The 83,955-nt window shown below is 71.3% G+C and carries 76 protein-coding genes and 3 pseudogenes; 42 read left to right on the top strand and 37 right to left on the bottom strand.

Going from position 1 to position 83,955, the window contains the following annotated elements:
- Nucleotides 1-273: 273 nt before the first annotated feature.
- Complete coding sequence (locus tag IE198_RS29640) at nucleotides 274-1,287, bottom strand: SGNH/GDSL hydrolase family protein (RefSeq protein ID WP_189892142.1); 1,014 nt, start codon at nucleotides 1,285-1,287, stop codon at nucleotides 274-276.
- 184 nt (nucleotides 1,288-1,471) lie between these two features.
- Here IE198_RS29640 and IE198_RS29635 point away from each other — a divergent pair, with 184 nt between their 5' ends.
- On the top strand, nucleotides 1,472-2,857 hold the full coding sequence (locus IE198_RS29635; protein WP_189892123.1) for a cystathionine beta-synthase: 1,386 nt from the start codon (nucleotides 1,472-1,474) through the stop codon (nucleotides 2,855-2,857).
- Between the two features lie 313 nt (nucleotides 2,858-3,170).
- On the opposite strand, the gene IE198_RS29630 is transcribed toward IE198_RS29635, so the two are convergent.
- Complete coding sequence (locus IE198_RS29630; protein WP_189892121.1) at nucleotides 3,171-3,590, bottom strand: hypothetical protein; 420 nt, start codon at nucleotides 3,588-3,590, stop codon at nucleotides 3,171-3,173.
- Nucleotides 3,591-3,897: 307 nt separating this feature from the next.
- Here IE198_RS29630 and IE198_RS29625 point away from each other — a divergent pair, with 307 nt between their 5' ends.
- On the top strand, nucleotides 3,898-4,746 hold the full coding sequence (locus IE198_RS29625; protein WP_189892119.1) for a MurR/RpiR family transcriptional regulator: 849 nt from the start codon (nucleotides 3,898-3,900) through the stop codon (nucleotides 4,744-4,746).
- Nucleotides 4,747-4,842: 96 nt separating this feature from the next.
- Nucleotides 4,843-5,406, top strand: a complete 564-nt coding sequence (locus IE198_RS29620) for a hypothetical protein (RefSeq protein WP_189892117.1) — start codon at nucleotides 4,843-4,845, stop codon at nucleotides 5,404-5,406.
- Between the two features lie 12 nt (nucleotides 5,407-5,418).
- On the opposite strand, the gene IE198_RS29615 is transcribed toward IE198_RS29620, so the two are convergent.
- The 7 genes from IE198_RS29615 to IE198_RS29585 all read right to left on the bottom strand — a co-directional run bounded on the left by IE198_RS29615 (nucleotide 5,419) and on the right by IE198_RS29585 (nucleotide 11,024).
- Complete coding sequence (locus IE198_RS29615) at nucleotides 5,419-5,790, bottom strand: hypothetical protein (protein WP_189892115.1); 372 nt, start codon at nucleotides 5,788-5,790, stop codon at nucleotides 5,419-5,421.
- A 111-nt stretch (nucleotides 5,791-5,901) separates the two neighbouring features.
- The gene (locus IE198_RS29610) at nucleotides 5,902-6,288 is read right to left on the bottom strand and encodes a roadblock/LC7 domain-containing protein (RefSeq protein WP_229834460.1); all 387 of its coding nucleotides are present in this window, start codon (nucleotides 6,286-6,288) and stop codon (nucleotides 5,902-5,904) included.
- A gap of 79 nt (nucleotides 6,289-6,367) precedes the next feature.
- Nucleotides 6,368-7,141, bottom strand: a complete 774-nt coding sequence (locus IE198_RS29605; RefSeq protein ID WP_189892111.1) for a transcriptional regulator — start codon at nucleotides 7,139-7,141, stop codon at nucleotides 6,368-6,370.
- Nucleotides 7,138-7,539, bottom strand: a complete 402-nt coding sequence (locus IE198_RS29600) for a hypothetical protein (RefSeq protein ID WP_189892109.1) — start codon at nucleotides 7,537-7,539, stop codon at nucleotides 7,138-7,140. Before IE198_RS29600 ends, IE198_RS29605 begins: the two co-directional genes overlap by 4 nt.
- Nucleotides 7,540-7,686: 147 nt before the next feature.
- On the bottom strand, nucleotides 7,687-9,060 hold the full coding sequence (locus IE198_RS29595) for an APC family permease (RefSeq protein WP_189892107.1): 1,374 nt from the start codon (nucleotides 9,058-9,060) through the stop codon (nucleotides 7,687-7,689).
- 102 nt (nucleotides 9,061-9,162) lie between these two features.
- Complete coding sequence (locus tag IE198_RS29590; RefSeq protein ID WP_189892105.1) at nucleotides 9,163-9,627, bottom strand: SRPBCC family protein; 465 nt, start codon at nucleotides 9,625-9,627, stop codon at nucleotides 9,163-9,165.
- Nucleotides 9,628-9,707: 80 nt separating this feature from the next.
- Nucleotides 9,708-11,024: a type III PLP-dependent enzyme domain-containing protein gene (locus IE198_RS29585; protein WP_189892103.1), complete on the bottom strand. Its 1,317-nt coding sequence runs from the start codon at nucleotides 11,022-11,024 to the stop codon at nucleotides 9,708-9,710.
- A gap of 109 nt (nucleotides 11,025-11,133) precedes the next feature.
- On the opposite strand from IE198_RS29585, the gene hutU reads away from it, so the two are divergent.
- From hutU to hutI, 4 genes are all read left to right on the top strand, one after another.
- A complete protein-coding gene (gene hutU / locus IE198_RS29580; RefSeq protein ID WP_189892101.1) occupies nucleotides 11,134-12,795 on the top strand; it encodes a urocanate hydratase in 1,662 nt (553 codons plus the stop codon).
- Between the two features lie 101 nt (nucleotides 12,796-12,896).
- Nucleotides 12,897-14,087 (top strand): allantoate amidohydrolase, encoded by a 1,191-nt coding sequence (locus tag IE198_RS29575; protein ID WP_189892140.1) that lies wholly within the window; start codon nucleotides 12,897-12,899, stop codon nucleotides 14,085-14,087.
- On the top strand, nucleotides 14,078-15,415 hold the full coding sequence (locus tag IE198_RS29570) for a formimidoylglutamate deiminase (protein ID WP_189892099.1): 1,338 nt from the start codon (nucleotides 14,078-14,080) through the stop codon (nucleotides 15,413-15,415). Before IE198_RS29575 ends, IE198_RS29570 begins: the two co-directional genes overlap by 10 nt.
- Before the next feature lie 17 nt (nucleotides 15,416-15,432).
- Nucleotides 15,433-16,680: an imidazolonepropionase gene (hutI, locus tag IE198_RS29565; RefSeq protein WP_189892097.1), complete on the top strand. Its 1,248-nt coding sequence runs from the start codon at nucleotides 15,433-15,435 to the stop codon at nucleotides 16,678-16,680.
- On the opposite strand, the gene IE198_RS29560 is transcribed toward hutI, so the two are convergent.
- A complete protein-coding gene (locus tag IE198_RS29560) occupies nucleotides 16,677-17,552 on the bottom strand; it encodes an NAD(P)H-binding protein (RefSeq protein WP_189892095.1) in 876 nt (291 codons plus the stop codon). The genes hutI and IE198_RS29560 overlap by 4 nt on opposite strands.
- Before the next feature lie 93 nt (nucleotides 17,553-17,645).
- On the opposite strand from IE198_RS29560, the gene IE198_RS29555 reads away from it, so the two are divergent.
- From IE198_RS29555 to IE198_RS29540, 4 genes and pseudogenes are all read left to right on the top strand, one after another.
- A complete protein-coding gene (locus IE198_RS29555; RefSeq protein WP_189892092.1) occupies nucleotides 17,646-18,335 on the top strand; it encodes an aspartate/glutamate racemase family protein in 690 nt (229 codons plus the stop codon).
- A gap of 136 nt (nucleotides 18,336-18,471) precedes the next feature.
- Nucleotides 18,472-19,547, top strand: a pseudogene (locus IE198_RS29550) (GNAT family N-acetyltransferase).
- Between the two features lie 439 nt (nucleotides 19,548-19,986).
- Nucleotides 19,987-21,336, top strand: coding sequence for a glycosyltransferase family 2 protein (locus IE198_RS29545; protein WP_189892090.1), 1,350 nt, complete (start codon nucleotides 19,987-19,989; stop codon nucleotides 21,334-21,336).
- Nucleotides 21,337-21,420: 84 nt separating this feature from the next.
- Complete coding sequence (locus IE198_RS29540; protein WP_308426869.1) at nucleotides 21,421-22,134, top strand: polysaccharide deacetylase family protein; 714 nt, start codon at nucleotides 21,421-21,423, stop codon at nucleotides 22,132-22,134.
- 75 nt (nucleotides 22,135-22,209) lie between these two features.
- Here IE198_RS29540 and IE198_RS29535 read toward each other — a convergent pair whose 3' ends face one another.
- The 4 genes from IE198_RS29535 to IE198_RS29520 all read right to left on the bottom strand — a co-directional run bounded on the left by IE198_RS29535 (nucleotide 22,210) and on the right by IE198_RS29520 (nucleotide 25,273).
- Entirely contained in the window at nucleotides 22,210-22,653 is a 444-nt protein-coding gene (locus tag IE198_RS29535) for a DUF8471 domain-containing protein (protein WP_189892088.1), read from the bottom strand.
- Nucleotides 22,650-22,856 carry a hypothetical protein gene (locus IE198_RS29530; RefSeq protein ID WP_189892086.1) on the bottom strand — a complete coding sequence of 69 codons (207 nt, stop codon included), beginning with the start codon at nucleotides 22,854-22,856 and terminating at the stop codon, nucleotides 22,650-22,652. Before IE198_RS29530 ends, IE198_RS29535 begins: the two co-directional genes overlap by 4 nt.
- 108 nt (nucleotides 22,857-22,964) lie before the next feature.
- A complete protein-coding gene (locus IE198_RS29525; protein WP_189892138.1) occupies nucleotides 22,965-24,179 on the bottom strand; it encodes a DegT/DnrJ/EryC1/StrS family aminotransferase in 1,215 nt (404 codons plus the stop codon).
- 188 nt (nucleotides 24,180-24,367) lie between these two features.
- Nucleotides 24,368-25,273 carry an RNA polymerase sigma factor SigF gene (locus tag IE198_RS29520; RefSeq protein WP_229834458.1) on the bottom strand — a complete coding sequence of 302 codons (906 nt, stop codon included), beginning with the start codon at nucleotides 25,271-25,273 and terminating at the stop codon, nucleotides 24,368-24,370.
- A gap of 283 nt (nucleotides 25,274-25,556) precedes the next feature.
- On the opposite strand from IE198_RS29520, the gene IE198_RS29515 reads away from it, so the two are divergent.
- The 6 genes from IE198_RS29515 (at nucleotide 25,557) to IE198_RS29490 (ending at nucleotide 31,007) form a co-directional block, all read left to right on the top strand.
- Nucleotides 25,557-25,925: an STAS domain-containing protein gene (locus IE198_RS29515; RefSeq protein ID WP_100111151.1), complete on the top strand. Its 369-nt coding sequence runs from the start codon at nucleotides 25,557-25,559 to the stop codon at nucleotides 25,923-25,925.
- 180 nt (nucleotides 25,926-26,105) lie between these two features.
- On the top strand, nucleotides 26,106-26,618 hold the full coding sequence (locus IE198_RS29510; protein WP_189892083.1) for an ATP-binding protein: 513 nt from the start codon (nucleotides 26,106-26,108) through the stop codon (nucleotides 26,616-26,618).
- Nucleotides 26,619-26,749: 131 nt separating this feature from the next.
- Nucleotides 26,750-27,433, top strand: a complete 684-nt coding sequence (locus IE198_RS29505; protein ID WP_189892081.1) for a peptidase — start codon at nucleotides 26,750-26,752, stop codon at nucleotides 27,431-27,433.
- 3 nt (nucleotides 27,434-27,436) lie between these two features.
- The gene (locus IE198_RS29500) at nucleotides 27,437-28,177 is read left to right on the top strand and encodes a COG1470 family protein (protein WP_189892079.1); all 741 of its coding nucleotides are present in this window, start codon (nucleotides 27,437-27,439) and stop codon (nucleotides 28,175-28,177) included.
- A 476-nt stretch (nucleotides 28,178-28,653) separates the two neighbouring features.
- Nucleotides 28,654-29,625 carry a hypothetical protein gene (locus IE198_RS29495; RefSeq protein ID WP_189892134.1) on the top strand — a complete coding sequence of 324 codons (972 nt, stop codon included), beginning with the start codon at nucleotides 28,654-28,656 and terminating at the stop codon, nucleotides 29,623-29,625.
- A 14-nt stretch (nucleotides 29,626-29,639) separates the two neighbouring features.
- Nucleotides 29,640-31,007: a hypothetical protein gene (locus IE198_RS29490; protein WP_189892077.1), complete on the top strand. Its 1,368-nt coding sequence runs from the start codon at nucleotides 29,640-29,642 to the stop codon at nucleotides 31,005-31,007.
- 77 nt (nucleotides 31,008-31,084) lie between these two features.
- On the opposite strand, the gene IE198_RS29485 is transcribed toward IE198_RS29490, so the two are convergent.
- Entirely contained in the window at nucleotides 31,085-32,605 is a 1,521-nt protein-coding gene (locus IE198_RS29485) for a peptide MFS transporter (RefSeq protein WP_189892075.1), read from the bottom strand.
- A 485-nt stretch (nucleotides 32,606-33,090) separates the two neighbouring features.
- On the opposite strand from IE198_RS29485, the gene IE198_RS29480 reads away from it, so the two are divergent.
- Nucleotides 33,091-33,768 carry a response regulator transcription factor gene (locus IE198_RS29480; protein ID WP_100107454.1) on the top strand — a complete coding sequence of 226 codons (678 nt, stop codon included), beginning with the start codon at nucleotides 33,091-33,093 and terminating at the stop codon, nucleotides 33,766-33,768.
- A gap of 21 nt (nucleotides 33,769-33,789) precedes the next feature.
- Nucleotides 33,790-35,055 (top strand): sensor histidine kinase, encoded by a 1,266-nt coding sequence (locus IE198_RS29475; RefSeq protein WP_189892073.1) that lies wholly within the window; start codon nucleotides 33,790-33,792, stop codon nucleotides 35,053-35,055.
- 9 nt (nucleotides 35,056-35,064) lie between these two features.
- Here the strand turns inward: IE198_RS29475 and IE198_RS29470 are convergent, their stop codons facing one another.
- Nucleotides 35,065-35,580 (bottom strand): GtrA family protein, encoded by a 516-nt coding sequence (locus tag IE198_RS29470; RefSeq protein ID WP_189892071.1) that lies wholly within the window; start codon nucleotides 35,578-35,580, stop codon nucleotides 35,065-35,067.
- A gap of 165 nt (nucleotides 35,581-35,745) precedes the next feature.
- Here IE198_RS29470 and IE198_RS29465 point away from each other — a divergent pair, with 165 nt between their 5' ends.
- From IE198_RS29465 to IE198_RS29450, 4 genes are all read left to right on the top strand, one after another.
- Nucleotides 35,746-36,885 (top strand): 5-(carboxyamino)imidazole ribonucleotide synthase, encoded by a 1,140-nt coding sequence (locus IE198_RS29465; RefSeq protein ID WP_189892068.1) that lies wholly within the window; start codon nucleotides 35,746-35,748, stop codon nucleotides 36,883-36,885.
- Nucleotides 36,886-36,890: 5 nt separating this feature from the next.
- Nucleotides 36,891-37,421, top strand: a complete 531-nt coding sequence (gene purE / locus IE198_RS29460; protein ID WP_189892132.1) for a 5-(carboxyamino)imidazole ribonucleotide mutase — start codon at nucleotides 36,891-36,893, stop codon at nucleotides 37,419-37,421.
- Between the two features lie 21 nt (nucleotides 37,422-37,442).
- Nucleotides 37,443-38,642, top strand: a complete 1,200-nt coding sequence (locus IE198_RS29455) for a dipeptidase (RefSeq protein ID WP_189892066.1) — start codon at nucleotides 37,443-37,445, stop codon at nucleotides 38,640-38,642.
- 120 nt (nucleotides 38,643-38,762) lie between these two features.
- Nucleotides 38,763-39,917 (top strand): membrane dipeptidase, encoded by a 1,155-nt coding sequence (locus tag IE198_RS29450; protein ID WP_189892064.1) that lies wholly within the window; start codon nucleotides 38,763-38,765, stop codon nucleotides 39,915-39,917.
- Nucleotides 39,918-39,931: 14 nt separating this feature from the next.
- On the opposite strand, the gene IE198_RS29445 is transcribed toward IE198_RS29450, so the two are convergent.
- The gene (locus IE198_RS29445) at nucleotides 39,932-40,294 is read right to left on the bottom strand and encodes a VOC family protein (protein WP_189892063.1); all 363 of its coding nucleotides are present in this window, start codon (nucleotides 40,292-40,294) and stop codon (nucleotides 39,932-39,934) included.
- Nucleotides 40,295-40,380: 86 nt separating this feature from the next.
- Between IE198_RS29445 and IE198_RS29440 the strand changes: the two genes are divergently transcribed.
- The 3 genes from IE198_RS29440 to IE198_RS29430 all read left to right on the top strand — a co-directional run bounded on the left by IE198_RS29440 (nucleotide 40,381) and on the right by IE198_RS29430 (nucleotide 42,283).
- Nucleotides 40,381-40,878: a CGNR zinc finger domain-containing protein gene (locus IE198_RS29440; RefSeq protein WP_189892061.1), complete on the top strand. Its 498-nt coding sequence runs from the start codon at nucleotides 40,381-40,383 to the stop codon at nucleotides 40,876-40,878.
- A 429-nt stretch (nucleotides 40,879-41,307) separates the two neighbouring features.
- Entirely contained in the window at nucleotides 41,308-42,048 is a 741-nt protein-coding gene (locus IE198_RS29435; protein WP_189892059.1) for an alpha/beta fold hydrolase, read from the top strand.
- A gap of 55 nt (nucleotides 42,049-42,103) precedes the next feature.
- Nucleotides 42,104-42,283, top strand: coding sequence for a hypothetical protein (locus IE198_RS29430; protein ID WP_189892057.1), 180 nt, complete (start codon nucleotides 42,104-42,106; stop codon nucleotides 42,281-42,283).
- Between the two features lie 12 nt (nucleotides 42,284-42,295).
- Here IE198_RS29430 and IE198_RS29425 read toward each other — a convergent pair.
- Together IE198_RS29425 and IE198_RS29420 are read right to left on the bottom strand one after the other, a co-directional pair.
- A pseudogene (locus tag IE198_RS29425) lies at nucleotides 42,296-42,738 on the bottom strand (transposase family protein); the annotation flags it as partial.
- Nucleotides 42,739-42,821: 83 nt separating this feature from the next.
- Complete coding sequence (locus IE198_RS29420) at nucleotides 42,822-44,165, bottom strand: UDP-glucose dehydrogenase family protein (protein ID WP_189892055.1); 1,344 nt, start codon at nucleotides 44,163-44,165, stop codon at nucleotides 42,822-42,824.
- A gap of 178 nt (nucleotides 44,166-44,343) precedes the next feature.
- On the opposite strand from IE198_RS29420, the gene IE198_RS29415 reads away from it, so the two are divergent.
- On the top strand, nucleotides 44,344-45,501 hold the full coding sequence (locus tag IE198_RS29415) for an acyl-CoA dehydrogenase family protein (RefSeq protein ID WP_189892053.1): 1,158 nt from the start codon (nucleotides 44,344-44,346) through the stop codon (nucleotides 45,499-45,501).
- A gap of 198 nt (nucleotides 45,502-45,699) precedes the next feature.
- On the opposite strand, the gene IE198_RS29410 is transcribed toward IE198_RS29415, so the two are convergent.
- From IE198_RS29410 to IE198_RS29380, 8 genes and pseudogenes are all read right to left on the bottom strand, one after another.
- Nucleotides 45,700-45,993: a tyrosine-type recombinase/integrase gene (locus IE198_RS29410; RefSeq protein WP_268246510.1), complete on the bottom strand. Its 294-nt coding sequence runs from the start codon at nucleotides 45,991-45,993 to the stop codon at nucleotides 45,700-45,702.
- A 132-nt stretch (nucleotides 45,994-46,125) separates the two neighbouring features.
- Nucleotides 46,126-46,410: pseudogene (locus tag IE198_RS35690) on the bottom strand (hypothetical protein); the annotation flags it as partial.
- Nucleotides 46,411-46,853: 443 nt separating this feature from the next.
- The gene (locus tag IE198_RS29405; RefSeq protein WP_229834453.1) at nucleotides 46,854-47,684 is read right to left on the bottom strand and encodes a helix-turn-helix domain-containing protein; all 831 of its coding nucleotides are present in this window, start codon (nucleotides 47,682-47,684) and stop codon (nucleotides 46,854-46,856) included.
- Nucleotides 47,681-48,205, bottom strand: a complete 525-nt coding sequence (locus IE198_RS29400; RefSeq protein WP_189892048.1) for a DUF6879 family protein — start codon at nucleotides 48,203-48,205, stop codon at nucleotides 47,681-47,683. Before IE198_RS29400 ends, IE198_RS29405 begins: the two co-directional genes overlap by 4 nt.
- Nucleotides 48,189-48,380, bottom strand: a complete 192-nt coding sequence (locus IE198_RS29395) for a hypothetical protein (RefSeq protein ID WP_189861201.1) — start codon at nucleotides 48,378-48,380, stop codon at nucleotides 48,189-48,191. The genes IE198_RS29400 and IE198_RS29395 overlap by 17 nt, the downstream gene beginning before the upstream one ends.
- Nucleotides 48,381-48,782: 402 nt before the next feature.
- Nucleotides 48,783-49,559, bottom strand: a complete 777-nt coding sequence (locus tag IE198_RS29390; RefSeq protein WP_189892046.1) for an SDR family oxidoreductase — start codon at nucleotides 49,557-49,559, stop codon at nucleotides 48,783-48,785.
- Nucleotides 49,560-49,605: 46 nt separating this feature from the next.
- Nucleotides 49,606-50,499, bottom strand: a complete 894-nt coding sequence (locus IE198_RS29385; protein ID WP_189892044.1) for an RNA polymerase sigma-70 factor — start codon at nucleotides 50,497-50,499, stop codon at nucleotides 49,606-49,608.
- Between the two features lie 201 nt (nucleotides 50,500-50,700).
- The gene (locus IE198_RS29380) at nucleotides 50,701-51,318 is read right to left on the bottom strand and encodes a dihydrofolate reductase family protein (RefSeq protein WP_189892042.1); all 618 of its coding nucleotides are present in this window, start codon (nucleotides 51,316-51,318) and stop codon (nucleotides 50,701-50,703) included.
- Nucleotides 51,319-51,563: 245 nt separating this feature from the next.
- On the opposite strand from IE198_RS29380, the gene IE198_RS29375 reads away from it, so the two are divergent.
- Nucleotides 51,564-52,646 (top strand): RICIN domain-containing protein, encoded by a 1,083-nt coding sequence (locus IE198_RS29375; RefSeq protein ID WP_189892039.1) that lies wholly within the window; start codon nucleotides 51,564-51,566, stop codon nucleotides 52,644-52,646.
- 57 nt (nucleotides 52,647-52,703) lie between these two features.
- Here IE198_RS29375 and IE198_RS29370 read toward each other — a convergent pair whose 3' ends face one another.
- Complete coding sequence (locus tag IE198_RS29370; RefSeq protein WP_189892037.1) at nucleotides 52,704-53,975, bottom strand: LCP family protein; 1,272 nt, start codon at nucleotides 53,973-53,975, stop codon at nucleotides 52,704-52,706.
- 108 nt (nucleotides 53,976-54,083) lie between these two features.
- Between IE198_RS29370 and IE198_RS29365 the strand changes: the two genes are divergently transcribed.
- A complete protein-coding gene (locus IE198_RS29365) occupies nucleotides 54,084-54,632 on the top strand; it encodes an acyl-CoA thioesterase (protein ID WP_189892035.1) in 549 nt (182 codons plus the stop codon).
- A 13-nt stretch (nucleotides 54,633-54,645) separates the two neighbouring features.
- On the opposite strand, the gene IE198_RS29360 is transcribed toward IE198_RS29365, so the two are convergent.
- On the bottom strand, nucleotides 54,646-56,154 hold the full coding sequence (locus tag IE198_RS29360) for an LCP family protein (RefSeq protein WP_444545430.1): 1,509 nt from the start codon (nucleotides 56,152-56,154) through the stop codon (nucleotides 54,646-54,648).
- Between the two features lie 109 nt (nucleotides 56,155-56,263).
- Between IE198_RS29360 and IE198_RS29355 the strand changes: the two genes are divergently transcribed.
- The gene (locus tag IE198_RS29355) at nucleotides 56,264-57,280 is read left to right on the top strand and encodes a glycosyltransferase family 2 protein (protein ID WP_189892030.1); all 1,017 of its coding nucleotides are present in this window, start codon (nucleotides 56,264-56,266) and stop codon (nucleotides 57,278-57,280) included.
- Nucleotides 57,281-57,346: 66 nt separating this feature from the next.
- On the opposite strand, the gene IE198_RS29350 is transcribed toward IE198_RS29355, so the two are convergent.
- From IE198_RS29350 to IE198_RS29335, 4 genes are all read right to left on the bottom strand, one after another.
- Nucleotides 57,347-59,053, bottom strand: coding sequence for an LCP family protein (locus IE198_RS29350; RefSeq protein ID WP_229834450.1), 1,707 nt, complete (start codon nucleotides 59,051-59,053; stop codon nucleotides 57,347-57,349).
- A gap of 50 nt (nucleotides 59,054-59,103) precedes the next feature.
- Nucleotides 59,104-60,864 carry an LCP family protein gene (locus IE198_RS29345; RefSeq protein WP_189892028.1) on the bottom strand — a complete coding sequence of 587 codons (1,761 nt, stop codon included), beginning with the start codon at nucleotides 60,862-60,864 and terminating at the stop codon, nucleotides 59,104-59,106.
- Nucleotides 60,865-61,086: 222 nt separating this feature from the next.
- Nucleotides 61,087-63,159, bottom strand: coding sequence for an LCP family protein (locus tag IE198_RS29340; RefSeq protein WP_373300016.1), 2,073 nt, complete (start codon nucleotides 63,157-63,159; stop codon nucleotides 61,087-61,089).
- 184 nt (nucleotides 63,160-63,343) lie between these two features.
- Nucleotides 63,344-64,096 carry a TIGR03089 family protein gene (locus IE198_RS29335; protein WP_189892026.1) on the bottom strand — a complete coding sequence of 251 codons (753 nt, stop codon included), beginning with the start codon at nucleotides 64,094-64,096 and terminating at the stop codon, nucleotides 63,344-63,346.
- Between the two features lie 138 nt (nucleotides 64,097-64,234).
- Here IE198_RS29335 and IE198_RS29330 point away from each other — a divergent pair, with 138 nt between their 5' ends.
- The 3 genes from IE198_RS29330 (at nucleotide 64,235) to IE198_RS29320 (ending at nucleotide 67,847) form a co-directional block, all read left to right on the top strand.
- Nucleotides 64,235-65,629, top strand: coding sequence for a peptidoglycan recognition protein family protein (locus IE198_RS29330; RefSeq protein WP_189892024.1), 1,395 nt, complete (start codon nucleotides 64,235-64,237; stop codon nucleotides 65,627-65,629).
- A 92-nt stretch (nucleotides 65,630-65,721) separates the two neighbouring features.
- Nucleotides 65,722-66,813 carry a mannose-1-phosphate guanylyltransferase gene (gene manB / locus IE198_RS29325; protein ID WP_189892022.1) on the top strand — a complete coding sequence of 364 codons (1,092 nt, stop codon included), beginning with the start codon at nucleotides 65,722-65,724 and terminating at the stop codon, nucleotides 66,811-66,813.
- Nucleotides 66,814-66,842: 29 nt separating this feature from the next.
- Nucleotides 66,843-67,847 carry a DNA-3-methyladenine glycosylase family protein gene (locus IE198_RS29320; RefSeq protein WP_189892020.1) on the top strand — a complete coding sequence of 335 codons (1,005 nt, stop codon included), beginning with the start codon at nucleotides 66,843-66,845 and terminating at the stop codon, nucleotides 67,845-67,847.
- A 126-nt stretch (nucleotides 67,848-67,973) separates the two neighbouring features.
- On the opposite strand, the gene IE198_RS29315 is transcribed toward IE198_RS29320, so the two are convergent.
- From IE198_RS29315 to IE198_RS29305, 3 genes are read right to left on the bottom strand one after another with little or no spacing between them, the layout of a single operon-like run.
- Nucleotides 67,974-69,272, bottom strand: coding sequence for a coenzyme F420-0:L-glutamate ligase (locus tag IE198_RS29315; RefSeq protein WP_189892018.1), 1,299 nt, complete (start codon nucleotides 69,270-69,272; stop codon nucleotides 67,974-67,976).
- Nucleotides 69,269-70,225, bottom strand: a complete 957-nt coding sequence (gene cofD, locus IE198_RS29310; RefSeq protein ID WP_189892016.1) for a 2-phospho-L-lactate transferase — start codon at nucleotides 70,223-70,225, stop codon at nucleotides 69,269-69,271. Before cofD ends, IE198_RS29315 begins: the two co-directional genes overlap by 4 nt.
- 30 nt (nucleotides 70,226-70,255) lie before the next feature.
- Nucleotides 70,256-70,750, bottom strand: coding sequence for a cysteine dioxygenase (locus IE198_RS29305; protein ID WP_189892014.1), 495 nt, complete (start codon nucleotides 70,748-70,750; stop codon nucleotides 70,256-70,258).
- A gap of 640 nt (nucleotides 70,751-71,390) precedes the next feature.
- On the opposite strand from IE198_RS29305, the gene IE198_RS29300 reads away from it, so the two are divergent.
- The 3 genes from IE198_RS29300 to IE198_RS29290 all read left to right on the top strand — a co-directional run bounded on the left by IE198_RS29300 (nucleotide 71,391) and on the right by IE198_RS29290 (nucleotide 77,145).
- The gene (locus IE198_RS29300; RefSeq protein ID WP_053557226.1) at nucleotides 71,391-71,654 is read left to right on the top strand and encodes a WhiB family transcriptional regulator; all 264 of its coding nucleotides are present in this window, start codon (nucleotides 71,391-71,393) and stop codon (nucleotides 71,652-71,654) included.
- Between the two features lie 215 nt (nucleotides 71,655-71,869).
- Entirely contained in the window at nucleotides 71,870-75,586 is a 3,717-nt protein-coding gene (locus IE198_RS29295) for a glycosyltransferase family 2 protein (protein WP_189892011.1), read from the top strand.
- Nucleotides 75,583-77,145, top strand: a complete 1,563-nt coding sequence (locus tag IE198_RS29290) for a DUF5719 family protein (RefSeq protein WP_189892008.1) — start codon at nucleotides 75,583-75,585, stop codon at nucleotides 77,143-77,145. The genes IE198_RS29295 and IE198_RS29290 overlap by 4 nt, the downstream gene beginning before the upstream one ends.
- A 78-nt stretch (nucleotides 77,146-77,223) precedes the next feature.
- Here IE198_RS29290 and IE198_RS29285 read toward each other — a convergent pair whose 3' ends face one another.
- A complete protein-coding gene (locus IE198_RS29285) occupies nucleotides 77,224-77,652 on the bottom strand; it encodes a metallopeptidase family protein (protein ID WP_189892006.1) in 429 nt (142 codons plus the stop codon).
- 273 nt (nucleotides 77,653-77,925) lie between these two features.
- Here IE198_RS29285 and IE198_RS29280 point away from each other — a divergent pair, with 273 nt between their 5' ends.
- The 6 genes from IE198_RS29280 to IE198_RS29255 all read left to right on the top strand — a co-directional run bounded on the left by IE198_RS29280 (nucleotide 77,926) and on the right by IE198_RS29255 (nucleotide 83,905).
- Nucleotides 77,926-78,351 carry a DUF3499 domain-containing protein gene (locus tag IE198_RS29280; RefSeq protein ID WP_189892004.1) on the top strand — a complete coding sequence of 142 codons (426 nt, stop codon included), beginning with the start codon at nucleotides 77,926-77,928 and terminating at the stop codon, nucleotides 78,349-78,351.
- Nucleotides 78,352-78,475: 124 nt separating this feature from the next.
- A complete protein-coding gene (locus tag IE198_RS29275) occupies nucleotides 78,476-79,837 on the top strand; it encodes a phosphomannomutase/phosphoglucomutase (protein ID WP_189892002.1) in 1,362 nt (453 codons plus the stop codon).
- Between the two features lie 206 nt (nucleotides 79,838-80,043).
- Entirely contained in the window at nucleotides 80,044-80,226 is a 183-nt protein-coding gene (locus IE198_RS29270) for a Trm112 family protein (protein WP_100107426.1), read from the top strand.
- Between the two features lie 137 nt (nucleotides 80,227-80,363).
- Nucleotides 80,364-81,506, top strand: coding sequence for an SIS domain-containing protein (locus IE198_RS29265; protein ID WP_189892000.1), 1,143 nt, complete (start codon nucleotides 80,364-80,366; stop codon nucleotides 81,504-81,506).
- A 96-nt stretch (nucleotides 81,507-81,602) separates the two neighbouring features.
- On the top strand, nucleotides 81,603-82,781 hold the full coding sequence (manA, locus tag IE198_RS29260) for a mannose-6-phosphate isomerase, class I (RefSeq protein ID WP_189891998.1): 1,179 nt from the start codon (nucleotides 81,603-81,605) through the stop codon (nucleotides 82,779-82,781).
- Nucleotides 82,782-82,939: 158 nt separating this feature from the next.
- The gene (locus IE198_RS29255; RefSeq protein WP_189891996.1) at nucleotides 82,940-83,905 is read left to right on the top strand and encodes a cation diffusion facilitator family transporter; all 966 of its coding nucleotides are present in this window, start codon (nucleotides 82,940-82,942) and stop codon (nucleotides 83,903-83,905) included.
- Nucleotides 83,906-83,955 lie beyond the last annotated feature (50 nt).

Genomic DNA, 83,955 nt, shown 5'->3' with positions numbered 1-83,955 from the left:
CCGCATAACCCCAACCACCCCAAACCCGACAGGGGCGCCTTGACGAAGGACATAGAGGCACCCCCCCGGTGCCCGGCACCCGGCCTCGAGCCACGCACCCGGGCCCGGCACGGCGCCCGTGCGCGCCCACGGTCGGCTCGCGGCAGGTCCGGGGCGGGACCGCGGCCACGTTCGGGGCCTGCTCGCGCCCAGTACCCGTCAGCCGGGCCCACGCGCGGCCGGTCCGGGGCGGGACCGCGGCCATGCTCGGGGCCCGCTCGCGCCCAGTACCCGTCAGGCCGGGCCCACGCGGTCCTCCGCCGGCTCCGGCGTCGATGCGGCGGTCGCCGGGGCGTCCGTCGTGGCAGGCAGACGGCGGCGACGGCGGTGCTTGAGCAGGGCCCACGGGGCGCGCGCGCCCGTGACCTCCGTGCCCGCCTCGGACGCCGCCGTCGCGGCCGCCCGCGCCACGGGAAGCATGTCCTCGTCCCGGTCCGCGTCCAGCGCGTCCGTCTCCGGCCACAGGCCGAGCACCGCGCACAGCGTCGGCAGTACCGCCATCGCCGCGGTCGCGTAGCCCTCCGCCGACGGGTGGTAGTTGTCGACGCCGAACATCTCCCGCGGATTCGCCGCGAACTCGGGGCCGAGCAGGTCGCCCAGCGACACCGTGCGCCCGCCCTGTTCGACCACCACGATCGTCTGCGCCGCGGCCAGCTGCCGGCTCACCCGCCGGGCCATCCAGCGCAGTGGTTGGTAGACCGGTTCGATCGTCCCGAGGTCGGGGCAGGTGCCGACGACGACCTCGGCGCCCGCCGTGCGCAGACGGCGAACCGCGGAGGCCAGGTACCGCACGGACTGCGTCGGCGGCATCCGGTGGGTGACATCGTTCGCGCCGATCATGATCACGCAGACGTCCGGTGTGCGGCTCCGGTCCGCCAGGAGCTCGGTGACCTGACGTTCCAGGTCGTCGGACTGTGCCCCCGGCAGCGCGATGTTGCGGAGCTCGACCGGGCGTTCCGCGACCGCCGCGAGGCCCGAGGCGAGCAGCGCCCCTGGCGTCTGGCCCGCCCGGCGGACGCCTTGGCCGGCCGCGGTCGAGTCGCCGATGACGCCGAGGCGCAGCGGGTTCTCACGGCCGAAGGCCAGCCCGTACAGCCCGTCGCCGCGCGGTGGGATGGGGGCCCGGCCCCCGCCGACCGTGTGTTTCGCCAGCTGGACCTCCGCCAGGACCAGGCCCACCGCCGCCGCCCCGAGCAGTCCGATGCTGCCCCCGCCGTATGCCGCGCCGGCCGCGATGCGCCGCGCCACCCTCGCTCTCGACACAGTCCGAGCCACCTCCTTGCAGCCCGCGGGGCCGCGGCCTCCGCGGGGGCCGCGGCCCTCGCGGGCCTCGTCGCCGTACAAGAGCTAACTGCCCCGTAGCGACCGTCGCCCAATCCCGCGTCCACCCGCTTACGCTGGGCGAACCATCACGGAGACCCCGGAGAACATTGTGCGTATCCACAACTCGATGATCAGTCTTGTCGGCGACACCCCGCTGGTGAAGCTGAACAACGTGACCGCAGGCATCTCGGCGACCGTCCTCGCCAAGGTCGAGTACTTCAACCCGGGCGGGTCGGTCAAGGACCGGATCGCGCTGCGGATGATCGAGGCGGCGGAGGAGAGCGGCGCCCTCAAGCCCGGCGGCACGATCGTCGAGCCCACGAGCGGCAACACCGGTGTGGGACTTGCCATCGTGGCCCAGCAGAAGGGCTACAAGTGCATCTTCGTCTGCCCGGACAAGGTGTCCACCGACAAGATCAATGTGCTGCGCGCGTACGGCGCCGAGGTCGTCGTGTGCCCCACGGCCGTCGACCCGGAGCACCCGGACTCGTACTACAACGTCTCCGACCGCCTGGTGCGTGAGACGCCGGGCGCCTGGAAGCCCGACCAGTACTCCAACCCGAACAACCCGCGCTCGCACTACGAGACCACCGGTCCCGAGCTGTGGGACCAGACGGACGGGCGGATCACGCACTTCGTGGCGGGCGTCGGCACGGGCGGCACGATCTCCGGCACCGGGCGGTATCTGAAGGAGGTCAGCGACGGCAAGGTCAAGATCATCGGCGCGGATCCGGAGGGCTCGGTGTACTCCGGCGGCTCGGGCCGCCCGTACCTCGTCGAGGGCGTCGGTGAGGACTTCTGGCCGTCCGCGTACGACCGGACGGTGACCGACGAGATCGTCGCCGTGTCCGACAAGGACTCGTTCCAGATGACGCGCCGCCTCGCCAAGGAGGAGGGCCTGCTGGTGGGCGGCTCCTGCGGTATGGCGGTCGTGGCGGCGCTGCGCGTCGGGGAGCGGCTCGGCCCCGACGACATCGTGGTCGTGCTGCTGCCGGACAGCGGCCGTGGTTACCTGAGCAAGATCTTCAACGACGAGTGGATGGCCGACTACGGCTTCCTCGAGGGCGAGGGCACCTCGAGCGTCGGCGACGTGCTGCGCGACAAAGAGGGCGGCGGCATTCCCAGCCTGGTGCACATGCACCCGGAGGAGACGGTCGGTCAGGCCATCGAAGTGCTGCGCGAGTACGGCGTCTCGCAGATGCCGATCGTCAAGCCGGGCGCCGGCCACCCGGACGTCATGGCCGCGGAGGTCATCGGTTCGGTCGTCGAACGGGAGCTGCTGGACGCGCTGTTCACGCAGCGCGCGTCGCTGGGCGACCCGCTGGAGAAGCACATGTCGGCGCCGCTGCCGCAGGTCGGCTCCGGTGAGCCGGTCGCCGACCTGATGTCTGTGCTCGGCGCGGCGGACGCGGCGATCGTGCTGGTCGAGGGGAAGCCGACGGGTGTGGTGAGCCGTCAGGACCTGCTGTCGTTCCTCGCCAAGGGCGCCAAGTAGTCCGGCGCGGACGACCTTTCGCGTAATCGGTACGAGCGCGTCACGTCCGCGCAGCACCCGCTTAACACGTGTCCGGCACAGTGGTGGAAGTCGGCAGGGGGACCGGGCAGGTGACCCCGACCGGCACACTGGCGGCGTCACTGGACTTCCGGAGCGGCTCCCGGACTCCCACGGACGCCCCGGACACGACAGGCCGGTCCTGACCCGGCCCGTGTCCCACGCGGGGACCGCCGTCGTCCCGCCCCCCGGCCTCCGGGCCGGGGGTGCGGCGGTCCCCGCGTTCAGACCTCTTCCGGGTGGCCGGCAGGAGCGGTCAGTCGTTCCAGTCGGAGCCGGTGCTCCGGGACCTGCGTCGCTGCCAGGGCCAGGCCTGTGCCGCGTGGGCCGCATTCACGCCGACGATGCCGAGCCAGGTGACGATCAGGCCCGCCAGATCGGCGTTGGCCACACCGATCGCCGAGAGCGGGATGGCCAGGACCATCGTCACGATGGCGAAGCCGAAACGCTCGCCGAAGTTGTCCCCGGACCGCTGCCGCCGGGGACTGCGGGCCACGGTGATCTGCTGCTCGGCGGCCAGGCGCCGGACGCGGCGTTCGACTGCGGCGTGGAGTCGTTCCTCGATCTTCTCGAGGAACGACTCGACGAGCGCGGAGTCGTACTCCTCACCGAGGTCGCGGCGGGCGTGGAGGGTGGCGTCGAGCTCCTTCTTGAGCTCAGTGTCGCGGGCTTCCATACCGCCGAAGCTACGGGCGGTGACCCGCCGCGTCAGTGGGGCTGGCCCCCGTATTGCCCCCGGGGACAACCGGAACAGGCAGGGAGCCTCGACCGGGCTTGGACCGCCGAATTCCCCCGCCCGCGACCGCCGAACGTCCACGACGAGGCCGGCGGACGGCCGGAGTTCTGGCAGCCGCCGCGCCACGTCCGGGCCCGCGGTCCGTTCCTCCCGGAGCCCGCCCCGGGCGGCCTTGCCTTGCCCGGCCTGCATATCGTCATGCAGAGTTCTTGTTGACTGAATAAGCGGGCCGGACGAGGGGGATGGCATGAGCGACAGCCCTGCCGCACGACTGCAGCTGCTGTTCGAGGGGCATCGGCTCACTCCGACCCAGCGCCGCATCGCGCACTGCATGGTGCGCCGCGCCGCTGACGTGCCGTTCCTGTCCAGCGTGGAGCTCGCGGAGCTTGCCGGGGTCAGCCAGCCGTCCGTCACCCGCTTCGCCGTCGCGCTGGGCTTCGACGGCTACCCGGCGCTGCGCCGGCATCTGCGTGAGGTGGTCCCGCCGGAGACCGAGAGCGTCCGCGGCTCCTTCGACGACACGTTCAACGAGTACCAGCAGGCCGTGCAGGCCGAGATCGACAACCTGCGACACCTGGCCGAGATGCTCGCGGAGCCGGCGCCCGTCGAACGGGCCGGCCGGCTGCTGGCCGCCTCACGGCCGCTGCCGGTGCTGGGGTTGCGCGCCGCTTCGTCGCAGGCCCGTGGGTTCGCCTACTTCGCGGCCAAGGTGCACCCTGACGTACGGCTCCTCGACGAGGGCGGCTCGATGCTCCCCGACCGGATCGACGCGGCGCGCCGGGCCGGGGCGAGCGCGTTGCTGTGCTTCGCGCTGCCGCGCCACCCCAAGGAGGTCGTGGAGGCACTGGCGTACGCGCGCTCGGCCGGTCTGACGGTGGTGACGGTCGCGGACTCGGCTTTCGCCCCGGTGGCCGCGCACAGCGATCTGCTGATCCCGGCGGCCGTCGGCACCGGTCTGGCCTTCGATACGGCGTGTGCGCCGATGCTGCTCGGCCGGGTCCTGCTCGAGGCGATGTGCGACGGCCTGCCGGACGCGCAGGCCCGCCTCGAGGAGTTCGACGTACAGGCGGCGGAGCGCGGACTTTTCGCGGAGTGAGACCGACGCTTGGGCCGTGCCGTTTCTCAGGCGACGTTCAGACAAGGCCGCTAGTCTCCGCGCCCACAGCATCGATCTCCCGGAAGGAGCACGGACGTGGGGCGCGGGACGCAGTCGCTGGCGCGAGTGGCGGTGGTCGTGAGGGCCGGGGCGGCGCCCCTGTGGTGGCTGGGCGTTGTCGCCGCCGGGATCGGGCTGCTGTCGCCGGGCCTCACCGGACGCCGCATCGGGGTCCTGGCGGGGGCTGCACTGTTCCTTGTCACCGCTGCCGCGGTCGCTCTCGCGCGGCGCCGCCGGTACACGCATCTCGCGGGCTGCGCGACCCGTGCCGGACGGCACGACGTGCTCCAGGACCGCCGGGTGACGCTGAAGGTGGTGCGCCGGCCGCGCCGCTGGTGGCTGCTCCTCGCCTTCCTCGCCGCCGTCGCGAGCTCGTTCGTGCTGCCGGCCGCGGGAGGGGCGGTGCTCGCCGGCGCGGGAGCGGGCCTGTGGCTCAAGGCCGTGTGGCTGGGCCGGCGTGAGCGTACGGAGGAGACGCTGCTGTGGATGCGTACGGACTGGGTGGCCGAGGGAGCGGTCGGCAAGCCCGTCAAGGGCTTCCGTACGACCGGGATCGCCGCCGGTGACGCCGCGCCCGGAGGGGCGCGGCGCCGGAGCTGAGCGGGGCCGGGATCAGACCTCCAGATCGGCCTCGATCTTCTTCAACTGGTGTCGGGCCATGGCCAGGTTGGCGCGCTCCTTGTCCAACGCCAGGTACAGGAAGAGGCCGTTGGCGTTGCGGCTCTTCATCAGGCGGATCAGGTGATACTGCGAGCCGAGGGTGATCAGGATGTCCTCGATCTCGTCCTTGAGGCCCAGGTGCTCCATGGTGCGGACCTTGGCGCGGACCACGTCGGTGTTCCCGGCGGCGGCGACGGTGAGGTCGAGGTCCTTGCCGCCGCCGATGGTGCCCAGCGCCATACCGCTGGTGTAGTCGACGAGCGCGGCGCCGATGGCGCCTTCGATGGTGGTGGCTTCCTTGAGTGCGGTCTCGGTGTTGGCCATGGCAGGCGCACGTTCCTTCCGTCGGTTGGTTGTCGTTCTCGTGGTGGTTCTGTTGCGGGTGGTTCCGGTGCGGTTCTGTGCGGGTGGGTCTGCGGGGGCGGCGGCCATGGGTCAGGCCTCCTGCGGTCGTTCGAGGGCGGCGTCCACCAGCTCCCCGACACGGGCGCCGGCCCGGCGGGCCTCGAGATGGAGCCGGCCCACGTTGATGCGCGGCTCGGCCAGTACGGTGAGCACGGCCGACGATCCGGCCGCATAGGTGGCGACGTAGCCCGCCTCGCCCCGTACGAGCAGCTCCTTGAAGCCGCCCTGTCCGGTGGCCTCGGTCAGCCGCAGTGCGACCCCGAGCGCGGCGGCGGTGAGCGCGGCGACGCCCTCCGCGTCCGGGGTGTCCGTCGCCAGCACCAGGCCGTCGACGCTCGCGGCGAGCACACCGGTCAACTGCGGCACACGGGCGCGCAGCCTTCTGAGTTCACCGAGCACCTCGGTCTCGGCCGTCATGAGCTGTCTCCTCTCGGCGCGCAGCCTCAAAGCGCGCCTCATGACGGTGCGCGCAGGGCCCGGTGGGTCGTGCGGTGGGTCACAGGCTTGCCTCCAGAGCGTCGCGGAGTCGGCGTAACAGGGCGATGTCCGGGTCGGCGGGGAATCCGGCGACCCAGTCGGGCAGCGGGGCCGGGGTGGGCGCGGCGGGCTCCGACGGCGTCTCGACGAGCCCCGCGGCGGCCATCCGCCGTACCTCGATCAGGGTGTTGAAGGCAGGCCGGCCGACGGCCCGGGCGATCGCCGACGGGGTGCGCACACCGTCGGCGAGCTCCAACAGCGCCCGCTGTCTGCGGGTGGCCGTGGCGCCGTGGCCCGGCGCGCGGCGGCGCAGCGGTGCGGTGTCCACCTCGGGGTGCGGCCACACGGAGTCGAGCAGCCCGCGCCGCCGGCGCGCCTCCCGGACGACGGCCGCAGCGGGCACGGGACGCACGGTGCCGATCCAGTGCGCGACGCCGTAGCGGAAGCGGGTCGGTCCGCTGCCGGGCGCCAGGGTGAAGAACGCGGCGTCGTGGAGGGCGCCGAGGTGGCAGATCTCCAGTGCGCCGCCGGTGACCTGGCCGCTGTCGACGAGGAAGCGTGCCACTTCGCGGCGTGCGCCGGCGCTGGCCACCGCCTCCTGCCAGCCTTCGGGGGCCAGTTGGCCGCCGGCGGTCAGCAGTACGTCGAGGCCGGGTGCGGCCGGGCTCTCGGCGTGCACCACGTGGCCGTCGGCGAGGTAGAGGGCCCCGTGGTCACGGACCAGGACGCCGGTGGCGCGCTCCTCCGCGAGCCGCACGAGCATGGGGGAGACGGGCGTGGCCGCTGCGGTCATCCGAGGATCAGCCGCTCTGCGAGGTCCGCGAGGCGCAGCCGGGCGAGCGCAAGATTGCCGGTGTCCCGGTCGAGCCACAGATGAAGGAACACACTGCTGTCGAACGTGGTCTCCACGAACCGCACCACGTGGTAGCCGGTGCGGGTGGTGACGATGAGGTCCTCGACGGGTAACCCCTTGGTGCCGTCCGGTGCCGGGGTCTCGTCGGTTGCGAAGGACGGGTACTCGGCGGCCATCCTGGCCAGTTCCGCCGTCTCCGCCGCGGTCGCCTCGTGGTCGCCGCCGGGGGCCTCCCCGACGGTGCCGAGGGCGAGGCCGCTGGTCCAGTCCACGACGGAGGCTCCCCGGGCCCCGGGCACCACCATGGCTTGCAGCAGACATTCGTCGATTCCGGGCACGCGGACTCCCCTCCCCGCCTCGGTGTGCCGCGAACCAGGCGCGGCAGTGACGGAGAGGTTACGCAACGTGGCGCCCGTTGGGGTGAGTTCCGGCATTTTCCATCGGAACATGCACATGCCCGGTAGGGTCCGCCCGGCCGAGAGACCCTACCCGTTGCCGGTGCCTGCCATCTCCTCGTGGTGCAGCCTCATCACCAGCTTGTTGACGCCCCACAGCACGATGCCGATGCCGATCAGCACACCGGCTCTGATGTAGACGTCCGGCGCCCGGTCGGACAGCGGGCTGGCGAGGATCAGCGCGGTGGTGGCTCCGATGACCGGCAGGATCGTCGGCGTACGGAAGTGCCGGTGCTCCACGCGGTCCTTGCGCAGCACCAGGACCGCCACGTTGACCACGGTGAAGACGCACAGCAGCAGGAACGCGGTGGTGTCGCCGAGCCCGGCGATCTCGCCCGTCGACACCAGCCCGACGGCCAGCAGCGTCACGAACACGATGCCGGTGACGGGGGTACGGCGTTTGCGGAGGACCTTTCCCATGCCGCGCGGCAGCACCTTCTCGTTGGCCAGCCCGTAGCAGAGCCGGGACGCCATCATGATGTTGATCAGGGCCGAGTTGGTGACCGCGAACAGGGCGATCAGCGCGAAGAGTTTCGGCGGGAAGGCGACGCCTCCCGCCTTGACCACCTCCAGCAGCGGGCCGCTCGACTGCTCCAGCGTGCGGTAGTCGACGAGCAGCGAGGACACCAGCGCGACGAGCACGTAGATGGTGCCGGTGACGGCGACACCGGTGAAGATCGCCCGGGGGAACGTACGGACCGGATCACGGGTCTCCTCGGCCATGTTGACCGAGTCCTCGAATCCGACGAACGCGAAGAAGCCCAGCGCCGTCGCCCCGAGGACGCTCGTGATCAGCGCGTACCCGGTGCCGGACGCCTCGAACTCACCCAGCCGGGACGGCTCCCCGTCCCCGGTCACCACCGCCCAGGCGCCGATGCCCAGGACCACCACGAGACCGGTGAGTTCGACGATGGTCAGCACCATATTGGTCTTCACGGACTCCGACACGCCCCGCAGTGCCAGTCCGGCGAGGGCGAGGATGAAGAGGATCGAGATGAGCGTCGACGGGACGGCGTCGGTGAACTCCTGGAAGTAGTCCCCGCCGAACGCACGGGCGGCCGCGCTCGCCGAGGCCAGGCCGGAGCACATCACCATGAACCCGATGATGAAGGTCAGGAAGGGGACCTTGAAGGCCTTCTGGGTGTACAGCGCCGCCCCGGCGGCCTTCGGGTACTTGCCGACCAGTTCGACGTACGACGCTGCCGTCAGGATGGCGACCACGAAGCCGATCGCGAACGGCAGCCACAGCGCCCCGCCGACCTTGCCCGCCACTGCGCCGGTGGTGGCGTAGATGCCGGTGCCGAGGATGTCGCCGATCACGAAGAGGACCAGCAGCTTGGGCCCGATCGCCCGTTTGAGCCCGCCCTCCGCCGCTGGTGCCTCGGACGTTTCGGATGTGGCCATGGAACACCTCTCCCGTAGTCGGATGGGAAGGTCTCTGCGTTGCGTGCTGTGCCTGATGCGTGCCGCCGCCCGTGCGGCGGACCGCGGAACGCGGGCGTCCGGTCAGTCGCCCCGGCGCTCGACAGCGGCGGCGACGTCGTCCAGGTCCCTGGTGATCGCGTTGCGCACGGCTCTGGCGCCGAGCCCGCCGAGGACCTTCGCGAGCAGGCCTATGAAGCCCCCGGGCGGCTCCGCGCCGAAGGTGAGGCGGACCGTCGTCGAGTCCTGGCCCGCCGGCAGCAGTCTGAACTCCGAGACGTAGTGGGTGCCTTGCGAGTCCGCCTCCACGACATAGCGCTCGGGCGGCTCGCAGGCCGTCACATACATCTCCTCGGTGGCCTGTTTGCCGAGCATCCGACGGGTCTCGCGCCATCGGGTGCCCACGCCGAAACCGCCGGACGAGAGCACCTCGATCCGCTCCACGCCGCTGAGGATGCGCTCCCAGCCCTGGATGTCGGTCAGGGCCTGCCACACGGCGCCGGGCGCTGCGAGGATCAGGCGCTCGACGACGACGCTGCTGGTAGCCATGGGTACATGGAACCACCGGCGCCCGTGGATCGCCCCCGCGCCACGGGCGCGTCGGCCGATCAGGGCCGTCGGGCAGGGGCTCAGCCGAGCAGGGCGTCCCGCTGGGCTCCGCCGGACTCCGCGACGATCGCCTCCGTGGTCTGGGCCTCCCGTACGGTGGCGAACCGCACGCCGCCGTCCGGCGCGGTGGTGAAGCCGTGCACGGCCGTCCTCGGCAGGCTGTTGTAGCCGTAGTGGCTGGAGAAGTAGTACGCGCCCGTGTCGAGCGCCGCGACGACGTCGCCCGCCTCCAGCAGCGGCAGCGGGCGGTTCTCCGCGATCAGGTCACCGGCGAAGCAGGCCGGCCCCGCGATGTCCTGCTCGACCCCGGGTCCCGCCTTGGGGCGGCCCTCGGCGTCGTACGCGGCGATGCGCAGCGGCCAGGACAGCGGGTCGTAGACGGTACGGGTGGCGACCTGGACGCCCGCGTGGGTGACCGCGATCGGCCTCGAACCGGCGGACTTGGCGTACTCGACCCGGGCGAGGACCGTGCCGTGCTTGGCGAGCAGGGACCGGCCGAACTCGGTGACCAGGCCGTACCGGCCGTCGAGCAGCCCGGGGACGCGTTCCTTCAGCTGCCCGGCGTATTCCGCGAAGCCGGGGGTGTGTTCCTCGGAGCCGAAGTTGACCGGCAGCCCGCCGCCGATGTCGATGGTGTCGATCTGCTGCCGGCCGGCCGCCGTGTTGATCTCCTCCGCGAGCTCGTACACCGCGAGGACGCCCTGCGTCATGCGGGTCAGCGCCATGCCCTGGGAGCCGGAGTGGGTGTGCAGCCGGGTCAGCCAGGGGCGTTCGAGACAGGCCCGTACGATCTGCTCCCTGGCACCCTCGTCGCACAGGGCGACGCCGAACTTGGAGGTCGGGGTGGCCGTCGACAGGGCCCCGATCGAGCCGCCCCCGACCTGCGGGTTCACCCGCAGGCCCAGCGGAGAGGCGGTCGGCTCCGCGGCGAGCAGGGTGTCGATGCGGGTGAGCTCCTGCCAGTTGTCGGCGTTGACGGCGATCCCGAGACCCAGGGCCTCCCGCAGCTCGGCGACCGTCTTTGCGGGGGAGTCGAGCACGATCAGGTCCGGCGGCAGTCCCGCCGCCCGCGCGAGGGCCAGCTCCCCCGGGCTCGCGACCTCCGCGCCCATCCCCTCCGCGTGCAGCAGCGAGAGGACGGGCACCAGCGGGGCGGCCTTGACGGCGAAGGCGTGCAGCACCGGCGCCTCGGTGACGGCGGCGAAGGCGGCCCGCAGCGCCGCCACCGACGAGCGGATACCCGCCACGTCCAGGAGGGCGGTGACGGGCTGTTCCTGTGTGAGAAGTCCCTGTTCCACGGCCGCTCGTACGGCCAGGTCCCGGCGGTCGACAGTCATGCGTGCCAGCCAATCATCCGGCGGGTCGCGCCGCAGCTGTTGACTACATCTATTCAGGAGGTGACTATGTGAATAGAAAATCGACACACCCTCGCGAGGAGGCAACGCCATGTCAGGACCCCGCCCCGTACGGTCACCGCGCGGCAGCGAGCTGAGCGCCCTGGGATGGCAGCAGGAAGCCGCCCTCCGGATGCTGCAGAACAACCTCGACCCCGAGGTCGCCGAGCACCCCGACAAGCTCGTCGTCTACGGCGGCACAGGCAAGGCGGCCCGCGACTGGCGCTCCTTCGACGCGATGGTGCGCACGCTGAAGACCCTCAAGCAGGACGAGACGATGCTCGTCCAGTCCGGCCGCCCGGTCGGCGTCATGCAGACCCATGAGTGGGCGCCGCGCGTCCTCATCGCCAACTCCAACCTGGTCGGCGACTGGGCGAACTGGGAGGAGTTCCGGCGCCTGGAGGCCCTCGGCCTCACCATGTACGGGCAGATGACGGCCGGCTCCTGGATCTACATCGGCACCCAGGGCATCCTGCAGGGGACGTACGAGACCTTCGCCGCGGTCGCCGCGAAGAAGTTCGGCGGCACCCTCGCCGGGACGATCACGCTGACCGCCGGACTCGGCGGCATGGGCGGCGCCCAGCCGCTCGCCGTCACCATGAACGACGGCGTCGCCATCTGCATCGACTGCGACCCGCGCGCCATCGAGCGGCGCATCGAGCACCGCTACCTGGACGTCCGCGCCGACTCGCTCGAGCATGCGCTGTCCCTGGCCGTCGAGGCCCGTGACGCCCGCCGCCCGCTCTCCATCGGTCTCCTCGGCAACGCCGCGGACCTGCTGCCCCGCATGCTCGCCGAGGGTGCGCCCGCCGACATCGTGACCGACCAGACCTCGGCCCACGACCCCCTGTCCTACCTGCCAGTCGGCGTCGACTTCGACGACATGGCCGCCTACGCGGCGAAGGACCCGGCCGGCTTCACCACCCGCGCGCGTGAATCGATGGCCCGGCACGTGGAGGCCATGGTCGGCTTCATGGACGCCGGCGCAGAGGTCTTCGACTACGGCAACTCGATCCGCGGCGAGGCGCGACTGGCCGGGTACGACCGTGCTTTCGCCTTCCCCGGCTTCGTGCCGGCGTACATCCGGCCGCTGTTCTGCGAGGGCAAGGGCCCGTTCCGCTGGGCGGCGCTCTCCGGTGACCCCGCCGACATCGCCAAGACGGACAAGGCGATCCTCGACCTCTTCCCCGAACACGAATCCCTGCACCGCTGGATCAGGATGGCCGGCGAGCGGGTCCACTTCCAGGGCCTGCCCGCGCGCATCTGCTGGCTCGGCTACGGCGAACGCGACCGGGCGGGCGAACGCTTCAACGACATGGTGGCGAGCGGTGAGCTGGCCGCCCCGCTGGCGATCGGCCGCGACCACCTCGACTGCGGCTCCGTCGCCTCCCCGTACCGCGAGACCGAGGCGATGCTCGACGGCTCCGACGCCATCGCGGACTGGCCGCTGCTCAACGCGATGGTGAACGTCGCGTCCGGCGCGTCCTGGGTCTCCCTCCACCACGGCGGGGGCGTCGGCATGGGCCGCTCCATCCATGCGGGCCAGGTTTCGGTGGCCGACGGTACGAAGCTGGCCGGGGAGAAGATCCGCCGCGTCCTCACGAACGACCCGGGCATGGGCGTGATCCGCCACGTCGACGCGGGCTACGACATCGCGGAGTCGGTCTCCGACGCGAAGGGCGTCCGCATCCCGATGCGCGAGGGCGACGCGTGATGAGTGCGGGTAATCGTCCCCCGGAGCAGCGGGGGCACCGCCCGGACGAAGCTCCGGGGACGGGTGGGCGCGGCCCGGCGGAGCCGGCCTCCTTCCACGAGATGTGGCGAGACCTGCGCACCATCGGGCGCGCCGCCGACACCGGCGGCTACCGCCGCTACGCCTGGACCGCCGCCGACGCCGACTGCCGCGCCTGGTTCCAGGCGCAGGCCGAAGCCCGTGGGCTCGCCTGCGAGCTCGACCGCAACGGCAACCAGTGGGCCTGGCTCGGCGACCCTTCGGCCGGTGACGCCGTCGTCACCGGGTCGCACCTGGACTCCGTCCCCGACGGCGGCGCCTTCGACGGACCCCTCGGCGTCGTGTCGTCCTTCGCCGCACTCGACGAACTCCGCCGCAGGAAAGCGGAGTTCACCCGCCCCGTCGCCGTCACCAACTTCGGCGACGAGGAGGGCGCCCGGTTCGGACTCGCCTGCGTCGGCTCCCGGCTCGCCGCCGGGCAGCTGACGCGCGAGAAGGCGTACGAGCTCAAGGACGCGGACGGCATCAGCCTCCCCCAGGCCATGGAGGCGGCCGGGTACGACCCGGCCGCCATCGGCCCCGACCCCGAACGTCTCGCCCGCATCGGCGCCTTTGTCGAGCTGCACGTCGAGCAGGGCCGCGCCCTGGACCTCTCCGGTGACGCCGTCGGCATCGCCTCCGCGATCTGGCCGCACGGCCGCTGGCGGTTCGACTTCGCCGGCGAGGCCAACCACGCCGGCACCACCCGGCTCGTCGACCGCCGCGACCCGATGCTGACGTACGCGCAGACCGTGCTCGCCGCCCGCCGCGAGGCGGAACTCGCCGGCGCGGTAGCCACGTTCGGCAAGATCTCCGTCGAGCCGAACGGCGTCAACGCCATCCCGTCCCTCGTCCGCGGCTGGCTCGACTCCCGCGCCCCCGACCAGGCCACGCTCGACACGGTCGTCGCCGCCGTCGAGCAGGCCGCCCGGGAGCGCGCGGAGCGCGACGGCGTGGACCTGGCGGTCGTGAGGGAGTCGTTCACACCCGTGATCGAGTTCGAGCACGCCCTGCGCGACGAGCTGAACAAGATCCTCGGCGGCGCCGTCCCCGTGCTCGGCACCGGTGCGGGACACGACGCGGGAATCCTTTCCACGTCCGTCCCGACCGCCATGCTGTTCGTACGCAACCCCACCGGCGTCTCGCACTCCCCGGCCGAGTCGGCGGACGAGGACGACTGCCTGGCCGGGGTGAGGGCACTCGCCGACGTACTGGAGGGGCTGGCGTGCAGGTGACCACGTACTGGCTGGAACACGCCTGGCTCGGCACCCGCGTCGAACCGGGCGTGGCCCTTGACGTGAGGGACGGTCGGATCACAGCAGTACGGGAAGGGGCCGACACCCCGCCGCCGGGCGCGGAGGTGCTGCGAGGCCTGACGCTCCCCGGCCTCGCGAACGCCCACTCGCACGCGTTCCACCGCGCACTGCGCGGCATGGTGCAGGTCGGCTCCGGCACGTTCTGGACCTGGCGAGAGGTGATGTACGACGTCGCCGCCCGGCTCACGCCGGACACCTGCTTCGCGCTCGCCCGCGCGGTCTACGCCGAGATGGCACTGGCCGGGATCACGGCGGTGGGCGAGTTCCACTATCTGCACCACGCGCCGGGTGGCGTCGCCTACGCCGATGCCAACGCGATGGGCGAGGCGCTGATCGCCGCGGCGGGCGAGGCCGGCATCCGGATCACGCTGCTCGACACCGCGTATCTGGCCGCGGGCTTCGGGGAGCCGCCCAACCACCACCAGCTGCGCTTCTGCGACGGCACGGCGGACGTGTGGGCCGAGCGGGCCGACGCGCTGAAGGACGGCGAGCAGGTACGGATCGGGGCCGCGATCCACTCCGTACGGGCCGTGCCCGCCGACCAGTTGTCGACGGTCGCGTCCTGGGCGTCCGCGCGCAACGCGCCGCTGCACGTCCACCTCTCCGAGCAGACCGCGGAGAACGACGCCTGCCGGGCCGCGTACGGCTGCACACCGACCCGGCTGCTCGCCGACCACGGCGTGCTCGGCGCGCGCACCACCGGCGTCCACAACACGCACCTCACCGACGAGGACATCGCGCTGCTCGGCGGCACGACGACGGGCACCTGCATGTGCCCGACGACCGAGCGCGACCTCGCCGACGGCATCGGCCCCGCGCCCGCTCTCCAGGCGGCCGGTTCACCGCTGTCCCTCGGCAGCGACAGCCACGCCGTGATCGATCTCTTCGAGGAGGCGCGGGCCATGGAACTCGACGAGCGCCTGCGCTCCCGCACCCGCGGACACTGGACCGCGGCAGCGCTGCTCCGCGCCGCGACGGCCGACGGCCACGCCGCGCTCGGGTGGCCCGAGGCCGGCAGCCTCGAGCCCGGCGCGCTCGCGGACTTCACGACCATCGCCCTGGACAGCGTCAGGACAGCCGGGCCACCGCCGCGTCTGGGAGCTGAGACGGCGGTATTCGCAGCGTCGGCAGCGGATGTGCGCCATACGGTCGTGGGCGGCCGCCATGTCGTCCGGGACGGGGTGCACGCCGCCGTCCCGGACGCCCCCCGAGCCCTGACGGACGCGATCGCCGCACTGCACGGCTGAAGGAGACACCCCGCATCATGAACAGCGGCCCCGAGACGACGAACAACCCCCCGGCGACACCCGCCCCCGCGACGACGAACAGCGCCGTCGCGGCGACGGCCACCGTCATCACCAACATCGCCAGTCTGGTCACCAACGACCCCTCCCTCGGTGACGGATCCCCCCTCGGACTGATCCAGGACGCGGCCGTCGTCATCGACGGCGACCGCATCGCCTGGATCGGTGAGAAGAGCAAAGCACCCGCCACTGACAATCGGCTCGACGCCGACGGCCGGGCCGTCGTCCCCGGGTTCGTCGACTCGCACTCGCACCTCGTCTTCGCCGGCGACCGCACCGCCGAGTTCAACGCCCGTATGTCGGGGCAGGCGTACGCCGCCGGCGGCATCCGCACCACCGTCGCCGCGACCCGCGCCGCGTCCGACGCGCAGCTCGACGCCAACGTCGCCCACTACCTCGCGGAGGCGCTGCGCCAGGGCACCACGGTCATGGAGACCAAGTCCGGGTACGGCCTCACCGTCGAGGACGAGGCCCGCGCCCTGCGGATCGCCGCGCGCCACACCGACGAGGTCACCTACCTCGGCGCCCACATCGTGCCCCCCGATCACGCCGGCGACCCGGCGGCCTACGTCGCCCTCGTCACCGGCGAGATGCTCGACGCATGCGCGCCGTACGCCCGCTGGGTGGACGTCTTCTGCGAGAAGGGCGCGTTCGACGGCGACCAGGCCCGGGCGATCCTCACGGCCGGCGGGGCCAAGGGCCTCATGCCCCGGGTGCACGCCAACCAGCTCACCCACGGCCCCGGCGTGCAGCTCGCCGTCGAGCTGGACGCCGCGTCGGCCGACCACTGCACCCACCTCACCGACGCCGACGTCGACGCGCTCGCGAACGGCGCAACCGTCGCGACCCTGCTGCCCGGCGCCGAGTTCTCCACCCGCGCCGAGTGGCCCGACGCCCGCCGGCTCATCGACGCGGGTGCCACGGTCGCGCTGTCGACGGACTGCAACCCCGGCTCGTCGTTCACGTCCTCCGTGCCGTTCTGCATCGCCCTGGCCGTACGGGACATGGGGATGACACCGGACGAGGCCCTCTGGTCCGCGACGGCCGGCGGCGCGGCGGCCCTGCGCCGCACGGACGTCGGCCGTCTCGGACCCGGCGCCCGCGCTGACCTCGTCCTCCTCGACGCACCCAGCCACGTCCATCTCGCCTACCGCCCGGGCGTCCCCCTGGTCAGCCAGGTCTGGCGGGCCGGCCGCCGGGTCGTCTAGCCACGGAGCAGATGGCGCCAGCTGCTCGGGTGGGCCGCCAGGTAGTCGCGGAGGCCCTGTGCCGGGTGGCCGGTCAGGCGAGGGACGGCGTCGGAGACGGCGGCCATCTCGCCGACGGCGATCGCCTCGTAGGAGGTGACCCAGCCGGTCACCTCCCACTCCTCCGCGCCGTACCCGGCCCGTGAGGCGTACGCCTCCTCACGGGACTCCAGGTGGTAGGTCACGGTGCGGCCTGTGACCTCGCTCAGCGTCTCCGCGGCTTCCGCAAGGGTGAAAGCGGCCGGCCCCGTGAGGTCGTACACCACCCTGTCGTGCGACCTGGTGTCGTCCAGCAGCACCGCCGCTGCCGCGTCGGCGATGTCGTCGTGGGCGACGGCGGCGACCCGGCCCTGGCCGCCCGGGCCGCGCAGCACGCCGTCGTCGCCGGTCATCGCCGGGATCGCGCCCAGGTAGAGGTTGTCCCGGAGGAAGGTGTGGCGCACCCCGCAGGAGCGGATGTACTGCTCGGTGTGCCAGTGGTCGCGGGCGAAGGTGAACGTCGCGTCCGGCGCGGCGCCGGTGAACGACACGTACACGATCCGCTCGACCCCCGCCGCGACCGCCGCGTCCACCGCGGTGCAGTGCTCCTTCACCCGGCCCGGCGACTCGTGTGCGGAGACCAGGAACAGCGTCCCAGCGCCCTCCAGTGCCCGCCGCATCGCCTCGCCGTCGCCGTACTCGGCAGGCTGGGCGGGCACCGCGCCCGGCAGTTCCGGCAGCCGTTTCGGGTCGCGGCCGACCAGCCGGGTCGCGACGTCCGCACCGGAGAGCCGGCGTGCCACCCGGCCGCCGACGCGGCCGCTCGCTCCGGTGACTGCGATGACTGGGGGCATGACGGTGTCCTCTCCCGCGACGCTCGGCCGGTGTCGCGCCAAGTCTCGTCAATCGCCTCGGGTTCGCGGCGCACGACATGCGACAGTGGGCGGATGCGAACCATCGGGCTGATCGGCGGCATGAGCTGGGAATCCAGCGCGGTGTACTACCGGCTCCTCAACGAACTCGTACGGGACCGGCTTGGGGGACTGCACTCGGCGCGGTGCGTCCTGCACTCCGTCGACTTCGCGGAGATCGAGAAGCTGCAGACGGCGGGGGAGTGGGAGCACGCGGGTGAGATCCTGGCGGAGGCTGCCAGGGGTCTGGAGGCCGCGGGCGCCGACCTGCTGCTGATCTGCACCAACACCATGCACAAGGTCGCCGGCCAGGTCGAGGCGGCCGTCCGGGTGCCGCTGCTGCACCTTGCCGACGCCACCGCCGACGCCGTGAGGGCCGATGGTCTGGGGCGCGTCGGCCTGCTGGGCACCGCGTTCACCATGGAGCAGGACTTCTACCGCGAACGCCTCGCCGGCCACGGGCTCCAGGTGCTCACGCCCGACGCCGCAGGGCGTGCGCTGGTGCACCGGGTGATCTACGAGGAACTGTGCCTCGGCGTTGTACGGGACGAGTCACGCGCCGCGTACCAGGACGTCATCGGCGAGCTGGTGGACGCCGGTGCGGAGGGCGTCGTCCTCGGCTGCACCGAGATCGAGCTGCTGATCCGGCCGGACGACAGCCCCGTCCCGGTGTTCCCCACGACGCGTTTGCACGCGGAGGCGGCTGTCGCCGCCGCACTCGCCTGAGGGGCGCACGGCGGGGCCGCACGCGCCAGAAGAAGCGTGATGCTCCCTGTCGTATCGGGATTTCGCCCGGTACCTTCCTCTTCGGGGGAGCTTGTTGAAAGCTCAAGGGGGAGACCGGGGGGTCGAGTTGAGCGATGTGCGGATCACTGTCGTGACGCCTGGGGAGCTGGGCGCGAGTCAGACGGAGACCTGGCGGGAGCTGCGGGCGCAGGGGGACGGGCCCGCGAAGCCGTTCATGGAGCCCGAGTCACCCTCGCCGTCGGCCGGGTACGGGCGCAGGCGAGGGTGGCCGTGCTGCGGGAGGGCGGGGGACCGGTCGGATTCTTCCCTAGAGCGGGGCCGTTGGGGCAGGGTCGGGCGATCGGACTCGGCGTGTCCGACCGCCAGGGGGCGGTGCTGCGGCCCGGCCTCGGGATCGACCCGCATGAGCTGCTGCGGGCCTGTTCCCTGGCCACGTGGGAGTTCGACACCCTGGAGGCCGGTCAGAAACTGTTCGAACCGGATGCGGCCGAGGGGTTCGGCTCGCCCGTCGTCGAGATCGGCGCGGGGTACGCCGCTTACGAGGAGCAACTGTGGGTCCGGTCCCCCAAGTTCCTGCGGACCACGCTCTCCAAGGAGCGCAGGCTGGGGTCGGCAGGCGGGCGCCGTGCGGTTCGTCTTCGACGAGCGCGACCCGGCCGCGCTGCGCTGGCTGATGGTCTGGAAGTCGGCCCAGTACAGCAGGACCGGCCGCCGGGACCGGTTCGCCCAGCGGTGGATCAGCGCCCTGGTGCGCCGGCTGCACGAGTCGCCCAGGGCGGCCGGCTGCCGCGGGACGCTGTCCGTGCTGTACGCCGGGAACCGGCCGGTCGCCGCGCACCTCGGGCTGCGCTCGAGCACCGTGCTGTGCTGCTGGTTCCCGGCGTACGACCCCGAGTTCGCCAAGTTCTCGCCGGGGCTGATCCTGCATCTGCGGATGGCGGAGGCGGCGGCCGGCGAGGGCATCGGACTGATGGACCTGGGGCGGGGAGCGGCCGAGTCCAAGGACGCCCTGAAGACGGGCGAACTGCGCGTCCACGAGGGCGCGACCCTGCGACCGGGCGCCCGCGCCGCGCTGTACTGGCTCGGCCGCGAACCGGTGCGCCGCGCCCACGGTTTCGTACGCGACCACCCGCGCCTGCGCAGGCGCGGCGCGCGCTGAACGGTGCGGGCCGGCTGCGGGGCGGACGCTGACGACGGCGGCCGGGAACGCCGCCGTCCCAAACGGAGAGGCCGCAGGCCCGTTTTCCGGCTCGGCGGTCTGATCGCCGTCCCGCGTTGCGGCGGCAGCCGCACACGCGGTCCCGCTTCGGGGCGGAGCGGGTCGGTGGTGCCGCCCGGCCCATCGGCAACAGCGCCGCAGCCGCAGGCATCACACCGTACGTACACCGAGGGGACACGGATGCTGAGCAGCTCGCGCAGACCCGACCCGGCCCGGCGGCCGCGGCCGCCGGCGCCGATGCGGGTGGTCCAGGTGGATCTCGACGGACCCGACGGCCCGGTCCTCGCCTTCGGCCCGGCATCCGGCGAGGGGCCGGGACCGGCGGGCCACGGCGCGAATTCAGCGCGCCCGGCGACCCCCGACACGGCGCGGAGTGCGGTAGCGGGGCCGGGGGCCTGCCCCGATTCCGGGATGTGGGTACCACCCACGCCGCCAGGCGCAGCGGGAGGGCGGGGTCGGGAAACGGCCCCGCACAGAGACGACGGCCCCCGACCGGTGGATCCTGGCCGGGACGGCGATCGGTCGGTGACACCGTGGCCAGGAGCGCGTGGCGGGCCGGCGGCCGGACCGGGTCCCAGGGGTGACGTCTTCGCGTTGGTGAGGCTGCGAGGACGGCCCGTGGCCACCGTCGTGTGCCGCGTGCCGCCCGGGCGCAACGCCGGCGACGCCGTCGCCGCTGCCGCCCGCGCGCAGCTCGCCGGCCGTGAGCCGGCCGCCCCGCCACCGCGCGGCGGCGACCTGCCGCGTACCAGCGTCGTCGTGGGCACCCGCGACGGCGCCGACCGGCTGGCCCGTACGCTCGACTCGCTGCTCGCGCAGGACCATCCGGACTTCGAGGTCGTCGTCGTGGACAACGCTCCCGTCACGGCCGCCACCCGCGACCTCGTCGAGCACAAGTACAGCGGTCTCGAGACCGTCCCCGTCCGGTACGTCCGCGAACCCGTGCCAGGTCTCGCCGCCGCCCGCAACCGGGGCGTCGCCGTCGCGGACGGCATGGTGCTCGCGTTCACCGACGACGACGTCGTCGCCGACCCGCACTGGCTCACCGCGCTGACCGCGCCCTTCGCCGACGACCCACGGCTCGGCTGTACGACCGGGCTGATCCTGCCCGCCCGGCTGCGGACGCCCGCGCAGATCCTGCTGGAGAGCCACGGCGGCTTCGCCAAGGGCTTCACTCCGCGTACGTACGATCCGCGGTGCCCGCCCGCCGACCAGTCGCTGTTCCCGTTCGCGGCGGGCAGCTTCGGCTCCGGCGCCAACATGGCGTTCCGGGCCGCCGCGCTGCGCCGCATCGGCGGCTTCGACCCGGCCACCGGCACGGGCACGCCCGCCCGTGGGGGCGACGACCTGTACGCGTTCGCCGCCGTCCTCGCGACGGGCCACCGGTTGCGTTACTCGCCGGAGGCGCTGGTGTGGCACCACCACCGGGAGACCTGGCAGGACCTGGCCGCCCAGTCGTACGGCTACGGCGCCGGCCTGACCGCGTCTCTGACCGCCCTGCTGGTCCGCCGCCCCGGCCTGCTGCCCGCGCTGCTGCGCCGGCTCCCCGCGGGCCTCGCCCACGCCCGGGCGGCCACGGCCCACCGGGAGTCAGGAACCGGCGCAGCGCCGGGGCTGCACGGGGCGCAGGAGCACCCGTGGCCGCGCCATCTGTCCCGGCTGGAACGCCTGGGGATGCTCGCCGGACCGCTCGGCTACGCACGCGCACGGCTGCGGCTGCGTGGCGCGCAGCTGCCGGACGTCGGCGCCGGGAGGCGCTGAGGATGACGGACACGATTCCCGTTCTCCTCTACCCCGCGGTCATGGACGACCCGCCCCCTGGATCGCCGAATTCACCGTCGCCCCATGGCAGTTCGCCGCCCATCTCGACACCGTCGCCGCGAGCGGCCGCACCCCGGTCACCGTCGGCACGCTCGTGGACGCGCTCACCGGCGGCGGTCCGCTTCCGGCGCGGCCGTCGTCCTCACCTTCGACGACGGCTTCGCCGACCTGCCCGGCCCGACGGCCGAGGCGCTCGCGGGCCGCCGTATGCCCGCCACCGCGTATCCCACCACCGGTGCCATCGCCCCCGGCCGGACCAGCCCGCTGCCGCCCGCGCCGATGATGACCCTGTCGCAGGCGCCGCTGCTGGAGCAGTACGGCATGGAGGTGGGCGCGCACACGGACACCCATCCGCAGCTCGACACCCTCCCGCCCTGCGCGCTCACCCAGGAACTGGCCCGTCCCAAGGCAGAGCTGGAGGACGTGCCGGGGCATCCGGTGGCTCACCTCGCCCGTCCGCACGGCTGCTACAGCCGTTCCGTCCGCGGGGCCGCGGCCGCCGCCGGCTGCGCATCGGCCGCGGCGGTGCGGCACGCGCTGAGCTCACCGGCCGACGAGCGGTACCGCGTCGCACGTCTCATCGTGCGCCGCACGCACACCGTGGCGGATGTCGAGGCGTGGATGGCCGGAGGGGGCGGTGCGCGGGTCGCGCCGTTCCCCGACGCGCTGCCGACGGTCGGCTGGCGGCTGTACCGGCGCCCCCGCGCCGGGGTGCGGGGGCGCCGGTTCGCGGGCTGAGCGAACCGCGTCCGGCTCAGCCGCGTGGCACGGTCTGGTGGTGGTCATGACCCGCCGTTCCTGCGGCGTGAGGGGTCATGTGACGGTTCCCTTCTCCGGTGGGGAGGAGGGCTCCGCCTCAGCGCGGGCGGCCGCAGCCCGGCCCGTGAGTCGCGGGCAGCAGGCGGCGAGCGTGGTCGCCGCGGCGAGCAGCATGAGCACGCGCAGGCCGCTGAAGGCGCCGGTGGCGAGCAGCGCGGTCGCGCAGACGACGGCGGCGCTCAAGCTCAGGAACAGCGTCAGTACGAGCTGCTCCAGCAGATCGGAGTCGCGGGCGAAGCCGTCGTCGTGCTCCGATGCGCGGTAGCGGCGCAGGGCGGGTGCGCAGACCCGGACGACGGCCGCACCCGGGCCGGCGAGCAGGAACGCGACGACGAGGAGCGCACGCAGCGGCGAGGCGGCCTGCAGCGCGGCGGCGGCCACCGCGCACCAGCCGACCAGGGGCGGCAGCAGCCTGAAGGCGAGCGACCGGGGTCTCATGGGGTGCCTCCTGTCGTGCGCTTGAGTTCGTGGACGACGCCCGCGCTGTTGCCGCCGATCCGCTCGAACAGCTCAGAGGCGGCGACGGACCGTTCGATGTGGCGCAGCTCCGCGGCGCCGAGCATGCCGTTCATCCCGGAGCCCGCGATCTGGCCGCGGGTGGGCAGGAAGTACACCCGGCCCGGCGGCGCCACGCCCGCCATGTGCAGACGCCGCGCCCAGATCCGGCCCGCCCGCGACCGCGGCCGAAGGCGCACGCGCCGCGGCAGTCGGGCCGACCACCGGCAGGCGCTCGACGCGGGGCGGGTGGGTCACCTGGGGGACCGCCGCACGCGGGGCGGGTCGCGCAGGACGTTCGCCGGTATGCGGGTCGGCACGCGGACGGACGCGGCCCCCGGCGGCCGGGCCGGGCGCACGCCGGAGCGGTCCAGCACGGCCGCGACCCGGTCCGCCTGCAGCGGGTCCACCGGCAGGGCGTGGCGGGCGAACCAGGCCGCGGCGGACGGGGCCGGCGACGCGTCGGTGAAACGGTCGCCCGCGTAGACGTCGAGGGGCGGATCGTAGAGGTGGCCCACGGTGATCCGGTGGCGCGCGAGCGCCGCCGCCGCGGCGTCACGGTCCTCCACCAGCAGCGGCACCCGGAACAGCGGCTGTGCGGGCCCCGGCCGTGGCGCGGCCCACGGTGTGTCCAACAACCGCTGGGTACCGGCGAGATGGGCCGCGAGCCGTTCGTCGAGCCGCAAGAGCAGCCGCTGCGTACGCCGTGACCCGACCCGGCCGGGCACGAGCCGGTAGCTGTGCATGTCCACCCGCACCCAGGAGTCGAACGCGTCGAGCGACGGCGTCGGCGCGAGCGCCCGGGCGAGTTCTTCCGGCCTCAGCGCCATCCGGATGTCCGTGCGTTCCTCGAACCCGAGCAGTCGCAGTGCCGCCCTGGCCGCACCGGTCAGCCGCAGGCCCCGCACGGCGGCCTCGGCGTACGGACGCAGGCCGTGCACCAGCTCCGCCGACAGTCGCGAGGGCGTGAGCAGTTCGTCCCTGGCCCGCGCGAGCTCCTCCCGTGCCGCCGGGTCGGCGACCGTGAGGAACCCGCCCGTACCGGCGCCGGTGTGCTTGGAGAGGCTGAAGACGGACGCGTCACCGAAGCTGCCGACCGGCCGCCCCGCCACCACCGTGCCGATGGCGTGCGCCGCGTCCTCCAGGAGCGGGATGCCCAACCGGTCGCAGCGGGCACGCAGTTCCGGGGCGGGGTCCGGGTTGCCGTACAGGTTGGTGGTGAGGACGGCGGACAGGCCGTCCCACACGGAATCCGGGACGGCCGTGGTGTCGATGGTCCCGTCGTCCGCCCGTAACGGTGCCTGTACGGGCCGCAGCCCGGCCGCGAGCACCACGAAGAAAATGACGTCGTCGTTGACCGGCGACATCAGCACCCGGCCGCCGGGCGGGCACCAGTGTCGCAGCGCGACGTAGAGCCCGAGACGGCATGACGGCACGTACAGGCAATCCCTGCCCAGGCGACGCCGCATCAGCTCTTCGAGCGGTGCGTACGCCTGTGGGCAGCCCTCCCCAAGAGCCATGTGTTTCCCCCCACTTGCTCCTGGGCCAATGTGGACCAATCAGGACTGCCCCGTCAATAACGAGGAAGGGCCCATTCCTTGACGGAATGGGCCCTTCCGAGGCCGGTGCAGCAGCAGGCACCTGAAGCGGTCCCGGTTCACTCCTCGAGCGTCAGTCCCTTGCGGAGCCTGTTCAGCGTGCGGGACAGCAGCCTGGAGACGTGCATCTGAGAGATGCCGAGTTCTTCGCCGATCTCCGCCTGCGTCATGTTGGCGACGAACCGGAGGGACAGGATCTGGCGGTCCCGCGGCGGCAGGCCCGCGATCATCGGCTTGAGCGACTCGACGTACTCGATGCCCTCGAGCCCGTGGTCCTCGTAGCCGATGCGGTGGGCGAGGGCGCCCTCGGACTCGTCGTCCTCCGGCTGGGCGTCCAGCGAGCTCGCCGTGTACGCGTTGCTCGCGGCCATGCCTTCGACGACCTCGTCCCTGCCGATGTCGAGCCGCTGGGCGAGCTCGTCGACGGTGGGCGCGCGGTCCAGCTGCTGGGACAGCTCGTCGCCGGCCTTCGCGAGGTCCAGCCGCAGCTCCTGCAGGCGGCGCGGCACCCGCACCGACCAGCTGGTGTCGCGGAAGAAGCGCTTGATCTCGCCGATGATGGTCGGCATCGCGAAGGTGGGGAACTCGACGCCGCGGCTGAGTTCGAAGCGGTCGATCGCCTTGATCAGGCCGATCGTGCCGACCTGGACGATGTCCTCCATCGGTTCGCTGCGGGTACGGAACCGGGAGGCGGCGAACTTGACCAGCGCGAGGTTCAGTTCGACGAGCGTGTTGCGGACGTACGCGTACTCGTGCGTGCCCTCCTCGAGGGACACGAGGCGTGCGAAGAGCGTCTTGGACAGTTCTCGCGCGTCCAGCGCTCCTACTTCTTCGAACGGCGGGATCTCGGGAAGGCCTTCCAGGCCCTGCGGCTCCGCGACCGTCTCGTCGGTGGGAGTGGACAGTGTCGACGGCGCGTGGGGGGTACGCGTTTCGTCGAGCCGGGGTGACATGGTCTCCTCCATCGTTCTCGGCATATGGCTGCCGAAGCCCATACATGCTGCTGCGGTGAGCGGCGCCTCCAAAGCCGGCCGTGTTGGTTGTGTCCCTACTAGCCCTACCGGGTCGGCCACGACGATCGCAAGTGGCGTATCTTTACTTTGTCCGTATTGTCGGTTGGTTCGGCTACCGGAGGGCCCCAGGATGGGCGTAGGGTTCGACGGGCGTCAGCGCTGTCCGTCGACGGTGTCTGATGTGAGGCAGGACACGGTGGACGACGCAGTGAACGACACGGCGAAAAGGGACGGCATGGACCGTGAGACGGTCGGCAGCGTGAATCGGGGCCGGCTTCAGGTCGACGTTCGGACCGAGGGGCGCAGCGAGATTGTGAAACCGGCGGGTGAGCTCGATCACCACACCGCCGACCTGCTGCGGGTGCCCTTGGAGGAGGCGGTGGAGCAAGGCCGTGTACGACTGGTCATCGACTGCTCACAGCTGGAGTTCTGTGATTCCACCGGGCTCAACGTCCTGCTCGGCGCCCGGCTGAAGGCCGAGGCGGGCGGGGGAGGGGTCCATCTGGCCGGGATGCTGCCCGTGGTGGCACGAGTCTTCGAGATCACCGGTGCGGACGCGGTCTTCACCGTGCACGACTCCCTCGAGGACGCCCTGGTCCACTGACGGACCGGCCCGTGTTGCCCGCGTCACGCGGACCGTGTCGACCAAGTGGGTGTTGTCACGATTCGGTCGGGCAGGAGAACCCCGCAGAACGTTGAACGCCCAGCACTCTCTGCGTATGGAAACTGCTTAGTTGAACCATGGCGAACTGGTGAAACGGTGAATCGGTGAGGTGAAGCGCTGATGAGCACCACCCGGCAGCAACAGCCGGGCGACCTCGGCCCCGAGCCGGGTGGCGCCGGCGCGGCACCGGCCGTACCCGTCCCGGCGTCCCTGGGTGTGCCCGGGGGTGCCGTGCGCAGTCTTGCCCTGGGCGCGGCCAGCGGCATCGTTCCGCTCGCCCGTGACTTCACGCGGCAGGCGCTCCACGACTGGGGATGGCTGCCCGCCGCGACGGCCGACCGAAGGGCCGCCGCCGAGGACGTGCTCCTCGTCGTCTCCGAACTGGTCACCAACGCCTGTCTGCACGCCGAGGGCCCGGAGGAACTGCGTGTCGGCTGCGACGGCAAGGTGCTGCGGCTCGAGGTCGCCGACCGCGGAGCCGGGCACCCCTCGCCGCGCACACCGCACCGCGCGGGGCGGCCCGGAGGGCACGGCATGTTCATCGTCCAGCGGCTCTGCATGGACTGGGGGGTCGTGCGTACCCCCGGCTCGCCGGGCAAGACGGTGTGGGCGGAGCTCGCCGCGCCCGCGTGAGCACCGTTTGAATCTCTTGTGGAGCACGTCGATACGGCGTGCTCTTTGTCTTCCCTCCCCACGGCCTCCGGCGTACCTTGAGCGCCCGATCTGATGTGTCGTCAGTTACCGTTGCGGCCGAGGGGACCGACGTGTCGTACCAGAAACGAACAGCTCTCGCGCTGGCAGCAGCGGTGGCGGGCCCGGTGGTGCTGATGAGCGCCCCCACCGCGCAGGCGGCCGTCGTGGACGTCGACTACCAGTGCCAGACCCCGATCGGCCCGAAGGGCGCGGTCTCGCCGATCGACATCAAGGCCGTGAAGAGCGGCAGCGCGTACAAGCTCACGATGTCCTTCCAGAAGGGCGTCTCCTCCAGCCCGGTCGAGCTGGGCAAGGGCGCCATGAATCCGAGCGCGGTCATCGAACTCGGCGGCGCGGAGACCGGGAAGGTGCAGGTGTCCGGCCCGCCCAATGCGGCGGCCGTCCCTGCGGAGACGCCGATCAGGATCAGCGACCTATCGGGTACGTACACCCCGAAGAAGAGCGGCAAGGTCACCTTCACTGCGGGCGTGCTGACGATCAAGGCCCTCGGTACGACCACGACCTGCACACCGAAGAACAGCCCCCGGCCCTCCCTCGAGCTGGACGTCACCGCGGTGGGCGGCACCAGCGGCACCGATTCCTCGGAACTGCCGCAGACCGGCCCGCTGGACTCGGCCATGGCGCTCGGCACGCTCGGCGGAACGGTTCTGCTGGCCGGGGCGGCCGGTGTGCTGTGGCTGACGCGGCGCGGTAGCGCGCACGGTGGTACGTCCGACGGCCGGGCCGCGGGCTGACCCGTGCGGGCCGCGCTCGCGCTCGTACTCGCCCTTGCCGTGCCGCCCACGGCCGGCTGGGAGCCGGGGCGTGAGTACGTGTATCTGGAAGGCAGCCCCGGCATGGTGCTCGAGGACCGCGTTCTTGTCATGAACCGGGGCTCGCAGCCGCTCACCGTGGGGCTGCGTGCCTCCCGCGCCCCGACGCCGTGGATCGCCCTCGCGGTCGACGAGGTGACGATCCCGGCCCGCACCCGGGCGGAGGTCCCCTTCACGGTGACCGTTCCCGCGGACACGCCCCCCGGCGAACGGACGGCCACGATCACGACGTCGGCCGGCGGCCGGTCGGAGCCGATCCGGATCCATCTGCGCGTGAGCGGCCCGAAGGTCCCGGCGCTCACGGTCGAGGACGTGTCCTACTCCGGCGGATCCGTCCGCTACACGCTCGTCAACCGCGGCAACACGCCCCTGTCGCCGCGCGTGTCCCTCCACACCGACGGTCTCCTCAGCGCCCCCACCACATACCCGCCCCGCGAACTGGACCCGCTTGACCCCGCGCGCCGGGTCTCGCTCACCGAGCGCTGGGACGCTCCGACGCTGGACGCCGTCGACCTCCGCCTGAACATCACGGCGGCAGGCGGCGTGCACGCGGAGTCGACGCTGTCGAAGACCTTCGTCCCCTGGCCGGCCCTGCTTCCGCTCCTCCTGCTCCTGCCCGCCCCTCTGTGGTTCCGCCGCCGCCGCGCCAAGAGAGCAGGAGGCTGACGATGCCCCCCTTGTCCCTGTCCGCCCCCGCCCCGCGCCGCCGCGCGGTGCCCATCGCGCACCGCGCCGCGCCGGGCCTGCGCCGCCTGGCGACTGCCTGGTGGCCGGCTCCGGGGGCAGTCGTCGCCCTGTCCGCGCCCGTCTCGCGCTGCCCGGCTGGCGCCTGGCCGGCGCTGAGGCGACTCGTCGCCCCGTCCGTGCCCGGCCCGCACAGCCTGGCCACTGGCTGTGCGACGCCCGCCCCGGGCGCGCCCGGGGCGAGCCACCCGACCGCTCGGGTGTCCCGCCGGCTGCGGCGCCGGACTGCCTGGCCGCCGCCGGACGCCCGCCTTGGGGCCGCCCCGGCCGTGGGTGCCCGGCGCGAAGCTGCCTGGGCGGGGGGATGGGGGGAGAAGCCCCCACGGAGACCGGGGGCCCGGGGGCCCGCCCGCGGTTCCGGGGAGGGGTGGGGTGGGGGAAGGGCTGCCCGCCGCGCCCTGACCGCCGTCGCCGCCGCCCTGTTCCTGCTGCCGGCCACCACCCCAGCTCTCGCCGCCCCGTCCGCCCCCGACGTGAAACTCTCCGCTCCGCAGGCCGGCAAGGGCGGCGACCTCTCCGTCAGCGGCACCCACTGGCGGCCCGGCACACTCCTCATGCTCCTCGTCTGCGGCCGGGCCACCCCCGCCACGGGCGTGATCGGCGGCACCAACTCCTGCGCCAACGCGGACGGCCGCGCCGTCACCACCGACTCGGCGGGCTCGTTCACCAGCAAGGTCCCGGTGGCCGAGCCGCCCGTTCCGTGTCCCTGCGTCGTGCACGTCGCCACCGTCACGGGCGAACAGCAGCTCGTCGACGTCGAGTTCGTGGTGGCCGGGCACCCGACCGCGCCGCTTCCGGAGCAGACCGGCGGCGGGAGACTCGCGATGCTCACCACGACCCGGCTCGAGGGCGACTCGGGCCTGCTCGTGTTCTTCGGTGCCCCGCCCACCCGGACCTTCGGGTTCACCGTCGGCAACCTCGGCACCGCCCCCGTCCGGGATCCGGTGTTCCAGATCGGCACCGCGCACGGCGTGTTCGCCCCGCAGTGGGAGGAGCAGCAGTGGCGCGGCACGATCAGGCCCGGAGAGAAGGCCCGCATCGAGTTGCCCGTGCAGCTCTCGGCCGGCGCGCACGGCGACTACTCGATCTCCGTGAAGTACGGCAACAAGGTCCTGGCGGAGCAGCCCTGGGGTGTGCCGATGCCCTGGGGCGTGACGGTCTTCCGGGTGTTGCTCGCGCTCGTCGTACCGGCCGCCGTGTTCCGTATCGGCATGGCGGTCGTCGACAAGGTACGGCCCCCCAAACCGCGCCACGCCCGCTCCACCCCCGCACCAACACCCTCACCGGCAACGGCACGGAACGAAACACCACCGCAAGTCCCTGACTCCGCACCGTCAGAGAGCCGATCCACGACGAAGGGACATTCGTGAGTACGCAACGGAGGATGAGCGCGGCCGGGGTCGCGCTGATGCTCGGCGGCGCGGGGATCCTGCTGGCCGCGAGCCCCGCCCAGGCCGCCGAGGTCTCGTACGCGACGGAGTGCATCCCGCCGCCCATCTCCGGCCTGCCGCCCGTGCAGGGCACCACCAAGGTGCAGATCACCGCGCCCGCGGAGGCGAAGGTCGGGGACGAGGTCGAGGTGGTGTGGAAGACCGTCCAGGCCGCCTCGAAGAACCCGGACGTGCTGGACCTGCAGAAGGACACGGTCAAGCCGACCGGCACGATCACGCTGGGCGGCGCGGCGAGCGGCGAGCTGAAGATGGAGGGCCCGCGTCAGAACCCGCCGATACCGAAGAACAGTCCGATGATCCTGCCCGACATGAAGGGCACCCTGAAGCTGGAGAAGGCCGGCGAGGTGACGCTGACGCCGGGCGCGTACGGCATCAACGTCTCGAAGCCGATCTCGACGGACACCAGGTGCTCGCCGAAGGAGACGATCCAGGCCGGCGCGAGGATCAAGGTGAAGGACGGCGGAGGCGGCACCTCCGGCGGTACGAGTTCGGGGGGCACGACGTCCGGCGGTACGACCTCCGGCGGCAGCAACGGCGGTACGACGTCCGGCGGCAGCAACGGTGGTACCACCTCCGGCGGCACGACGTCCGGCGGAACCACCTCCTCCGGCGGCACCACCGGCGGCGGCGACCCCGCCCCGACCGACTTCCAGGGCAAGGAGGTCGAGGTCGCGTACGCCTGCAAGACCCCGATCGGTGACAAGAACGCCGTCTCCCCGGTCCGTATCGACGCCAGGAAGAACGGCGGGAACTACGACCTGACCGTGAAGTTCTCCAAGTCCGTGATGGACAGCCCTGCCGATATTCCGGCCGACTCCGTCGAGCCCTCGATGGAGGTCGAGCTGGGCGGGGCCGACAAGGGCTTCGTCCATGTCGAGGGCCCGACCAACAAGGAGCCCATCAAGTCCGGCGACCCCATCGACATCCCCGACCTGACGGGCACATACAAGCCCGGCGCGTCCGGCAGGGCGACGCTCAGCCCCGGCGTGCTGACGGTCAAGGCGCTGGGCACGACCACGACCTGCACCCCGCCCGCCGACGTGCCGGTCTCCCTGGAGCTCGACACGGCGGCCCAGCCGGGCGGCGCGCCGGGCGGCACGAGCACCGGTGGCGGCACCGCATCCGGCGGAACGTCGGGCGGAACGGGCGGAACCGGCGGCACCTCCGGCGGCCTCGCCGAGACCGGCGCCGAGGACACCGGCGACCTCCACGCCCTGGCCCTCGTCGCCGGCACGGTGATCCTGCTCGGCGGCGCGGTGTTCACCTTCACCCCGTGGCAGCGTCTGCGCGGCACCCGCTGACGGACCGGCCAACGGCAAAGGGCCCGCCGCACCGAACCCGGTGCGGCGGCCCTCCGAGGCCTGCGGAGCGCGGCGCGTCAGTGCACGTCGCCCATGAGCGCCTGGACCTTCTTGCGGTACATGTAGATCGCCAGACCCGCGGCGACCGCCAGCGTCGCCTGCATGGCGATGATCCCGGTCCCGTTGAGGTCTACGCCCGCGATGGACAGCAGACCCGTGGTGCAGTCACCGGCGGTGACGGCGAGGAACCAGACACCCATCATCTGGCTGGCGTACTTCTGCGGTGCCATCTTGGTGGTGACCGAGAGACCGACCGGGGACAGGCACAGCTCACCGATGGTCTGGATCATGTAGATCGAGACGAGCCACATCGGGGAGACCTTGGTGCCGTCACCCGCCATGCCCATCGGCACGACGAAGACGAAGAACGAGGCGCCCACCAGCACCAGGCCCATCGCGAACTTCACGATGGTGTTCGGCTCCTGGTTCCTACGGGCCAGCCACAGCCACAGCCAGGCGAAGACCGGTGCAAGCGCCATGACGAACAGCGGGTTCAGCGACTGGTACCAGGTGGCGGAGAAGTCGAAGCCGAGCACGGAGCCGGCTGTCTTGTCGTCCGCGAACAGGGACAGCGTCGAACCGCCCTGGTCGTAGATCATCCAGAAGATGGCGGCGGCGACGAAGAACCAGACGTATCCGTTCACCTTGGACTGCTCGGAGCCGGTCAGCTCCTTGTCGCGCTTGATGCGGACGATGACGGCGATCGGGATGACCAGACCGGCGAGGGTCAGCGGCACCAGCGCCCAGTTCAGGGTGTACATGCCCAGGGCGACCACGGCGGCGTAGAAGACGGCGACGAGCGCGACGGCCGCGACGACCTTGACCAGGACGCTGTTGCGCTCCTGCGGCGTCAGCGGGTTGGGCACCTCGCTGCTCTTCGGGCTCAGATGGCGGGTGAAGAACAGGAACTGGACGAGACCGAGGCCCATGCCGACCGCGGCGAGCGCGAAGCCGAGGTGCCAGTTGTATTCCTTGCCGACCGTGCCGATGACGAGCGGGGCGACGAAGGCACCCAGGTTGATGCCGATGTAGAAGAGCGTGAAGCCGCCGTCGCGACGCGGGTCGTCGGGCCCGTCGTAGAGGTGGCCCACCATCGTGGAGATGTTGGCTTTCAGCAGGCCGGAGCCGACGGCGACCAGGGCCAGACCGACGAAGAACATCGCCTGGCCGGGCAGGGCCAGCGACAGGTGACCGAGCATGATCACGGTGGCGGCGATGGTCACGGTCTTGCGGGCGCCCCAGACGCGGTCACCGAACCAGCCGCCGGGCATGGCCATCAGGTAGACCATCGACAGGTACACCGAGTAGATGGCCGTGGCCGTGGCCGCGGTCATCGCAAGGCCGCCGCCCTGGCTGCCGGTAGCGGCGTCGGCGCCGCCCGAGACCAGGTAGTACACGAGAAGGGCGCGCATGCCGTAGTAGCTGAAGCGCTCCCACATCTCCGTCAGGAAGAGAGTGGCCAGGCCGCGGGGGTGGCCGAAGAAGGTCTTCTCGCTGCCAGGGGTACTGGAGGAGTCCTTCGTCAGGCTGGACGCCATGGTCGATCCTTGTTTGCTCGGGACGCGGTGCTTCGTGAGCGGTACGCGCCCGGTGGGGGGAGGCCGGCACCGGTACGGCGGTCCACCCCCACGCCTCTCGGGGGCTCCTCCGTGGGATTCGGAGGCTGGAACGGTCCGCACCGGGATCCACGCCCCGGACGCTGTCTCGCACCCGGAGCCCGGCCAACAGGTCATTCACTGCGTCAGGTCGGGCTCGAAACGGATGGAGCGGTACCGAGCCGACCTTTGCACAGAAAAGAGACCTCTGGTGCGCATGGCAGCCAAAGGTCCCTGAGTTGTACTACAGGCGTCTCGCCACCATACGCCATGACAGTGCGGCATATGAAGGGACTTGAGGTTCGGATCACAGGTGAATAGGGGGCAGTATCACCTGAATCGAAGGTGCTCCTCAGGATCCCATCCCACAGCTGCAAGCCCTCACGATCAAGCCACGAGGGCGGCCCCCCGCGGACTACCATCACCCCATGACCCGTGTACTGCTCGCCGAGGACGACGCATCCATCTCGGAACCGCTGGCCCGCGCCCTGCGCCGGGAGGGATACGAGGTGGAGGTACGCGAGGACGGCCCGACCGCGCTCGACGCGGGACTGGCGGGCGGTGTGGATCTGGTCGTGCTGGATCTCGGGCTGCCCGACATGGACGGTCTGGAGGTCGCCCGCCGGCTGCGCGCCGAGGGGCACACGATCCCGATCCTGGTGCTCACCGCACGAGCCGACGAGGTGGACACCGTTGTCGGTCTCGACGCGGGCGCCGACGACTACGTCACCAAGCCGTTCCGCCTCGCCGAACTGCTGGCCCGGGTCCGGGCCCTGCTGCGGCGCGGCGCCACCGAGCCCACCCCGGCGCCCGCCACGCACGGCGTCCGGATCGACGTCGAGTCGCACCGTGCCTGGATGGGTGACGAGGAACTGCAGCTGACGGCGAAGGAGTTCGACCTGTTGCGCGTCCTGGTGAGGGACGCCGGCCGGGTCGTCACCCGTGAGCAGCTGATGCGCGAGGTCTGGGACACCACCTGGTGGTCGTCCACCAAGACCCTCGACATGCACATCTCCTGGCTGCGCAAGAAGCTCGGCGACGACGCCGCGAACCCCCGCTACATCGCCACCGTCCGCGGCGTCGGCTTCCGCTTCGAGAAGTCCTGACACCCAGGAAACCCGGGCACCATGCGCCGCCGTCTGATCACTTCCACGCTCGCCGTGGTTCTCGTCGTCATCGCCGTCTTCGGCGTGTCCCTCGTGCTCGTCGAGACCCGCACCATCACCAGCAGCGCCCAGGAGAGCGTGGACTCCGACGCCCTGCGCCTGGTCAGCATCGTCGAGAGCCGGCTTGTCGGTGGCGAGCCGGTCAACCCGGACATCCTCGCCGAGCAGGGAGACATCACCCGCCACGCCGTGATCCGCATTCCCGGCCGGGGCCCCATCGAGATCGGTGAGCCGCCCTCCGGCAGCGTCATCCGCGGCACGGCGGAGGGCGAGCCGAACATCACGGTCACCGTGGAGGAGTCCCACTCGTCGGTGACCCGCGAGGTGGGCCGGTCCCTGCTGATCATCGGCGCGGTCGCGCTGCTCGCCGTCGTCGCGGCCGTGCTGCTCGCCGTACGGCAGGCCAACCGGCTCGGCTCACCGCTCACCGACCTCGCGGAGACCGCGGAACGACTGGGCTCCGGCGACCCGCGGCCCCGCCACCGCCGATACGGCGTGCCCGAGCTGGACCGGGTCGCCGATGTGCTCGACGCCAGCGCCGAGCGGATCGCCCGGATGCTGACCGCGGAGCGGCGGCTTGCGGCGGACGCCTCGCACCAGCTCCGTACGCCGCTGACCGCGCTGTCCATGCGGCTGGAGGAGATCACGGTCACCGAGGACCTGGAGACCGTGAAGGAGGAGGCGAGTATCGCCCTCACCCAGGTGGAACGGCTCACGGACGTCGTCCAGCGGCTGTTGACGAACTCGCGCGACCCGCGAACCGGCTCTGCCGTCGTGTTCGACCTGGACGAGGTGGTCAAGCAGCAGCTCGAGGAGTGGCGCCCGGTCTGCCGGAGCGCCGGCCGGGCCATCGTCTGCTCGGGCCGTCAGGGGATGCGGGCGGTCGGCACGCCCGGCGCGGTGGCCCAGGTGCTCGCGGCGCTGATCGAGAACTCGCTCATGCACGGCGGCGGCACCATCGCCGTGCGCACCAGGGTCACCGGCAACCAGGCGGTGGTGGAGGTGACGGACGAAGGGCCCGGCGTGTCGGCCGATCTCGGGGCGCGGATCTTCGAGCGGGCCATCAGCGGCCGCAACTCGACCGGCATCGGACTGGCGGTCGCGCGGGACCTGGCGGAGGCGGACGGCGGCCGGCTGGAACTGCTCCAGCTGCATCCGCCGGTCTTCGCGCTCTTCCTGAGCCGGGTGGCCAAGAAACGCAAGGACGAGAAGCCGACGGTCAGATGATCCCCGGTGTCAGCGGCCGACGCGGTCCCGCACCGGCTCCGGCCGGCGCTGCTCGAGGACCGATGCGGCGTTCTGCGCGACGTCCCGCGCGGGCAGCGCCCGGAACACCCAGGTGCGGTACGACCAGAACCGGAACAGCGTCGCGACGCCGATCCCGAGGAACTTGAAGATGTTGCTCTGCAGCGGGGTGTCCCAGCCGAAGCCGTACGTGGCCGTGTAGAGGACACCGTTCTCGATCACCAGGCCGACGGCGCTGAACAGCAGGAACAGTGTCAGCTCACGGGTGCGGCCGCTCTTGTCGCGATCCCGGTAGGTGAAGTAGCGGAAGCCCACGTAGTTGAAGGCGATCGCCACGATCGTGGCCAGGATCGAGGCCCGTACGACCGGGATCTCGGTGAGGTGCCGTACGAGATTGAAGACCGCGAGATTGACCAGCAGCCCCGCCCCGCCGACCGCGCCGAACTTGGCCACCTCCCGGATGAGCTGGTGCAGCTGCCCGCGCAGCCTTCCGCCTCGTTCACTCATAGTGAGAGCCCAGCCTCATCAGATCGGCATGTGTCGTCTCCGTCATGCTAACCAGCGGCTCTCTGCGCTGCCTGTGGGCGATGAGAACGGCGGGACGCATGGTGCGGAGGATTGTCGGAACATACGGAAGCAAGGGCCCGCCGACTGGGCGGATACCCTAGGAGAGTGACGTTCCCGGTAGTCGGCATGGTCGGCGGCGGTCAGCTCGCCCGCATGACCCATGAGGCGGGTATCCCCCTCGGCCTGAAGTTCAAGCTCCTCAGTGACACCCCTCAGGACTCCGCGGCCCAGGTGGTGAGCGATGTCGTCGTCGGCGACCATCGCGACCTGGACACGCTCCTCGAGTTCGCGCGCGGCTGTGACGTGATCACTTTCGACCACGAGCATGTGCCGTACGAGCACCTGCGCGCCCTGGAGGCGCAGGGCATCAACGTCCGGCCCGGGCCCGACGCCCTGGTGCACGCCCAGAACAAGGGTGTGATGCGCGCCAAGCTCATGGAGATCGGCGTCCCCTGCCCGCGCCACCGCATCGTGGCCGACCCGGCCGACGCGGCGGCGTTCGCCGAGGAGGTCGGGGGCTTCCCGGTCATCCTGAAGACGGTCCAGGGCGGCTACGACGGCAAGGGCGTCTGGTTCGTCCGCAGCGAAGACGACGCGGCGGACCCCTTCAAGGCGGGCGTCCAGGTCCTCGCGGAGGAGAAGGTCGACTTCCGGCGCGAGCTCGCGGCGAACATCGTCCGCTCCCCGCACGGCCAGGCCGTCGCCTACCCCGTCGTCGAGTCGCGGCAGGTCGACGGTGTCTGCGACACCGTGATCGCGCCCGCGCCGGATCTCGACCCCGATCTGGCGGGCCAGGCGCAGGAGCTCGCGCTGCGCATCGCCAAGGAGCTCGGTGTCGTCGGCCATCTCGCCGTCGAGCTGTTCGAGACGACCGACGGCCGCATCCTCGTCAACGAACTCGCGATGCGCCCCCACAACTCCGGCCACTGGACCCAGGACGGCGCGGTCACCTCGCAGTTCGCCAATCACGTCCGTGCCGTGCTGGACCTGCCGCTGGGCGATCCCCGCCCGCGTGCAAGGTGGACTGTCATGTGCAATGTTCTGGGCGGCGACTACCCGGACATGTATGCGGCTTATCTGCACTGCATGGCCAGGGACCCGCAGCTCAAGATCCATATGTATGGCAAGGACGTGAAGCCCGGCCGCAAGGTGGGGCACGTCAACACATACGGCGACGACCTGGCCGACGCACTCGAACGCGCCCGCCACGCCGCCGGCTACCTCCGAGGGACGATCGCCGAGTGAGCAACATGAACAGCACGAGCCCGGTCGTCGGCATCGTCATGGGGTCCGACTCGGACTGGCCCGTCATGGAGGCGGCCGCACAGGCGCTCGACGAGTTCGAGATCGCGTACGAGGTCGACGTGGTCTCCGCGCACCGTATGCCGCGCGAGATGGTGGCGTACGGCGAGGGGGCCGCGGACCGCGGCCTCAAGGCGATCATCGCTGGCGCCGGGGGAGCGGCCCACCTGCCGGGCATGCTCGCCTCCGTCACGCCGCTGCCGGTCATCGGCGTCCCGGTCCCCCTGAAGTACCTCGACGGCATGGACTCCCTGCTGTCCATCGTGCAGATGCCGGCCGGCGTGCCCGTCGCCACCGTCTCCGTCGGCGGCGCGCGCAACGCCGGGCTGCTGGCCGCCCGGATCCTCGCCACGCAGGACGCCGAGCTGTTCGCCCGTATGACGGAGTTCCAGCAGGAGCTGAACGACCAGGCCACCGAGAAGGGGAAGCGGCTGCGCGCCAAGGTCGCGGGTGCGGAGTCCTTCGGCTTCGGGAAGTAGGGCGCCGGGAAGTAAGAGTCAATGGACACCCCCACGGATCATCTCCAGCGGGCCCGCGAGCTGCTCGCCGCCCACCCCGTCGTCGACGGCCACAACGACCTGCCATGGGCGCTGCGGGAGCACGTCCGGTACGACCTCGACCGCATGGACATCGGGGCGGACCAGAAGGGCCGGCTGCACACCGACATCCCGCGGCTGCGCAGCGGCGGTGTCGGTGCCCAGTTCTGGTCCGTCTACGTCCGCAGCGACATGGCGGGCGACACGGCGGTGAGCGCGACCCTGGAACAGATCGACATCGTCGACCAGCTCCTCGAGCGCTACCCCGCCGACCTGGCGCGCGCCCTGAGCGCGGAGGACATGGAGATCGCCCGCGACGAGGGCAGGATCGCCTCGCTCATGGGTGCCGAGGGCGGCCACTCCATCAACAACTCGCTCGCCACCCTGCGCGCCCTCTACGCCCTGGGCGTGCGCTACATGACGCTCACGCACAACGACAACATCGCCTGGGCGGACTCCGCGACCGACGAGCCCCGCGTCGGCGGCCTCTCGGCCTTCGGTCACGAGGTCGTCCGCGAGATGAACCGCATCGGCATGCTCGTCGACCTCTCGCACGTCGCGGAGACGACGATGCGCCATGCGCTCGCCACCTCCGTCGCGCCGGTGATCTTCTCGCACTCGTCGTCGCGGGCGGTCTGCGACCACCCGCGCAACATCCCCGACGACGTGCTGGCCCTGCTGCCCGCCAACGGCGGCGTGGCCATGGCGACGTTCGTGCCGAAGTTCATCCTCCCCGCGGCCGTCGAGTGGACCCACGCCGCGGACGAGAACATGCGCGCCCACGGCCTGCACCATCTGGACACCACGGCCGAGGCGATGAAGATCCACGAGGCGTTCGAGGCGGCGAACCCACGGCCGGTCCCCACCGCCGCAACGGTCGCCGACCACCTCGACCACATGCGCGAGGTCGCCGGCATCGACCACATCGGCATCGGCGGCGACTTCGACGGGACGGCCTTCACCCCGGCCGGCCTGGAGGACGTCGCCGGTTACCCGAACCTGATCGCGGAGCTGCTGCGCCGCGGCTGGTCGGATGCCGACCTGGCGAAGCTGACCTGGCAGAACGCGGTCCGTGCGCTGCGGGCCGCCGAGGACGTGGCCGCCGACCTGCAGACCACCCGCGGCCCGTCCAACGTGACGATCGGCGAGCTCGACACGGTCTGAGCCGCCCCGGGGTACGCGGCTCCCTGGCCGCGTACCCCGAACGCCCCACCCGCCGAGACCCCCCTCTGCTCCCGTGCCACGGTTGGCGTAACGGCACATGTCGGCGAACCGGAGCAGCACATGGCAGATCCGCAGAACGCCTCGCCCGTCACCACCGTCGACCTGGGCGACCTCGACGACCTCGACGACGACCTCGACGCGCTCGCGGCCGCCGCGACGGAGCCGCCGCCCGACCCGGAGCTCGCGGCCGCCGCGACGGAGCCGCCGCCGGATCCGGAGCCCGCGGCCCCCGCGATCCCTCCTGTCGAGCCGCTCGCCCGTGCCAAGGAGCTCCTGCGCAGCCATCCGCTGATCGACGGTTACAACGGTCTCGCTCCCGTGCTGCGGAGCATGCACTGGTACGACCTCGAAGCCGGCGAGAGCCTGCTGGAGACCGACGTCCCCCGGCTGCGGCGGGGCGGGATCGGCGCGCAGTTCTGGTCCCTTCAGGAAACCGCCGACAGGGCCGACGCCCCCTCGCTCGGCGCGACGCTGGAACTGATCGACCTGGTACGGGCCACGGTGGCCGTGTGCCCCGAGGGCCTACGGCTCGCACTCAGCGCCGACGACGTCGTCGACACCCGCAACTGCGGGCGGATCTCCGTACTCCTCGGCCCGATGGCGGGCCCGGCGCTCGGCGACTCGCTCGCCGCCCTGCGCGCCATGTACACACTCGGCGTCCGCAGCGTGTCCCTCGCGGGCAGCCGCTGGACGCGGAACAGCGGTCTCACGCCCTTCGGCCATGAGATGGTCCGCGAGATGAACCGGCTCGGCGTCCTCGTGGACCTCTCCGGCTGCTCGCCCGACACCATGCGCCGCACCTTCGGCGTCACCAGGGCCCCGGTGCTCCTCTCGCACCAGGTCGAGCCGCTGCCCGACGACGTACTGCGTGGGCTGCGGACGAACAACGGCGTCTGCATGGTGATGTGCACGCCCGGCACGCTCGCCGAGACCGCCGACCGACTGGACCGCATCCGCGAGATCGCCGGGCCCGGGTCCGTCGCGCTCAGCGGCGCCCACGACACGGGCGCCGCGCACGCGGCCGGGCTGCAGGACGTCTCCTGTATGCCACGGATGATCGCCGAGCTCCTCGAACGAGGCTGGCCCGAATCGGATATCACCAACCTGACCTGGTCGAACGTGGCCCGGGTGCTGCGCGGCACCGAGTTCGCCGCCCGCGCCGCCCGGCCGCGCCGGGCGCCCTCACGGGTGACGATCGGCGCGCTGGACCTCTGACGCGGGCGGCCCGCTCAGGAGGCGCAAAGACAGAACGGATGCCCCGCCGGGTCCGCGTACACCCGGAACGACCGCTTGCGGTCCTCCGTGTCGAGCACGCGTGCCCCCAGCGCGAGCACCTCGGCCTCCGCGGCATCCAGGTCCTCGACCATCACATCCACATGGAACTGCTGGGACTTCTCGGCCGACGGCCAGCTCGGCGGTACGAACCCGGGCGCCGCCTGGAACGCGAGCTCCGCACCGTCCGCCCCTTTGAGATTCACCCAACCCTCGCCGTCGTCCTCGACCGTCCCGCCGACGAGCTCGGCGTAGAAGCGGGCGAGGGCGACGGGCTCGGGACAGTCCAGTACGACGGCTCCGACTTTGCCGATGCTCATGCTTCCTCCTCGTTGGTTACCGGTATCCCCTCTCAACCGGTAACGCGGTTACCGCATGCTCCCGCATAACAGGTAACGTCGCAAGCATGAATGACAGGGCGCCCGCACCCGGGGGCCTCGCGCTGATCGAGGCACTGGTCAACACGCTGAACATCGAGACCGGCGTGGACTCCCTGGACACGCCGGATGCCCGTGAGCGCTTCGCGCTCACCCCGCCCGACCTCCCTGCCGCGCGCGACCTCAGGGAGGCGCTTCGCGCCGCCTGCCTGGCACACGCCGGCCACGGCACGTCGACCGAGCTCGACGCGCTCCTCGCCGACGCCCCGCTGCGCGTGGCCATCGCCCCCGACGGCTCGGCCACGGTCCGCGCCACCGGCCCGCACACGCTTCTCGCCCGCGTCGCCGAAGCCATCGCCGCCGCCACGGCCGACGGCACCTGGACCCGTCTCAAGGCGTGCCAGGCGGCGGACTGCCACTGGGCGTACTACGACCGCAGCCCCGCGCGCCGCAGCCGCTGGTGCTCCATGTCCGTCTGCGGCGCCCGCACCAAAATGCGCACCTACCGCGCCCGCCATACGCCCTGACGCTGCGCCACCCACATGGGCTGCGCCCGCCGGGCGGCGTGCGGTGGGTGCCCGCTACCGCCGCGCGGGCCCTCTTGGCGCCTGCGGCGCGAGCGCGCCGTTCCGCCCGCCCTCGCTCTCGTGCGTGTGCGGCGCGAGCTCGCGGTCCTGCCGCAGCCCCGCCCGCTCGCGCCTGCGCCGCGAAGCTCCCGCCGGGTCCGTGGCGGCACGAGCCCGCCGTCCTGCCGCAGCCCGCCCCGTTGCGCCTGCGGCGCGGAGCTGCCGTTCCGGGGTCCGTGGGGCGTCAGCCCTACCGGCCCGGTCGCGACGACTGCGGTCTGTCCGGCGGATCTTGCCGAGCCCGCCGCCGGAAACGGCTGGAATCTCCCCCAGGGGGAGGTCCTACCGTCCTGACCGACCGCACACACGATGCATCGAAAGAGGTCTGTCATGACGACGTTTCTGCTGGTCCCGGGGCTTTTCATGGGTGGCTGGGCCTGGGAGGCGGTGGCCGCCGAGCTGACCACGCAAGGGCACCGGGCGCTTCCGGTCACCTTGCCCGGCATGGCCGAGCGGGCGGGGGAGGACCCCGCCGGCGTCGGGCTGGGCGAGCACACCGACGCCGTGGCGGCGCTGCTCGACGCGGAGGGCCCGGGGATTGTGCTGGTGGCGCACAGCTACGGCATCTTCCCCGCCCTCGCGGCGGCCGACCGGCACCCCGGACAGGTCGCCCGGGTGGTGTTCGTGGACACCGGCTTCCCGGAGCCGGGTGAGTCGGTGGTGGCGCAGATGCCGCAGCTCGGCCTGCTGGACCGCGCCCTCGGCGGCGTCATCCCGGTGCCCGAGGAGATCCCGGCGGTGCATGCCGTCCCGCCGGCGGAGCTGGAGCGCTACCACCGCCTGGCCACCCCGCACCCGGTCCGGACCGTCACGGAGCCGATCGAGCTGACCGGCGCCTGGCTCAAGCTCCCGACCACCGGGGTGTTCTGCCTCGCGAACGGCCTCAGCCTGGAGTTCGCCCGCACGCTGCACGGCACCGGCCAGCCGCGGTTCGCCAAGCTCGCCGAGCCCGGAGTCACCTTCTTCGAACTGGCCACCGGCCACTACCCGATGCTCTCGACCCCGGTGGAGCTGGCCGACGTCCTGGTGCGCGCGACGGCCGGCGAGGGCCTCGGCCTGTACGAGGGCTGACCGTCCGCCGGCCAGGGGCTGGTGACCGTATGGGTCACCCACTTCAGCGGGGGCGGTGCTCGACGTGATCGCCCGGTTGACGCGCCGGCTCGGGGCCACGGTCGTGTTTCAGGAGGGTGTCGCCCTGATCCTCGAGGGCGGACGGTTGGACGACCTGCCGGGGGATCTTCGAATGGCTGCGGAGGTCATCGACTTCTCCGGTGCCGCGATCCAGGCGGCGATCGACCGCGTCTGAGCCGGGCCCCGGTCAGTTCCTGGGCCAGAGGCGGATCGCGGCTGGGGTCACGGTCCCGTGGAAGACGAATGCGCGCTTGTCGTAGCGCGTCGCCACGGCCCTTGAGTGCTTGAGCTGGTTGATCGTGCGCTCGACCTCGTTGCGCCGCTTGCACGTCTCCTTCTCGAAGCTGGCGGGCCGAGCGCCTCGGCTGCCCCGGCGCCGGCGGTCGGCACGCTGATCCGTTGGTTCGGGGATGGTGTGCTTGATCTGGCGGCTACGCAGGTAACGCCGGTTCCGGCGGGTGCTGTAGGCCTTATCGCCACTGGGATCATCTGTGGGCTGTCGACCCACTGGCCGGGTGTGATCAGCAGGGCCGGCGGTCGAGGTCAGCCTTCGCCCGCGAGGTGGATTTTGCAGGTCAGACCGCCGCGGGAGCGTGCGAGTCCTTCGTCGGGGCGGTGCTGCCGAGGCGTTGATCCTCAGCAAGCCGCGGGTGCGCCTCGCTACCAGAACAACGATCCCATCACCGGACGGTCACATGATCCGCCGGACGGCCCTAGGCCCGCGGCCGCCCCATCGCCCGGTACGTCCAGCCCGCCCCCCGCCATGCCCCCGAGTCGAGCGCATTGCGCCCGTCGAGGATGATCGGCGAGGCCACGGCCTCCTTCAGCTCCGCCGGATCCAGCTGGCGGAACTCACGCCACTCCGTCAGATGCAGCACCACGTCCGCGCCCCGCACCGCCTCCAGGGCGGTGTCCGCATAGCCGAGCGTCGGGAACAGCCGGCGCGCGTTCTCCATGCCCTTGGGGTCGTAGACCGTGACCTGGCCGCCCTGGAGGTGGATCTGTCCGGCGACGTTCAGCGCCGGTGAGTCCCGGACGTCGTCCGAGTCCGGCTTGAACGTCGCGCCCAGCACCGCGACCCGCTTCCCCAGGAACGACGTGCCGCCCACGGCCTCCCGCGCCAGCTCCACCATGTGTCCGCGGCGCCGCATGTTGATCGAGTCGACCTCGCGCAGGAAGGTCAGCGCCTGGTCCGCCCCCAGCTCACCGGCGCGTGCCATGAACGCGCGGATGTCCTTGGGCAGGCAGCCGCCACCGAAGCCGACACCGGCCCGGAGGAATTTCGCGCCGATCCGCTCGTCGTGGCCGATCGCCTCCGCAAGCTTCACCACATCGCCGCCGGCGGCCTCGCACACCTCGGCCATCGCGTTGATGAAGGAGATCTTCGTGGCCAGGAACGAGTTCGCCGCGGTCTTCACCAGTTCCGCCGTCGGGAAGTCGGTCACCACGAACGGCGCGCCTTCTCCGACCGGCGTCGTGTACACCTCACGCAGCAGCTTCTCCGCGCGCTCGCTCCGCACCCCCACCACGATCCGGTCCGGGTGCAGCGTGTCGTCGACGGCGAAGCCCTCGCGCAGGAACTCCGGGTTCCAGGCCAGCTCGACGTCCGGCCCCGCCGGGGCCTTCTCCTCGAGCAGCCGGGCGAGCCGCTCCGCGGAGCCGACCGGCACGGTCGACTTGCCGACGACGAGCGCCGGGCGCTTGAGGTGCGGCGCCAGCGATGCGAAGGCGGCGTCGACATGGCTCATGTCGCACGCGTACTCGCCGTGCTTCTGCGGCGTGTTCACACAGACGAAGTGGATGTCGCCGAAATCGGCCGCCTCCTCGTAGGAGGTGGTGAAGCGCAACCGGCCGCTGGAGCCCTCGATCCCGGCGACGTGCAGCCGCAGCAGTTCCTCGAGACCGGGCTCGTACATGGGGACCTTGCCCGCCGCGAGCATCTCGATCTTCTCGGGCACCACGTCGAGCCCCAGGACCTCGAAGCCCAGCTCCGCCATGGCCGCGGCGTGTGTGGCGCCGAGGTATCCGGTGCCGATCACGGTGATCTTGAGGGCCATGCGGTGCTCCAGTACTGACGCGGGAGAGGTGCGCGCCCGAGCATATCCGGGGCCGTCGTGAGGGAAGGTTCGGTCCATGGCGGGGCGGCTGTCGCCAAGCTCACGTATGCCTGGCGCGAAGCGGGCGTCTAAAATTGAAATACTTAACGGTAGTTAACATCTTGGGGAGTGAGAGACGTTGGCGGGAACCGCTGATTTCGACCTGTACCGCCTGGCCGAGGAGCACGACATGCTCCGCGAGACCGTCCGCTCTCTCGCCGAGGCGAAGATCGCGCCGTTCGCCGCCGCGGTGGACGAGGAGGCCCGCTTCCCGCAGGAGGCGCTCGACGCCCTGATCTCTTCCGACCTGCACGCCGTGCACGTCCCGGAGACGTACGGCGGTGCCGGCGCCGACGCGCTCGCCGCGGTCATCGTGATCGAGGAGGTGGCCCGCGTCTGCGCGTCGTCCTCCCTGATTCCGGCCGTGAACAAGCTCGGCTCGCTCCCGGTCCTTCTCTCCGGCTCGGAGGAGCTGAAGAGGAAGTACATGGGGCCGCTCGCCAAGGGCGACGCGATGTTCTCGTACTGCCTCTCCGAGCCCGACGCGGGCTCCGACGCGGCCGGCATGAAGACGAAGGCCGTCCGTGACGGCGACTTCTACGTCCTCAACGGCGTGAAGCGCTGGATCACCAATGCCGGCGTCTCCGAGTACTACACGGTCATGGCCGTCACCGACCCTTCGATGCGCTCCAGGGGCATCAGCGCCTTCGTCGTCGAGAAGTCGGACGAGGGCGTCTCCTTCGGCGCCCCGGAGAAGAAGCTCGGCATCAAGGGTTCCCCGACCCGCGAGGTCTACCTCGACAACGTCCGTATCCCCGCCGACCGCATGATCGGCGCGGAGGGCACCGGCTTCGCCACCGCGATGAAGACGCTGGACCACACCCGCATCACCATCGCCGCCCAGGCCCTCGGCATCGCCCAGGGCGCCCTCGACTACGCCAAGGGCTACGTCCACGAGCGCAGGCAGTTCGGCAAGCCGATCGCCGACTTCCAGGGCATCCAGTTCATGCTCGCGGACATGGCCATGAAGATCGAGGCCGCCCGCCAGCTCACCTACGCGGCCGCGGCGAAGTCGGAGCGCGGCGACGCCGACCTCACCTTCCAGGGCGCGGCCGCCAAGTGCTTCGCCTCGGACGTGGCGATGGAGGTCACGACGGACGCGGTCCAGCTCCTGGGCGGCTACGGCTACACCCGCGATTACCCGGTGGAGCGCATGATGCGCGACGCCAAGATCACGCAGATTTATGAAGGCACGAATCAGGTCCAGCGGATAGTCATGGCAAGGAACCTTCCCTAGCAGGGTTTTTGCAGGTCAGGAGCGTTTTGAGGGGCCGGAGGGCCGCTCTCGGGCTTCCTGCCCGTTGCGGCCTGATCAAGGCCGTTTCTGGGTGTCATGCTGGGGAATCCTGGGGAGCCAGCGCCCCGGAAATGCCCGCTGACCAGCACAAACAACACAGCCCCTGGCATTTCGCCGGGGGCTGTTGTCGTACGTGGATCAGGCGACCTCTGACGCCTCCGTGGGCTCGTCCGCGCCGGGCGTCAGCATGGTTGCGATGGCTGCCCGGCCGCGCTGCTCTGCCCCTTCGAAGATGTCGTGGTAGTGCTCCCTGAGCACGTCCGTGCTGCTATGACCCATCCAGTCGGCAACGTCGTTCTCGGGGACTCCGGCGTAGAGGAGCCGGGACCCGTAGTAGTGCCGGAGCGAGTGCGCCTTGCAGTAGGACACCCGCCCTTGTCCGGCAATGCATCGGGACCAAGGTCGTCCGTCTGGACGCCTACCGCCCTGCACCTGAGCAGGCACCTGCCCCCGAGCCAGTGAAGCGGCCGGAACCAGTCACCCATGCCAACCCCTTCCGCGCACTGCTCTAACCAACCAAAGGAACAGCCCCGGCCACTGGCCGGGGCTTCTTTGTTGCTTCGACTACCGGGCAGGGCACGCCAGTTCAGGTTTAGAGCGATTCGGGGAACACGCCGCGACTGCCAGGGACAGATACGAGGGGCGTTCAATGTAGAAGCCGAGCGACACATCAGCCCCCGAGTCCAGCCGCTCAGCAGCGGAGTAGACGCGCATGGTCAGGTGGGTGGTGTCCCGGTCTCGCTCGGAGGCGAACCGGTGCGAGTACTCGGCCAACTGTTCCCCGAGCCATGCCGCTGCTTCCTTTGCCTCTTCCCATGTGCCACGAACCAATGAACGCGGCTTGATGAGTTCAGCGCCTGGAACCTTGGCCGCGTTCCGTGCATCGCCAGCACTCGCACGGCGGCCAAGCGCTTGTGAGTAGGGGCGGAAGACCGTCCGTCGTGGCCACGGCCTGCTCCGGCCCCCAGGTCTGCCCTGAGTCGCGAGAGACCCGCATGGTCATCAGGGGTCGGTCGGCGAAGAGCCTGGAGCCCATTCCCTTGCTCATGACGCGTGCGACGCTGCGTGGTGCTGGCGCATCCGCACATTGGCGTCGGATACGGCGCTGTAGTCGAACGTGGAGCGGGCGTTCTCGCGGGCTACCGATATGGACAGGCACTCGGAGCAACCGGGTTTGGCCGACGGCTCGCAAGGGGTCTCGGACAAGCAGGTCCCCAATGTGTGGGTTCCAGGCTTGGAAGTTCTCTCTTCGCTCTCCATGGCGCCATCTTCGGCGGTCCATGGATGTGGCTCTAGCCTGTTTCCTGTTCCCGCAAAAAGTCGTTGCGGATACCTTCGACCAGACTCCGCATTTCGTCACCGGACACTGCCACCCGTTCGAATCCCTCGAACTTCTCGACGTAGAGGCCTACGTCCCTTGGATCCGTCACGACTACTTCAGCGTGGACGGTCTCAACCGTGACCATTCGGTTGTCGCGGATGACGAACGCATGATTCGCAATGTCGCGCTGCTGAATCCCAAGTGGGATTATGTGAATGTCCACATGGGATAGGCGAGAAATGGAAACAATTCGGTCAAGTTGTTCCGCCATCATCTGCGGCGGGACAATGCGCCACCGTAGGACAGGCTCTGTGATTATGAACCGTAGCGACTTGGTGTTGTCGTAGAGGACCGCTTGACGTTCAAGCCTGCCGTTGATGGTCCGGGTGAGAGAGTCTTCACTCAGCTCGTGCCGTTGGAGAATGGCACGGATGTATTCCGGCGTCTGGAGCAAGCCGGGCACCAGGGCCGGTTGGAACAGCCGGAGCGTGGACATCTGGGCTTCAAGGGCCTTGGCGGCTTGCTGGCCCTTGTGGACTCCGATGCGTTTCAGCAGGCGCCACGCCGTTGCCTCGGTTGCCGATGCCCGCGCAGCCTCGGTGTACTCCGCCTTGACCTCATCCGAGACGCCGATGGCGGTCAGGATGCGCTCTACGTCCGTCGCGCCGGCCGCGAGCTTCGCGTTTTCAATCTTGGACAGCTTGGACGGAGACATGAGGGCGCTGCGGGCCACCGCTTTGGCCTCCTTGCCGGAAGCTACTCGCAGGGCCCGCAGCGCGGCACCGAGCTGTGCTCTGTTCACGCCCCGTACTTGGCCCACCATTCCGTGAACGGCTCCGCGTGGGTGAGTGCCGCGTCACGGTGCCCGGCGAATTCCGCCGCTCGTTCCGATGACAGGACTTCCGGGCCCAGGTACTTTCCGGCGCCGTCGTAGTTCATCACGGCCACGAACTCGGAGTCGAAGAGCCAGAAGTCAGGTACGTTCTGCAGGGGGTTCGGCCTGTCGGTGATGTCCAGAATGAAGAACTCCTCACCCCCGGACATGTTCTTCTGGTACCCCCACCCGAGTTCGAACCTAAGATAGTCCGTGAGCGGGCGGCGCAGAATGTGAACCCGGTAGACCCGTTTCCCTTTTCCGGTGTGTGAGCGGAGTTCTTCGACCCAGCCCGCGTTGTAGTCGTCCGGCTGCGGCTCCCCGGCCAGGAACGCGTGATAGGCATCGACGTTCCCCGACTTGCTGTAGTCGTCGAGGGTTTCGAGCCGGAACGCCTCACGCTGGAACGTGTCGAAGAGGTCGCCGAGGGTCCTAGATGAGGTTGTCACGGATGGCCTTCTGGATCAGTTCCATCGGGATCTCGACCAGGGTTTCGTGAGCGGGAATCCGAAGCCCGTGGTCGGTCGGAGTCTCCCCCTGGACCAAGAGCGTGCCGCGATCCGTTGCGTAGATCGTCGGGCAGTCTTTGATGTCGCACGTGCTGACCAGCTTGGTGACCTTCATGGTCTGGGTTCCCTCTCCCGTGCTGCCAGTACCCCGCTGGGTTGATGCTCCCGAGGCCAGGGCGCGCGGGTCAAGCGATCACGGTTGACGGAACGGGAAACCGCGAAACCCCCCGGAGCCTGCCGCTCCTCCGACTGGTCGGGGAGGCTGCCGCCAGTACCCCGCCGACCTGGGTGGACTCCTGACGATCACGGGGAAATGCTGGGGAGGGCTCTACCAAGAGGGGTGTCCGTGCAGGTCAGCGACGTATGACCGGTGAAGCACGCAGATCTACGAGGGAACGAACCAGGTCCAGCGGATAGTCATGGCGCGGAACCTGCCCTAGCGGGACGGCTTCGCCGTGCGAACACCACGGCCCCCGGCGTCACGCCGGGGGCCGTGGTGTTCGCAGGTGCGTCGACGTCAGCGGGTGACCTTCTCGGCGAGGTACTCCTCCCAGGTCCGCCTGCCCACCGCCCGGTCGGGTGCGGTCAGGGCCCCGGAACGGAACCCCGCGCCGGCCTTCCCCGGGACGAACACCGGCAGGACGAGGCGGCGCTTGCCCGCCGCCCGCAGCCAGGTCCTGGCCAGCCGGTCCACCGTGTGCACCGCCGGCCCGGCCAGGTCCGGCACCTGACCGGCCGGCCCGTCCAGCGCCAATTCGACGAGTCGGTCCGCGACTTCGCGGGGGTCGACGGGCTGGCAGACGGTACGGGTCGGCACGACGAACACGGGCAGCTTGGACAGGACGGTGAAGACGGTGTCCAGCAGCCCGGGGAACTGCGTCGCGCGCAGATTGGTCCAGCCGATTCCCGAGGCCGCCAGCAGGCGCTCCCCTTCCAGCTTGATCCGGTAGTAGGGGTACGGGATCCGGTCCGTCCCGACGATGGAGACGTTGACGACGTGCTCGACCCCGGCCCGCTTCGCGGACTCCAGCAGATGGTGGAAGGCCGGGATGTCGCGCTTGAAGTGCCGGATGTCGGTCGCGCAGTGAATGATCGTACGGACCCCGGCGAACGCCTCGTCCAGTCCCACTCCCTTCGCCAGGTCACCGGTGTACCAGGCCACTCCCGCGTCGTCCGGGAGCACCGCCCTGCGGCTGAGCGCCCGCACCGGCCGCCCCGTGCGGCGTACCCGTTCCAGCACCTCGCGGCCGAGTGTGCCCGTCGCACCGGTCACCATGATCGCGTCGTTCTTCATCGGTCAGCCCTTCTTGTGTCGCTGTCACTGATGAGGAACCGACGACTCAGCCGTTCTGTGACGGCTCCCGCAGCTGACTGGCCAGGAAGGCGAGCTTGTCCGGGTTTCGGACGATCCGGATCCCGATGATGCCCGCCTCGCCGGCCTCCAAGGCGCTCAACGAGGTCAGGGCGCCGTCCTCTCGGCCGAGCACCACCGCGCTGCCGTTCGCCTCGACGATCTCCATCCGCACCCCGGCCGCGAACCGGGCGACCAGGCCTGCCAGGAACCGGGCCACCTTCTCGCGGCCGACGACCGGCCGCCGCGCCGCAGAGACCTTGCCGCCGCCGTCCGACCAGGCGACCACGTCGTCGGCGAGCAGCGCCTCCAACTGCGTCATCGACCCCTGCGCCGCCGCGTCCAGGAACCGGGTCAGCAGCCCGCTGCTCGACTCCCGGGGCGACACGAGTTTCTCCCGGCCGCCCGTCAGGTGCTGCTTCGCCCTGCGGTACAGCTGCCGCGCGTTCGCCTCCGAGCAGCCGATCACACCGGCGATGTCCCGGTGGCTGTAGCGGAAGGCGTCCCGCAGCACCACCGTCGCGCGCTCCGGCGGCGTCAAACGCTCCATCAGTACCAGCATCGCCAGCGACACCGCCTCGCGCTGCTCCGCCGTCTCCATCGGCCCCAGCGTCCCGTCATCGGTCCGCACCGGCTCCGGCAGCCAGGGCCCCATGTACTCCACCCGCCGCATCCGCGCCGAGGTCAGCCGGTTCAGGCACAGATTCGTGAGCACCTTCGCCAGCCACGGCCCCGGCGCGCTGACCTGCCCGGGCTCGGCCCCGTGCCACCGCAGGTAGGCGTCCTGCACGGCGTCCTCCGCCTCCGCCGCCGAACCGAGCATCCGGTACGCCAGCGAGAACAGCCTCGGTCGGTGCTCCTCGAACTGCTGTGCCTTGTCCATGAGCGCCTACGCTATGAGATCACCAAAGATCGCGATCGGGCCGTCTCGCCGCGATGGCGGCCGAGCAGGGCCTTCAGGAGGCGACGGCCCGGGGGCCCGCAGCTCGGCCTCACCCCACCGCGTAGGCGGACTTCGGGACGCGCACGCCCGGGAACCGGCCCGGCCGATCCGGCCCCCGTCCCTTGCCGGGTCCGGGATCCGTCACTGCTCGGGCCCGGACAGATGGGCCTTGGCGTCGTCGTACGTCGCCTCGCCGGCCGGCTCGGCCGGGCCGTAGAAGAGGTTGAGGACGCCCGTCTCGAAGGCCTCGGAGGAGAGCAGCTTCAGCGGGACCGATGTCTCGCCCTCGTCGAAGAGCCGCATACCTTTACGGACGGCGATCGGGTGCACCAGCAGGTTCAGCTCGTCCAGCAGACCCGCGGCCAGCAGCTGCCGGACCACGGAGACCGAGCCGCTGATGCCGATCGGGCTGTCGCCGGGTTCGTTCTTCAGCGCGGTGACGGCCCCGATCAGGTCGCCCTTGTGCTGCTCGGAGTTCCGCCAGTTGAACTCGAGCTGCTGGTGGGAGACGACGATCTTCCGGGCGTCGCCGAGGGCCTTGGCGAAGGGGGCGTCCTCGCCGCCGGCGGCCTCGCGCTCAGGCCAGGCGCCGGCGAAGCTGTCGTAGGTCTTACGGCCGAGGATCAAGGTGTCGGCTCCACCGAGAGCGGTGTCGACGGCGGCCCCCATCTGGTCGTTGAAGTAGGGGAAGTGCCACTCGTGCGGCGCCTCCACAACGCCGTCGACCGAGATGAACAGCTGCGCGATGATCTTCCTCATGTCCGCTCTCCACAGAAGTCGTAGGTTCTTGTCCCAGTAGACGATGTGGGCTGCCGGAACTCATCGGTGACGTGGCACCGGAAAGCGGATCTTCCTGCCGGTCGGTCGGTGACCGGAAAGCGGATCTTCCTGCCGGTCGGTCGGTGACCGGGGGTCCCCCACCCGCTCGGAGTGGCCGAAAGACTAGAAAGTTCTTCTAGAAATAGTCTCTACATTCGCCCGGGCCGCCAGGCAGACTCGGGCGCATGACAGCCAACGAGAGACCCACCACCACATCGTCCGCCCGTCTGCGCTTACTCGCCGCGGTGCTGGCAACATGCTGCATCGCTCTCGGCATCATGATGTCCCCGCTCGCGATGCCCGCCGCGCAGGCGGCCGGGAACTGCGACTCCCCGTTGCGGTGCGAGACCATCACATCCGCGAGCAACGGCCGGCACCTCGACGTGCAGAACGGCTCGACCGGGGACGGGGCCTTCATCGTCACCAACTCCGCACCCGGGCACCACCAGTCCTGGAGCCTCAACGTCGACCCGGCGGAGGCCACCTTCACCATCCTGAACGACGCGACGGGAAAGTGCGTCGAGCTCGGCTGGCCCGCCCTGCGTCAGCAGACGTGCCGCGGCCAGGCCGGCCAGAAGTGGTACTTCCAGCCGGTCGCCGGATCGAACTCCGTATTCATGATCCGCAGCGCGAGCGACCACTCGTGCCTCGACCTGGTGGCCAACGCCCAGTACGACGACGCGTGGACCGGGAAGTCCAACTGCCACGGCGGCACCAACCAGCGGTGGACCACCACGTCGCAGGCCGCCTGGAACCTGGCCGTGGACCGCGGCGCCCGGATGTGCCAGAAGGATCCGTCCAGCTGTTCCTGGGTGCTTGGGAGCGAGGCTCCGGCCGCCCCGCTGCCGACGGTCTGTGCCTCCGCGGTCTGGTACAACAACACCGGCTCACCGGTCTCGCAGACGTTCTCGGTGAACGAGACGACCGGCTGGTCGAGCAGCATCACGACGATGCTGTCGTCGACCGCCGGCACCGGCGGGGCCTCGCCCCTGATGGCATCCGTCACCTCGAGCCTGACCTTCAGCAACATCTGGCAGGGCTCGACAACGGTCGGCGACGGCGTCCAGGTGGCCGTACCCTCCGGGCACTACGGCTGGGTGACCTTGTCGGTGCTGGCGAAGAAGGTGACCGGCACCTGGACGTTCGACGCGCACGGCTTCCCGTGGACGGCCGATGACACCGTCACCGTCCCGGTCAAGGACGACCCGAGCGGCGGTGCGACTGTCTACATCGCGAACACGAGCCCGACGTTCGGCTCCTGCGCCTGAGCCTTCCTGCCCGGCGCCGTCTCCTGTCACCGGGTGGCAGGAGACGGCTGTCGGCCGTCACTTGTCGGAGACCGTGACCTTCTCGTCGTTCTGGATCTGCTTGACCAGCTGCTGCACCTTCGCCTTGTCCCAGACGAGGTTGCCGCCGCGGCTGCCGGAGATCGGCATGTTCATCGACGTGCCGTCGCCGCTGCTGACGCCCTTCATCGCGAAGAACATCGACCCCAGGTCCCACAGGGACATGTCCTTGTCGACGACCAGGGTGTCGAGCCCCGCGCCCAGCGTCGGGTACAGCTTGAACGGGTTGAGGACCGTGCCCGGGGTCGCTGCCTGGTTGGCCAGCGTCGAGAGGAACTTCTGCTGGTTCTTCGTCCGGTCCAGGTCACTGCCCGCGAACGCGTAGCGGGTGCGGACGAACGCCAGGGCCTGCTCGCCGTCGAGCGTCTGCTTCCCGGCCTCGAAGTCGGCGCCGGAATTCTTGTCCTTGAAACCCTTCTCGATGTCCATCTCGACACCGCCGAGCGCGTCCACGATGTTCGCGAAGCCGGCGAAGCCGATCTCCGCGTAGTGGTCGATGCGCAGACCGGTGTTGTGCTCGACCGTGCGCACGAGCAGCTCCGGGCCGTCCTCCGCGTAGGCCGCGTTGAGCTTGACCCGGCGACCTGTGCCCGGGAACGTCTTGCCGGACTCCGAGCCGACGAACGTCGGTATCTCGACGTCCGAGTCACGGGGGAGCGACACCATCGTGTTCCCGCTGCCGCACGCGGCGAGGATCATCATGGAGTCGGTGCGCTTGCCCTCGGCGGAGCCGGTGCGCAGCCGCTTCTTGTCATCGGCCGACAGGCCCTCACGGCTGTCCGAGCCGACGATCAGGTACGTCGTGCAGTCACCCTCGGCGGGCCGCTCGATGACCTTGGAGAGGTCCACCTCGCGCCGCACCTTGGAGTCGGCCCAGAAGTACGTTCCGATGGCCGTGCCGAGGACGGCCACGAGCACGACGATCGAACCGACCTTGATCCTTCGGCGCCAGTCGGGCGCCGGGCCGGGCTGCCGGTACGGGGCGCCCTGCGGGGGGATGCCGCCGCCACCGCGGCCCGCGCCGCTGTAGACCTGGCCCGTGTTGTAGCCGCTGTCGTACCCCGGCTCCGCGTAGTCCTGGTCGTAACCGCGCTGCTGAGGGGGGACGCTGCCGCGCTGTGGTGCGGCCGGTCGCTGGACGTGGCGCATGACGCGCGCGCCCTCCGGCTGAGCACCGGCGCTGCCATGCCCGTAGCCGCGTGCATTGCCGTCGCCGCGGTCGGCGGTCCATCCCTCGGGCCAGTCATTCATGCCGAACAGTGTGCAGGGCGGGGCGGTCGCCCAGACAGGGTGGGTGAGGAATCGCACCAGGGCTGTAGCGAAGCTGATGCATTTCCGGCCAGGCATATGGTGGACGGCATGACAGTTCAGGCCCTGCGCCCGGAGGATGAAATTCCGGGCAAGCCCACTTCGGCGTCCCGTACCACCCTGAGCCACATCATGACCGGAAGTGACACGAATCTCCTCGGCACCGTGCACGGCGGCGTGATCATGAAGCTGGTGGACGACGCCGCCGGAGCGGTTGCGGGTCGGCACTCGGGCGGGCCCGCGGTCACGGCCTCGATGGACGAGATGGTTTTCCTCGAGCCGGTCAGGGTGGGCGACCTGGTCCATGTGAAGGCACAGGTCAACTGGACGGGCCGGTCCTCGATGGAGGTCGGCGTACGGGTCATGGCCGAGCGCTGGAACGAATCGACGCCCGCCCAGCAGGTCGGTAGCGCCTATCTCGTCTTCGCCGCAGTGGACGCGGACGGCAAGCCCCGGCCCGTACCTCCCGTGCTTCCGGAGACGGAGCGGGATCAGCGGCGCTACCAGGAGGCACAGATCCGGCGCACACACCGGCTGGCCAGGCGCCGGGCGATCCGGGAGCTGCGCGAGAAGCGCGCCGCCGAGGGCATGGAGGACTGACCCCGCCCCTCAGTCACGGGCAGACGACCTGGTCGCCCGTCACCGCGCCGAACTTCCCGCGGTGCGTCTCCTCGGCCCGTACGGCTGTGACGCCTTCGTAGTCGTCACCGGCCATCACCTTCAGCGTGGCGCCCTGGCCCTCCACGGGGCGCAGCTCCGCGCCGGGCAGTGCGGCCTGGAGGGACTTCGCCGAGCGGTCCCAGCGTGGGTCGTACGTCACATACGTGTGCTTCACCTGGCCGCTGCCGCCGTTCCGCGGGGCGCGTGTCGTGTCGAAGCCGATGTCGTGCAGTGCCTTGTCGACCTTGTCCCCGAGGCCTTTGACGTGTGTCCCGTTGTAGACCTGCACCCGGATCTGTTTCGGATCGACGGCGACGACCGTGGTCTTCGGATGCTCCGGGCGGTGCGGTGCGAGCGGCTTGTCCTCGCGCAGCAACTGGAAGAGCTTCGTCGCCTTGGCGTCGTCCCACTTCACGGTGGAGCCGATGCCCTTGACGTGGAAGCCGACGTCGCGGACGGGCACGGAGGTGAACTCGGAGGAGGCCGGTGAGAAGCCCCGCATGGCCCTGCCGAGAGCGAGGATCTCCCGGGTGCCGAAGTTCCTGTCGGCCCGGACCGACTTCAGCATGGTCGAGGTGGCCGTGCGGAACTTCACCGGGTTCAGCAGGACGCCGCTGCTGGTCGCCCGGTCGACGAGAGCCGCCAGGAAGCGCTGTTGGCGTTGCATCCGCCCCAGGTCGGCAGCGCCGTCGATATGGCGTGAGCGCACGTACTGCAGCGCCTGCCCGCCGTCGAGCTTGTGGGTGCCGACCGGCAGGTCGAGGCCGGTGTGCGAGTCCTTCATGGGACGCGCGGTGCAGACCTCCACACCTCCCACCACGTCCACCGTCTCCATGAAGCTGCTGAAGTCGACCTCCAGATAGTGGTCGACCTTCACCTGGGTCATGTTCTCCACCGTCCGCACGGTCAGGGCGGGACCGCCCTCGGCATAGGCGGCGTTCAGCTTCACCGGGTGCGGCTTGTGGCGCTTGCCCGTGGTGGTGTCGACGTGCTCGGGCATCTCCGCGTAACTGTCCCGGGGCAGGCTGACGACGCTGGCACGCTCCCGGTCCTTGGAGACGTGCACCAGCATGATCGTGTCGGTGCAGTTGCAGGGCGCACCGCCGAGCCGGTACTTCTTCCGCTGCGCCGGGGTGATCTTGTCCCGGCCGTCGGTGCCGACCACGAGGAGGTTCATGCCGCGGCCGGACTCCGGGCGGTTCTTCATGTCGCGGAACGGGTCGACCCGGCTGATCCCGGTGTCGAGTCCGGTGACCACGGCATGCCCGATGCCGCCCACCCCCAGCACCAGCACCGACACGGTCGTCACGATCCGCGTGCCCCAGCGCGGCCGCGCCGGCCGCCTGCTGCCGCCCGTCTGCCGTGCCGTCTGCCGTGCCGTCTGCCGTGCGTCCGGCCGCCCGGTACCGCCGCGCTGCGGGGCCGGGCGGGGGCGGGGGCGCGGGCGGGGCGGTGTGGGCAAGAGGGCACCTCCGCGGACGACAGGGGATGCCCCGCACTGTAGGCCCGCACGATCCGCGGCTGTGGCCGCCGCGCCTGGCTGTCCCCCGTTCGCGGTAACGTGGCGGACGATGAACGCCACGCCCCCTGTCTCCGTGATCATGCCGGTCCTCAACGAGGAGCGGCATCTGCGCAACTCCGTCCGCCACATCCTCGAGCAGGAGTACGGCGGAGAGATGGAGGTGGTGATCGCGCTCGGACCGTCCACGGACCGTACCGACGAGATCGCCGCCGAGCTCGTACGGGAGGACTCCCGCGTCCACACCGTGCCGAACCCGACCGGCCGCACCCCCGCCGCGCTGAACGCCGCGATCAAGGCCTCCCGCCACCCCGTCGTGGTGCGCGTCGACGGGCACGGCATGCTCTCGCCGAACTACATCGCTACCGCGGTCCGCCTGCTGGACGAGACCGGCGCGCAGAACGTCGGCGGCATTATGCACGCCGAGGGCGAGAACGCCTGGGAGGACGCGGTCGCCGCCGCGATGACCTCGAAAATAGGCGTCGGCAACGCGGCGTTCCACACCGGCGGCCAGGCCGGCCCGGCGGAGACCGTCTACCTCGGGGTGTTCCGCCGTGAGGCGCTGGAGCAGCAGGGCGGCTACAACGAGGAGTTCATCCGCGCCCAGGACTGGGAGCTGAACTTCCGCATCCGCGAGGCCGGCGGTCTGATCTGGTTCTCGCCGGAGCTCAAGGTCCGCTACCGCCCGCGGCCGTCCGTGCGGGCGCTCGCCAAGCAGTACAAGGGCTACGGCCGCTGGCGGCACGTCGTCGCCCGCTACCACCAGGGTTCGATCAACCTGCGTTACCTTGCCCCGCCGACCGCCGTGTGCGCCGTTGCCGCCGGTGTCGTCGCCGGAGTCACGCTCACCCCGTGGGCCTTCGTCGTCCCCGGCGGCTACCTCGCGGCGATCACCGCAGGCTCGCTCCCGGCGGGCAAGGGTCTCTCGCTCAAGGCCCGGCTGCAGATCCCGGTGGCACTGGCGACGATGCACATGTCGTGGGGGTACGGCTTCCTCACCAGCCCCCGCTCGCTGGCGAAGAAGGTCATCGCCAGCCGCCGCCCGGCGGCGAAGACGGCAACGGCCTGACACTGCTGCGGACATGGCGAAGGGCCCGGCCACACGCGCGACCGGACCCTCGGGCATGCAGCGCTGCTACCAGGTGAAGCCCTTCTGCACCGGCATGCAGGCCCCCTCGTCGTCACCCTGGAGGACGTTCGCCGTGTCCGGGGTCCTGTTGTCGGTCCTGGCGGCCGACTTCGGATAGGCGTCGCCCTCCCGCCAGTCCGCGCCGACGATCAGCTGGATACCGGTGGCATCGGTGGACTTCTTCACCGAACTCAGCGGAACTCCGAGGGACTCGGCGACCGCCTGTGCGTCGCCCTCCAGTTCGGCGTTGGAGAACCGGATCATCGTCGTCTTCTGGGGGTCGAGCGTGCTGTCGGCCTTGGCCAGGGCGAAGCCCTTGTCGACCAGCAGCCCGGTGACGGCCGTCGCCCGGCCCCGCTCGGCGATCTGCCCGTCGCCGCCCGTGCCGTTCTGCACCATCACCGCGATCTCCTCGGGAGCCGCGGCCTCGTCCTTGGACTTCGCGGGCGCGGCCGGGGGCTTCTTCGGCGCCTTGCCGTCCAGCGGAACGTCCTCACGGACCATACGGAACAACTGCTCCGCGTCACCCGGCATCGGCTCCACCTTGCCCCTGAACCGGGGCTCGGGCCGCTGGCTGTAGACGTTCGGCATGGTCGTCATCGTGATGCGGGCGGTAGGGACGCTCTTGAGCTCCGTACCCAGGTCGTACAGGTCCTTGACGGTGTTGATGCCCTTGTCGACGGTGAGTGCGTCGATCGCCGCCTCGGCGAGCTTGCGCAGCTTGTTCGGGTCGGTGAGCTTGGTGTTCCTGCGCAGCTCACGGACCATCGAGTTCATGTACATGTGCTGCCCGTGCGCACGGGCCAGGTCGGTGCCGTCGTCGAACCCGTAGCGGGTCCGCAGCCACTGCAGTGCCTGCTCGCCCTGGATGTGGGTCGTGCCCTCCTCCAGTTTGAGACCGGAGCCCTTGCCGTCACGCGTACGGGAGTGGATGTTCTCCTCGACGCAGACCGGGACGCCCCCGATCGCGTCGGCCATGGAGACCACACCCGCGAAGTCGATCATCATGAAGTGGTCGATGGTGATACCGGTGAGGTCGTACCAGGTGGCGACCGTGCATCCCGGCCCGCCGCGGCCGAGTGACTCGTTGGTGAGCGCGAGTTCGGTGGCCGGGTAGGTCTTCTCGGTGTCCGGGTCGGTGCACTCCGGGATGTTCACGAGCGTGTCCCGCGGCATGCTGATGACCGAGATGTTGCTGCGGTCCGCGGAGAGGTGGAGCAGCATCTGGACGTCGGCGAGCGGCGTTGCGCCGAAGCTGTCCTTGGCGCCGCCGAGCTTCTGGTTCGCCGTGGAGTCCCGCGCGTCGGAGCCGATCAGCAGGATGTTCAGCGGTGTCTGACCGGCCGCGTTCGCCTTGTGGTCGGGCATCGCGTCGCCGAGTGTGAGGTCGTCCTTCTTGAGCTTGCTGTTCAGGTGCTCGTAGTAGAGGTAGCCCGCACCGGCGGTACCGAGCACCAGCACCGACACGGTGATCGCCATGCCGCGCAGTATCCGGCGCTTGCCGCGCTTCGGCCGCCGGGCCCCACCACGCCGGTGGCCCCCGGTGGCCCCCTGCGGCGTGGCGTCCGTCGAGCTCCGCTCGTCGTCCGGAGTCGTACGGCTGCCGGGAACACGACCGGCCCCCTCGCCGTACGGCCCCTCGTCCCAGCCGAGATCGCCGGGTTCCGCCGCGTGCTCCCGGGTCCCCTCCCCACGCACGCTGTTCCGTCCCACCCCTGGTCCCCCCTGTATTCAGGCCCGCGCCGTGAGCCGTTTCTCCGGTGTCACTCGGCGCAGACCTTCTTGTCGGCTTCGACTTTCTGGATGTCGTCCGGCACCTTCGCCGGACCGGTGATGGGCACCCCTGCGCCCTTGAAGTCGGGCCCGATCGTCAGCGTCATCGCTTCCAGACCCTGCGCGTCCTCCGTGCCGGGCTTCAGCGCCGCGGCCGGCAGGCCCATCAATTCCGCGAGCTTGCGGGCCTGGTCGGCCTGGTTCGGCGCGTACTCCAGCGTCGTCCTCGGGACGTCCGCCGGCGCGTTGCCCTTGTTGGAGGACTTCAGCACGCCCTCGGTGTTCTGCAACCAGTCGAGGGTCTTCTGCGCGGCGCCCTGAGGGCCGCCGCCGTTGAAGACGTCGACGCGGACGTCGGAGGCCTCGGCCCTGGTGCCCTTGAGGAGGGCGTTCTGCTTGTCCTTGGCCGCCTTCTTCTGTTGCTCGACCTCGGTGAGGGAGACGTCCTCGCGGACCATCGTGAACAGCTGCTCCGCCTTGGCCTCGTCGAGGACGACCGTCGCCTTGACCCTCTCGGTCGGGTTGTCCCTGACGGGCACGGTGGCGAAGGTCAGGTTCTTCATGTCGAACTTGCCGAGTTCCAGACCCAGGTCGCGGAGTTTGCCGATGTCGTCGATCTTGGAGTCGACCGTCAGGGCCTTCGTGCCGGCCTCGGCCAGCTTGAACAGCTTCGTCGGACTGGTGAGGGTGTCGTTCGACTTCAGTGTGCGCATCAGCGAACTGAGGAACTGCTGCTGAAGCTTGATGCGGTCCAGGTCGCCGCCGAATCCGACCGCGTGCCGGGTGCGGACGAACGCCAGGGCCTCCTCGCCCTCGACCGTGTGCTCGCCTGCCGGGAGATCGAGTTTGGAGTCGGGGTCCTTTATGTCCTTGTTGAGGCAGATGGGGACACCGCCGACCGCCGATGTCAGTGTCTTGACCGCGTTGAAGTCGGCCACCATGAAGTGGTCCGGCTGGATACCGGTGAGCTCGGTGACCGTGCGCATCGCGCAGCTCGGCGTGCGGCCCGACTGGCCGAGGCTGATGTTGAACCGGACGCCGTCCTCGCCGGGGATGGTCTTCGTCGTCCCGTCATCCTGCGTGGTCGGGCAGTCCGGGATGTCCGTGACCAGGTCGCGCGGGATGCTCAGCGCCGTCGCGTTGGTGCGGTCCTTGGACACGTGCAGCAGCACGGTGGTGTCCGCGTGGCCGGCGCTGTTCTTGTCGCCGTAGCCCTCGTTGCCCGAGCCGGTGCGCTTGTCCGTGCCGATCAGCAGGACGTTGATCGCGCGGTCCTTGCTGAAGCCGCCGGTGCCGGCCCCGTCGTCGGAGATCGAGTTGATGTTCGAGTTGAGGTGCTCGTAGTAGAGGTATCCGGCTGTCGCGGTGCCGACGAGCAGCAGCGCGAGGGTGCTGGATGTCCACAGCAGCGCTTTCTTCCTGCGCGACGCGGCCGGCTTTCGTTTGCGCCTGCCCGTCTGCTGCTGCGCCGCGCGGCCGCCGGAGGCGTCTACGGCGCGCCGGCTGCGCTGGCCGGGGACCTCTGTGGCCGGGGTCGGCGTACGGCGCCGGGTGCCGGTTCCGGCCACCGCGGTGCCGGGCCCTCCGGCTCTTCCGGCCCCTGTTCCTCTGGACTTCGGACCTCTGGCGGAGGGAATCGACTGCGGTGCGGATTGATCCAGTCGCAGCTCGTAATTGCCGGTCTGCGGGTTGAGTACCCACTGGTCGGCGGGGTCGATCTCGTCCGCCCGCTCACGGCTTTGTGCATCCACGGTTGCTTGAGTCCTCCGTCGGTGCCACGCGAGGCGCCTCCCCCCGACAGGCGCTCGGTCCTTCGATCCAGCAGTGCGCGACACGGGGTCGGGAGCACCGGATCGCGCCACACTATCCGCCCAGTTCAGCGTCGAGCGACGCCCGTGACAAATTCCACGCCCCTTACATGTGGGCAATACGCCCATTCCGTGTGCACTCTCTGCTTCCATTTGGCCATCGCTTCACTCACACATCCCTTCGGCGGCATTGGTGCCGGGAAATGTCGGTGTAGGGCTCGGTCCGGTGGTCACACCCGCATCCGGCTCCCCGGTGGCCCGGCCGGTCTCCCTCTCGTCGTTCGGCACGACGGTGACGGGTGCGTCCTCGCGCAGGCTCTCGAAAAGCTGCTCGGCCTCGGGCTGGACGAGTTCGTCCCGATTCGGGTCAGAGGAATGCGGCTGCCGTGGAACGGTGAGAAATTGGACCTTTTCGGTCGGAATACTGCGAATTGATCGCGTCAGATCGTAGAGGTCCCTGAGCGAGTCGAGACCGGGATCGGTGGTGATCGACTTGGTCGCCGCGTCAAGCACCGGATAGAGCCGCGTCGGGTTCAGCAGCACGCCGTTGCTCTGCACCTTCTTGACCAGGGCGCCCAGGAACTGCTGCTGGCGCTCCATGCGTTCGGTGTCGCTGCCGTTGCCCAGCGTCTTACGGGCCCTGACGAACCCGAGGGCCTGCTCGCCGTGGAGCGTCTGCGGCCCGGTCGGCAGCTCGAGGCGCGCGTCCTTGTCGTCGATCGGCTCCTTCAGACACACCTCGACGCCGTCCACGGCGTCCACCATGTCCTTGAAGCCCCGGAAGTCGATCACCATGTGGTGGTCGATACGGATCCCGGTGAGCTTCTCGACGGTGCGGATCGTGCAGGCCGCCCCGCCGAACTGGAAGGCCCAGTTGAACTGCGCCGGCCGTTCCCCGGTACGGCCGCCGTCCGCCTTGCCGCAGCTCGGGACGGTGACCATCAGGTCGCGCGGGATGGACATCGCCGTCGCGCTCTTCCGGTCGGCCGCGATGTGCAAGAGGATCGTGGTGTCGGAGCGCTGGCTGCCGCCGCCCTCGTCACGGCCGTATTTGCTGTTGCCCTCACCGGCGCGGGTGTCGGAGCCGAGGAGCAGGATGTTCTGCGCGCCGGTGGCGACGGGGGTGGGCCGCTCCTTCTCGTACGCCCTGAGTTCGGCGGCGGCGGTGATGTCGGTGGTGATGTTGGAGTCGAGCTTCCGGTAGAACCACCAACCGGCACCGGCGGCGGCGAGCAGTACGAGCGACACACCGAACGCGCCCCACCGCACCCAACGCCGTCGGCGCCTGCCCGCACCATCACCCGGGCCGCTTCCGCCGCCCGGCCCACGTGCGCCGGGCCCGCCGGGCCCGCCGGGCCAGGCCCCGCCCCGGCCTCCGTCGACGGGGCCGCTGCGGTCGCCGACTCCGCGGGGCCCGGCCCCGCCCCGGCCTCCGCCGCCCAGGCGTTTGCCGCCGCCGCGCTTGTTGCCGCCGCCGCGCGGGCCGTTGCCGGTGGCTGCCGCACCGGCTTCGGCTCCGCCGTCCGGGCCGGCCGCCGGGTCGGAGCCGGAAGCGCCTGTACGGGCGCCGTCCGGGGCATGGACGAGCCCGCGACCGCGTCGGCCGCGTCGGAGGCTCCCGCCGTGCGGATCGGCGGCCGTGCTGTCGCCGTCCTCGGCGGCATCACCCGGACCACCCCTGCCGGAGCGGACTGCCGGGGTCGAACCACCCTCCCGGGTGTCGGAGCCGGCCCGCTCGCCGGGGCGCGTGCCCGGTTCCGCCGGGTCCGTGCCGGGGCCGGACAGTCCGTCCGGCGCCAACGCGCGGGTGGGGAGGCCGCGTTCAAAACGCGTCCCCGCGCCGGCTGGACCGTCGGCTGCCCCTCGGTGGCCGTCACGGCCGGTCGACGTGACGGGCTCGTCCGCGTCGTCGGGCGCCGTGGCCGGGTCGGCAAAGGCAGCGCCGTCCTTGCGGACGGCCCGTTCGGCGAGTGCGACGGGGCCGTCCGTGCCGACGGGCTCCGCGGCCGCGGCACTCGGGCCGTCCGTGCCGACGGCGCCCCCGGCGGGGCGGGCGCTCCGTTCCGCGGCGGAGGGCCCTACGTCGGCCGGGTCGGTGGGGCGGGCGGGGCTGTCCGCGGGAGCCGGGCTGGTGCTCCCGACCGCAGCCGCGTGGCCGGGGGCGGTCCGGCCTCCGGGGGCAGCGTCCTGGTCCGCGGCAGCGGACTCCGCGGACCCCGTGCCGGCCTTGTCCGTCACTCGTGCGTCCATCCTTCATGGCGTCGGCGGCACGCCGGGCCGCCGATCGCTGGTCTAGACGGCTGAGCCCGGCGCTTGGTTGTGCGTTGCAGCACGCTTGCCGCTGATCATCCACCGCACGGGGCTGCCCGGCGGGGAGGGCTCGGCCCGAGTGTGGGCCACACGAGTGGACGTCAGGCGCCGGTCATACCGCTGTGGCGGTGACCCGCTCGCTCTCGACGCGCTTCGTCAACGCCTCCTCCGACAATGCGTCCAGATGCCGGCACAGCACCACGGAACCGCCGGACGCCAGCGGGGCGAACAGCCCGGCGGACAGACCGTCCCAGGAGTCGTACGGCTTCCCCGACAGCAGCCGCGACCCCGGCCCGAGGCCGAGCCGGTCCGCGTCCGCCCGGGCCCGCTCCACCAGTTCGGCACCCGTCAGTTCCACGTCACCGACGACCAGCGCCGGCTCGTCAGGGTCGACCGGCGCGTAGGCGGCGAACCGGTCGCCCTGGCCGGGCACTTCGACGGCGTAGTCGGCGTAACCCGCCGGCGGCGCCGGGAAACGGCGCCCCAGCGGCGCCAGGGACAGCGCGATCCGCTCGCCACCGCACGCGAGCCCCGCGTCGAACTGCCCGGGCCCGGCCACCACGAGGTCCGCGCGCGCCGGGTCACCCCCGACGTCCGCAATCACGCCCACGGAGGAACAGGCCAGCAGCCAGACGGCGCTCTGCCAGTGCGCCGGCAGCAGCAGCGCGAGCCGGTCGCCCGGCCCGGCGGAGAGCTCGCCCTGGAGCAGATTCGCCGTCTTCGCCACCCAATTGGCGAAGGTGGCGACGGACAATTCGACCCGCTCACCGGTGGCATCGTCGTAGAAGGTGACCAAGGGACGCGCGGGGTCCGCGGCGATCGCGGATCGCAGCAGGTCGGCAGGGGTACGGTCGCTGGCGTTCACTCGCGCAAGCGTACGCCGCCCTCCGCCGCCCGAGCGGCCGCTCGGGTGACGGTGTGCTCCGCTCGGGACGATGGGCCGTCACTTTCTCGGAAGTTTCCCGGCGAGCGTGGCCCGCCGCCGAGGCCCAGGATCCTTCCCATGCGTGGATACCTGGCTTCTTCCGTCGGAGTGGCGTGCGCGACCGCGCTCGTCATCCCGCTTTCGCTCGCTTCCGGCGCGCTCGCCGCGCCCCTGCCGGCCACTGCGGTCCCACAAGTACCGGACGTGCCCGGCTCGACCCAGTCCCTGCCACTGGAACCCCTCGGCAAAACCACCTCGGAGCGGTCCCACGGCGCCACCGGACAAGGCCTTCGCGAGCAGGGCCTCCCCGAACAGGAGGTCGACCCGTTCTCCCTCGTCGGCGTGGTCTGGGAGGACGCGCTCACCGAACTCCATGGCACCGTCGAGGTACGCACCCGGGCCCTCGGCTCCGAGGTCTGGTCCGACTGGCAACAGGTCGAGACCCACAACTCGGAGCACGGGGCGGACCCCGGCACCGCGGAGGGCGAATCACCCACCCTGCGCGGCGCCACCGCCCCGCTGTGGGTGGGCCCCTCGGACGGCGTGGAGGTGCGCGTGCGAGCGGCCGACGGCAGTTCGGCCGAACTGCCCGACGGGCTGCGCCTCGAACTCGTCGACCCCGGTGAGGACCCGGCGGACATCGGACGGTCCACCGACAGGACGGAGCCCGGGGCGGCGGGCCCCGACCCGGTGATCCAGAACCCTCAGGAGCCCCAAGACCCGCAGGGCAACGACACCGAGCCCACCGTGGGCCGCGGTTCCCTCGGAGGCCTTCTGATCCCCGCCCTCAACCAGGCCGACACCGAGGTCGAGGCAGCGGTGGCAGGCGATCTGCTCGCGGGCGATCTCACGGCCGGTGCCAAGCCGTACATCGGGCCGCGGCCGGCCATCGTCACCCGCAAGGGGTGGGGCGCGGACGAGTCGTGGCGGGAGAAGGAGCTCGTCTACACCGACTCGGTGAAGGCCGCGTTCGTCCACCACAGCGCCACCGGCAACAACTACACCTGCAAGCAGGCCCCCTCCGTTATCCGCAGTATCTACCGCTACCACGTCGAGAGCAGCGGCTGGCGCGACATCGGCTACAACTTCGCCGTCGACAAGTGCGGAAACATCTACGAAGGCCGGGCAGGAGGCGTGGGCAAGCCGGTGCTCGGCGCGCACACCCTGGGTTTCAACAGGAACAGCACGGGCATTGCCGTGCTCGGCACGTACAGTTCCTCCAATCCGCCGCAGGCGGCGGTGACCGCCGTGGCCAGGCTGACCGCGTGGAAGCTCGGCCTTCACGGGATCAATCCGAAGGGCAAGGTGACGCTCACCTCGGCCGGCAGCGGCAAGTACGCCGCAGGTGCGAAGGTCAGGCTCAACGCCATCTCCGGACACCGCGACGGCTACGTCACGGACTGCCCCGGAAGCCGCCTCTACAGCCGGCTCGGAACCGCCAGAACGGCTTCGGCCGAGCTTCAGGGCCGCTGACCGGGGAGGGGCCGGGCGCCGTCCGCGCGACTCGTAAACTGGCCGGTCCGAACCGCGACCGTGCCCGGCCCCAGCAGGAAGCAGAGAACGCATTGAACCAGGCCCCAGAAGCGATTCTCCTGGTCGGAGGCAAGGGCACCCGGCTGCGTCCGCTCACCGTCCGCACTCCGAAGCCGATGGTTCCGGCGGCCGGCGTGCCCTTCCTCACCCATCAACTGGCGCGGGCGCGGGCGGCGGGCGTCGAGCACATCGTGCTCGCCACGTCCTATCTGGCCGAGGTCTTCGAGCCGTACTTCGGCGACGGCTCCGCCCTCGGCCTGCACCTGGAGTACGTGACGGAGCAGGAGCCGCTCGGCACCGGCGGGGCCATCCGCAACGTGGCCTCCCGGCTGCGGTCCGGTCCGGACGATCCGGTCCTCGTCTTCAACGGCGACATCCTCACCGGGCTCGACATCGAGGCCCTCGTCGACATCCACCGTTCCTCCGGCGCCGACGTCTCCCTCCACCTCACCCGCGTCGACGACCCGCGCGCCTTCGGCCTGGTGCCGACGGACGGTACGGGCCGCGTCACGGCGTTCCTCGAGAAGCCGCAGACGCCGCAGGAGATCGTCACCGACCAGATCAACGCGGGTGCGTATGTGTTCCGGCGCTCGGTCATCGACACGATCCCCGCGGACCGGCCCGTTTCCGTCGAACGGGAGACCTTCCCGGAACTGCTGAGCTCCGGCGCCCACCTCCAGGGCATGGTGGACTCCACGTACTGGCTGGACCTCGGCACCCCGCACGCCTTCGTACGCGGCTCCGCCGACCTGGTCCTCGGACGTGCGCCGTCCCCTGCCGTGCCCGGCCGGCGCGGCGACCGGCTTGTGCTGCCGTCCGCAACGGTGGCACCCGGCGCGAAGCTGACCGGCGGCACGGTGGTCTGCGAGGGGGCACGCGTCGGCGAGGACGCCAGGATCGACGGCAGCACGGTCCTGGCCGGCGCGGTCGTCGAGCCCGGGGCCGTGATCTGCGACTCCCTCGTCGGCGCGGGCGCGCGGATCGGAGCGCGTACGGTGCTGTCCGGCGTGGTCGTCGGGGACGGCGCGGTCGTGGGCGAGGACAACGAGCTCAGGGACGGCGCTCGGGTGTGGTGCGACGCGGTGCTCCCGGCCCGCGCGGTCCGCTTCTCCTCCGACCAGTAGCCGACGACCGGTACCAGTAGCCTGGCCGCATGGCAGGGCGCTTCCGACCGGGTACGAGCCGCGCCACCGTACGCGGTGGCGCGACGCGCGCACCCGTCGCGATACCGCGACAGGTCGCTGCCGATACCGCCCCGTGTCTCCGCCGGTGGACACCGCCCTGGCCGCTCGACATCGGGCTTGTCCTCGGACCGTTGCGGCGCGGTCCGGCCGACCCCACCTTCCGTACGACGGCCGACGGCTCGGTCTGGCGGGCCAGCCGTACGCCCGCCGGGCCGGGCACGCTCCGGGTCGCGATGCGGGCAGGCACCGTCGAGGCGGATGCCTGGGGGCCGGGCGCCGAGTGGCTGCTCGACCAGCTGCCCGAGCTGCTCGGGGCGGCGGACGAACCCGACGCGTTCGCCCCGCGGCACCGGCTGGTCGCCGCCTCGCTGCGCCGCCGGCCCGGACTGCGGCTGCTGCGTTCGGGGCTGGTGCTGGAGTCCCTGATCCCTTCGATCCTCGAGCAGAAGATCACCACGGACGAGGCGTACCGGGCCTGGCGACTGCTCGTCCGTAAGTACGGTGAACCGGCGCCGGGCCCCGACACCGGCATGTACGTGATGCCGGAACCGCGCGCCTGGGCACTCGTCCCTTCCTGGGAGTGGCACCGCGCCGGTGTCGACAACAAGCGCGCGTCGACGATCCTGCGTGCGGTGAAGGTCGCGCGCAGGCTCGAGGAGGCGGCGGCGATGCCTGCCGAACAGGCCATGGCGCGGCTGGAGTTGATTCCCGGCATCGGCCCATGGACGTCGGCGGAGGTCATCCAGCGCAGCAACGGCGCGGCCGACGCGGTCACGGTCGGCGACCTGCACCTGCCGCGGATCGTCGGCTACGCGCTCGCGGGCGAGCGCAACACCGACGACGCGGCGATGCTGGAACTGCTGTCCCCCTACGAGGGCCAACGCCACCGCGCCGCCCGTCTCATCCTGCTCTCGGGCCGCACGCCCCCGCGGCGCGAACCCAAGATGCGCCGCGTCGACATCGCGCAGTGGTGAGGGCCGCCCTGCGGGACGCGCCGCGTCAGCGGTGGATTCCGTCCGGGCCGCGGCTTCGTCCGAGATGGTGCGCGTCGCGGAGGGGTGTGCGTCGGGGGAAGCCGCAGCGGCCGCCCCGGGAGTCCCTTATCGGACCTCGATGAACGCCGACGGCTCCCGCCGTGCCCGCGTCTTCGCCGCAGCCGCCGCATGACCGATGGCGACCGCACCCATCGGGTCCCACGTCTCCGGCAGCGACAGCACCTCGCGGACCACGTCCCGGCAGAACATCGTCGACGACACCCACGCCGAGCCCAGCCGCTCACCCGCCAGCGCCACCAGGAAGTTCTGGACGCCCGCGCCCGCCGCGACGACGAACATCTCGCGTTCGGCCGTGTCCCTGCGGTCGTCGCCGTATGTGTGCGCCCCCTCCGTCACCAGGCACGGCACTGCCAGGTACGGCGCGTTGCGCAGGACGTCCCCGCGACGGACGCGCGCCGCGATCGATTCCTCCGACTTGCCGTCGCGCCGCAGGTCCGCGATCCACGCGTCCCGCATCGCGTCCAGGAGCCGCAGCCGTGACGTTGCCGACTCGAGGAGCACGAAGCGCCACGGCGTCGTGTGGTGCGGCGCCGGTGCCGTCACCGCCGCCGCAACCGCGCGTCGTACCGCGCCGCCGTCCACCGGCTCGTCGGTGAACTCCCGCACTGTACGGCGCAGCGTCACCGCCTCTCGAACCGCCTCCGAGGTGCCCAGCCGGAACATGTCGTCGGCCGCGCTCCGGATCAGCGTGCTCGCGCCGTCGTGGGTGTCGGCCACGACGTGCGCGAGCCCGCGTACGACTGCGACCGGTAGCCCGCTGGTCTTGCCCTTCACCAGGTCGCCCGCGGCGGCGAGTTCGTCGGCGGTGGCGACCACGGTGGCGCCGAGCGGATTGCCGTGGGCGTCCATGCCGCCGCGCAGGTCGTCCAGCACCCGCACGCCCGCCGCGCCGATCGCGACGTCGGTGAGCCCGGCCCGCCAGGGCCGGCCGAAGGTGTCGGTGACGATCACGCCGACGTCGACACCGAGTTCGTCGCGCAGGCCCTCGCGGATCGCCCGGGCGGAGGCGTCCGGGTCCTCGGGCAGCAACAGCACCGTTCCGGCAGGGGTGTTGGAGGCGTCGACTCCCGCCGCGGCCATCACCAGGCCCTGCCGGTTCTCGACGATGCGCAGGGCGCCGCGCCGCGCCACCACCCGTACCGTCTCCGCGTCGATGGCGGCCTCGCGGTCCGCCGCCTCGACGAGCCGCCCCTCCGCCTTGCTGACGATCTTGGAGGTGACGAGGAGCACGTCCCCGTCGGCAAGGCCGGGCGACGTGGCGGCGATCAGTTTGGCGAGGTTGTCGCCGGGCCGGATCTCGCCGAGTCCTGGCAGCGCCCAGACCCGGTACGAGGCCGGGCTCACGCCCGTACCTCCTCGGCCAGGGCCAGCGCCGCACGCGCCATCTCCGCGGCCGCGTCCACGTCGGTCATCATCAGCGGCACGGCCTTGCAGACGATGCCCGCCTCCTCGACGGCCGGGACCGAGGCCTCGTCCACGAGGTCGACGAGCCAGCCGTCGAGCAGCCCGGAGCCGTAGTGCCGGGCGACGGCCGCCGCGGTCGCCTCGACGCCCACCGCGGCGAGCACCTTGTCGGCCATGCCGCGCACGGGTGCGTCCCCGACGATGGGGGAGAGGCCGACGACCGGTACGCCCGCCTCCGCGATGGCCTCGCGGATGCCGGGCACGGCGAGAATGGTGCCGACGCTGACGACGGGGTTGGACGGCGGGAAGAGGATCACGTCCGCGGAGGCGATGGCCTCCAGTACGCCGGGCGCGGGCTCGGCCTGGTCCGCGCCGACCGGTACGACGGCCTCCGCAGCGACGGAGGCGCGCAGCCGCACCCAGTACTCCTGGAAGTGGATGACCTTGCGCTCGCCGTCGACCGTCACGGCGACGTGTGTCTCCACCCGGTCGTCGGACATGGGCAGGAGTCGTACGCCCGGCTTCCACCGGTCGCAGAGCGCCTCGGTGACGGCGCTGAGCGGATAGCCGGCGCTCAGCATCTGCGTACGGACGATGTGGGTGGCGAAGTCGCGGTCGCCGAGACCGAACCATTCCGGGCCCACGCCGTATGCCGCCAGCTCGCTCTTGACCTGGAAGGTCTCGTCCTGGCGGCCCCAGCCCTGGTCCTCGTTGATGCCACCGCCGAGGGTGTACATCACGGTGTCGAGGTCGGGGCAGACCTTCAGGCCGAAGAGATGGATGTCGTCACCGGTGTTGCCGATCACCGTGACGTCCGCTTCGGGCGCGGCCTGCTGGAGACCGCGGAGGAAACGGGCGCCGCCGATACCGCCGGCCAGAACCACAATGCGCATGCGGCCATCCTCGCAGGTCCCCCGGAGGCGTCAGACGGGAACGGTCTCCGTGGTGCAGCGGGCTGCCCGGTGCATCGGCATCTCGGTCAGGCCCGGGTAGTAGACGTGCAGGCTCACGGCCGGTTCGAGTGAGTCGTTGGCGACCTCGTGTGCGTAGCCCGGCGCGAAGACCCGCTGGGAACCCGCCGTCAGGGACTGCTCGCCGCGCTCGGTGCGCTCGGTCAGTTCGCCCTGGAGGACGGTGAGGACACCGGAGGAGGGACCGTGGTCGTGCAGTCCGCTGCCCTGGCCGGGTACCCAGCTGAGCAGCCAGACCTCGTAGCCGGGGCCGGTGCGCAGCCGGTGGTACCAGCGCGAGGTGGCGTCGTACTCGACGAGGTGTTCCCACTGTGCGCGGTCGGCGGCGATGGAGCGGGCGAGGCCGGCGAACTCGGCCACGGTGACCGGGTGCTCACGGGCGGGCTGGAGAAGGTGCTGTACGGCGAGGATGTCGCCGGCGATCTGGAGGTCGCTGTCGCTGTTCATTGGTGCGGGGGTTCCTCAGCAGAAGTGCATGGGGTGTCGCAGAGCGGGAAGGTGACGCAGGGTGCGAAAGGCCGGAGCTCGAAGGCATCAACAGCTGGAACAGCAACAGCAACAGCGCGCCTGGACAGCGCTGCGGAACCCGCGGTGGCGGGTCGCGAGGGGCGCTGTGGTCGCTGGCATGGGATCAAAGGTGACTGGTCTACTCGTCCGCTGTCAACCCAATGACCGATTTGGCGGCAATGTTTCACCTTTTCCGGTAACTGGGAGGGGAGAAAGGTTTGTGCAGGGAGGGGGGCGGAGACATGCGGCAGCAAATTCGCTCGTAAACGTCACCGCGGCTGGAAGTGATCGGACTGTGATCCGGATCGCTTCACCGGCCCGATCGAAACAAGATCGACGTCTGTGGCGTCTTCCCTCTTGGTAGGGGGCGGGGCGTGGAACTGGCCGCTGGCATGTGTCAGGTTTTTGGTGATTTGAACACTTTCCGCATAACCTTGGTTCCGCAGAGTGAATACCGGGCCCAATAGCAGATCTCAGCTTGACTGGTCTGGAGCTACACACTTGTAATTTCACTCGTGTCGTTCGGCCGAAAACGATCGCGGCAACATCACGGGGACGCAAAGACAGACGAGGGGCGCACATGACCGAGCTGTTCGAACAACTGCTGGTCGAGGACGCGGATGAGGAACTCGGCTGGCAGGAGCGCGCGTTGTGCGCCCAGACCGATCCTGAGTCCTTCTTCCCCGAGAAGGGCGGCTCCACCCGCGAGGCCAAGAAAGTCTGCCTTGCCTGTGAGGTCCGGTCCGAATGTCTCGAATACGCCCTGAACAACGACGAGAGATTCGGAATCTGGGGCGGTCTCTCCGAGCGGGAGCGCCGGCGGCTCAAGAAAGCCGCCGTCTGACTGCACCGCCGTCATCGGCCCGGCCCCACCGTGCCGACCGTCCCTCGACCGGTCAAACGGTACAACCGCGTCAACTGGGTGCGTAACGAACGGTCCGCCGTCCGTGGGTTGTCCACAGGCTGCGGACCGTCGGCATGCCAGCCGTTAGTGTGGGGCCCCGTCCGTGACGCACCACAGCCCCTACGGGGTGACCCCGCCGGAGGGCCCGTACCTCAATGTCCGCCACCACAGCCGCGTTTGTTCCGGCCGCCGCGCCCGAGTTCCCGCGGCACGTCGTCACCGCAGTGCTCGTCTCCCACGACGGCGCGCGCTGGCTCCCCGACGCCCTCGCCGGACTGATCGGCCAGGAGCGCCCCGTACAGAACGTCGTCGCGGCCGACACCGGCAGCGCCGACGACTCGGCCCGGCTCCTCACCGACGCCCTCGGCGCCGAGCGCGTACTGCATCTCGCCCGCCGCACCGGTTTCGGCACCGCCGTGGAGGAGGCCGTCCGCACCGCCGGTGTGCTCACCCCCGAGGACCTGCCGTATCTGAAGCGGCCCAGCGGCTGGGACCCGGTCAGCAGGACCTGGCGCGACGAGACCTACGACATGCCCGAGCTTCCGCACGGCGAGCCCGTGCAGTGGCTCTGGCTCCTCCACGACGACTGCGCGCCCGAGCCCGACGCCCTCGCCCAACTGCTCCGCGTCGCCGACTCCGACGAGCACGCCGCGGTCATCGGCCCCAAGCTCCGCGGCTGGTACGACCGCAGGCAACTCCTCGAGACCGGCGTCTCCATCGCCAACAGCGGCCGCCGCTGGACCGGGCTCGACCGCCGCGAGCAGGACCAGGGCCAGCACGACCAGGTCCGCTCGGTCCTGTCCGTGTCCTCCGCCGGAATGCTCGTCCGCCGGGACGTCTTCGAGGAACTCGGCGGCTTCGACCGGCGGCTGCCGCTGATGCGCGACGACGTCGACCTGTGCTGGCGAGCGCATTCGGCCGGACACCGCGTCCTGATCGCCCCCGACGCCGTCCTGCGGCACGCGGAAGCGGCCGCCCGCGAGCGCCGCACCGTCGACTGCGCCGGCCGGTCCGTCGCCAGCCCGCACCGCGTCGACAAGGCCGGTGCGGTGTACACGCTGCTCACCAACACCCGTGGCGTCGCACTGCCGTACGTACTGCTGCGCATCGTCTTCGGCACCCTGCTACGCACCCTCGCCTACCTCGTCGGCAAGGTGCCCGGGCAGGCCGTCGACGAGGTCATGGGTCTCTTCGCCGTACTGCTGCGCCCCGAGCGCATCCTGGCCGGGCGGCGCAGACGGTCCCGGCGGGCGGTCGAGGCGAACGAACTGCGGCCCCTGTTCCCGCCGCCCGGCGCCACCGTCCGCGCGACCGTCGAGCAGCTCGTATCCAACTTCTCAGGCTCGGACGCGGACTCCGGCGGCTCCCGCCACGGAGCCGTCGAATCCGGACCGGGCGGCGACGACGCCGACTTCCTGGAGATCGAGCAGTTCGCCAGGCTGAAGAAGATCGCCCGCAAGCCGGGCCCCCTCCTCTTCGCCGTGCTGCTCGTCGTCTCCCTCGTGGCCTGCCGTGGACTGTTCGCAGGCGGCGCGCTGGCCGGCGGCGCGCTGCTGCCGGCCCCCGCCGACGTCTTTGAACTGTGGGGTCGTTACGCGGACGGCTGGCACCCCATCGGCACCGGCGGCACCCAGCCGGCGCCGCCCTACCTCGCCGTCCTCGCGGTGCTGTCCGCGCTGTTCCTCGGCTCCACCGGACTCGCGCTGACCGTACTGCTCGTCTGCTCCGTTCCGCTGGCCGGTCTCACCGCATACTTCGCCTCCAGGCCCATCGTCGAGTCGCGGCTCCTGCGGGCCTGGGCGAGCGTCGCCTACGCCTTCCTGCCCGCCGCGACCGGCGCGCTGGCCACCGGACGGCTCGGCACCGCCGTCCTCGCCGTCGTGCTGCCGCTCATCGCCCGTGCGGCCGTCGCCGCCCACGGGCTGCGGGTCCCTGGCGGCCGCGGCAGTTGGCGGGCCACCTGGGCGTACGCCCTGCTGCTCACCTTCGCGATGGCCTTCACGCCCGTCGTGTGGCCGATCGCCGTGATCCTCGGCATCGCCGTCCTGGTGCTGCGGCGCGGCGACATCACCGCCTACGGACTGCGTTTCCTCGCGGCCGTCGGCACCCCCGTGCTCGTCCTCGCCCCCTGGTCGCTCTCCCTGCTGAGCAGCCCCTCCGCGTTCTTCCGCGAGGCGGGAGTCGCGTACGACGGCGGCGCGGCGAGCGCCACCGACCTGCTGGGCATCAGCCCCGGCGGGCCCGGAACCGTCGGCGGCGTCCTGATGATCGGCGTCGTCCTCGCCGCACTCGGCGCCCTGCTGCGCGAGGAGCGGCAGTTCGCGATCCGCACCGCCTGGGCGGTCGCGCTGATCGCCCTCGTCTTCGCGGCCCTCGTCAACGGCTCCGGTGAAAGCGACGCCGGCTGGGCGGGACCGGCGACCCTCGTCTACGGCATCGCGCTGCTCGCGGCCGCCGTGCTCGGCGCGGAGGGCGGGCGCAGCCGCGTCGCGGCCCAGAGCTTCGGCTGGCGGCAGCCTGTCGCCGCCCTCGTCGCCCTGGCCGCCGGCCTGGCCCCGGTCATTGCCGCGGTCAACTGGATGATCAGCGGCGCGGGCGGCCCCCTGGAGCGGCGCGACCCGGTCCAGGTGCCCGCGTTCGTCGCGGAGGAGAGCGACACCCAGGACCAGCCGCGCACCCTGGTGCTAGGCGGTACCTCGGTCGCCAAGGTCTCGTACACACTCGTGCGCGGCTCCGGCGGGCGCCTCGGCGACGCGGAGCTCACCGAGGCGGGCGGCAACGACGCCCGCCTCGACAAGATCGTCGCCAACCTTGTCGCAGGCTCCGGCGCCGACCAGACGAGCCAGCTCAGCGGCTATGCGATCCGTTACGTCCTCGTGCGCGACGGCGCCCCCCGTCAAACCAGCCGCGTCCTCGATGCCACGCCCGGCCTGAGCCGGCTCAGCCAGCTCGACGGCAGCGCCCTGTGGCGCGTGGACCGCCAGGTCGCCCGCGCCACGATCGTGGGCGGCAAGGAGGAGCCGCTGCCGGTGGCGTCCGACGCAGTGGAGGCGCATGCCGAGATCCCCGTCGGCGGGGCCGGCCGGATCCTGCGCATCGCTGACCGTGCCGACGAGGGCTGGCAGGCCACGCTCGACGGCCGGCCGCTCGAGAAGACCACGGTCGACGGGTGGGCGCAGGGCTTCGAGCTGCCTGCGGAGGGCGGCCGCCTCGAGCTGACGTACGAGGACCCGGCCGGCCACACGGCCTGGATCTGGATCCAGGCGTTCCTCGCGCTGGTGCTGGTGGTGCTCGCCCTCCCCGGGCGGCGCCGGGAGATCGACGACGATCTGCCGGACGAGCCGGTCGCGGTACCGGACCAGGCGGTGTCCGGCGATGGCCGCAGGGCGCGCAGGCTGCGCGCGCAGGCGGAGTCCGAGGCCGCGGAAGCCTCCGAGGCCGCGCCCGCGGAGCAGGAGCAGGGCCCCCAGGAGGTGGAGCAGCCCGCGCCGTACGCGGCGGTGCCGCAGCAGTACGGGGAGTGGGACGCGCAGACGTACGCCGACGCCGACTACGGGACCACGTACGGCCAGGCCGGGTACCAGGACGCTCAGTACGGCGACGGCCAGGGATACACCGACGGGCAGCAGTACGGCGGCGACCAGGCGTACGGCGACACCACGTACCAGCAGCAGTACCAGGCGGATCCGTACCAGGCCACGTCCTACGGCGACGGCCGGTACCAGCAAGGCTCCCCGTACCAGCAGGACGGCGCCTACCAGCAGGACGGCCAGTACGACCCCTACGGCTACGGCTACGGCGACCCGAACGGCGGCCAGTACCCCGAACCCCCGGCGCAAGCCCCCGGCACGACGCGAGGCGAGTCAGAGTGAAGCGCACGACCATCTCCCTGATCGCGGTCGCCACGGCCCTCGCCGCCATCACCGGCTTCGCCTCGCTCACGGCACCGGACGGCGAGGGCGCGGCGGCGGCCGAGGCTCCGGCACGGCTGCCCGTCGAGCGTTCCAGCCTGCTCTGCCCGGCACCCAGCAGCTCGGACCTGGCGGAGACGCAGTACACCTCCTTCACACCCGCTGAGAAGGACGGCGCGCGACAGGGGTCCGGGGGCGAAGGCGCCGACGCGGATTCGGCCGAACTGCGGTCCTCCGCGGTCGCGTTGACCGACCCCGCCGGCGCACCCGAGGAGAAGGACGGCAAGGGCAAGAAGGACGGGGCGGAGAAACCCGCCTCCGACAAGCCCTTCCTCGTCGTCAAGGAGCCCGGCAAGCCCGTCTCGGCCGAAGGGAGCGGCGGCCAGGTCCCCGCGCTGGTCGGTACGGCCACCGGAAGCCTCGCTCCCGGGTGGACGGCGCAGCAGACCACCACGGTGTCCGCCGGCAGCGGTCGTGGGCTCCTCGGTGTCAGCTGTACCGCCCCGGACACCGACTTCTGGTTCCCCGGCGCCTCGCTGGCCGACAAGCGCCAGGACTATGTGCACCTGACCAACCCTGACGAGGGCACGGCCGTCGTCGACGTGGAGCTCTACGGCAAGGAAGGCGCGCTCAAGAGCACCGTGGCCGAGGGGGTCCCGGTCCCCGGCGGTTCCAGCCTCCCGCTTCTGCTGTCGACGCTCACGGCCGATCAGGCCGAGGACGTGACCGTCCACGTCACGACCCGCACCGGGCGGGTCGGCGCCGTCGTACGGTCCCTCGAGGAGAACGTCGGCAGTGACTGGCTCGGCGCCGCCGCCGACCCGTCCGGCACGGCTGTGCTTCCCGGCATCCCGGCGGACGCGGCCTCGGTGCAACTGGTGGCCTTCGCCCCCGGCGCCGACGACGCGGAGCTGAAGGTCCAGCTCGCGGGCGCGACCGGCACGATCACCCCGGCCGGGCACGAGACGCTGCACGTCAAGTCCGGGATGACCGCGAGCGTCGACTTGAAGGACGTCACCCGGGGCGAGGCCGGGTCGCTGATCCTCAGCCCCGCGGAGGGCGGCCGGGCCACTCCGGTGGTGGCCGCGCTGCGCGTGGTCCGGGGCAAGGGCGACGAGAAGGAGGTCGCGTTCATCCCGGCCGCCGCGCCGGTGGGCGAGCGGGCGACGGTTGCCGACAACCGGGCCAAGGGGTCCCAGCTGTCGCTGACCGCACCGGGCAGGGCCGCGACGGTGAGGGTGACCGCGTCGGCGGGCACGAAGGGCGGCACCCCGGTCGTCAAGGAGTACGCGGTGAAGGCAGGGACGACGACGGCCGTCCCCGCACCCGTGCCGGCCGGCCTCAAGGGCTCGTACGCGCTCACGGTGGAGACGGTGTCGGGCGGGCCGGTGCACGCGTCCCGGGCACTGGAGATCGCGGAGGACGGTATTCCGATGTTCACGGTGCAGACGCTGCCCGACGACCGTGGGACGGTCGCGGTGCCGGAGGCCGAGCAGGACCTCTCGGTGCTGGACGACTGAGTCGCTCCGGGACCCTGGAGCGCAGGGCGCCCGGGGGACGCGATCGGGCGGCCGGTGAAGGCCGCCCCGTCGCGTACGTCAGTCCTGCCCGTAACGCGGATCGACCGATTCGGGGGCCAGGCCGAGCAACTCGGCGACCTGCTCGACGACCACTTCGTGCACGAGCAGTGCACGTTCGTCGCGGTTCTTTGTCCGGATCTCGACGGGCCGGCGATAGATCATGATCCGCGCCGGCTGGTCCTTGGCGGCGGGGACCGCGCTTCCCAGCGGCACCGACTCGTGGGGCGAACCAGGGACCTCCAGCACCAGGAAGTCGACATCTGACAACTGCGGCCAGCGCCGCTCCAGCCGTTCCACCGAGTCCTGGACCAGGTCACGGAAGGTCTCGGCGCGGCTGGCCGCGAGCGGTACCTGCGGCGGAGCCACAGGCCCGCGCATACCTCGTCCGTGCCGGTCACGGCGGCGGGGCCTCGGCTCTGCCGGTCGGGGGGGTACAGGACTGTCCATCACTGACGCAGGGTAGCTCTCCGGGGCCGGGGGCGATCGGCTCCGAGTCACCGCCGGCAGCTTTGTCGATAATTGAACATTCCGGCCAATGTTGGGCTCGATTCCACGGCTCTCGCGACCGGCGCTCTCGACGCGATTGACCTGATTCACTCCAACTCGTGACCGCGCGGCGTGTGGCCGTCGCCCGTGTGGTTCTCTTTCCATGCAGGTCAGGCTAGTTGCTCGAACTGCCTATATGTCCGATGTCACACGACGACACGGGGGAGTGACCTGGTGGAGAGTCGTCGCAGCCCGCTCAAGAGTGCGGTACCGTCCAACGTCGTGAGCCCTGTACGTCGCTGTTCGCGCACCGCGTGCGGCCGCCCTGCCGTCGCGACACTGACGTACGTCTATGCCGACTCGACTGCGGTCCTCGGTCCGCTCGCCACCTACGCCGAGCCCCACTGCTACGACCTGTGCGCCGAGCACAGCGAGCGGCTGACGGCGCCGCGCGGCTGGGAGGTCGTACGGCTCACCGACGGCTCCGCCCCCGCGCGCCCCAGCGGCGACGACCTCGAAGCCCTGGCCAACGCCGTCCGCGAGGCGGCACGGCCCCAGGGGCGTACGGCGGAAGCGGGCGGCCAGGGCGGCCGGCGCTCCGCGGACCCGATGGAGGTCGCGCGCCGCGGCCATCTGCGGGTGCTGCGCTCCCCCGACTGAACCAGCGCCCCACCGGCCCATGGGCCGCAGTTCCCCCCGTCGGCTTTGCGGCAGGGGCGGTCGGCCGACCCCCGCCGTGAGGGTAGTTTGTGGTGACCGCATGGACTTCAGAAGGGGTTGGGCCGTGGCTGCTGATCTGTCGCAGATCGTGAAGGCGTACGACGTCCGCGGGGTGGTGCCGGATCAGTGGGACGAGTCGCTCGCCGAACTGTTCGGAGCCGCCTTCGTGAAGGTGACCGGCGCCGACGCGATCGTCGTCGGCCATGACATGCGGCCGTCGTCGCCCGGACTGTCCGGCGCGTTCGCCCGCGGTGCGGCGGCCCTCGGGGTCGACGTCACCCTCATCGGACTGTGCTCGACGGACCAGCTGTACTTCGCCTCGGGGCACCTCGGGCTGCCGGGCGCCATGTTCACCGCCTCGCACAACCCGGCGCAGTACAACGGCATCAAGATGTGCCGGGCGGGTGCGGCCCCCGTCGGCCAGGACACCGGCCTGGCCGAGATCCGCGAGCTCGTCGAGAACTGGTCCGAGCAGGGCGCGCCCGCCCCGGCGGCGACGGCCGGCACCGTGATCGAACGCGACACGCTCACCGACTACGCGGCCCACCTGCTCTCCCTCGTCGACCTGTCGGGCATGCGCCCCCTGAAGGTCGTCGTGGACGCGGGCAACGGCATGGGCGGCCACACGGTCCCCACCGTGTTCGAGGCCCTCCCGCTCACCGTCGTCCCGATGTACTTCGAGCTGGACGGCACCTTCCCCAACCACGAGGCGAACCCGCTCGACCCGGCCAACATCGTCGACCTGCAGGCCCGTGTGCGTGCCGAGGGCGCCGACCTGGGCCTGGCCTTCGACGGCGACGCGGACCGCTGCTTCGTCGTCGACGAGCGGGGCGAGGGTGTGTCGCCCTCCGCGATCACCGCGCTAGTGGCCTCCCGCGAACTCGCCAAGCACGCCGGCGGCACGGTCATCCACAACCTGATCACCTCGTGGTCGGTCCCGGAGGTCGTACGCGAGAACGGCGGCACCCCGGTGCGCACCCGGGTCGGGCACTCCTTCATCAAGGAGGAGATGGCCCGCACCGGAGCGATCTTCGGCGGCGAGCACTCCGCGCACTACTACTTCCGCGACTTCTGGAACGCCGACACCGGCATGCTCGCCGCCCTGCACGTCCTGGCGGCGCTGGGCTCCCAGGACGGCACGCTGTCCGACCTGGTCGCGCAGTACGACCGGTACGCGTCCTCCGGTGAGATCAACTCCAAGGTCGCCGACCAGGCCGACAGGGCGGCAGCGGTGAAGGCCGCCTTCGCCGCACGTGAGGACGTCGAGGCCGACGAGCTCGACGGTCTCACGGTGACGGCCGCCGACTGGTGGTTCAACCTGCGCGCCTCGAACACCGAGCCGCTGCTGCGGCTGAACGTGGAGGCGCACGACGAGGCCACCATGGTCAAGATCCGCGACGAGGTGCTGGCGCTCGTACGGGCCTGAGCCCGCCGGTGCGGGCGGGGCCTGCCTCCCGCCCGTACCCCGCCGCGACACGTTCGGCACCACCGGTCCACGCCGCCGCAGAACGAGCCGCATCCCGCCCCCCGGCGGTAGGCTGACGAGGCCTGATCCGCCAGACCGTGACCGCAGGCCGACGCGATCGCAACCGCTCCGTCGGCCTGCGGCATGCCCGAAGGGACACCGCTGTTATGCCGCTCGAAGCCGGCCTCCTGGAGATCCTCGCCTGCCCGGCCTGCCACGCCCCGCTCGACGACCGCACGGCAGCCGACACCCCCGAGCTGATCTGCACCGGCAAGGACTGCGGCCTCGCCTACCCGGTCAGGGACGGCATCCCCGTCCTGCTCGTCGACGAGGCGCGCCGCCCCGCGTGAGGCGGGACCGCGGAGGACCGTGTGGCGGACCCCGGGTCCGGCACGCGTACCTCCCGGCCGACCGTGCCCGGCACGACCGCGCCCCCTGACAACCGCACACATCCCCCGCCCGCGTACGGCGATCGGAGGCCCACCCCATGCTCGACGAGTCGCTCCTCGACGACCCGGACGCCCTGGCCCGCGCCGACCGCCGAGGCCTACTGCGCGGCGCGGCCGAGGCCGGGGCCCGCGTACGCACGGCGGCCAGGCACGCCGAGGAAGCCGGAATCGCCCGACTCAGCCCCGAGGGCAGGCCGCGGGCCGTCCTCGTCGCCGGCCCCGGCACCGCCGCCCTCGGCGTCGCGGACCTGGTCGGCGCCCTGGCAGGCGCCTCCGCACCCGTCATCCCACTCCGCCCCACCGGCGTCGCCCACGCGGCCGGAGCCCTGCGCTGGGCCCTGCCCGGCTGGGCGGGCTCGCTCGACCTTCTGCTCCTCACCACCACGGACGGCAGCGAACCGGGCCTCGCGCTGCTCGTCGAGCAGGCTTACCGGCGAGGCTGCTCCGTCGTCGCCGTCTCACCGCGGCGCTCGCCCCTCTCGGAGGCGGTCGACGGCGTCCACGGCCTGGTCGTCCCCATGGCCACCGCGCCGTACGAGGAGGCGTACGAGGAGATCCAGGCGGCCGCCCCCGGTGCGCTGTGGGCGCTGTTCACGCCGCTGCTCGCGCTCCTCGACCGCGTCGGCCTGCTCGACGCGGCACCGGAGACGCTCGCCCAGGTCGCCGACCGCCTCGACCGCACCGCCGAACGCTGCGGCCCCGCCATCGCCACATACAGCAACCCGGCCAAGACGCTGGCCGCCGACCTCGCCGACAGCTTGCCGCTCATCTGGACCGAAGGCGCGGGTGCGGCCCCGGCGGGGCGGCGCTTCGCCGCGGTTCTGGCGGAACTCGCCGGCCGGCCCGCGCTCGCCGCCGAACTGCCGGAGGCGCTGCCGGCCCACGGTGTGCTCCTGGTGGGCGATTTCGCGGCCGGCGCCGACCCCGACGACTTCTTCCGCGACCGGGTCGACGAACCGCAGGCGCTGCGGGCCCGTGTCGTACTGCTGCGCGACCGCCCGGCCGGCGGTCTCACGGCGGCGCCCGCCGCCCGCGAGCTGGCGCTCAGCCACGACACGCCCATCAGCGAGCTCGAACCGGAGGACGGCTCGGAACTCGAGTCGATCGCCGAGCTGCTGGCCATTACCGATTTCGCCGCCGTTTACCTGGCACTCGCTGCGTCGGGCAACCATCCCGGATAGGAAACCCCGCCGGCGCGTCCCGGGCCGTGCAGCACCACGGCGTACCGCAGCCTCGAAGTGACGCCACGAAGTACCGACGAAGGACCAGGGAAGATCATGGACCGCCTCGCCAACACCGTGCGCCCCTACGCCTGGGGGTCCACAACCGCCATCCCGGAGCTGCTCGGCGTCGCCCCCACCGGCGAGCCGCAGGCCGAGATGTGGATGGGCGCTCACCACGGGGCGCCGTCCAGAGTCACCCGTGGTGCCGAGAGGGACCGGCCCCTCTCCGAGGTCATCGCCGCCGCCCCCGAACGGGAACTGGGCGAGGCGGCCGTCGCCAAGTTCGGCCCGCGGCTGCCTTTCCTCCTCAAGCTCCTCGCGGCAGGCGCCCCGCTCTCCCTCCAGGTGCACCCGGACCTCATGCAGGCGAGGGACGGCTACGGAGCGGAGGAGAGCGCCGGCGTTCCCCTGGACGCGCCGCACCGCAACTACAAGGACGCCAACCACAAGCCGGAACTGATCTGCGCACTCACGCCGTTCGACGGCCTGTGCGGATTCCGTTCCGCCGCAGCGTCTGCCGAACTTCTCGCCGGTCTCGAGGTCGACTCCCTCAAGCCGTACGTCGACCTCCTCCACGCCCAGCCCGAGGAGGCGGCCCTCCGCGAGGTGCTCACCGCCGTGCTCAGCGCGGACCCGCAGGAGATGGCGGCCACCGTCGCGGAGGCCGCGGCCGCCTCCGAACGTCTCGGCGGCGACTACGCCCCGTACGCGGCGATCGCGCACCACTACCCCGGTGACCCGGGCGTCATCGCGGCCATGCTGCTCAACCACGTACGACTGCAGCCCGGAGAGGCGCTGTTCCTCGGCGCCGGAGTCCCCCACGCCTACCTCGCCGGCCTCGGTGTCGAGATCATGGCCAACTCCGACAACGTGCTGCGCTGCGGTCTGACGCCCAAGCACGTGGACGTGCCCGAACTCCTGCGTATCGTCCGCTTCGAGGCGACGGAACCGGGCATCCTGCGCCCCGAGGAGTCACCCTCCGGCGAAGAGGTCTACGACACCCCGATCGACGAGTTCCGGCTGTCGCGCTACGTCCTCGCACCCGATGCCGAGCCACGCGACCTGACCGTGTCCACGCCGCAGATCCTGCTGTGCACGGCGGGCAGCGTCACCGCCGGTGAACTGACCCTGGCGCCGGGCGAGTCGGCGTTCGTGCCGGCGGGGGAGAAGGTGGAGATCTCGGGCACGGGGGGCGGCCCGGGCACGGTCTTCCGCGCGACGGTGGTGGCCTGAACGCCCGGGCAGCAGTCTGGACGGATCCCCGGCGGCGGCCCGTGTCCGGCCGGGTGGTGGCCTGAGTACGGGCCGCCTGCGGGTGCTGCAACAATGGCGCACCGCAAAGACCCGGTAAAGGACCGGTCGGCGTACGTACGAAGGGACATCCGGCAAGCATGAGCGCGTCAGGCGGTACCAAGGCGATCGTGGCGGCACTCGCCGCCAACCTCGCAATCGCGGTGGCCAAGTTCGTGGCGTTCCTCTTCAGCGGTTCGTCGTCGATGCTTGCGGAGAGCGTCCACTCGCTGGCGGACTCGGGGAACCAGGGGCTGCTCCTCCTCGGCGGCAAGAAGGCCCAGCGCGAGGCCACGCCGCAGCACCCCTTCGGATACGGGCGCGAGCGTTACATCTACGCCTTCCTCGTCTCCATCGTGCTCTTCTCCGTCGGTGGCATGTTCGCCATCTACGAGGGCTACGAGAAGATCAAGCACCCGCACGAGATCGAGGCCTGGTACTGGCCGATCGGTGTCCTCGTGTTCGCGATCATCGCCGAGACCTTCTCGTTCCGTACCGCCATCAAGGAGTCCAACCTGCTGCGCGGCAAGCTCAGCTGGCCGCAGTTCGTGCGCCGCGCCAAGGCGCCGGAGCTTCCGGTCGTCCTCCTCGAGGACCTCGGCGCGCTGGTCGGTCTGATCCTCGCCCTCGTCGGCGTGTCCGTCGCACTGGCGACCGGCAACGGAGTCTGGGACGGCATCGGCACGCTGTGCATCGGTGTCCTGCTCATCGTGATCGCGATCGTGCTCGCCGCGGAGACGAAGTCGCTGCTGCTGGGCGAGGCCGCAGGCGCGGAGGACATCGAGAAGATCAAGGCCGCGACGGTCGACGGCGAGACGGTCACTCGCATCATCCACATGCGCACGCTCCACCTCGGCCCTGAGGAACTGCTGGTCGCCGCGAAGATCGCCGTCGAGCAGCACGAGACGGCCGATGAGGTCGCGCAAGCGATCAACGCCGCGGAGGAGCGCATCCGGGCGGCTGTGCCGATCGCGCGTGTGATCTACCTCGAGCCGGACATCTACAACGAGGCGGCCGCAGCCGCGGGCGCCGACCCGGGCAAGTCGCCGGGCGGCTCAGGTCACTGAACAGCCGGGGAACGAGAGGGGTGGGGCCCCGGACCGCGACGGTCCGGGGC

Source organism: Streptomyces xantholiticus (assembly GCF_014651015.1).
GTDB lineage: Bacteria > Actinomycetota > Actinomycetes > Streptomycetales > Streptomycetaceae > Streptomyces > Streptomyces xantholiticus.
Note: the sequence above shows the minus strand (reverse complement) of the source record. Positions and strands in the feature narration are given on the sequence as shown.

Excerpts from the sequence above, each read along its gene's own strand:
- IE198_RS29435 (WP_189892059.1), top strand. The coding sequence starts at position 41,308 with ATGACGACGTTTCTGCTGGTCCCGGGGCTTTTCATGGGTGGCTGGGCC.
- IE198_RS29530 (WP_189892086.1), bottom strand. The coding sequence starts at position 22,856 with ATGGCGGGCGTGGCGCCGCCGGGCCGGGTGTACTTCCTGCCCACCCGC.
- IE198_RS29560 (WP_189892095.1), bottom strand. The coding sequence starts at position 17,552 with ATGCCCCCAGTCATCGCAGTCACCGGAGCGAGCGGCCGCGTCGGCGGC.
- IE198_RS29555 (WP_189892092.1), top strand. The coding sequence starts at position 17,646 with ATGCGAACCATCGGGCTGATCGGCGGCATGAGCTGGGAATCCAGCGCG.
- IE198_RS29300 (WP_053557226.1), top strand. The coding sequence starts at position 71,391 with ATGACCGAGCTGTTCGAACAACTGCTGGTCGAGGACGCGGATGAGGAA.
- IE198_RS29320 (WP_189892020.1), top strand. The coding sequence starts at position 66,843 with ATGGCAGGGCGCTTCCGACCGGGTACGAGCCGCGCCACCGTACGCGGT.
- IE198_RS29370 (WP_189892037.1), bottom strand. The coding sequence starts at position 53,975 with ATGAATGACTGGCCCGAGGGATGGACCGCCGACCGCGGCGACGGCAAT.
- IE198_RS29525 (WP_189892138.1), bottom strand. The coding sequence starts at position 24,179 with ATGCGGCGTCGCCTGGGCAGGGATTGCCTGTACGTGCCGTCATGCCGT.
- IE198_RS29475 (WP_189892073.1), top strand. The coding sequence starts at position 33,790 with ATGCGCCGCCGTCTGATCACTTCCACGCTCGCCGTGGTTCTCGTCGTC.
- IE198_RS29285 (WP_189892006.1), bottom strand. The coding sequence starts at position 77,652 with ATGGACAGTCCTGTACCCCCCCGACCGGCAGAGCCGAGGCCCCGCCGC.
- IE198_RS29515 (WP_100111151.1), top strand. The coding sequence starts at position 25,557 with ATGGACCGTGAGACGGTCGGCAGCGTGAATCGGGGCCGGCTTCAGGTC.
- IE198_RS29610 (WP_229834460.1), bottom strand. The coding sequence starts at position 6,288 with ATGACGGCCGAGACCGAGGTGCTCGGTGAACTCAGAAGGCTGCGCGCC.
- IE198_RS29535 (WP_189892088.1), bottom strand. The coding sequence starts at position 22,653 with ATGAGACCCCGGTCGCTCGCCTTCAGGCTGCTGCCGCCCCTGGTCGGC.
- IE198_RS29265 (WP_189892000.1), top strand. The coding sequence starts at position 80,364 with ATGCTCGACGAGTCGCTCCTCGACGACCCGGACGCCCTGGCCCGCGCC.
- IE198_RS29365 (WP_189892035.1), top strand. The coding sequence starts at position 54,084 with ATGACAGTTCAGGCCCTGCGCCCGGAGGATGAAATTCCGGGCAAGCCC.
- IE198_RS29330 (WP_189892024.1), top strand. The coding sequence starts at position 64,235 with ATGCGTGGATACCTGGCTTCTTCCGTCGGAGTGGCGTGCGCGACCGCG.
- IE198_RS29270 (WP_100107426.1), top strand. The coding sequence starts at position 80,044 with ATGCCGCTCGAAGCCGGCCTCCTGGAGATCCTCGCCTGCCCGGCCTGC.
- purE (WP_189892132.1), top strand. The coding sequence starts at position 36,891 with ATGAACAGCACGAGCCCGGTCGTCGGCATCGTCATGGGGTCCGACTCG.
- IE198_RS29395 (WP_189861201.1), bottom strand. The coding sequence starts at position 48,380 with ATGAAGGTCACCAAGCTGGTCAGCACGTGCGACATCAAAGACTGCCCG.
- IE198_RS29445 (WP_189892063.1), bottom strand. The coding sequence starts at position 40,294 with ATGAGCATCGGCAAAGTCGGAGCCGTCGTACTGGACTGTCCCGAGCCC.
- IE198_RS29380 (WP_189892042.1), bottom strand. The coding sequence starts at position 51,318 with ATGAGGAAGATCATCGCGCAGCTGTTCATCTCGGTCGACGGCGTTGTG.
- IE198_RS29595 (WP_189892107.1), bottom strand. The coding sequence starts at position 9,060 with ATGGCCACATCCGAAACGTCCGAGGCACCAGCGGCGGAGGGCGGGCTC.
- IE198_RS29255 (WP_189891996.1), top strand. The coding sequence starts at position 82,940 with ATGAGCGCGTCAGGCGGTACCAAGGCGATCGTGGCGGCACTCGCCGCC.
- IE198_RS29625 (WP_189892119.1), top strand. The coding sequence starts at position 3,898 with ATGAGCGACAGCCCTGCCGCACGACTGCAGCTGCTGTTCGAGGGGCAT.
- IE198_RS29490 (WP_189892077.1), top strand. The coding sequence starts at position 29,640 with ATGAGCGCGGCCGGGGTCGCGCTGATGCTCGGCGGCGCGGGGATCCTG.
- IE198_RS29630 (WP_189892121.1), bottom strand. The coding sequence starts at position 3,590 with ATGGAAGCCCGCGACACTGAGCTCAAGAAGGAGCTCGACGCCACCCTC.
- IE198_RS29575 (WP_189892140.1), top strand. The coding sequence starts at position 12,897 with ATGTGGCGAGACCTGCGCACCATCGGGCGCGCCGCCGACACCGGCGGC.
- IE198_RS29615 (WP_189892115.1), bottom strand. The coding sequence starts at position 5,790 with ATGGCCAACACCGAGACCGCACTCAAGGAAGCCACCACCATCGAAGGC.
- hutU (WP_189892101.1), top strand. The coding sequence starts at position 11,134 with ATGTCAGGACCCCGCCCCGTACGGTCACCGCGCGGCAGCGAGCTGAGC.
- IE198_RS29390 (WP_189892046.1), bottom strand. The coding sequence starts at position 49,559 with ATGAAGAACGACGCGATCATGGTGACCGGTGCGACGGGCACACTCGGC.
- IE198_RS29585 (WP_189892103.1), bottom strand. The coding sequence starts at position 11,024 with ATGACTGTCGACCGCCGGGACCTGGCCGTACGAGCGGCCGTGGAACAG.
- IE198_RS29520 (WP_229834458.1), bottom strand. The coding sequence starts at position 25,273 with ATGGAGGAGACCATGTCACCCCGGCTCGACGAAACGCGTACCCCCCAC.
- IE198_RS29605 (WP_189892111.1), bottom strand. The coding sequence starts at position 7,141 with ATGACCGCAGCGGCCACGCCCGTCTCCCCCATGCTCGTGCGGCTCGCG.
- IE198_RS29305 (WP_189892014.1), bottom strand. The coding sequence starts at position 70,750 with ATGAACAGCGACAGCGACCTCCAGATCGCCGGCGACATCCTCGCCGTA.
- manA (WP_189891998.1), top strand. The coding sequence starts at position 81,603 with ATGGACCGCCTCGCCAACACCGTGCGCCCCTACGCCTGGGGGTCCACA.
- IE198_RS29485 (WP_189892075.1), bottom strand. The coding sequence starts at position 32,605 with ATGGCGTCCAGCCTGACGAAGGACTCCTCCAGTACCCCTGGCAGCGAG.
- IE198_RS29470 (WP_189892071.1), bottom strand. The coding sequence starts at position 35,580 with ATGAGTGAACGAGGCGGAAGGCTGCGCGGGCAGCTGCACCAGCTCATC.
- IE198_RS29455 (WP_189892066.1), top strand. The coding sequence starts at position 37,443 with ATGGACACCCCCACGGATCATCTCCAGCGGGCCCGCGAGCTGCTCGCC.
- IE198_RS29295 (WP_189892011.1), top strand. The coding sequence starts at position 71,870 with ATGTCCGCCACCACAGCCGCGTTTGTTCCGGCCGCCGCGCCCGAGTTC.
- IE198_RS29480 (WP_100107454.1), top strand. The coding sequence starts at position 33,091 with ATGACCCGTGTACTGCTCGCCGAGGACGACGCATCCATCTCGGAACCG.
- IE198_RS29540 (WP_308426869.1), top strand. The coding sequence starts at position 21,421 with ATGGCAGTTCGCCGCCCATCTCGACACCGTCGCCGCGAGCGGCCGCAC.
- IE198_RS29450 (WP_189892064.1), top strand. The coding sequence starts at position 38,763 with ATGGCAGATCCGCAGAACGCCTCGCCCGTCACCACCGTCGACCTGGGC.
- IE198_RS29420 (WP_189892055.1), bottom strand. The coding sequence starts at position 44,165 with ATGGCCCTCAAGATCACCGTGATCGGCACCGGATACCTCGGCGCCACA.
- IE198_RS29385 (WP_189892044.1), bottom strand. The coding sequence starts at position 50,499 with ATGGACAAGGCACAGCAGTTCGAGGAGCACCGACCGAGGCTGTTCTCG.
- IE198_RS29510 (WP_189892083.1), top strand. The coding sequence starts at position 26,106 with ATGAGCACCACCCGGCAGCAACAGCCGGGCGACCTCGGCCCCGAGCCG.
- IE198_RS29545 (WP_189892090.1), top strand. The coding sequence starts at position 19,987 with ATGTGGGTACCACCCACGCCGCCAGGCGCAGCGGGAGGGCGGGGTCGG.
- cofD (WP_189892016.1), bottom strand. The coding sequence starts at position 70,225 with ATGCGCATTGTGGTTCTGGCCGGCGGTATCGGCGGCGCCCGTTTCCTC.
- IE198_RS29440 (WP_189892061.1), top strand. The coding sequence starts at position 40,381 with ATGAATGACAGGGCGCCCGCACCCGGGGGCCTCGCGCTGATCGAGGCA.
- IE198_RS29590 (WP_189892105.1), bottom strand. The coding sequence starts at position 9,627 with ATGGCTACCAGCAGCGTCGTCGTCGAGCGCCTGATCCTCGCAGCGCCC.
- IE198_RS29375 (WP_189892039.1), top strand. The coding sequence starts at position 51,564 with ATGACAGCCAACGAGAGACCCACCACCACATCGTCCGCCCGTCTGCGC.
- IE198_RS29355 (WP_189892030.1), top strand. The coding sequence starts at position 56,264 with ATGAACGCCACGCCCCCTGTCTCCGTGATCATGCCGGTCCTCAACGAG.
- hutI (WP_189892097.1), top strand. The coding sequence starts at position 15,433 with ATGAACAGCGGCCCCGAGACGACGAACAACCCCCCGGCGACACCCGCC.